The organism is Martelella sp. NC20 (genome assembly GCF_013459645.1).
Lineage (GTDB): Bacteria > Pseudomonadota > Alphaproteobacteria > Rhizobiales > Rhizobiaceae > Martelella.
Genome location: NZ_CP054862.1, coordinates 57672 through 173014, shown reverse-complemented (window position 1 = coordinate 173014; position 115343 = coordinate 57672). Strand labels below are relative to the sequence as shown.

At 60.3% G+C, this 115343-nt stretch carries 104 protein-coding genes and 8 pseudogenes (1 of these 112 only partly in view); 68 read left to right on the top strand and 44 right to left on the bottom strand.

Translation table 11 applies throughout. The features are described from left to right. Window positions 1–130: 130 nt before the first annotated feature. Window positions 131–1210 (bottom strand): tyrosine-type recombinase/integrase, encoded by a 1080-nt coding sequence (locus HQ843_RS27430; protein ID WP_180902601.1) that lies wholly within the window; start codon window positions 1208–1210, stop codon window positions 131–133. Window positions 1211–1356: 146 nt separating this feature from the next. Here HQ843_RS27430 and HQ843_RS27425 point away from each other — a divergent pair, with 146 nt between their 5' ends. From HQ843_RS27425 to HQ843_RS27415, 3 genes are all read left to right on the top strand, one after another. Further along, window positions 1357–2310 carry a DUF1403 family protein gene (locus HQ843_RS27425; RefSeq protein ID WP_180903546.1) on the top strand — a complete coding sequence of 318 codons (954 nt, stop codon included), beginning with the start codon at window positions 1357–1359 and terminating at the stop codon, window positions 2308–2310. Window positions 2311–2312: 2 nt separating this feature from the next. After that, entirely contained in the window at window positions 2313–2999 is a 687-nt protein-coding gene (scpB, locus tag HQ843_RS27420; RefSeq protein ID WP_180902602.1) for an SMC-Scp complex subunit ScpB, read from the top strand. A gap of 187 nt (window positions 3000–3186) precedes the next feature. Then, the gene (locus HQ843_RS27415) at window positions 3187–3936 is read left to right on the top strand and encodes a YoaK family protein (protein WP_180902603.1); all 750 of its coding nucleotides are present in this window, start codon (window positions 3187–3189) and stop codon (window positions 3934–3936) included. 111 nt (window positions 3937–4047) lie between these two features. On the opposite strand, the gene HQ843_RS27410 is transcribed toward HQ843_RS27415, so the two are convergent. The 4 genes and pseudogenes from HQ843_RS27410 to HQ843_RS27395 all read right to left on the bottom strand — a co-directional run. Next, a complete protein-coding gene (locus HQ843_RS27410) occupies window positions 4048–4878 on the bottom strand; it encodes a DUF3883 domain-containing protein (RefSeq protein ID WP_180902604.1) in 831 nt (276 codons plus the stop codon). Window positions 4879–4924: 46 nt separating this feature from the next. Continuing rightward, window positions 4925–5248 carry a helix-turn-helix domain-containing protein gene (locus HQ843_RS27405; RefSeq protein ID WP_180902605.1) on the bottom strand — a complete coding sequence of 108 codons (324 nt, stop codon included), beginning with the start codon at window positions 5246–5248 and terminating at the stop codon, window positions 4925–4927. Beyond that, complete coding sequence (locus HQ843_RS27400; RefSeq protein WP_180902606.1) at window positions 5238–5597, bottom strand: type II toxin-antitoxin system RelE/ParE family toxin; 360 nt, start codon at window positions 5595–5597, stop codon at window positions 5238–5240. Before HQ843_RS27400 ends, HQ843_RS27405 begins: the two co-directional genes overlap by 11 nt. Window positions 5598–5644: 47 nt before the next feature. After that, window positions 5645–6892, bottom strand: a pseudogene (locus HQ843_RS27395) (hypothetical protein); the annotation flags it as partial. 203 nt (window positions 6893–7095) lie between these two features. On the opposite strand from HQ843_RS27395, the gene HQ843_RS27390 reads away from it, so the two are divergent. From HQ843_RS27390 to HQ843_RS27365, 6 genes are all read left to right on the top strand, one after another. Further along, on the top strand, window positions 7096–7944 hold the full coding sequence (locus tag HQ843_RS27390; protein WP_180902607.1) for a MurR/RpiR family transcriptional regulator: 849 nt from the start codon (window positions 7096–7098) through the stop codon (window positions 7942–7944). Between the two features lie 11 nt (window positions 7945–7955). Next, on the top strand, window positions 7956–9077 hold the full coding sequence (locus HQ843_RS27385; protein WP_180902608.1) for an ABC transporter substrate-binding protein: 1122 nt from the start codon (window positions 7956–7958) through the stop codon (window positions 9075–9077). 73 nt (window positions 9078–9150) lie between these two features. Further along, entirely contained in the window at window positions 9151–10896 is a 1746-nt protein-coding gene (locus HQ843_RS27380; protein ID WP_180902609.1) for an ABC transporter permease, read from the top strand. Continuing rightward, a complete protein-coding gene (locus HQ843_RS27375) occupies window positions 10893–11990 on the top strand; it encodes an ABC transporter ATP-binding protein (RefSeq protein ID WP_180902610.1) in 1098 nt (365 codons plus the stop codon). The genes HQ843_RS27380 and HQ843_RS27375 overlap by 4 nt, the downstream gene beginning before the upstream one ends. A gap of 11 nt (window positions 11991–12001) precedes the next feature. After that, window positions 12002–12598: a histidine phosphatase family protein gene (locus HQ843_RS27370; RefSeq protein WP_246710470.1), complete on the top strand. Its 597-nt coding sequence runs from the start codon at window positions 12002–12004 to the stop codon at window positions 12596–12598. Between the two features lie 77 nt (window positions 12599–12675). After that, window positions 12676–14346: a Na/Pi cotransporter family protein gene (locus HQ843_RS27365; protein WP_180902612.1), complete on the top strand. Its 1671-nt coding sequence runs from the start codon at window positions 12676–12678 to the stop codon at window positions 14344–14346. Window positions 14347–14434: 88 nt separating this feature from the next. On the opposite strand, the gene HQ843_RS27360 is transcribed toward HQ843_RS27365, so the two are convergent. Then, the gene (locus HQ843_RS27360) at window positions 14435–14965 is read right to left on the bottom strand and encodes an IS6 family transposase (protein ID WP_246710469.1); all 531 of its coding nucleotides are present in this window, start codon (window positions 14963–14965) and stop codon (window positions 14435–14437) included. Here HQ843_RS27360 and HQ843_RS27355 point away from each other — a divergent pair. Then, window positions 14870–15250, top strand: coding sequence for an IS110 family transposase (locus tag HQ843_RS27355; RefSeq protein ID WP_180902613.1), 381 nt, complete (start codon window positions 14870–14872; stop codon window positions 15248–15250). The two genes, HQ843_RS27360 and HQ843_RS27355, sit on opposite strands and share 96 nt — an antisense overlap. On the opposite strand, the pseudogene HQ843_RS27350 reads toward HQ843_RS27355, so the two are convergent. The 4 genes and pseudogenes from HQ843_RS27350 to HQ843_RS27335 form a co-directional block, all read right to left on the bottom strand. Beyond that, window positions 15240–16089, bottom strand: a pseudogene (locus HQ843_RS27350) (IS481 family transposase); the annotation flags it as partial. The gene HQ843_RS27355 and the pseudogene HQ843_RS27350 overlap by 11 nt on opposite strands. Window positions 16090–16146: 57 nt before the next feature. Further along, window positions 16147–17145 (bottom strand): LacI family DNA-binding transcriptional regulator, encoded by a 999-nt coding sequence (locus HQ843_RS27345; protein WP_246710468.1) that lies wholly within the window; start codon window positions 17143–17145, stop codon window positions 16147–16149. A 48-nt stretch (window positions 17146–17193) separates the two neighbouring features. Further along, complete coding sequence (locus HQ843_RS27340) at window positions 17194–18183, bottom strand: ABC transporter permease (RefSeq protein ID WP_180902614.1); 990 nt, start codon at window positions 18181–18183, stop codon at window positions 17194–17196. 12 nt (window positions 18184–18195) lie between these two features. Next, complete coding sequence (locus HQ843_RS27335) at window positions 18196–18936, bottom strand: ATP-binding cassette domain-containing protein (RefSeq protein ID WP_180902615.1); 741 nt, start codon at window positions 18934–18936, stop codon at window positions 18196–18198. 149 nt (window positions 18937–19085) lie between these two features. Here HQ843_RS27335 and HQ843_RS27330 point away from each other — a divergent pair, with 149 nt between their 5' ends. The 5 genes from HQ843_RS27330 to HQ843_RS27310 all read left to right on the top strand — a co-directional run bounded on the left by HQ843_RS27330 (window position 19086) and on the right by HQ843_RS27310 (window position 24807). Beyond that, window positions 19086–20069, top strand: a complete 984-nt coding sequence (locus HQ843_RS27330) for an NAD-dependent epimerase/dehydratase family protein (RefSeq protein ID WP_180902616.1) — start codon at window positions 19086–19088, stop codon at window positions 20067–20069. Window positions 20070–20113: 44 nt separating this feature from the next. After that, the gene (locus HQ843_RS27325; RefSeq protein WP_180902617.1) at window positions 20114–21106 is read left to right on the top strand and encodes a sugar-binding protein; all 993 of its coding nucleotides are present in this window, start codon (window positions 20114–20116) and stop codon (window positions 21104–21106) included. A gap of 140 nt (window positions 21107–21246) precedes the next feature. Next, window positions 21247–22194, top strand: a complete 948-nt coding sequence (locus tag HQ843_RS27320; RefSeq protein ID WP_180902618.1) for a sugar-binding protein — start codon at window positions 21247–21249, stop codon at window positions 22192–22194. Window positions 22195–22296: 102 nt separating this feature from the next. Next, a complete protein-coding gene (locus HQ843_RS27315) occupies window positions 22297–23793 on the top strand; it encodes a sugar ABC transporter ATP-binding protein (RefSeq protein WP_180902619.1) in 1497 nt (498 codons plus the stop codon). A 12-nt stretch (window positions 23794–23805) separates the two neighbouring features. After that, window positions 23806–24807: an ABC transporter permease gene (locus tag HQ843_RS27310; protein ID WP_180902620.1), complete on the top strand. Its 1002-nt coding sequence runs from the start codon at window positions 23806–23808 to the stop codon at window positions 24805–24807. Window positions 24808–24852: 45 nt separating this feature from the next. On the opposite strand, the gene HQ843_RS27305 is transcribed toward HQ843_RS27310, so the two are convergent. Together HQ843_RS27305 and HQ843_RS27300 are read right to left on the bottom strand one after the other, a co-directional pair. Further along, a complete protein-coding gene (locus HQ843_RS27305) occupies window positions 24853–25284 on the bottom strand; it encodes an IS5 family transposase (RefSeq protein ID WP_256432967.1) in 432 nt (143 codons plus the stop codon). A 291-nt stretch (window positions 25285–25575) separates the two neighbouring features. Continuing rightward, on the bottom strand, window positions 25576–26469 hold the full coding sequence (locus HQ843_RS27300; RefSeq protein WP_180902621.1) for a LysR family transcriptional regulator: 894 nt from the start codon (window positions 26467–26469) through the stop codon (window positions 25576–25578). A 185-nt stretch (window positions 26470–26654) separates the two neighbouring features. Here HQ843_RS27300 and HQ843_RS27295 point away from each other — a divergent pair, with 185 nt between their 5' ends. From HQ843_RS27295 to HQ843_RS27230, 14 genes are all read left to right on the top strand, one after another. Then, a complete protein-coding gene (locus tag HQ843_RS27295; protein ID WP_180902622.1) occupies window positions 26655–27665 on the top strand; it encodes a hydroxyacid dehydrogenase in 1011 nt (336 codons plus the stop codon). A gap of 2 nt (window positions 27666–27667) precedes the next feature. After that, a complete protein-coding gene (locus tag HQ843_RS27290) occupies window positions 27668–28348 on the top strand; it encodes an RraA family protein (protein ID WP_180902623.1) in 681 nt (226 codons plus the stop codon). A gap of 44 nt (window positions 28349–28392) precedes the next feature. Then, window positions 28393–29346, top strand: a complete 954-nt coding sequence (locus HQ843_RS27285; RefSeq protein ID WP_180902624.1) for a Bug family tripartite tricarboxylate transporter substrate binding protein — start codon at window positions 28393–28395, stop codon at window positions 29344–29346. Window positions 29347–29426: 80 nt separating this feature from the next. Continuing rightward, complete coding sequence (locus HQ843_RS27280) at window positions 29427–29888, top strand: tripartite tricarboxylate transporter TctB family protein (protein ID WP_180902625.1); 462 nt, start codon at window positions 29427–29429, stop codon at window positions 29886–29888. 7 nt (window positions 29889–29895) lie between these two features. Beyond that, a complete protein-coding gene (locus tag HQ843_RS27275) occupies window positions 29896–31416 on the top strand; it encodes a tripartite tricarboxylate transporter permease (RefSeq protein WP_180902626.1) in 1521 nt (506 codons plus the stop codon). 145 nt (window positions 31417–31561) lie between these two features. Continuing rightward, on the top strand, window positions 31562–31702 hold the full coding sequence (locus HQ843_RS27270) for a hypothetical protein (protein ID WP_180902627.1): 141 nt from the start codon (window positions 31562–31564) through the stop codon (window positions 31700–31702). Between the two features lie 76 nt (window positions 31703–31778). Next, entirely contained in the window at window positions 31779–32762 is a 984-nt protein-coding gene (gene dctP, locus HQ843_RS27265) for a TRAP transporter substrate-binding protein DctP (protein WP_180902628.1), read from the top strand. Further along, on the top strand, window positions 32746–33282 hold the full coding sequence (locus tag HQ843_RS27260; RefSeq protein ID WP_180902629.1) for a TRAP transporter small permease: 537 nt from the start codon (window positions 32746–32748) through the stop codon (window positions 33280–33282). The genes dctP and HQ843_RS27260 overlap by 17 nt, the downstream gene beginning before the upstream one ends. A 1-nt stretch (window position 33283) precedes the next feature. Beyond that, window positions 33284–34576 (top strand): TRAP transporter large permease, encoded by a 1293-nt coding sequence (locus HQ843_RS27255; protein ID WP_180902630.1) that lies wholly within the window; start codon window positions 33284–33286, stop codon window positions 34574–34576. Then, complete coding sequence (locus tag HQ843_RS27250) at window positions 34573–35526, top strand: SMP-30/gluconolactonase/LRE family protein (protein WP_180902631.1); 954 nt, start codon at window positions 34573–34575, stop codon at window positions 35524–35526. Before HQ843_RS27255 ends, HQ843_RS27250 begins: the two co-directional genes overlap by 4 nt. Before the next feature lie 243 nt (window positions 35527–35769). After that, the gene (locus HQ843_RS27245) at window positions 35770–36732 is read left to right on the top strand and encodes a Bug family tripartite tricarboxylate transporter substrate binding protein (RefSeq protein WP_180902632.1); all 963 of its coding nucleotides are present in this window, start codon (window positions 35770–35772) and stop codon (window positions 36730–36732) included. Continuing rightward, window positions 36729–37196: a tripartite tricarboxylate transporter TctB family protein gene (locus tag HQ843_RS27240; protein WP_180903544.1), complete on the top strand. Its 468-nt coding sequence runs from the start codon at window positions 36729–36731 to the stop codon at window positions 37194–37196. The genes HQ843_RS27245 and HQ843_RS27240 overlap by 4 nt, the downstream gene beginning before the upstream one ends. Before the next feature lie 63 nt (window positions 37197–37259). Continuing rightward, entirely contained in the window at window positions 37260–38747 is a 1488-nt protein-coding gene (locus tag HQ843_RS27235; RefSeq protein ID WP_180902634.1) for a tripartite tricarboxylate transporter permease, read from the top strand. Continuing rightward, window positions 38744–39532 carry an amidohydrolase family protein gene (locus tag HQ843_RS27230; RefSeq protein ID WP_246710467.1) on the top strand — a complete coding sequence of 263 codons (789 nt, stop codon included), beginning with the start codon at window positions 38744–38746 and terminating at the stop codon, window positions 39530–39532. Before HQ843_RS27235 ends, HQ843_RS27230 begins: the two co-directional genes overlap by 4 nt. Window positions 39533–39945: 413 nt before the next feature. On the opposite strand, the gene HQ843_RS27225 is transcribed toward HQ843_RS27230, so the two are convergent. Next, complete coding sequence (locus tag HQ843_RS27225; protein ID WP_180902635.1) at window positions 39946–40632, bottom strand: GntR family transcriptional regulator; 687 nt, start codon at window positions 40630–40632, stop codon at window positions 39946–39948. A 149-nt stretch (window positions 40633–40781) separates the two neighbouring features. On the opposite strand from HQ843_RS27225, the gene HQ843_RS27220 reads away from it, so the two are divergent. From HQ843_RS27220 to HQ843_RS27195, 6 genes are all read left to right on the top strand, one after another. Next, complete coding sequence (locus HQ843_RS27220; RefSeq protein ID WP_256432964.1) at window positions 40782–41780, top strand: hydroxyacid dehydrogenase; 999 nt, start codon at window positions 40782–40784, stop codon at window positions 41778–41780. Between the two features lie 8 nt (window positions 41781–41788). Beyond that, on the top strand, window positions 41789–42466 hold the full coding sequence (locus HQ843_RS27215) for an RraA family protein (protein WP_180903543.1): 678 nt from the start codon (window positions 41789–41791) through the stop codon (window positions 42464–42466). A gap of 53 nt (window positions 42467–42519) precedes the next feature. Continuing rightward, a complete protein-coding gene (locus HQ843_RS27210; RefSeq protein ID WP_180902637.1) occupies window positions 42520–43491 on the top strand; it encodes a Bug family tripartite tricarboxylate transporter substrate binding protein in 972 nt (323 codons plus the stop codon). Between the two features lie 137 nt (window positions 43492–43628). After that, window positions 43629–44711, top strand: a complete 1083-nt coding sequence (locus tag HQ843_RS27205) for an IS630 family transposase (RefSeq protein ID WP_180899062.1) — start codon at window positions 43629–43631, stop codon at window positions 44709–44711. Beyond that, entirely contained in the window at window positions 44621–45091 is a 471-nt protein-coding gene (locus HQ843_RS27200; protein ID WP_371824627.1) for a tripartite tricarboxylate transporter TctB family protein, read from the top strand. Before HQ843_RS27205 ends, HQ843_RS27200 begins: the two co-directional genes overlap by 91 nt. An 18-nt stretch (window positions 45092–45109) precedes the next feature. After that, window positions 45110–46615: a tripartite tricarboxylate transporter permease gene (locus HQ843_RS27195; RefSeq protein ID WP_246710485.1), complete on the top strand. Its 1506-nt coding sequence runs from the start codon at window positions 45110–45112 to the stop codon at window positions 46613–46615. On the opposite strand, the pseudogene HQ843_RS29670 reads toward HQ843_RS27195, so the two are convergent. The 7 genes and pseudogenes from HQ843_RS29670 to HQ843_RS27165 form a co-directional block, all read right to left on the bottom strand. Continuing rightward, window positions 46577–46857 (bottom strand): annotated as a pseudogene (locus tag HQ843_RS29670) (IS66 family transposase); the annotation flags it as partial. The gene HQ843_RS27195 and the pseudogene HQ843_RS29670 sit on opposite strands and share 39 nt — an antisense overlap. Before the next feature lie 464 nt (window positions 46858–47321). Beyond that, window positions 47322–48389 carry an ABC transporter ATP-binding protein gene (locus HQ843_RS27190; protein WP_180902639.1) on the bottom strand — a complete coding sequence of 356 codons (1068 nt, stop codon included), beginning with the start codon at window positions 48387–48389 and terminating at the stop codon, window positions 47322–47324. A gap of 12 nt (window positions 48390–48401) precedes the next feature. Further along, the gene (locus tag HQ843_RS27185; RefSeq protein WP_180902640.1) at window positions 48402–49235 is read right to left on the bottom strand and encodes a carbohydrate ABC transporter permease; all 834 of its coding nucleotides are present in this window, start codon (window positions 49233–49235) and stop codon (window positions 48402–48404) included. A 4-nt stretch (window positions 49236–49239) separates the two neighbouring features. After that, window positions 49240–50163, bottom strand: a complete 924-nt coding sequence (locus HQ843_RS27180; RefSeq protein WP_180902641.1) for a carbohydrate ABC transporter permease — start codon at window positions 50161–50163, stop codon at window positions 49240–49242. A 72-nt stretch (window positions 50164–50235) separates the two neighbouring features. Further along, entirely contained in the window at window positions 50236–51489 is a 1254-nt protein-coding gene (locus tag HQ843_RS27175) for an ABC transporter substrate-binding protein (protein WP_180902642.1), read from the bottom strand. A 39-nt stretch (window positions 51490–51528) separates the two neighbouring features. Then, window positions 51529–52698, bottom strand: coding sequence for a PLP-dependent transferase (locus HQ843_RS27170; RefSeq protein ID WP_180902643.1), 1170 nt, complete (start codon window positions 52696–52698; stop codon window positions 51529–51531). Next, entirely contained in the window at window positions 52695–53408 is a 714-nt protein-coding gene (locus HQ843_RS27165; RefSeq protein ID WP_180902644.1) for a FadR/GntR family transcriptional regulator, read from the bottom strand. The genes HQ843_RS27170 and HQ843_RS27165 overlap by 4 nt, the downstream gene beginning before the upstream one ends. A gap of 327 nt (window positions 53409–53735) precedes the next feature. Here HQ843_RS27165 and HQ843_RS27160 point away from each other — a divergent pair. Continuing rightward, a pseudogene (locus tag HQ843_RS27160) lies at window positions 53736–53906 on the top strand (ATP-binding protein); the annotation flags it as partial. A gap of 342 nt (window positions 53907–54248) precedes the next feature. Here HQ843_RS27160 and HQ843_RS27155 read toward each other — a convergent pair. The 8 genes from HQ843_RS27155 to HQ843_RS27120 form a co-directional block, all read right to left on the bottom strand. Further along, window positions 54249–54869, bottom strand: a complete 621-nt coding sequence (locus HQ843_RS27155; protein ID WP_180902645.1) for a fumarate hydratase C-terminal domain-containing protein — start codon at window positions 54867–54869, stop codon at window positions 54249–54251. Continuing rightward, on the bottom strand, window positions 54862–55731 hold the full coding sequence (locus HQ843_RS27150) for a fumarate hydratase (RefSeq protein ID WP_180902646.1): 870 nt from the start codon (window positions 55729–55731) through the stop codon (window positions 54862–54864). The genes HQ843_RS27155 and HQ843_RS27150 overlap by 8 nt, the downstream gene beginning before the upstream one ends. 6 nt (window positions 55732–55737) lie before the next feature. Beyond that, on the bottom strand, window positions 55738–56796 hold the full coding sequence (locus HQ843_RS27145) for an Ldh family oxidoreductase (protein ID WP_180902647.1): 1059 nt from the start codon (window positions 56794–56796) through the stop codon (window positions 55738–55740). 95 nt (window positions 56797–56891) lie between these two features. Continuing rightward, a complete protein-coding gene (locus HQ843_RS27140) occupies window positions 56892–57863 on the bottom strand; it encodes a Bug family tripartite tricarboxylate transporter substrate binding protein (RefSeq protein ID WP_180902648.1) in 972 nt (323 codons plus the stop codon). Window positions 57864–57887: 24 nt separating this feature from the next. Further along, entirely contained in the window at window positions 57888–59090 is a 1203-nt protein-coding gene (locus HQ843_RS27135) for a CaiB/BaiF CoA transferase family protein (RefSeq protein ID WP_180902649.1), read from the bottom strand. 3 nt (window positions 59091–59093) lie between these two features. Next, entirely contained in the window at window positions 59094–60602 is a 1509-nt protein-coding gene (locus HQ843_RS27130) for a tripartite tricarboxylate transporter permease (RefSeq protein WP_180902650.1), read from the bottom strand. An 11-nt stretch (window positions 60603–60613) separates the two neighbouring features. Continuing rightward, on the bottom strand, window positions 60614–61078 hold the full coding sequence (locus tag HQ843_RS27125) for a tripartite tricarboxylate transporter TctB family protein (protein ID WP_180902651.1): 465 nt from the start codon (window positions 61076–61078) through the stop codon (window positions 60614–60616). Next, complete coding sequence (locus HQ843_RS27120; RefSeq protein ID WP_180902652.1) at window positions 61048–61299, bottom strand: hypothetical protein; 252 nt, start codon at window positions 61297–61299, stop codon at window positions 61048–61050. Before HQ843_RS27120 ends, HQ843_RS27125 begins: the two co-directional genes overlap by 31 nt. Here HQ843_RS27120 and HQ843_RS27115 point away from each other — a divergent pair. Further along, window positions 61298–62437, top strand: a complete 1140-nt coding sequence (locus HQ843_RS27115) for a mandelate racemase/muconate lactonizing enzyme family protein (protein ID WP_180902653.1) — start codon at window positions 61298–61300, stop codon at window positions 62435–62437. The genes HQ843_RS27120 and HQ843_RS27115 overlap by 2 nt on opposite strands. A gap of 32 nt (window positions 62438–62469) precedes the next feature. On the opposite strand, the pseudogene HQ843_RS27110 reads toward HQ843_RS27115, so the two are convergent. After that, window positions 62470–62700 (bottom strand): annotated as a pseudogene (locus HQ843_RS27110) (Lrp/AsnC ligand binding domain-containing protein); the annotation flags it as partial. 773 nt (window positions 62701–63473) lie between these two features. On the opposite strand from HQ843_RS27110, the gene HQ843_RS27105 reads away from it, so the two are divergent. Both HQ843_RS27105 and HQ843_RS27100 read left to right on the top strand, forming a co-directional pair. Further along, complete coding sequence (locus tag HQ843_RS27105; RefSeq protein WP_180902654.1) at window positions 63474–64136, top strand: plasmid pRiA4b ORF-3 family protein; 663 nt, start codon at window positions 63474–63476, stop codon at window positions 64134–64136. A 208-nt stretch (window positions 64137–64344) separates the two neighbouring features. After that, the gene (locus tag HQ843_RS27100) at window positions 64345–65730 is read left to right on the top strand and encodes an ISKra4 family transposase (protein ID WP_180902655.1); all 1386 of its coding nucleotides are present in this window, start codon (window positions 64345–64347) and stop codon (window positions 65728–65730) included. Window positions 65731–65810: 80 nt separating this feature from the next. Here HQ843_RS27100 and HQ843_RS27095 read toward each other — a convergent pair whose 3' ends face one another. Further along, a complete protein-coding gene (locus HQ843_RS27095; RefSeq protein ID WP_180902656.1) occupies window positions 65811–66770 on the bottom strand; it encodes an AraC family transcriptional regulator in 960 nt (319 codons plus the stop codon). A 185-nt stretch (window positions 66771–66955) separates the two neighbouring features. Here HQ843_RS27095 and melA (HQ843_RS27090) point away from each other — a divergent pair, with 185 nt between their 5' ends. From melA (HQ843_RS27090) to melA (HQ843_RS27065), 6 genes are all read left to right on the top strand, one after another. After that, the gene (melA, locus tag HQ843_RS27090; RefSeq protein ID WP_180903563.1) at window positions 66956–68428 is read left to right on the top strand and encodes an alpha-glucosidase/alpha-galactosidase; all 1473 of its coding nucleotides are present in this window, start codon (window positions 66956–66958) and stop codon (window positions 68426–68428) included. 144 nt (window positions 68429–68572) lie between these two features. Then, complete coding sequence (locus tag HQ843_RS27085) at window positions 68573–70669, top strand: ABC transporter substrate-binding protein (protein WP_180902657.1); 2097 nt, start codon at window positions 68573–68575, stop codon at window positions 70667–70669. 113 nt (window positions 70670–70782) lie between these two features. Beyond that, the gene (locus tag HQ843_RS27080; protein ID WP_180903562.1) at window positions 70783–71796 is read left to right on the top strand and encodes an ABC transporter permease; all 1014 of its coding nucleotides are present in this window, start codon (window positions 70783–70785) and stop codon (window positions 71794–71796) included. Continuing rightward, window positions 71793–72917 (top strand): ABC transporter permease, encoded by a 1125-nt coding sequence (locus HQ843_RS27075; RefSeq protein WP_180902658.1) that lies wholly within the window; start codon window positions 71793–71795, stop codon window positions 72915–72917. Before HQ843_RS27080 ends, HQ843_RS27075 begins: the two co-directional genes overlap by 4 nt. Window positions 72918–72933: 16 nt before the next feature. Beyond that, window positions 72934–74604, top strand: coding sequence for an ABC transporter ATP-binding protein (locus HQ843_RS27070; protein WP_180902659.1), 1671 nt, complete (start codon window positions 72934–72936; stop codon window positions 74602–74604). A 17-nt stretch (window positions 74605–74621) separates the two neighbouring features. After that, the gene (gene melA, locus HQ843_RS27065) at window positions 74622–75995 is read left to right on the top strand and encodes an alpha-glucosidase/alpha-galactosidase (RefSeq protein ID WP_180902660.1); all 1374 of its coding nucleotides are present in this window, start codon (window positions 74622–74624) and stop codon (window positions 75993–75995) included. A 284-nt stretch (window positions 75996–76279) separates the two neighbouring features. On the opposite strand, the gene HQ843_RS27060 is transcribed toward melA (HQ843_RS27065), so the two are convergent. After that, window positions 76280–77314, bottom strand: coding sequence for an AraC family transcriptional regulator (locus HQ843_RS27060; RefSeq protein WP_180902661.1), 1035 nt, complete (start codon window positions 77312–77314; stop codon window positions 76280–76282). Between the two features lie 309 nt (window positions 77315–77623). Here HQ843_RS27060 and HQ843_RS27055 point away from each other — a divergent pair, with 309 nt between their 5' ends. The 6 genes from HQ843_RS27055 to HQ843_RS27030 all read left to right on the top strand — a co-directional run bounded on the left by HQ843_RS27055 (window position 77624) and on the right by HQ843_RS27030 (window position 84252). Next, complete coding sequence (locus HQ843_RS27055) at window positions 77624–79252, top strand: DUF1254 domain-containing protein (RefSeq protein ID WP_180902662.1); 1629 nt, start codon at window positions 77624–77626, stop codon at window positions 79250–79252. A 213-nt stretch (window positions 79253–79465) separates the two neighbouring features. After that, window positions 79466–80968, top strand: a complete 1503-nt coding sequence (locus tag HQ843_RS27050; RefSeq protein ID WP_180902766.1) for a DUF1254 domain-containing protein — start codon at window positions 79466–79468, stop codon at window positions 80966–80968. A gap of 55 nt (window positions 80969–81023) precedes the next feature. Then, the gene (locus HQ843_RS27045; RefSeq protein ID WP_180902663.1) at window positions 81024–81467 is read left to right on the top strand and encodes a DUF2721 domain-containing protein; all 444 of its coding nucleotides are present in this window, start codon (window positions 81024–81026) and stop codon (window positions 81465–81467) included. Window positions 81468–81544: 77 nt separating this feature from the next. Further along, complete coding sequence (locus HQ843_RS27040; protein WP_180902664.1) at window positions 81545–82336, top strand: hypothetical protein; 792 nt, start codon at window positions 81545–81547, stop codon at window positions 82334–82336. Window positions 82337–82604: 268 nt separating this feature from the next. Beyond that, entirely contained in the window at window positions 82605–83021 is a 417-nt protein-coding gene (locus tag HQ843_RS27035; protein ID WP_246710482.1) for a hypothetical protein, read from the top strand. Next, window positions 83014–84252 carry an HlyD family secretion protein gene (locus HQ843_RS27030; RefSeq protein WP_180902666.1) on the top strand — a complete coding sequence of 413 codons (1239 nt, stop codon included), beginning with the start codon at window positions 83014–83016 and terminating at the stop codon, window positions 84250–84252. The genes HQ843_RS27035 and HQ843_RS27030 overlap by 8 nt, the downstream gene beginning before the upstream one ends. A 284-nt stretch (window positions 84253–84536) precedes the next feature. On the opposite strand, the pseudogene HQ843_RS29665 reads toward HQ843_RS27030, so the two are convergent. The 3 genes and pseudogenes from HQ843_RS29665 to HQ843_RS27020 form a co-directional block, all read right to left on the bottom strand. Then, window positions 84537–84581, bottom strand: a pseudogene (locus HQ843_RS29665) (hypothetical protein); the annotation flags it as partial. Then, the gene (locus HQ843_RS29660) at window positions 84569–84862 is read right to left on the bottom strand and encodes a CBS domain-containing protein (protein WP_246710487.1); all 294 of its coding nucleotides are present in this window, start codon (window positions 84860–84862) and stop codon (window positions 84569–84571) included. The pseudogene HQ843_RS29665 and the gene HQ843_RS29660, both read right to left, overlap by 13 nt. A 719-nt stretch (window positions 84863–85581) precedes the next feature. Beyond that, on the bottom strand, window positions 85582–86379 hold the full coding sequence (locus HQ843_RS27020; protein ID WP_180902667.1) for a helix-turn-helix domain-containing protein: 798 nt from the start codon (window positions 86377–86379) through the stop codon (window positions 85582–85584). A gap of 227 nt (window positions 86380–86606) precedes the next feature. Between HQ843_RS27020 and HQ843_RS27015 the strand changes: the two genes are divergently transcribed. The 5 genes from HQ843_RS27015 to HQ843_RS26995 all read left to right on the top strand — a co-directional run bounded on the left by HQ843_RS27015 (window position 86607) and on the right by HQ843_RS26995 (window position 93802). Continuing rightward, window positions 86607–88187: an ABC transporter substrate-binding protein gene (locus HQ843_RS27015; protein WP_180902668.1), complete on the top strand. Its 1581-nt coding sequence runs from the start codon at window positions 86607–86609 to the stop codon at window positions 88185–88187. Window positions 88188–88236: 49 nt separating this feature from the next. Continuing rightward, the gene (locus tag HQ843_RS27010) at window positions 88237–89268 is read left to right on the top strand and encodes an ABC transporter permease (protein ID WP_180902767.1); all 1032 of its coding nucleotides are present in this window, start codon (window positions 88237–88239) and stop codon (window positions 89266–89268) included. After that, window positions 89265–90089, top strand: coding sequence for an ABC transporter permease (locus HQ843_RS27005; protein ID WP_180902669.1), 825 nt, complete (start codon window positions 89265–89267; stop codon window positions 90087–90089). The genes HQ843_RS27010 and HQ843_RS27005 overlap by 4 nt, the downstream gene beginning before the upstream one ends. Window positions 90090–90147: 58 nt before the next feature. Beyond that, a complete protein-coding gene (locus HQ843_RS27000; RefSeq protein ID WP_180902768.1) occupies window positions 90148–91734 on the top strand; it encodes an ABC transporter ATP-binding protein in 1587 nt (528 codons plus the stop codon). A 73-nt stretch (window positions 91735–91807) separates the two neighbouring features. Then, window positions 91808–93802, top strand: coding sequence for a CocE/NonD family hydrolase (locus HQ843_RS26995; RefSeq protein WP_180902670.1), 1995 nt, complete (start codon window positions 91808–91810; stop codon window positions 93800–93802). Between the two features lie 176 nt (window positions 93803–93978). On the opposite strand, the pseudogene HQ843_RS26990 reads toward HQ843_RS26995, so the two are convergent. From HQ843_RS26990 to HQ843_RS26970, 5 genes and pseudogenes are all read right to left on the bottom strand, one after another. Next, window positions 93979–94600, bottom strand: a pseudogene (locus HQ843_RS26990) (TniB family NTP-binding protein); the annotation flags it as partial. A 460-nt stretch (window positions 94601–95060) separates the two neighbouring features. Next, complete coding sequence (locus HQ843_RS26985; protein WP_180902691.1) at window positions 95061–96185, bottom strand: IS110 family RNA-guided transposase; 1125 nt, start codon at window positions 96183–96185, stop codon at window positions 95061–95063. Further along, window positions 96182–96712 (bottom strand): DUF2065 family protein, encoded by a 531-nt coding sequence (locus HQ843_RS26980; protein WP_180902671.1) that lies wholly within the window; start codon window positions 96710–96712, stop codon window positions 96182–96184. The genes HQ843_RS26985 and HQ843_RS26980 overlap by 4 nt, the downstream gene beginning before the upstream one ends. Further along, window positions 96706–97002, bottom strand: a complete 297-nt coding sequence (locus HQ843_RS26975; RefSeq protein ID WP_180902672.1) for a hypothetical protein — start codon at window positions 97000–97002, stop codon at window positions 96706–96708. Before HQ843_RS26975 ends, HQ843_RS26980 begins: the two co-directional genes overlap by 7 nt. 428 nt (window positions 97003–97430) lie before the next feature. Next, entirely contained in the window at window positions 97431–97874 is a 444-nt protein-coding gene (locus tag HQ843_RS26970; protein WP_180902673.1) for an EF-hand domain-containing protein, read from the bottom strand. 170 nt (window positions 97875–98044) lie between these two features. On the opposite strand from HQ843_RS26970, the gene HQ843_RS26965 reads away from it, so the two are divergent. Both HQ843_RS26965 and HQ843_RS26960 read left to right on the top strand, forming a co-directional pair. Further along, window positions 98045–98767 carry a response regulator gene (locus HQ843_RS26965; RefSeq protein ID WP_180902674.1) on the top strand — a complete coding sequence of 241 codons (723 nt, stop codon included), beginning with the start codon at window positions 98045–98047 and terminating at the stop codon, window positions 98765–98767. Next, window positions 98764–100242 carry an ATP-binding protein gene (locus tag HQ843_RS26960; protein WP_180902675.1) on the top strand — a complete coding sequence of 493 codons (1479 nt, stop codon included), beginning with the start codon at window positions 98764–98766 and terminating at the stop codon, window positions 100240–100242. Before HQ843_RS26965 ends, HQ843_RS26960 begins: the two co-directional genes overlap by 4 nt. 122 nt (window positions 100243–100364) lie before the next feature. On the opposite strand, the gene HQ843_RS26955 is transcribed toward HQ843_RS26960, so the two are convergent. The 4 genes from HQ843_RS26955 to HQ843_RS26945 all read right to left on the bottom strand — a co-directional run bounded on the left by HQ843_RS26955 (window position 100365) and on the right by HQ843_RS26945 (window position 103145). Further along, a complete protein-coding gene (locus tag HQ843_RS26955) occupies window positions 100365–101147 on the bottom strand; it encodes a bestrophin-like domain (RefSeq protein ID WP_246710481.1) in 783 nt (260 codons plus the stop codon). 444 nt (window positions 101148–101591) lie between these two features. Further along, on the bottom strand, window positions 101592–101996 hold the full coding sequence (locus HQ843_RS30150; protein ID WP_371822229.1) for a linear amide C-N hydrolase: 405 nt from the start codon (window positions 101994–101996) through the stop codon (window positions 101592–101594). Between the two features lie 51 nt (window positions 101997–102047). Then, entirely contained in the window at window positions 102048–102281 is a 234-nt protein-coding gene (locus HQ843_RS30145; RefSeq protein WP_371822230.1) for a hypothetical protein, read from the bottom strand. A gap of 258 nt (window positions 102282–102539) precedes the next feature. Then, entirely contained in the window at window positions 102540–103145 is a 606-nt protein-coding gene (locus HQ843_RS26945) for an IS1096 element passenger TnpR family protein (protein ID WP_210280286.1), read from the bottom strand. Window positions 103146–103236: 91 nt separating this feature from the next. Between HQ843_RS26945 and HQ843_RS26940 the strand changes: the two are divergent. The 6 genes and pseudogenes from HQ843_RS26940 to HQ843_RS26915 form a co-directional block, all read left to right on the top strand. Further along, window positions 103237–103641 (top strand): annotated as a pseudogene (locus HQ843_RS26940) (multicopper oxidase domain-containing protein); the annotation flags it as partial. Window positions 103642–104381: 740 nt separating this feature from the next. Next, the gene (locus HQ843_RS26935; RefSeq protein ID WP_180902677.1) at window positions 104382–105989 is read left to right on the top strand and encodes a peptide ABC transporter substrate-binding protein; all 1608 of its coding nucleotides are present in this window, start codon (window positions 104382–104384) and stop codon (window positions 105987–105989) included. 143 nt (window positions 105990–106132) lie between these two features. Further along, complete coding sequence (oppB, locus tag HQ843_RS26930) at window positions 106133–107059, top strand: oligopeptide ABC transporter permease OppB (RefSeq protein ID WP_180902678.1); 927 nt, start codon at window positions 106133–106135, stop codon at window positions 107057–107059. A gap of 3 nt (window positions 107060–107062) precedes the next feature. Beyond that, window positions 107063–107989 (top strand): ABC transporter permease subunit, encoded by a 927-nt coding sequence (locus HQ843_RS26925; RefSeq protein ID WP_180902679.1) that lies wholly within the window; start codon window positions 107063–107065, stop codon window positions 107987–107989. A 1-nt stretch (window position 107990) separates the two neighbouring features. Beyond that, window positions 107991–108992, top strand: a complete 1002-nt coding sequence (locus tag HQ843_RS26920; protein ID WP_180902680.1) for an oligopeptide/dipeptide ABC transporter ATP-binding protein — start codon at window positions 107991–107993, stop codon at window positions 108990–108992. Further along, window positions 108989–110008: an ABC transporter ATP-binding protein gene (locus tag HQ843_RS26915; RefSeq protein ID WP_180902681.1), complete on the top strand. Its 1020-nt coding sequence runs from the start codon at window positions 108989–108991 to the stop codon at window positions 110006–110008. Before HQ843_RS26920 ends, HQ843_RS26915 begins: the two co-directional genes overlap by 4 nt. A 387-nt stretch (window positions 110009–110395) precedes the next feature. Here HQ843_RS26915 and HQ843_RS26910 read toward each other — a convergent pair whose 3' ends face one another. Next, window positions 110396–111178, bottom strand: coding sequence for a phosphodiesterase (locus HQ843_RS26910; protein ID WP_180902682.1), 783 nt, complete (start codon window positions 111176–111178; stop codon window positions 110396–110398). A 309-nt stretch (window positions 111179–111487) separates the two neighbouring features. Here HQ843_RS26910 and HQ843_RS26905 point away from each other — a divergent pair, with 309 nt between their 5' ends. The 4 genes from HQ843_RS26905 to HQ843_RS26890 form a co-directional block, all read left to right on the top strand. Beyond that, the gene (locus HQ843_RS26905) at window positions 111488–112795 is read left to right on the top strand and encodes an ABC transporter substrate-binding protein (protein ID WP_180902683.1); all 1308 of its coding nucleotides are present in this window, start codon (window positions 111488–111490) and stop codon (window positions 112793–112795) included. 70 nt (window positions 112796–112865) lie between these two features. Then, window positions 112866–113768 (top strand): carbohydrate ABC transporter permease, encoded by a 903-nt coding sequence (locus HQ843_RS26900; RefSeq protein WP_180902684.1) that lies wholly within the window; start codon window positions 112866–112868, stop codon window positions 113766–113768. Then, window positions 113768–114655 (top strand): carbohydrate ABC transporter permease, encoded by an 888-nt coding sequence (locus HQ843_RS26895; RefSeq protein WP_180902685.1) that lies wholly within the window; start codon window positions 113768–113770, stop codon window positions 114653–114655. Before HQ843_RS26900 ends, HQ843_RS26895 begins: the two co-directional genes overlap by 1 nt. Window positions 114656–114677: 22 nt before the next feature. Then, window positions 114678–115343 carry the 5' portion of an ABC transporter ATP-binding protein gene (locus HQ843_RS26890; protein WP_180902686.1) on the top strand. The gene runs 396 nt beyond the window's last position, so 666 of the gene's 1062 nt are visible here — the first part of the coding sequence; it begins with the start codon at window positions 114678–114680; its stop codon lies off the right edge, out of view.

Sequence of the window (115343 nt, the reverse complement as noted above, 5' to 3'; positions counted from 1 at the left end):
CCATAATGACTATGATGACTATATAATTCGTTGCCCGATGATCGGCAAGTGGGGCCAGGGCAGGGGAGGCGTTAGGCGCGGTTCGGCGTTTCATGGACGGCGAACCGGTATCCACGTGACTGGAGGTGCTCTACAGCCCGGCCGCCTTTGTCAGGTTAACGCGGAACCGATCACGCCTGCGCTGATAGCGCCTTGTCATTTCGGCCGATGCATGGCCGAGTTGTTTCTGGACGTACCGTTCGTCGACCTCGGCCGAGGAGGCAAGGCCGGCGCGCAATGAGTGACCGGAGAACAGTTTCACCCGTTCGGCCTCAGGCAGCTCGCCGCGAATGCCGGCGGCAAGCACGGCTTTCTTGACGAGACGGGCGATCTCCTGGTCCTTCAGCCGTTCGGGTCCGACGGTCTTGCCCTTGCCGGTGACGCGGCGGAACAGGGGGCCATGGCCGATCCTGGCGAGTTTCAGCCAGGTCTCTATCGCCGCGACAGGGCAGGTGAGTTCGGAGGAGCCGCGGCCGATCTCGACTTCGCGCCAGCCGGTCTTGCCGCGCAGCGTCACCAGCAGGCCCTTGTCGAAGATCTCGATCCAGCCGCCGCCATCCTCGCTCTGGTCGCGGCCGCAATCGAGCGCGACGATTTCCGACCGGCGCAGGCCGCCGGCAAAGCCCGCAAGCAGCATGGCGCGGTCGCGCAGGCCGCGCAGCGTTCCCCGATTGAGCGTTTCGACCATGGCGATCAGCTCTTCGGGCAGGATCGCCTCCTTCTGGCGCGGGGGTGCTGCATGACGATTGCGGATGCCGGCAAGCACCGTGGCAATATGGCGGTCGCGGCGATCAAGCGTGAGGCCGCGCTGCGTATAGTTCCACGTGATCGCCGAAAGCCGCCGTTCGATGGTGGAAACCGCGCTCGGCTTTGCCCGGGGCGCGGCTTCCCCCGAGGCCAGCGCCGTGATGTAGAGCCCGACGGTCTGCGCATCGGGGGGAAGGGGCGCAAGCCCCTTGCGTCGGCACCAGCTTGAAAAATGCGCCCAGTCGGCGCCGTAGGCGCGCCGCGTATTGGCCGAGCTTGCGGCCTCGACGTAACCGCGGGCGCGTTCGACCAGCGGCGCCAGGTGCCCCGTTACTGCGCCCGACGACCCGGAAGGCTCCAATACATCGTCAGCCTCCGTGCTGAGGGATGGGCTGGCGTGCGGATCGGCGTCGTTTTCGGGCATCGAGGGCCTCAGAATGGGGTTTTTCTCTATAATGAGCATTATGAATGATAATGCAAGATTATCGATTATAATAGTGAAAAGACAAGCTGTGCGGTTTATGCCGATTTCACTGGCATTAACCGCACGTCTCGTGTAGCCTCGTCGCCATGGATTCGCACGCCGCCACACAAGCCAACACCCTCACGCCAACCGCGCCCCTGCCGGGTTGGGCCCGCCCGCGCGGGGGCGATGTCACCGAAGCCGATGCCGCCTTCTCTGCCGGTATCGCCTTGAAATCCATCGATGATCTCGTTCGATCGGAACCGGTCTGGGGCGGCTGCTGGCGCGAACGGCAGGCCCTGAAATGCGCCACCGCCGCCGTTCGTCTGACCGGTCGCAACGAAGACGAAGCGGCGCTGCGCGATGCCGTTCTGCTGACGGTCGCCGGCGACGACCCTGGCCCCGCAGGAAAAATGGTCTTGGCCTACAAAAGACTCGCCGCCCGAAAACCGGGTTTTTCTGCAAAGCAGGTCGAAGATCTCGCCGACCTCATGGGGCTTGCCTTCGACGACCACCTTGCCGCCGTCCCGGAGCTGGCAGATACAGCGCTCCGGTCCGGACGCGCCGTCCCCTTCGTCGTGGCCGACCTCGTGACCGCGATCCTCCCCGTCCGTCCGGATGCCGAACCTTTGGCCTGGGCAATGGCCGACATGATGATCGCCACCCTGCTGAAATGGGATCGGCTCGTGCCGCTGATGATGGCGGAACGCTCCGGCCCGGCCTTCAAGACGCTCGGGGGCAGGGGGCGCGTGCGGCCGGGGGAACCGGGCTTTGCCCGCGCTGTCTGCCTCGCGCTCGCCGACGGGGCAGGCAGTGCATTGCGCGCGGCAGATGTGATCGCGCGTCGGGCGGATGTTCTTGTGACCGTGGCGCCGAAGGTGCGGACCAAGGGCGCGGGCCCGGTCATTCAGGCGTTGCTGGACGAGGATGCCATGCCGGCGTCAGCGTCCGGCCGCAACCTCTCGCGCTGGGCCGCGATGCGTCTGTTTGAACGACTCGAAGGTTTCGGGGCCGTGCGCGAATTGTCGGGCCGTTCCGCCTTCCGCATCTATGGGCTTTGACGATGGCCAGTTCCAGTGCAACACGCAGCAAACGGCGGACGGAAAAGAGCGAGGGTGACGAACGCCTCTTTGATCGTGAACTGGATCAGTTCCCGCCGGAACTGCGCTGGCGCGAATGGATGCTCCGGGTTGAGGCGGTGATCTTCGCCTCGGCCGAGCCGGTCACCCGCGAGACGCTTGCCCGCGTCGTCGGCAAGGACTGCAGCATCGACCTCCTGATCGACGATCTCCGGCAGGAGCTCAGCGGCCGGCCCTACGAACTGGTGTCGGTCGCCGGCGGCTGGCAACACCGAAGCCGTCCCGCCTACGCCGACGCGATCCGCGCCTCCGCAGCGCCGACCCGGGGCGGGGGCGCGGCACTCTCCGAATTCGAATCCATGGTGCTGATGGCCATCGGTTATTTCCAGCCCATCACCCGCAGTGCATTGTCGGATATCTTCGGCCGCGAGGTCAGCCGCGACACCATCGCATCCCTGCGCAACGCCGCCCTCATCGCCTCCGGCCCCCGCAGCCCGACGCCCGGCGCGCCCTATACCTATGTGACCACGAAGCATTTCCTCTCGGCGTTCGGCATGGAAACGCTGCGCGACCTGCCGGATATCGCGGCGCTGGAGGATGCCGGCCTGCTCAGCAGAGCCGCCGTCCAGGCGGAGGCGATGGTGGCCGTGGTCGAGGGCGAGGAGGAATAGGGCTGTTGCCAAGTGAGACAGATAGCTGACATTATCAGGAAGGCGCGAGACGGGCGGGATGATGCCGTATTCGCATCACGGCAATATGCCAATCGATCAAAGCAGGACGAACACCTGAACATGGCCAGCTTCTAGACGTCGACTTCCTGGAGAGCAGGTTATAAGAAATAGTCAGGCGGACTTTTCGGTGTTCGATGAAGAGCAAAACAGTCGGGACATTTCGATGCCGGAGAATTCCGAAACCCGCGGGCGGGATGCTGGCGTGAAACGGCAGATCGCGCGCCTCTCGGTACCGCAAGGTCTTGTATCGTTGATCCTCAACGCCGTTGCCGGGTGGGTCGATGCGGTCGGATATCTCGCCTTGCTGTCCTCGATCCAGATGTTCTCCTCTTTCATGAGCGGCAACCTGACCAAAATCGTGACCGAAGCCGTGAGTGGCAACGGTGCGACATCTTTGAAAATTGCCGGTGCGGTTCTCGCCTTCTTCGCAGGCGGCGTTGTTGGTCGCTTGGTCAATGCGGGCGAAGCGCGGCGCGATCCGGCGTCGCTGGCGCTGGTTGCAGGCGTGCTCGGTGCCTCGGCGGTTAATCTGGAGATGGGCGGCTCCGCATATCTGACGCTGGTGGCTCTGGCGGCGGCGATGGGCATGATCAACCATGCGTTCAGCGGTCACATGGATTTCGAGGTCCGCACGTATCTGAGCGGGATATTGGTGACACTGGCGGGGAAGGTGGCCGATGCGATCGCCGGGCGGGCGCGCTGGCGCGAGGCGGTGGCACCGGTGGCGACATTGCTCAGTGTTCTGGTCGGGGCCTTCGCCGGGGCATTGACGGTCATCCACGCGCCGCTTGTCGTCTCGATCGCCCTGCCGGCCGCCGTGATCGCGGTCATCGTCATCGCGTTGCTGTTCGGGCTGGTCGGCCGAAGAGCGGCATGACGCCGAAGGACTGAGCCTGCGGCGGCGGAAAGCGAGGAGGCGTGGTGCTGTCGCCGGATGGCTCGGGCGACGCCTTGCCCCATCATCACAACTGCCATTCCGAACCCGCCTTCAGTTGAAAGCCGCCTGAGACTGGGTCGCCGTCAACGAAACATGGGCTTCGAGTGGCGGCCGGAGTTCGAACGCGCGGGCGTTCCGGGAAAAGTCGAACAGACGCACCAGGCTCCATTCATGGCGACGGGCCTCTGCGACCTCCAGTTCGTTTCTCGAGATATAGAAAGGCGTGCGCACCCATCCATTCGTCGTTTTCACCTCGATCTGTCGTGGCAATCCATCGGGCGCGAAACTGGCAATATCGTAGCCTGCGCCATCACCGTCCTCCTCGGACACCCAGCGGACCTTCGCCGCCAGATCCCTCCGCCCCGAGGCCGCAAGATGGGCGCGTTCGTGATGGAAAACGCGCTCTTCGCCGGCTTTGCCAAGCGAGCGGTTTCGCTCGTCCCTTCCAGCCACGTCAAATCTGCGCGCGATTGCCTCGATCTGTGACAGTTCGGCCGGAGGTGGCGCATTCTGCATTGTCGGCGGCACGCCGAAGAACAGGGGTGGGGCTTCCGCGAAACCCGGATGCATTTCGGCTGCGCTCACCGTCTCGGACATCGGGTTCCTGGCAAGCCATCGCGAAACGGCTTCCGCCAGCGCCATCTGAAAATTGAAGCGGGGTTGGTAGCCGCCGATGTAAGGAAGCCCGAATCCGATCAGCGCGGCCGAGATGTTGCAGTTCTTGAACTCGATCGAGCCTTTGGACCGGCCAAGAGACTGCTGCAGACGCCGGTTGTTCATCGCCTTGTTATAGGCACGACCCGCCAGCTCATCCTTCAGCATGTCGAAGTAGACGGCGACGATTGCGTCGTTTTCCGGATCGGACCAATGCTCAGCGTTCATAACGCCAGGCTATGATGGCAAAACTGCTTTGTCACGGCGAATCCCGTCAGCCGAGCATCTGCAGCCCATGCTTCTGCACCAGCGACAGGAGCTTGAGCGCCGGCCCGCTCGGCCGCTTGGCGCCGGTTTCCCATTTCTGCACCGTCGATTGGCTCGTGTTGAGATAACGGGCGAAGACCGGCTGGCTGACATGATTGTGCTCGCGCAGCGCCTTGATCGCGTCAGGCGTCAGTTCCTGCAGGATCGCGAGGCAGTCCTCATCGAAGGTCCGCATCGTTTCCTTGTCGATGGTCCCGGCCGCTGCCATGCCTTCTACCGCACTGTGGATCGCCTCGAAGGCATCGCTCTTGAACTTGCGCTTAGTCGCCATGATCTATCTCCAGCAGGGCGCCGATCCCGAGTTCCGTCTCGAGGTCAGCAGGCGTCTTGCGACGGTAAAGCTCCGCGAGCTTCCGGAAGGCCGCAAGCTCGTCGTCATCAATATTCGCCCGGTCCTTCTTGGCGAAGAGATAGGCGAACACCCAGAACTCACCGGCCTTTGCCAGAACGATGGACCGATGCATGTTTTCGTTGAGCCGCTTCTTGAAGACGCCGCCGCCGAGATCGTCGGCCTGGCCAAGGGCAACCTGATGGATTGCCTTCGACAGAGCCTTATCGGAAATCCGCGCCTTCTTTGCCGCCTTTGCGAACCAGGCTGTTTTGAATACTCGTTCTGACATCTGTCTATATAGCACCTAGTGCTATGTTTCTCAAGGTTGAAAAGGTGCTATGCCGCCTCCCATACCTGATTCAGAATTCGGGCGGCAAGCGCTGCCTTGTCCTGCGGCAGGAAGCGGCCATAGTGCTGTTGCACGACATCCGGCGTGTCCTGGATCGCGTAGCTTGCCTGTTCGTAAGATCCGGTCTGTTTGAGGATATGGGTTGCCAGAATGTCGCGAAGATTAAGGGGACCGTGCGGCAGCAACCCCTTGATGGCGCCGCGACCGGTATAGGGATTATAGATCCCATAACGGTGTATCACCGTGCGCCAGGCTTCATAGAACGTGGTGGAGCCGTACGTTGCCTGCCTGCTGGTCGTCTTCACGGTTTTGACAAACAGGGTACCGGGATCGTCTGCCGATCCGAGCAGCACGCCGCGGTGACGATCGATATAGGCCTCGAGGTATTTGTAAAGATCGAGCAAGTCCGGGAGGATCAGCCGGAATGGCTTTTGCTCGAAGAAGGACGAACCGGAATTCTTGAAGGCTACAGATGGGATGAGCACTTCCCATCCACCTTCTCTATCGCTCCAGCGCAACTCGCCGCATTTCATATCTTCCAGCCTTCGCTCGGACGTCGGGAACTGGCCGCGCGGGCAGACGCGAAGCTGGCGAAGGTTCTTCTGCCGAAGCCCCAGATGTAGACCGAGACGAAGCAGCAGGAATGACCGCACCGCCTCCGCAGCCGCGCGCGGATAGCGGTCCTCGTCCGGCATGCGTTTCAAAATTTCGTCGGTGATCTTGCGATATTCCGACAATGGGCTGTTTGCCTCAAGGACGACCATGATCGGCTCGAAGGGATTGCGATGCACACGCATCACCCGCTGGATTTCTTTTGAGCGGTAGCCGGCATGTCGGTGGAATGCATCGCAGGCGCCATGCCAGTCTCGAGAGGCAAACGCGATCTCCTCCGGCGCAATCAAGCCTTCGATCGGGCGAACGTTCTGCAAGCGTTCGGGATGCTGCCGGATCCAGCCCACCTCCGAGCGGGTGAGGGATTGCGCGACCATCAGCATGTCTTCTTCCCATTTGGTTTAGAAGCCACGGCGCTGCTCTCGCAATTGCAGATACCAGTCCCAGACGCCGGGGAAGATCAGCAGACCGAATGTCAGCTGGCTGAGCGGAACGCCACGGCCTTTCACTATGCCGGCAGGGGAGGCGGCAAGCGCCCCGAACATCAGGCCGAGATGTTCGATCTTCTGCGATGCCGTTTCCTCGCCCCAGACTCTGTTGCGTTGCAAACCGATGCCGTGCAAGTGCCTCCTCGACTGCTTCGACGCCGATCGGCACTATAAGTATTTGTAATTTTTGAAGTGAGTGGGGTTCCAACACCAGACTTATTGACACTGCCCCCGGGAAGGCTTGACCTCCAGCAGGCGGCAAATGTCGGCCCGCGCCCGGATTGCCGCTTGACAGAATGAAAACTTTCTTTCTTTATATAAGTAGAAAGGAATTTTTCATGCCGTCAGATTTCCTTACCCGCCTTTCCCGATCGGCGGAGAAGCTCACCGAAACGGACCAAAAGATGGTCAGCGCGTTGTTGGATCGGCGCGAGGAGCTTGTCTTTCTTTCGGGGCCGCAGTTTGCTGAACGGATCGACGTTCACGGCGCGGCGCCGACGCGGCTGGCGCAGAAGCTCGGCTACAAGGGCTTTCCCGAACTTCGCCGCGTCCTTCAGGAGGAAATGATGAATGCGCCGGACGCGGCTTTGCGGATGCGGCGTTCGGTGCGCGCGGCAGGTGAGGGCAATCATCTTTCCGAACTGATCGCTTCTGAGGTAACGGCGCTGCAGAACCTGGATGCGTTGATCGCTCAGCCCGCCATTGATGTCGTCGCCGACGCGATATTTGCAGCGCGCAAGGTCTTTGTTTTCGCGCAGGGCCATGCGCTGTCGCTGGCGCAGTTCCTGTCGCGCAGGCTGGAACGCTTCGGCAAGCCCACCATTGTGCTGACCGGGCGCGGACGCGACGTGGCCGAGCGGCTGGTCTCGATGTCGTCCGAAGACATTGTGGTTGCGCTCGCCTTCCGCAAACAGCCATCGACCTATGCGCCGATGATGCGGCATGTGCGTGATACCGGCGCGCGTTCCGTCCTGATTGCTGATCTGTCCGGTCTGGTGATGGTGCCGGAACCGGATCATGTGCTTGCAGCGCCACGCGGGCGTTCGGGCAGCGAATTCCAGACCCCGACCGTGCCGTTTGTCATTGTCAGCTCGATCCTGCTGACGATGGCCGCACGGCATGAGGAGGACACGATAGGGGCGTTGGAAAAACTGTCGAGGCTTTTTGAAGACTTCGACAAACCTTGAGGAGGAAAACAATGAGACGTTATCTGACATGCGCCCTTCTGGGCGCGTCATTGCTGGCTGCTGCTCCGGCCATGGCGCAGGATTTCGATACGATGACGCCGCAGGAGCTTTACGAGATTGCCAAGGAGGAGGGTAGCGTCACGGTGTTTTCGCTGTCCAGCCGGATTGCACGCGTGGAAGCCAGTTTCGAAGAGGCCTATCCAGGCATCGACCTGATTGGAATTGACCTCAATTCCACGCGTCAGATCGCGCGCCTGGATGCCGAGCAGCGGGCGGGCATATTCGCGGTCGATGTGCTTTACCTGTCCGAAGCGCCCCTGGTCCTGCGCGACCTTGTACCCGCCGGCATGGTCGAAGGCTACATTCCGCCCCGAGTGCTTGATGACGTGCCCGAGGAGTTCCGGCGCGATCTGATCACCCACCGGCTTTCGACGCGCGCGCTTATGTATAACGAGGCGGCCTATCCCGATGGATCGCCGATCACCAACCTTTGGCAACTGACCACGCCGGAATGGCGCGGCAAGGTGCTGATGGAGGATCCGGCCGCGCGCGGAGAGGTTCTGGACCTGCTTACCGAGATCGCCCTTCATCCCGACGAGATAGCCGAGGCCTATGAGGCCCAGTTCGGCAAGCCGATCGAGGTTGACGGCATGTTCAATGGCGCCGGCGAGCAGTTCATCGCCGATCTGTTCAACAATGACCTGGTGCTGGTCAATGACAGCACCACCCTGCGCGCGGCGATCGGCGACATCAACGCCACTGACCCTTCGGTCGGTTTCACTACCTATTCGGCGGCTCGCGACAACGAAGCCGAAGGCTGGGCCTTGCAGATCTCGAATGAGACGGTGCCTTCGGCGGGCATTCTATTCCCGGCAGTGCTCGCGATCGCGAAAAATGCTCCCCATCCAGCGGCGGCACGTCTGCTGATCGACTTCATGATGGGGGATGACACGCCGTCGGGCGGACCGGGCTTCGAACCCTTCTATGTGCAGGGCGACTATGCTGCGCGGCGCACCATTGCCGATCACCCTGATGCCGTTCCGCTCGATGAGTTGAACCTTTGGCGGATGGACCCGACAGCGACCGGCGTCATGCGCGCCCGGATTCTCGACCTGGTCATCATGCTGCAGTAGCAGCTCCGTCATATCAGGGCCCATGTCCGGGCAGTTTTCCTGGACATACCCCACCTTTTCAAGGACTTGAGCAATGACTGCGAATGTCATTCGGCCTGGTGCGCTTCACCGGGTTCTCCAGTCGCACCGTTTTGTGCCGCTGGTCATGGTCTGCATCGCGGCGATCCTGATCATTGTGCCGTTGTTGCGGATTATCATGCTGTCGCTGACCCCGGAGGGACTGGAAGCATGGCGGGCGGTTGTCGCCAGTCCGCTTTCCAAAAACCTGTTGTGGCGTCCGATCGGTAACACGATGCTGCTGGGCGCAGGCGTTGCTGCGGGTTGCCTTCTGCTCGGCGGCTTTCTTGCCTGGCTCGTGGTGTTGACCGATGTGCCGGGACGACGCTTTCTCGGCATCCTTTCGACGCTGCCCTTCATGATCCCGAGCTTCGCTGCCGCGCTGGCCTGGGGAACATTGTTCCGAAACGAGCGTCTTGGCGGTCAGCCGGGCTATTTCACCGCTGTCGGGATCGAAATTCCCGACTGGCTGGCGTGGGGCATCCTGCCAACGCTGATCGTTCTGGTCGCGCATTATTATTCGCTGGCCTATACCATGATCGCAGCCGCGCTGAGTTCGGTCGGCGCGGATCTGATCGAAGCCGCCGAGATGGCCGGCGCGCGGCGCGGACGTATCCTGTTCGGGATCGTCCTGCCGGTGGTGACGCCGGCTCTGGTCTCAGGCGGGATGCTGACATTCGCCGGAGCGGTGTCGAACTTCGCCGCGCCCGCGCTGTTGGGCGCGCCGGTCAGGATGCAGACGCTGTCGACCCGCATCTACGGCATGGTTCAGACCGGCAATATCGAACGGGGCTATGTCCTCGCCCTGCTGCTGATCGCCGCTGCGGCGGCGCTGCTCTACTTCAGCGACAGGCTGGTGTCCGGGCGCAAGGCTTTTGTCACCGTCACTGGCAAGGGCGCACGCACCAAGAGATTTGCGCTTGGCGCCTGGCGCTGGCCGCTGTTTACCCTTGCCACGGCGCTCGGCGTGATGACCACGATCATTCCGGTCATCGTCCTGTTCGCCTCCAGCATGGCGGAATCCTCTTCCGGTCTGTTCAGCAACTGGACCCTGCATTTCTGGATCGGCGCGGCCGATCCGCAGATCGCGCAGGGGCAGGCCGGCCTGTTCCGCAATCCGATGCTCATGGATGCGGTCTGGACGACGTTGCGCCTGGGGCTGTCGGTTGCCGCGGCCGCAATGGTGTTGGGGCTGATCATTGCGCACACGATCGTGCGGCATAAGGGCACGTTTCTCGGCAATCTTCTGAGTCAGCTGGCCTTTCTGCCGCTATTCATTCCGTCAATCGCGCTGGCGGCTGCCTATATCGCGATGTATGGAACTTCCCTCGGGCCGATTCCCGCGCTTTACGGCACCTTCATCCTGCTGGTGCTGGCAGCGACCACGAACCTTCTGCCCTATGCGGTCCAGTCGGGGCGCGCCGTGCTCAGCCAGATCTCGCACGATATCGAGGAAAGCGCACGGCTGACGGGCGCCGGTCCGGTCCGCCGGATGGTCGAGATCGTGCTGCCGCTTGCCATACGCGGTGTCTTTGCCGGTGGAATACTGGTCTTCATCAAGATCGTTCGCGACCTGTCGCTGGTCGTGTTGCTGTTCAGCTCCACCACGCCGGTGCTGAGCATGATGGCTTTCAACTACGCCGGGCTCGGCTTCATGCAATTCGCCAATGCCATCACGCTGGTCATTCTGGTGATCTGCTTGATTGCCTCGGCACTGGTTCACATTCTGCAAAACAGGATTCAGGGATGGAAAACGGCATGACCATGCAAAACCCCGTCACCCCCGCCATCGACCTTCGTCATCTTACCAAACGCTTCGGAGGGCATACGGCGGTCGATGATGTCAATATCAGCGTTCCTCCGGGTTCGTTCCTGGTCCTTGTCGGGCCATCGGGCTGTGGCAAGTCCACGCTGCTCAGAATGCTCGCCGGGCTGGAACCGCCGACCGATGGCGAGATCACCTTCGGGGGCAAGGTGGTCTCCAACGGCAAGGGCGGGGTGGTGACCAATGCCAGCGCCCGCGATACCGGTCTGGTGTTCCAGAGCTATGCGCTCTGGCCGCACAAGACGGTAGAGGGCAATATCGACTGGCCGCTGAAGGTCGCCGGCTGGTCGAAAGCGGACCGGTCGAAACGCATAGAAGAGGTGCTGCGATTCCTCGATATCGAGGCCCTGCGCCATCGCTATCCAGCGGAAATTTCCGGCGGCCAGCAACAGCGTGTTGCCATTGCCCGGACCATTGGCCCGCGACCTGGCATTCTGCTTCTGGACGAGCCATTGTCCAATCTGGATGCAAAGCTTCGCGTCGACATGCGCAGCGAGCTGATGCGCATTCACCGCGCCACCAAAGCGACATCGGTTTATGTGACGCACGATCAGGTCGAGGCGATGACCATGGCGACCCATGTCGCGGTGCTGAAGGACGGGCGGGTGGAGCAGTTCGGCCCGCCTGACGAATTGCTGCTGAAACCACAGACGACTTTTGTTGCCACCTTTCTCGGCACGCCCGCCGGGAACCTTATCCCTGTCAAACGGGAGGGCGACGCGCTTGCCTTTCTCGAAATGGCGCTGGCAAGCTCCACGCTGGCGCCGGGGCTGGAAGAGGCGCAGCTTCTCTATCGCGCGCAGGATATTACCATTGGCGCGCGCGAGGGGAGACCCACAGTCAGGGCACGTTATGCGGAATCGGCCCCCATCGCCGGGCAAAGCATGGTTACCTGCCTGGTCGGGGACCTGCGGGTGACTGCCATGGTGGATGGTTTCTTCCGTGCCGAACCGGGGGCTGAGGTCGCTCTTTGTTTCCTGCGCGACCCTGATGCGGTCTTCAACGCCGAGGGCATAAGGATTCAGCAATGAGACTGATAATGATGCGTCACGGCGAAACCATCTGGAATGCCGAACAGCGCTTGCAAGGTCACGACAATGCGCCGCTTTCGGCGCGCGGTCGGGAACAGGCGCTGGCATTTCGCCACTTGCTTCAGGAGTTGGGTCCCAAGGCGGTGGTGTCCTCCGATCTTGGTCGCTGCCGCGAAACGGTGGCGCTGATCGGGTTTCCCGATGCCCCCGCCGACGCTCGGCTGCGGGAACTGAACATGGGGGAGTGGACCGGACACAGCAAACCCGATCTGATCGCCAAATATCCGCGGGAATACTGGGCATGGCGCGCCGGTACGCATCATCCGAAAGGCGGCGAACGATGGCAGAACTTCCGCGCACGGGTCGAGGAGGCACTGCGCGATTGGCTGGCGCGCGCCGATGGCGACCTGCTGGCGGTTGTCCATAGCGGAGTGATCCGGGCGGCGTTGTCGGCATTTCTGGAATTGCCGCAGGCACGGATTGTGCCGGTCACACCGGGTACGGCAACCATGCTGCAGTTCGATGATCCCTTCGGCGGTGACGTGAAGCTGGAGGGCTACAACCTGGGTCTTTTCGCGCCTGAGAGCGCAGAAGCCGTTCCAGATTGATCCTTCGGTGAAAATCATGGTTCTGACCCGGGCTGCCGGGAGCAGGGCCGTGAGTGGCAAAACAAGGAGGCGCCGCGATGTCGGTCAGTACCGTTGTCATTATCGAATTGCTGGGGGGCATTTCGCTTCTGCTCTGGGGTGTGCGGATGGTGCGTACCGGCGTGGTGCGGGGCTGGGGCGACCAGCTCAGAATATTTCTGGAGCGACAGCTGCGCAGTCGCCTGCGCGCCTTTGGCAGCGGCGTGGCCCTGACGGCGGTCCTCGGCAGTTCGACGGCAATGGTCCTGATCGTCACGGGCCTGGTGGCCGGGGCGACGATGACACCGCTGACTGGACTGGTGGTGGTTCTGGGAGCGGATGTCGGCTCGGCCCTGATTGCGGCAGTGCTTGCGTCCGGATCGGGCTATACAGCACTTCTGGCGCCGGTGGCGTTGTTTGCCGGTTATGTCATCTTCTCTTTCTCCACTGAGTTCCGGCGGCGCGCGCTTGGCCGCGTTTTGCTGGGCCTTGGCATGATGCTGTTTGCGCTGAGGCTTGTGGTGGGGGCAGCCGACCCGCTGCGCGAGGCAACGCTGTTTCATGAACTAATCCAGGCCTTGGCCGCCGAGCCCTTTCTGGCGTTCCTGATCGCGGCGCTTCTGACCTGGCTTGTCCATTCCTCGCTTGCGATTCTGCTGATGTTCACGTCCTTCGTGCTGACCGGAAGCCTTGAGGCTGGGCAGGCTCTGCCCTTCGTTCTGGGGCTCAATCTCGGCGCGGGACTGCCGGCGGTGACGGCTTCGCTTGATCAACCTCCGCCCGCGCGGCGCCTGCCGGTCGCCAATCTGGCGGCGCGCGGCCTGGTTGCCATTGCCGGCCTGTTGCTGCTGCCGGAACTGCGTGTTCTGGCCGGCGCGAGCGGGCTTCATGGCATGACGCTGTTGGCGGGCGCGCACCTGGCTTTCAATCTGGTTGTGGCGGTGATCTTCGTGCCGTTGGCGCCGCTGGTTCTCGGCGCGGCCGAGCGCATGATGCCTGATGGCGAGCAGCCCGCCGATCCCATCGGTCCGCCGCGCTACCTCAATATCGAAGCGGTTATCAGCCCACAACAGGTACTGTCCAACGCTTCGGTCGAAACGTTACGCATGGCCGAAATCGTCGAGCGGATGCTGCAGCTTGCGATCGCTGCGTTGCGCAGCGGGCGGCTCGAAGGCTTTCGACAAGTGAACGAAGCGCACGACCTGCTTGAGACCTATGCCGGTTCTGTAAATAATTATCTGGGTGCCCTTGCCGATGCGTCATCGGCAGATGCGCGGCACGCCTTTGTAGTCATGAACTGCGTCAGCAACCTCGCCCATGCCGGCGATGTTATCAAGCGAAACCTGTCACGCCGGATCACGACGAAAATCCGCATGGGCGTTGTGTTCGACGGCGCGCAGGATGGCGAGATCGACCGACTAACGGGGATTATCGGGGATTCGCTGCGCCTTCTAGCCCCGGCTTTGACGGCATCCGATATCGAAACCGCCGCCGAACTCGCCCGTCAGAAGGATCGCTTTCGCGCTGCCGAGAACGAGATCGTCGAGACCTATCTGTCGCTTTCGCAACCACACGCCAATCCGGCTGCCATCTCCGTCACCATTTTTGTCGACATCGTGCACGACCTGCACCGAATCAATTCGCATGTCGCGTCCTCAGGCTATCCGGTGGTCTCCGCCGCAGGACTTCTCAGAGACAGTAGAATCAGTGAAGAGGCCCGGTTCACCTGAACAGTTTTGGGCGTTTCTTTAACTGGATTTCCGCCTGGCACTGTAAACTTAATGGGCTCCGGCCAAAGATCTCGCCCTGCGCTTTCGCTTATGCGGTTTGCAGGCGTGCGATCTCGTTCCACATCTGCATGGCGGCGGCTCGGAGTTCGCGGTGATGATCGGATGGAATGTCGTGGCGTGGAATGTGAAAGAGGTTGGCGACGGGGTCATGGATGGAGACGAAACGCTGGAGATGTCGGGCTGACGTGAAGCCCTTCATGATCCGCTCTCGCCGTCGTGTAGGTTGATGAGAGTTCTCAGCCCGATTGTTCAGCCCTTTGTGGGAGCGGTGCTCGATGCCGGGCATGATGTCGCGTTTTGCGGCACCATAGGATCGCAGCTTGTCGGTGATCATGACGCGTGGTGAATTCCCCTGTCCTTTCAGAAGCTTTCGCATCAGACGTTTGGCAGAATTGGTGTTGCGGCGGCTCTGTACCAGCACGTCGAGAACGAAGCCATCCTGATCAACAGCCCTCCACAGCCAGTGCTTCTTGCCGCCAATGGAGATGACGACCTGCAGCGATGGCTTGGCGATAGCCCTGTCAGCCGGATCGTCTATGAGGCGATCGGCCCTTATCACGGCGCTTTTGAGTGTACTCTCGCCTCCCGCCTTCCGCTCGTTAAGGTCAACCCGCTGCAGGCGCGCCGGTTTGCCCAGGCGCGCGGCAGCCGCGCCAAGACCGATCGCGTCGATGCGCGCATGCTGGCGCAGATGGGACAAGCCTTTGACCTTCAGCCAGACCGGCCTATGGACGAAACCGCGCATGAACTCAAGGAACTGCAGATCGAGCGCACCGCTCTCGTCAAGGACCGTACACGGCTGCTTAACCGCATCAAGACCCAAACGCTTGCCCTGACTCCTTGATGGTGAGGTTCATCCGTTCCACCTGACCGTTCGTCCAGGGATGCTTCACCTTGGTCAACCGATGCTCGATGCCATTGTCATCGCAAACCCGATCGAAGATGTGCTCGAAGGCATGGACATCGCGTTTGCGATTGGTGAACTGGATGCCATTGTCGGTCAGTATGGTGTGGATGCGGTAGGGAACGGCAGCGATCAGATCGCGCAGGAACTGAGCAGCCGCCATCTTTCCAGCCTTTTTGACCAACCGGGCAAAGGCGAACTTGGACGTCCGATCAATAGCCACGAACATCTAGAGTCTGTCAGGTTCAAGTCGAACCAGACAGACTCTAGATTTATTTGTTTTCGTTTGTCTTTTCGGGAAAACCGGATTCCACTTTTCCCTGACAAACTCTAGAGCTTGCCTTCAGCAGTGTGCACCTCGGCAATGTCGATGTGGAAATAGCCGATGGGGTAGCTTTTGAACTTCTTTGTTTTGGGCTTGTCGCCATCCACCTCGGGCAAGCGGGAAATCCCATGTCGCTGCAGGCAGCGATGCAATGACGAGCGCGTCAAATGCGGGATGGTTGGTTGCAGGGCATAAAGACAATCGTCGAGCGGCAGAAGCGTAGGCGCCGAAAAGCGACGATGATCGCTTCCTCATCGAGCGAGAGAACCGTTGAATGTGGCTGCTTTGGCCCGGTCTTGCGGTCCAGAACGCTTCCACGCTTTTTCCATTTGGCGACCGTCTTGGGATTGATCCCATATCGATCCGCCAACACCCTCAGGCTCTCTTGACTATGCTGTATTGCTCGACGGGTTGCCTCTGTCGTAGTGGCGCTGCCATGCAGAACTTGTCCCATAGTGCTTCCTTCCATGCCATGGAAAAGATCGCACCATCAAATCTCGGGATCAAACAACTAGCCTGAAACACGCTCGATCAGCGGGCACTCGACCTTGAGCTGGTCATGCGTGCTGGTCAGACCGCCCGTGATGTCATCCAGCAGTTCAACTGCCATCGTACCCATCGCAAGCATCGGGAGATGGAAGGTCGTGAGCGGCGGCCGAGTGAACTGCGCAATATCGCGGTTGTCGAAGCCGACGACGGCGACGTCGTCGGGAATCGACTTTCCGAGTTCCTTGAGCGCCTCCAGACAACCGATCGCCATCAGGTCATTGGCGCAGAAAATGCCGTCGGGTGGGCCGGCAAGCTTCATCAGTTCATGGGTCTTTTCATAGCCGGACGAGGGTTCCCAGTTACCGTAGTGAACAAGCTTCGGGTCATAGGCGAGATCGTTGCTCGCAAGCGCCTGCTTGTAGCCGCGCAGGCGGTCGCGGGGGTTGTCCAGGCCCTCCTGGCCGTTGATGAGCGCGATGCGCTTGCGGCCGCCCGCGATAAGCCGTTCGGTCGCCGCACGTCCTCCCGCCACGTCGCCGGGCACGATCGAGGGCAGCCTGCGTTGCTGGTCGTAGCAGTTGACGAGCACGGACGGGGTATCGAGAAGCGCCTGCGGCGGGTCGATCTTGCGGGTCAGGATCGTGCCGAAGATATATCCCACCAGCGTCTGACTTTCGCAGATGGAAAACACCCCCTCGTCCGGGTCCTCGCCCTTGCGGAACACCCCGAGCGTGACGAGGATTCCAAGCTCCAGAGCCTTCTCGCGGGCGCCTTCAAAGGCGAGTGCCATCCATGGGTCGGTCGTGAGCTCGTCGACGATGAAGACAATGACTTTCGTCCCGCCATGGCTGGCCGGAGACGATTTGTTTGACAGGCGGTAGCCCAGCGCCTCAGCCGCATCGAACACCCTTTTGCGGGTAGCTTCGCTGAAGCGGGCGCCGGAACTGCCATTGAGAATGAGGGAGACTGTGGCCTGAGAAACGCCGGCGCGCGCCGCGACATCCATCATTGTCGGTTTCAATGCATTCTCCATGACGAACGGCGCTGTCATCCGTTTGACCTGCAGGCGTCATGATCTGAAATGCCTGATTCGGTCGAATGCCACCGCAATAATTATGAATGTACCTATGAACATTCCTTGCCAGAATGTCGAGATACCGAGAAGGATCAGGGAGTTGCGAATGACCTCGATCAAGAGCGCGCCGACGACGGCGCCGACTGCCGTGCCTTCGCCGCCGGCGAGATTGGCGCCGCCGATCACGGCCGCGGCAATCACGGTCAGTTCGAGCGCCTGACCGAGATTGGTCGTCACGCTGCCGAGCCATCCGGCCATGAGGATGCCGGTGATCCCCGCGGTGAAGGCGGAAAACATATAGATACTGACCTTCAGGCGCTTGACCGGAATGCCGGTCAGGCGAACCGCATTCTCATTGCTGCCGATGGCATAGACATGCTGCCCCCAACGGGTCCATTTCAGCACCAGAGACATGAGAATGGCGAGGAACGCGAGCGCGTAGAGCGGATGCGGAATACCAAGCGTGGAACCGCCGCCAACCCACAGCAGCAGGTCATGATCGGGCCCGAACTCCCAGATCATCTTGTTGTCCGAGAGAACCATGGCCAGAGACCGGGCGGCAGACAGCGTGCCAAGCGTGATCACGAAGGGCGGCATGCCGCCATAGGCGATCAGCACGCCGTTCACGAGCCCCACCAGAAGGGCGGCACTCAATGCCATCGGCGCTGCCAGCCAGAACGACATGCCGCCGGCCATCAGCACGCTGATCACCATGGCGCTCAGCACCACGGACGAGCCCACCGACAGGTCGATGCCGCCCGACGCGATCACGATCGTCATGCCAATCGCGATGATGCCGACAAAGGCGAAGTTGCGGGCGACGTTGAAGAGATTTCTTTCGCTGGCGAAGGTATCGGTGAGCACGCTCAGCGCCAGGCAAGCGGCGATTGCGGCGATGAACACCCAGAACAGTTGCTGGGTCGCGATCTTCGACACCCAGTTGCGGTGCTGGCTTCTTGATATCACGTGGTCGATTGTGGTCATCGGTCTGCCTTTCTATGCCGTTTCGATCGCGCCGGTGATGAGACCGGTCACTTCTTCGGGAGAGGATTGCGCCGCAGGCTTGCTGGCGACCAGTTCGCCCCGCCGCAACACCGCGATCCTGTCTGCGACCCCGAAGACATCCGGCATGCGGTGACTGATGAGGATGACGCTGATGCCCTGGTCCCTGAGCCGGAGGATCAGGTCCAGGACCTCCTTGACCTGACGGACCGATATGGCCGCCGTCGGCTCGTCCATCATCACGATCTTCGGCTTTGACAACAGGGTCCGCGCGATCGCGACCGCCTGGCGCTGACCGCCCGACATCTTCCTGACGAGATCGCGCGGATGGGTTTCCGACTTGAGTTGCCGGAAAAGATCGGCCGCGATCTCGTTCATCTGGCGATAGTTGAGATATTTCAGGAGCCCGACGCCGCGCATGGCTTCGCGGCCGAGAAAGACGTTCGATGCGGCCGACAGGTTATCGCAGAGCGCGAGGTCCTGATAGACCGCCTCGATTCCCTCCCTCTGTGCGTCTCGCGGCTTATGGAAGACGACGGACTGTCCGTCGATGTGCATTGCGCCGGCCGAAGGCGGGAAGTTGCCGGCGATGATCTTCACAAGCGTGCTTTTACCGGCGCCGTTGTCGCCCATCAGCCCCAGCACTTCTCCCGGCTCCAGCTCCAGCGACACGGAAGACAGAGCCTGAATGGCCCCGTAGTTTTTCGATATTCCCGACAAGACAAGTCTCGACACAAATCCCCTCCCTCTTGTTCAGCGCCCATCAGGAGAGCCTGAAGCTCACCCGCCTCCAGCGTTATAACTAAAATCAATAATAACTTGACTTAATATTATTAGTAAATAATTATCTCACCGGACACAAGGAAATATCGAGGGGGTTGCGGATGAAGCTGCTGGTGACCGGTGCGGCTGGAAAAGTGGGGCAGGCGTTTCTTCCCGCTTTTCTAAACGAGCAGCGCTTCTCGGAGTGGGAGGTGGTCGCGCTTTGCAACAACCGGGTAATCGAGACAGACGATCGCCGGGTCACCGTGATCCGCGGCTCTATGGCAGATGAACGCATTGTTGAACGGTCGCTTGAGGGTGTCAGCCATGTGCTTCATCTGGCAGCCGTAAAGGAATCGCCCGACCTCGCCATCGATGTCGCGCTCAAGGGGCTTTATCTGCTGCTGGATCGGTTCCGTCGTTCGCAGGTCGGCCGCCAGTTCATGCTGCTCAGCGGCGATTGCGTCGTCGGTCATATTTTTCAGGACTACGCCGCACCGATAACCGAAGCGTCTCCCCGACGGGCCTATCCGGGCATCTATGGGCTGACGAAGGTGATGGAAGAGGTGATGCTGGAACAATTCGGCATCCAGTATGGCCTTCACTACACGATATTGCGCGCGCCCTGGATCATGGAAAAGGATGATTTCAGATACGCCTTCGAACTGGACGACACCCAGTTTGGCGGCCCGCCATGGGAAACGCTCGTTGATGAGACGACGCTCGAAAGACTTCGCCAAGGCGGATTTTTCCCCGCCATGCGGGACCCAAGCGGCGGTTTTCTGAAGCGCAACTTTATTCACGTCGATGATCTTGTCGGGGCGATCCTGCTGTCGCTCGACAACCCCGATGCCTATGGCGAGCTGTTCAACATCGCGATGAACGACCCGGTCGATTACGGGGAAGTGTCGGCGCTGCTCGAAACCAGCCGGCAGGTGCAGCGGGCGGATATAGCAACGCCGTTTCACAGCAACTGGCTGGACAATGCCAAGGCCCGCAAGGTGCTGGGCTGGAGGCCGATGATCGGTCTTGAGGAACTCGTCGAACGTGCATGGAACTACAGGCGCGGCGAAAACGACCCGCGCATTGTCTGGTATCCCGGCTGAGGAAGGAGCCTTTGCCGGCGATTGCAAAGAGGAGGAGAACTGCAATGAAAATCAAGTATCTGGCAATAACCGCCCTGTCGGCGGCCATGCTTCTTGCCGGTCAGGCTGGGGCTGAGGACAAGAAGACGCTGGCGATCGTGGTCAAGGGGCTCGACAACCCGTTCTTCGAGCAGATCAATCTCGGCTGCAAGAAGTGGCTTTCGGAAAACAAGGACAGCGAATTCGAGTGCCTCTACACCGGGCCCGCCTCGTCTTCGGACGAGGCCGGGGAAGTGCAGATCGTCGATGATCTGCTGACCCGTGGCGTTGCGGCCATTGCGATTTCGCCATCGAACGCACCCGCCATGGCCAACCGCATCCGCCAGATTGCGCCGGACGTGCCGGTCATGACCATCGATGCCGATTTCCTCGAGCAGGATCGCGATCTGCGCTCGACCTATCTCGGCACCGACAACTACCTGATGGGCGTCAAGATGGCGGAGGAGGCCAAAAAACTCCGCGCCGATGGCGGAACGGTCTGCCTGCAGCTCGGCAATGTCGCGGCCGACAACATCAATGCCCGCGCCCAGGGCTTCCGCGATACCATTGCCGGGACCAAGAATGTCGACCGGCTCTCCGGACAGAATGGCTGGACCGAGATCGAGGGTTGTCCGGTGTTCACCAACGACCAGGCGGACCTCGCCAACCAGCAGATGTCGGACGTGTTCACCGCCAATCCGGATCTCGATGCCTTCATCCTGATCGGCGGCTGGGCGCAATTTGCCCCGCAGGCCTATACCCAGGTGACGGACCAGGTGATGGACAGGCTGAAATCCAAGGACCTGATCATCATTGCCGGCGACACGCTGCCGCCGCAGACCAAGGCCTTCCGCGAAGGCCGCAGCCATGTGCAGGTTGGTCAGCGTCCCTTCGAGATGGGCTATCGCGCGCCCGACGTCATGATCCAGTTGATCAACGGCGAAAAGGTCGATGACCCGTTGTTCACCGGGCTCGACGTCTGCACCGCCGCCGCCCCCGGCTTCTGCGAGAACAACTGAGACCCGGGGCGGGCGGTCTGCTTTCCGCGCAGCCGTCCGCCACCGGCATCTTCGTCCGGCAGCGCTCTGGTTTGCGCTCCCGAACGCCATCTTCAACCTGATGAGAGCGATCCGAGAGGTGAGGGTCGCGGGAGGACATCATGAAAACGACATCCGTGATCCTGGCTGCAGCGGGCTTCGCTGTAGCCGCAACCACCGCAATGGCCGACGACAAACCGGCGCTTGCCTTCGTCGTCAATGCCGCGTCGGATTTCTGGAAGCTGGCCGAGGCGGGCGTCAACGCGGCGCAGGCCGAGCTTCCGGGTTATGAGCTGCAGTTCCGCTATCCGGCGCAGGGCACCGCCGCCCTGCAGAACGCCCTGATGGACGATCTGGTTGCCGCCGGTACCGACGCGATCATGATCTCGTCGGCCGATCCGAAAAACTCGATCGATGCTTTCAACCGCATCGCGGCGCAGGTTCCGCTGTTCACCACCGACAGCGACGCGCCGCAATCCAACCGCATCGCCTATCTCGGTTCCTCGAACACGGCTGCCGGCGTCCAGGCCGGCGAAATCGCCGTCGGCGCCATGCCGGGCGGCGGCAAATGCATGGGCTTCGTCGGCTTTCTCGGCGCGGACAATGCCAGGGAACGCATTGCCGGTTTCCGTGAGGCCGTCGAAGGCAAGGGCATAGAACTGGTGGATGTGCGCGGCGATGACGTCGATTTCGCCCGCGCCCGCTCGAATGTCGATGACGTTCTCGCCGCCAGCCCCGACATCAACTGCATGGTGGGTTTTTACTCCTACAATCCGCCAAAAATCTACGAAGCGCTCCAGGCGGCCGGGAAGCTGGGCGACATCACTGTCATCGCCTTCGATGAGGACCCGATCACGCTCGGGGCCGTCCGGGAAGGCGCGTTTGCCGGCACCGTCGTCCAGGATCCCTATCAGTGGGGGTATCAGGGCATGAAGCTGATGGCTGCCTATCTCGAAGGCGACAAGTCGGAGATCCCGTCGGACGGGCTGATCATCGTTCCGACCAGGATCATCGACAAGACCAATGTCGATGCCTTCGAGGCCGAGCTCAAGAAGCGGATCAACGGCTAGAACACACTCGGGAAATGCGGCGGATCTCCAATCGCCATCGCATTTCCCGCCCGTGCGGGTTGCCCGGCCCGCACGGGCCCGGAGAATTGTTTGAGGAAACGCATGGCAAGGATCCAAAACCCCATTTCCCTGCGGCTGGCCGGCATCACCAAGGTCTATTCCAGCGTCATTGCCCTCAACGACGTATCCCTGAACATAAGGGGCGGCGAGGTGGTCGGACTGATCGGCGAAAACGGCGCCGGGAAATCAACGCTGATGAAGGTGCTCGGCGGCGCGATCCGGCCGGATAAAGGCGAGATCATCATTGACGGCGTCAGCATGGCAAACCTTACCGCCGCGCGCGCGCTGACCCATGGCATTGCTTTCGTGCACCAGGAGCTGAACCTGTTTTCCAATCTCGATGTCACCGCCAATGTCATGCTGGGGCGGGAAATCCGCAGGGGCATTTTCATCGACCGCAAGGCGATGGAAGACCGCGTCCGGCCGCTGCTTGATATGCTCGGCACGCGGTTCGGCCCTTCCGATCCGGCCGCAGAACTCTCGCTCGCCGATCAGCAATTGCTGGAAATCGCACGGGCGCTGTCGACCAATGTCAGGCTGCTGATCCTCGATGAACCGACATCGAGCCTGACCCTGTCGGAGACGCAACGCCTGCTGAAGGTGATCCGTCTTCTGCGCGATGACGGCGTCGCCGTGCTGTTCATTACCCACCGTCTGAGCGAGGTGGAGGACGTCGCCGATCGCGTCGTCGGCCTGCGTGACGGCCGGAACGCCGGAGATCTGTGCGGAGCGGAGATCGCAAAGGAGGCCATGGTGCGCCTGATGATCGGCCGGCCGGTTTCCGAGTTCTACGAAAAGCCCGATCAAAACCGCGGCGAGGTCGTGCTCGAAGCGCGGGGGCTGAGGACAGCCGCCTATCCGCACGAGAGCGTCGACCTTGTACTGCACGGCGGCGAAATCCTCGGCCTTGCGGGACTTGTGGGCGCGGGGCGCTCCGAGCTTGCCCGCGCCATGTTCGGCATCGATCCGATTGAGGCTGGGGTTGTTACGGTTGAGGGAAAACAGGTCGTGGCGGGCTCCGTGCCGGGCGCGATCAGGGCCGGGATATGTCTCGTGCCGGAGGACCGCAAGTCCGAAGGGCTCTTTCTCGACTTCGCGATCGCCCGGAATATTGCAATGCCCAGCCTCGGCATGCTGTCGCGACACGGTTTTGTCGACAGGCAGGCAGAGCATGTCCTTGCCGTCGACGCGCGCCAAAAACTCGGCATCAAGGCCAGTCGGCTTGACCGGCCCGCCGGCGAGCTCTCGGGCGGCAATCAGCAGAAGATCGTGCTCGCGAAATGGCTTGCCACCCGCCCGAAGGTCGTCATTCTCGACGAGCCGACGCGGGGGATCGATGTCGGCGCAAAAGCCGAGGTCTATCGCCTGATGCGCGAACTCGCCGCGGAGGGCGCCGCGCTGCTGATGATCTCGTCGGACATGGAGGAGGTGATCGGCGTCTCCAGCCGCGTTGCCGTGATGAGCCGTGGCGGCATCGCCGGAATTTTAGAACATGAGGAACTGTCGGAGGAGAACATCCTGCGGCTTGCTGTCGGATAGAAGGTCATGACAATGCATAGAAAAGATCTGGGGCTGGCGGTTCTGGTTGTCTGCGTCGGGGCGATTGTGGCGCTGGTCAATCCGCGCTTCCTGTCGCCGATCAACCTCGCCAACACGGCCAACCTGATCGGGCTTTTCGGGCTGTTCTCGATTGCCGAAGCCTTTGTCATCGTGACCGGAGGGATCGAGCTTTCGGTTGGCTCCGTCATAGCGCTTCTGGGCGTCATCTTTATCGACCTGATCGCAATGCACGGCGTGGCATGGCCGGTTGCCCTTCTGATTGTTCTGGTTCTGGCTGTTTTCATCGGATTGCTGCACGGCCTGCTGGTGACCAGGCTGAAGCTCCAGCCTTTCGTCGTAACGCTTTGCGGTCTGCTGATCTATCGCGGGATTGCCCGTTTCTACACGCGCGACGGCACGGCCGGCTTCAGTTTCGGGAGCGACTTCCCGGCGCTCGAATATCTCGTCGCCGGGCGCAGTTTCGGCGTCCCGCACTCCGTCATCGCCTTCGCCATTGTCGCCGTGATCGCCTGGTTCGTGCTGCATCGCACGGTATTCGGCCGGCATCTTTTCGCGGTCGGCAAGAACGAGGAGGCGGCCCGCTATTCCGGTATCAACACGCGGCGCGTGATTGTCTCTGCCTATGTGCTCTGCATGCTCTTGACCGGCCTCTCCGCCGTTTTCTTCGCCATGTATACAAGGTCCGTGCAGCCGGCTTCGCACGGCAATTTCTATGAGCTCTACGGTATCGCGGCAGCCGTGCTCGGCGGGTTCTCGCTGCGCGGCGGCGAGGGCTCGATCATCGGCGTGGTCCTCGGCGTCATCCTGCTTCAGATCCTCCAGAACCTGGTCAACCTTCTCGGCATCCCGTCATCCCTGAACTTCGCGGTGATGGGCAGCGTCATTCTGGCCGGCGTGATCGCCGACACCCAGTTCACGGCCTACCGCGAACGGCGCCGGCATCGGGCGGCAATTTCTCTTGTCGAAAAAGCAGCGAAGACGCCTCTGTGCTAGCCCTTTATCGCCCTTTATCGCTTCCGCGCTAGGTCGTGTGGACACCTACCTGATCCATAGGACGATAGCTGCGATTGTGACGACGGCAAGATAGTTTTGTGCGGTCTTCTCGAAGCGCGTTTCGACCCTGCGGAAATGCTTGAGCTTGGAGAAGCAGCATTCGATGAGGTGGCGCTGGGCATAAAGGTCCTTGTCGAGTGGGTATTTCCGGGCACGGGAGGGATTGTTAGGAATCACCGCCACAGCGCCTTTGTCCGCGATGGCATCGCGTAGGCGATCGCTGTCATAGGCGGTGTCGGCCATGACGATATCGGCAGGCACGCCCTCGATCAGGGCATCGGCTTGTGGCGCATCGCCCTTTTGGCCTGCGGTCAGTGTGAAGCGGACCGGGCAACCGAGACCACGCACCGCCATGTGGATTTTGGTGCTCAGGCCGCCGCGATGCCGTCCTGCTGACGGGGTCGGTTCCGGCTTTATGCGACCTTACCACCATGACGGCCATGAGAGGGTGTCATTCCGCCCCCAGCCGGAAACGACCCCGTCAACGCGAACAATCTGTTTGACAAGATCTATGTCGGTCAGTGCGCCAGCACCAAGTTCTGCCAATATGGCGCACGACGAACCGTAAGGGCCACGCTCGGATGTAAATGGTAAGGCGTTGCGATCGGCTCTCCTCCTAACCGCCTTTTCAATGAGGACGGAAACAACAGGCCACGTCCACGGGTCTGTGGATCATGCCAGCTCATCAGAACGGCCATCCCATCATGATCATTCCTCCTCGGAGCGCACGCCATAGGGGCCGCAGAGATCGACGAGGACGCCGTGCAGAGCGCGCGTCAGTTCCCTTCTCGGAGAACTGACGCGGTCGACAAGGCCGATCTGGCGTGTGACCTGGGGGGTGCCGAAGGGGATTTTCTCGATTTCCATGTTCCCGGGCTCCTGCAATGCGACATGGGGTACGACCGAGATGCCAAGACCTTGGCGAACACAGGTCACGATCGAACCGATCGTGTCGATATGGGCGATATCCTGCGTGACGACGCCGAGGCGGGACAGTTCGGTGTCGATGAGGTTTGCCAGCGGAACCGGGCTGTGGAAACGGACATAGGGCTGGGTATTCAGAAGATGAATGGGGTCATGGCTTACTGTTCCGGATGGAGCGATCAACCAAAGAGGTTCCTTGAGGAAAGGAGACCACCGCAGGGCGTGTGGGAATCCGATGTGCTCGGCAACCATGGCAGCGTCGAGACGGCCCGAGGCGACATCGGTGATCATCGGCGCAGAGAGCGAGACGCGCAGGTTGATCTTGAGCTGCGGATATTCATCCCGCATTCGCAACAGGGCCCGCGGCAGCAGGTTCAGCGCGCTTGATCGGACTGAGCCAAGCAGAAGGGTGCCGGCGATCTGACTACCCCGCAACACCGCCTTGGCATCCTCCTCGCGCTGGAGGATATCTTTTGCCATATCAAGGACCTGCATCCCCTGTGACGTGAATTTCGGCGGCCGGCTCGCACGGTCGAAAATCACCACGTTCAGCTCCTGCTCCAGGGCGTGGATTTGCTGGCTGATAGCCGAGGGTGTGAGGCCGACTTCGTCCGCAGCACGGGCGAAGGTGCCTTGGCTGTGGATGGAGATAAGGGTCTTTAATTGACGCGTGTCCATGTAAAATCCAATTTTTCTAAATCTAATAACAAGAATTAATCGCTTTTGTGAAGTCATTCTTTCCATTACGTCTCGTAGCGGAGGACATGACCCGCGAACGACTGGGAGGCCGGTCCGGGGTCCAAAGAAATCACAATAGTTGAGCGCGTTCCGCCAGCCTCGGAACGTTCATGGAGACGTGCGCGATGAGCAAGACGATACTTGTAACCGGTCCCGACCTGGCCGCAGAGGCAAAGGCGCTGGCGACCAGCCATGGCTACGAGTTGGTGCACACGCCCGCCTATTCCGATTCTGCGGTGATTTCGGACTATATGGCGAAGACCGGGGCCGTCGGAATTGTTTCGCGCATGGGTCGCATCGATGCCTCCGTCATCGAGGCGGCCCCGCAGCTTCGGGTGATCTCGAAGCATGGCGTGGGCGTCGACAACATCGATATCGTCGCGGCGGCTGAGCGCGGCATTCCGGTGCTGGTCGCCACGGGCGCCAACGCGGTTTCGGTGGCCGAACATGCCATCGCCCTGTTGCTGACCGTCTCCAAGCGTATCCTGTCGTTGGACCGGAGCCTGCGCGAAGGCCGCTGGGAAAAGCCCGGCTTTCAGGGGCGGGAGCTCAACGGCGGCACGATGGGCCTGATGGGTATCGGCGCGATCGCCCGTGCGACCGGCGTCATGGCCAAGGGGCTGGGCATGAAGCTGATCGCCTATGATCCCTATGCACCCGACAGTGCCTTCGAGGCTGTGGGCGCGCGCCGCTGCGCGACACCGCAGGAGCTGTTTTCCGGGTCGCAGGTGTTGTCGCTGCACAGCCCGTTGACCGAGGGGACGCGCAATATCGTCAATGCCGAGGCGCTGGCGCTGATGCCCAACGGCTCATACGTCATCAATACCGCGCGCGGCGGGCTGGTCGACGAGCCAGCGCTGCTGGAGGCTGTGGTCTCCGGCCACATCGCGGGCGCCGGCCTCGATACCTTTGCATCCGAGCCGCCGGGGCCGGATCATATCTTCTTCTCTCAACCCAATATCGTCATGACCCCGCATATCGGCGGCGTTACCGCTCAGGCCAATGCGCGCGTCGGCACGGATGCGCTACGCGGAATCTTCGAAATCCTTGACGGTCACCCGGTCGCTCCCGAGCGGATCGTCAACCGCGCATTCCTTGCCGCTCCGTCGGCACACCTCACTAGCATGGAGAAATAACAATGCCTGCCGGCTTTCGAATCCTTAACCGTAACCAGGTTGCCTCGAAAGAGCTTGTCGATGCCTTCGCCAAGCTTCCCGTCGCCAATGTTTCCGACAGCATGTCACGGATGACCGCGGCCGGGGCCACTCTGCGGCCTATGCATGCTTCCGGGAACCTCGCCGGCGTTGCCCTGACCGTGAAGGCGCGGCCGGGCGACAACCTGATGCTGCACAAGGCAATCGACATGGCCGTCCCGGGCGACGTGATCGTTGTCGACGGCGGCGGCGACCTTTCGAACGCCCTCATGGGTGAGCTGATGCTGGCCTACGCCGTCCGCAAGGGTGTTGCCGGCTTCGTGCTGAACGCGGCGATCCGTGACCTTGACGCTTTCGTCAAGACCAATCTGCCGACCTTCGCCGCGGGCGTCAGCCATCGCGGCCCTTACAAGGACGGTCCAGGGGAGATCAACGTTCCGATCAGCATTGGCGGCATGGTGATCCGCCCCGGCGACATCATCATCGGCGACAGCGACGGCGTGCACTGCGTTCCACTTTCCGATGCGGAAGAGGTTCTGAAGAAGACCCAGGCCAAATCCGATGCCGAGATCAATCAGATGAAGGCCATTGCCGAGGGCGCCAACGACCGCAGCTGGGTCGATGCTGCGCTGAGGAGGCTGGGCTGCGAATTCCCCGCGGACTGATCCGCGGCAAGACGACCAATGAGCATGTCAAGGAGGAGAGAACCATGCTGAAATTGATCCGTACCACTGCGCTGACCGGCGCGATGATCCTGACGGCTGGCGCTGCGCTCGCCGAATACCCGGGAAAGCCGATCGAGGTGATTGTCGGCTTTTCCGCCGGAGGCGGCACTGATGTGATGGCGCGTACCGCGGCCCCCTTCATCGAGAAATATCTCGGTGACGGTGCAAGCCTGGTGGTGAAGAATGTGCCGGGCGCTTCCGGCCAAATCGGCGTCACAGAGGTCGCCGAAGCAGATCCCGATGGCTACACCATCGGCACGTTCAACCTGCCGGGCATGATGGCGCGCACCATCGACCGGGAAGCCGGGTATGACCGGGACAGCTTTACCTATCTCGCCAATGTCGTGAACGATCCCAACGTGATCGTCACCGCGAAGGGCAGCGGCTTCGACACGCTCGACAAGCTGATCGCGGCGGCGAAGAAGGATCCGGGCGCGGTGACCGTCGGGATGTCCAGCCTCGGCGGCGACGATCACTTCGCGCTGATCAAGCTCGAAGGACTGACCGAGGCCGAGTTCACCATCGTTCCCTTCAAGGGTTCCGCGCCGGCGCGCACCGCGCTGATGGGCGGCCACGTCGCGATGGGCATCCTCAACATCTCCGAAGTGGCGAGCTTCCAGGACGAGCTGAACGTGCTGGGCGTTGCGACCGAGGAGCGTTCCGACTTCGCGCCGGACCTTCCGACGCTGAAGGAACAGGGCGTCGACCTCGTGAATGGTTCGATGCGCGGCTTCGTGGCGCCTGCCGGCCTGCCGGATGATGTCTCCGCCAAGCTGGATGGGGCCTTTGAACAGATGGCTAATGATCCCGAGTTCCTTGCTGCCATGAAGGCGACCGCGAACCCGGTCGAGATCGTCACCGGCGATGAATTCAAGCAACTGACGTCCGAACTCTATGATTTGGCGAACGGCGTCTGGCAGGAAACGCCCTGGAACTGATGTTCCATGCTGGCGGCGCGTCGATCGATGCGTCGCCTGACCTGCTTCCCAATTCGTCAAGCCCCTGAGGGAAACTGTCCATGCCAGACGACCGCAAGAGCCGCCTGCTCCGACCCGAGACGTTGACGGCCATCGGCATCATCATCGCGGCTGCCGCTTTTCTCTTTCCCACGGCTGATCTGCGTCCGATCTCCGCCCTGCTGCCCGCCGCCATGCTGGTGGGCCTGATCGTATTGTCGATCCTGCTCTTGATTGGCGATCAGCGTCATGCCGCGCAGGGAGAAGCCGCCGAGACTATCGCCAAATCGTGGCGCCGCGTCATCGGGGCCTTCTGCCTGATCCTCGCCTATGCGCTCGGATGCGACTTTGTCGGCTTTTATCCGAGCACGATCGTCGTCATCCCGCTGGTCGCCTGGGTATTCGGGTTCAGAAACTGGCTCGGCCTGCTTGCCGCCACGGTCATTGTCGTCGGGGCCATCTGGCTGATCTTTGATTTCGGGATGTCCCAGGGCTTCCCCGTCGGACGCCTTTGGCAGAACTGAGGTCACGATGTATTCCGATCTTCTCAATGCCCTTCCCGAGGTTGTGGGATTTACGAATTTCGTCGCCGTCGTCATCGGCGTCCTGTCGGGCATCGTCGTGGGCGCCATGCCGGGCCTGTCGGCAACGATGGCGATTTCGGTTCTGGTGCCCTTCACCTTCGGGCTCGATCCGCTGGTGGCACTTGGCCTGATGGCCGGCATCTACAACGGCGCGATGTATGGCGGCGCGATCCCGGCGGTGCTGCTGCGCATTCCCGGCACGCCGGCCGCCGTCGCCACCACCTTTGACGGTTACCCGATGGCCCAGAAGGGCGAGGGGGGCTTTGCGCTGCAGGTGGCGGTCGTGTCCTCGTCCATCGGCGGCATCGCGTCCGCCTTCGCGCTGATGCTGCTGGCGCCGCCGCTTTCCAAGGTGACGCTGCTATTCGGTCCCGCCGAGGTGTTCTGGGTCGCTGTCTTCGGACTGGCCTCGATCATCTTTCTGCTGGGCGGCAATCCGGTAAAGGGGCTGATCAGCGCTTGCTTCGGGGTGTTCATCTCGGTGGTGGGTTCCGATCCGATCTATGGCGATGACCGTTTCACCTTCGGCCAGCTCGAGCTCCTGGACGGGATCAGAATCGTGATCCTGCTTGTCGGCCTCTACGCGCTGCCGCCGGTGATCGATCTTCTGGAGACGCCGCTGAAGACGGATGGCGTGGAAGGCAGCAAGCTCGGTACGCAGCCGATCTGGAAGGCGCTGCCGCGGATGAAGCATTTCTGGAAGACCTGGCTGCGTGGATCGCTGATCGGCATCTGGATCGGGATCCTGCCCGGCGCGGGCGGCTCCATGGCGGCCTTCATATCCTATAACGAGGCGCGGCGCGCCTCGAAGCACCCCGAACGCTGGGGTGAGGGCGAGCCCGAGGGCGTTGCCGCCGCCGAGACCGCCAACAATGCCGACACCGCCTCGGCGTTGATCCCGGCCCTGACGCTTGGCATTCCGGGAACCGCCGTGGCCGCGGTGATGCTGGGCGGTCTGCTGGTGCATGGGCTTCAGCCCGGGCCGATGCTGTTCCGGGACAATCCGGATGTCGTTTTCGGCTTCATGTGGCAGTTCCTGTTCGGCGCCATCCTGCTGGTCCTGTTGGGCGGTTCGTTGGCGACCAACAGTTTCGCAAGGCTCTTGAACCTGCCGCGTCCGTTGCTCGGATCAATCATCATCGTGCTGATGCTGATTGGCGTTTACTCGATCAATGGCCGCATGTTCGACGTCTACCTGATGCTCGGCTTCGGCGTGATCGGATGGCTGATGGACAAGATGAAATTTCCGCTGCCGCCAATGGTGCTGGGCCTGATCCTGGGCGCATTTGCGGAAGAGAACCTGCGCCTAGCGCTGAGAATCGGGCGTGGCGACTGGATGGTGCTGTTCCAGAACACCACCAGTCTTGTGATCGTCGCCCTGACGCTCGCGGTTGTCATCGGCCCGATAATCAAGCGCCGGATCGTGGCCCGCCGTGCGGCGGACGGTGGTGACGGGACGGAGGGCTGAGGCATGGTTGCCGCAAACTCCCTGCCGTCCGGATCAGAGCAACTGGCGCGGAACTGCCGCACAAAGCAATGCTCTGGCCGACCGTCGCCGGGAGCGACGATATCGACCGAAATCTGTTCACGACACAATCTGGGAGGACATTGTCATGAAAGAAACCTTGCGCCTTGCGGTGCTCTCGGGGCCCGCGCTGGCCGAACAGGGTAATCCTATCGCCTTTATCTCGGGTGACACGTTCGAAGCCGTTACCAGGGAGCAGGAAGCGACCGCCCCCGAAATCTCGAATTGATAACCCTCTCGCGGTCATTCCCGACCGCGAGCCGTTCCAACCCGGGGCAGGGCCCCGGCGAACAAGGAGAAACATGATGAAACTGACAAGAACCCTTTGCGCCGCCGTGCTGGCGCAGTCCCTGGCACTGCCGCTGGCCGCCCATGCCGAAGACTGGACGGCCTACACTTATTCCTCGGTCTCTACGACTGCGGCAGTGAAGGGCATGAACCGCATCGCGGAGCGTGTCGGCGAGGAAACCGACGGCGAACTGACCATGACCTTGCATCTGGGCAAGACGCTTCAGATCGCTTCGTCCGACATCACCCAAGCGGTGGGTGACGGCATTATTGACTTTGCCGCCGATTTCTTCTTCTCGGGCACGGTACCGATCGCGCGGATCCTCAATCTACCGATGCTGATCGAGAATGATGAGCAATGGGACAAGGCCTATGCTGCCATGGAGCCGACCCTCATCGACGCCTTTGCCGAGCAGAATGTCGTGCTCTTGGGCGGCTACCGCTATCCGGAGCAGACGATCTTCACCACCTTCCCGGTGAACAGCCTTGTCGATCTCAAGGGACACAAGATCCGCGTGACCTCTCCCGAGCAGGGTAAGTTCATCGAGGCGTTCGGCGGTGCGCCGATCACCCTGTCAGGCAGCGAAGTGCCCACCTCGCTAGAGCGCGGCGTGATCGAGGGCGTTCTGACAGCGAGTGCCGGCGGGGCCAAGAACTGGCATGAGTTCCTGCCCTACAACTACCGCTTCCCGGTGAACTACGGCAACTCGATGATCATCGCCAACGCCGATGCCTTCGACGCGCTGCCGGAAGAAACCCGGGCGACTCTCAGCAAGATCGCCGCCGAGGAAGGCCCCGCCATCACGGAGGACTTCCGCGAGGATGAGAAGGTGCAGATAGCGGCGCAGGCGGAAGCGGGCATGACCCTGACCGACGCCTCTGCCGCCGAAATCGAGATGGCGACCGAGAAGCTTGCCCCCTATTGGGAAGCCTGGGCGGAAGAGAATGGCCCCGAATATGTCGAAGCCCTGAAGGTCGTGCGCGATGCAATCGGAAAATAGGCCAGACGATGCCGAAACCACGAGGCTGGCTTCTGCCGGCCTCATCTTCGATATGGGCGAGGCGGTGACGCGGACCCTGACCGGGCTGGTTCTGACCGGCCTCGTCGTGATGGTATGCACCGAGGCGCTGTTGCGGGGCGGTTTCAACTACTCGCTCGGCTTTGCGGAGGAACTGACGGGCTATTGCGTGGTGCTGTTGACCTTCCTCGGCGCGGCGCTGGCGCTGCGGCACGGGGCGCTGTTCCGGGTGCACTTCCTGTTCGACCAGCTTGGCCGGCGGGCGCAGACCCTGCTGCGCTGCCTCTTCATTCTGGTGGCGCTGGCCCTTTGCCTGACGCTGGCCTGGAAAACCAAGGACCTGACGTTGTCGTCCTTCAGCCGTGGCAAGTTTGCGCCCACAGTCCTGCGCACGCCGCTGTGGATTCCGCAGATCGTGCCGCCGTTGGGGTTCCTCGTCATCGGCTTCTTCCTCGTCGAACAGTTCCTGCTGACCTTCCGCAAAACAGAAGAAAGACACTGACATGGAAGCGATCCTTGCCTTTGGCCTTCTCATCGGCCTCATCCTCGGGGGCATGTGGGTGCAGTTTGCCGTTGCCGGGGCAGGTCTGTTCTACCTTTGGATGCTGAAAGGCTTTGCCGGCTGGAAAGCCCTGGGGCTGGTAAGCTGGGGCGCCGCCAACAGCTTCACCCTGGCCGCCATACCGCTGTTCGTGCTGATGGCCGAGATACTGCTGGGCTCGGGCCTTGCGGGCCGGCTCTACAACGGCGTCGCCCCGTTCATGCGGCGTTTGCCGGGCGGGCTGCTGCACACCAATATCGTGGGATCGGGCATCTTCGCGGCGATCTCCGGCGGCAGCGCGCCGACGGCCGCCGCGATGTCCACCGTCTCTCTGCCAGAGCTGGGCCGGCGCGGCTACGACCGTCGCCTAGTCGCCGGGTCGCTGGCCGCCGGCGGCACGCTGGGCATTCTGATCCCGCCCTCGATCACGATGATCATCTATGCCACATTCACCGAGACCTCGATCGCGCGGCTGTTTGCGGCCGGGCTGGTGCCGGGCATATTGCTGGCTCTGTTCTACATGGCTTTCATCGTGTTCCGCGCCTGGCGCAATCCGTCGCTCGCGCCCAAGGTGGAGACCAAGGCGACGCCGGCCGACCTGATGCGCGCTGCCCTCGACATTCTGCCGTTCGTCATGCTGATCGTCATTGTTCTGGGCAGCATTTACGGCGGTTTCGCTACCCCGACCGAGGCAGGTGCCGTGGGCACGGTGGGTGCGATCCTGATATCCGGCATTTACGGCAAACTCAGCTTCGACCTGATCCGCCGGGCGTTGGTCCGGACGGCGGTGATGAGCGGCAATATTCTCTTCGTTGTCTTTACCTCGATGATTTTTGCCTATGCCACCGCGCTCTCAGGAGTGGGAGAGGCTCTGGTTACAAAGCTCGAAAGCGCCGACGTGTCCAAGGTCGCCTTCCTGTTGATCATCATGGTGGTGTTCGCCATCCTCGGCTGCTTCATGGAAGGTCTGGGCATGATCGCAATCATCGTGCCGGTGATCTTCCCGGCGCTGCTGGCGCTGAACGTCGATCCGATCTGGTTCGGCGTCTTCGTGGTGATCCTGGTGGAACTGGGGCAATTGACGCCACCTCTCGGCGTGATCCTCTTCGTCGTTGCCTCATCCTCCAAGGAGGTGTCGGTGGAGGACGTGATCATGGGCACTTTGCCCTTCTTCGCCATCATTTTGTTGTTCATGCTGCTGATGATCGGTTTCCCGCAGATTGCACTCTTCCTCCCGGAGGTCACATTCGGATGACAACCCATAGCTACCCCGCCCCGGACCCCGTCATCATCGATGCGGAGGTCTTCACCGAGCTGCCGGGCCATCTGCGCCGCCCCGGCGTTTCCTCCTATTGGGCCGAGAAGAACCGGCACGGGCAGGCGGTCGACAGTTTTATCGAGGGGCCGTCCTTCGACAGGGAGGGCAACCTCTATTTCGTCGATATTCCCTTCGGTCGGGTGTTCAGGGCCGCGTCGGACGGCATGGTCGAACAGGTGACGGAATATGACGGGCAGCCGAACGGGCTGAGGATCCATCGCGACGGGCGGATTTTTCTGGCGGATTATCAGAACGGCATCATGCTGCTGGATCCTAAGGGCGGGGCCGTGACCCCTGCGCTCTCCGATTGCGATACCGAGGGGTTCAAGGGCTGCAACGACCTGCACTTCGGCCGGGATGGCACGTTGTTTTTCACCGATCAGGGACAGACGGGCCTCCACGACCCGACGGGCCGCGTCTATCGCTGGCAACCGGAGACCGGCCGGCTCGACTGCCTGATCGACACGGCGCCAAGCCCGAACGGGCTGGTGCTGGACCTTGCCGAGCGGGTGCTTTTTGTTGCGGTGACGCGGGCGAACGCGGTCTGGCGGTTGATCCTCTCGCCGAGCGGACGGGTGAACAAGGCCGGGCTCTTCATTCAGTTCTCGGGCGGTCGCGCCGGGCCGGATGGGCTGGCTCTGACGGCGAGTGGCGGCGTGGTGGTGTGTCAGACCGGCATGGGCCTCGTCTGGGTCCACAATGCGCTGGGACAGCCGGTCGCCGTGGTGCGCAGCCCGCAGGGACTTGGCACCACAAATTGCGCCTGGGGCGGCGCGGACGGGCGCAGCCTGTTCATCACCGAAAGCGACAGCGGCTCGATCCTCAGGGCGACATTCCCGCCGCATCTGGATATTTCGGGTGCGCCGATGTTCGCCCACGCAGAGTGAGCTCTGAGCATGACGGAGGGCGGCGAAGGCCAGCGCTCCAGAGGATGTCGAGGAAGGTCATCTGTCGTTGTCATGGGGATCGGACGGATTTCGGGACTAGATGCAGAAAATCTGAATAAATCCTTAAATTTAATTCTCTTTTATTAAGGAAAACAAATGTTACATAAGGTGCCTTGGGAGGAGTGATCTGGCAAAGGTTTATGGCAGATGGCTTCCGCTGACTGAAAATCCGAGGAGGAGAACATGAAGTATTTCCGTAGAATTACCGCCACCCTGGTCTGCACACTCGGGCTGGCCGCTGGCATAGGTTTCGCTCAGGCGGCCGAATGGCCTGACCGCAGCATCACCCTTATAGTGCCTTACGGCGCCGGCGGCACCACCGATGTCTCCGCCCGGCAGCTTGCCACCATGGCCGAGAAGAAGCTCGGCCAGCCGATCGTGGTGGAAAACCGCCCGGGCGGCAGCGGCGCCAACGCCATGCGCTTCGTGGCGAGCGCCAAGCCGGATGGCTATACGCTGATCGCGACGACGTCCTCGCCTAGCTTCGTGACGCCTGCGCTGCGCCCGACCGGCTATGACCCACTCAAGGATTTCGTGCCGATCGTGAACTATTCGGGGCCCTATCACGGCGTTCTCGTCAAAGGCGATTCCGAATACACTTCCCTGAATGATCTGGTGAAAGCCACCAAGACAGGCAAGACCCTCACTTATGGCACGGCCGGTGCCATGGGCGGCGCGCATCTCGCCTTCACCAAGCTTGCCGGCGAAACCGGCGCTCACCTGCAGCACGTGCCCTTCGACGGCGCGGCTTCGGCCACGGCGGCGGTTCTCGGCGGTCATGTCGATATCGCTCTGGTGCCTGCCTATCGCGATCTGGTCGAGGATGGCCAACTGAAGCTGCTCGGCGTGCTTGATGGCGACAACGATCCGGATTTCCCTGACGCGCCGACCCTGGAAGAGGCCGGCTATGATGTCGAATTCCCCTCGATCGTCGGCGTGCTTGCGCCCGCGGGTACCGATCCCGCAATCGTGGAGAAGCTGGAGACGGTGTTCACCGAGGTGGCGTCTTCCGACGAGTTCAGGGACTTCATGACCCGTTTGAACCAGCCCGTCCGCATCATGAGCGGCGAGGCCCTGGGCGAGACGATCGCCACCAACCTTGAAGCCTACAAGGCCGTGGCCAAAGAAATGGGCATGTCCCAGTGAGCCTCGACGGGAACAAACGCGGGATGTCGGTCTTCGGCATCCGCACCCTGACCTGCGCGCTGCTGCTGGCGGGCGCCGCCACGGGGCTCGTGCTACTTGAAGCACAGGTGCCGGTCTGGAATCTCGGCGGTGCGGGGCCGACGGCGCGGACCTTGCCGCGCGTGGCGCTGGCGCTGCTGGCCGCAGCACTTCTGCTTCGCCTTATCGTCGGACTTTTCGGAACGGACAAGCCTGTCGGATCGATTCGTGACTGGAGCCCGGTCTTTCTGGTGATCGTTGGGACGGTGGCCGCGCTGGCACTGATGCCTCTTGCCGGTTTCATTCCCTGTGCAACCGGTCTCGGCATCATCATTGCGCTCGCTTATGGGGAACGCAAGCCGGTCTTCTGCATTGGCCTGCCGGTTCTGGCGGCGCTTGCGATCGGCCTTGGGGCCGAGCATGTGCTGAACATTCCGTTGCCGTGACGCCGTCGTTGCAAGACGGCTTGCGCACCGCCATTCACGACCGATTTGACGGAGATCCCCCACATGATCATGGAAGCCTTCTACGCGCTTTTCGACTTCTGGATCCTGCTTGCCATGCTGGCCGGGATCGCGGTGGGGATCGTCATCGGCGCCATTCCCGGTTTGGGGCCGAGCATGGCCATTGCCCTGCTGATCCCGATCACCTTCTCGATGCAGCCTATACCGGCGCTTCTTCTGCTTCTGGGCGTCTATCAGGGTGCGATCTTCGGCGGCTCCATCTCCGCCATCCTGCTGAACGTGCCGGGCACGCCGTCCGCTGCCGCCACGGCGCTGGACGGACACCCGATGGCGCGTCAGGGAAAGGCCGGCAGGGCGTTGCGCATCGCGCTTTTCGCCAGTGTCTTCGGCAACCTCTTCAGCTGTCTCGTTCTGATGGCGCTGGCCCAGCCTCTTGCCTCGGTGGCGCTCGATTTCGGCCCGGCGGAAATGGCTGTGCTGATTTTCTTTGCCTTGCTTGTCATCGTCCTTCTGGGCGGAGGATCGAAGCTCGACTCGCTGATCATGGTGACGGTCGGCGTCTGTGCCGGGGTTGTCGGGCTCGACCCGATCAGCGGTTCGCCCCGGTTCACGTTCAACTCCTTCTCGCTTGAAAACGGGTTCGCGCTGATCCCCGTGCTGATTGGCCTCTTCGCCATGTCGGAGGTGCTGGTTCAGCTTTTCGACAGGTCGAAGTCCGATGTGGCGGAGGCCCCGATTCCGCCGGTGCCAAATTCGCATGTCGGCTGGCTCGACATGTGGCGGATGCGCACCACGCTGCTGATGTCTTCGGCCATTGGAACCTTCATCGGCATTCTGCCCGGAATCGGTTCTACTATTCCCGCCTTCATGAGCTACGGTCTGGCGCGATCGCGCGCGAAGGAACCGGAGCGGTTCGGCAAAGGCGAGGATGCCGGCGTTGCGGCGCCCGAGGCTGCCAACAACGCGGTGACCGGCGGCGCTCTTGTGCCGATGCTGGCACTCGGCATTCCCGGCGATGCGGTGACGGCGGTCATTCTCGGCGCCTTCATGCTGCAGGGGCTGGCACCCGGACCGTTCCTGTTCCGCGATCATGGCGTCGAGGTTTATGCGATCATCGAGGCGCTGCTGCTGGCTTCGCTGCCGACAATCCTGATCGGTCTGGCGCTGTTCCGTGTGGCGATCCATGTCATCCGGGTCCGGCCCCGGCACCTTTTCCCGGTCATCGCGCTGCTCTCCGTTTTCGGGGCCTACTCGGTCAATAACATGCTTTTCGACGTATGGGTCATGCTCGGCGCAGGGGTGCTGGGCTTCCTGTTCCGCCGCTCCGGTTTGCCCGTGCCGCCGCTTCTGATCGGACTGATCCTCGGCAAGCCGCTGGAACAGGCGGCGCGGCAGGCGCTGCTGACGAGCGGCGGCAGCCCCGATATTTTCGTCAGTTCCCCGATTTCGATCGGCTTTGTGGCCCTGATCATCGTCTTTGTCGCCGGGACGCAGGTCCTGCCGCATCTGCGCAATCGACAGAGACAGCTATGATCATCTGCGATTGCCACATCCACGCCTTCGCAAAAGGCGTCGAACGGGCAGGGGGCGCCTATGTCCCGCCCGAGAAGGATATCCGGGATTTCATCGCCGAGGAGGCGCGGACCAACAGCATCGGTCGGGCGGTAATCATCCAGGCCTCGGTCGACGGGACCGACAATACCGCTCTCGCCCGGACGGTGGCGTCTCCTCCCGAGGCGATCGCGCTGCGCGGCGTGGCGATGATCTCGCCCGCCTCGACCGGCCTCGAGGCGCTTGCCGCAACCGGCATCAGGGCGGCGCGGCTGCAGGACCGGGGCCGTGTGGGAATCAACCAACTCGACCTCTTGCCGCAGGTCGCGGCGCGGGCGGCAGAGGTGGACTGGCATGTCGAGCTCAACACCGAGCCGGAGCGCTTCGACCGCGTGGCGACGGCGCTCGAAGCCATGCCCGCGGGACAGCCGCTCGTTCTTGATCATTTCGGCCATGCCGACCCGACCTCCGAGGCCCAAGTGACAAGCCTCTCCCGTCTGCTGGACAGCGGGCGCGTCTGGGTGAAACTCTCGCCCACCCGGGTCAGCACACGGCCGGACAACTATGATGACCTCGCCGATCTGGTTTTGCGGCTTGTGCAGGGCTGGCCCGATCGCTGCCTCTGGGGCAGTGACTGGCCCCACGTGATGACGCCGCCGCCCGTGCCGCGTCTCGCGCCGATGCTCGATTTGCTGAAACAGGTTCTGCCGGAAGAAGGCCTCAGGGCGGTGCTGCAGGACAATCCCGCAGCGCTCTATCGGTTCTAGAGCATTCCCGGCGAAAACCGGACCGCCGGAAATGCTCTATCTATTTGTTTGTACGCGCGACCTGGCGGAAAACCGGTATCCACTTTTCCTGGGCACCCTCCAGTGGCTTTGCCCCGACATTACCCGGGTAGATACGCGGAAAGGCGCTGGGCTCTGCGGTGCACGCCTTACAAATAAACCCGCGTTGGTTGAGACCGTTGATGGCCTTGAGCTTGCAGTCGAAGCTCGATGCTGCGCTGAAGTCAGCGAGGCATCGTCGGAACTGATGTTTGCTCTCGTAGGGGTAGCGCTTGGCGGCCGCGTCCTCGATCGATCGTTTCGTCCTCTCTGTGAGCGTATGAAAGCTGCCGTTGAATCGTAGACTTTGAGGCGGGAACGCTTCAAGCACGGCTCGTTGCCGTCATTAAATGGCGTCAATCGTCCGACTTTTCGGACCCTGCTTTGTCAGTTCCTTCAAGCAGCAATGCGAGGCGCTGGAACCGTCCGCGGCGAATATGCTGCCGGGCGGCCTCTTCCGCCGCAGCGACATCGCCGTTTTCGATAGCGGCATATATGGCGAGGTGATCCTTGAGCGACCAGGCTTCGTAATCATAGCGTCCTTCCGTCTGTCCCCGTATCATTTCGGCGGAGGCCAGCAGAATCTCGGCGGTGTGCTGGACATATCGATTGTTCGAGATCCGGTAGATACATCTATGAAAGCGATCATTGACTCCGAGAAACTCAGTTTCGTTCCTTTGCCCCTTCTCCTGATCGGTGAGGATAGAGCGCAGCTCTATCAGATTCGACGTGTTCGCCCGCTTGGCGGCAAGGCGCGCAGCCAGACACTCCACTGCTTCGCGCATGTCATAGATTTCTTCGGCACGCGCGATATCGATGGTGGCGACAACCATTCGCCCACCACTGGTATGCGCTAGGAATCCTTCGCTGAGCAGACGCTGTAAGGCTTCGCGCGCCGGAGTCCGGCTGACATTGAATAGCTTGCAAAGGCTCTGCTCACTGATCCGGTCGGCCGGAGCGAGTGTCCCGTCGCGCAGCAACTCGCGCACTTTACCGTATACAGCCTCTCCCAGAGAGTCCTCTGCCTTGCTGTTGGCGCTCAAGATAAAAACCTCAAAAAAACAATGTGAAACTCGGTAACTTGTGTCTAGCACACAATTTACCGCAGCATCAAGGTTGACGCATTCTCGGCAATTGGTATACAGAAATAGCAGTTAAGTTGCATTATGCATACAGTTGAAAGCCTGCATTCATGCCCCGAACAGTTCTCGTAACCCGCGACCGAATTCACCCGGATGCCGTCGCAATGCTGGGCGAAGCCGGCTTCGAATGTCTGTTTTCGCCTCCGTATGCGACTGGCGAGGAGGTTGTTCGCACCGCCTCGGAGGCCCGGGTCGACGCGATCATGGTATCTCAGGGGCGAATTACGCGTGAGGTCATCGCCGCGTCGAGCGCGTTGAAGGTGATCGTCAAGCACGGCAGCGGGGTCAACAACATCAATCTGGCAGCGGCCGAGGATTTGAGCATACCGGTCTACCGCGCCGTCGGTGCGAATGCGCGTTCCGTAGCCGAGCATACCATCGCTTTGATCCTTTCCCTGCTCAAATCGCTGCCGCAACTCGACAAGGCGACGAAGAGCGGCGAGTGGATGAAATCCTCGTTTATCGGCCGGGATATCAAGGGTGCCCGGTTGGCACTGGTGGGATTGGGCGTGATCGGGCGTGAGGTCGCCACGCTCGCCAAGGGGCTGGGGATGGAGGTCAGCGCCTTTGACCCCGGCTGCGATGCCGAAGCCCGCGACACACTGGGCCGCGACAACATCACGCTGGTGAGCGCAATCGAGGACATGCTTGGCGAGGCCGATATCGTTTCCCTGCACTGCCCGCTCACGAGCAAGACTCGTCATCTGGTCGACAGGCGTTTTCTGGCGGCGCTGAAGCCCGAGGCTGTCTTGATCAACACAGCGCGCGGCGGGATCGTTGACGAAGAGGCGCTGGCCGAGGTGCTGATAGCCGGAGAGATCGCCGGAGCGGGGATCGACAGTTTCGAGCAGGAGCCGCCTCCGGCAAGTTTGTCTCTGTGGGGCGCGCCGAACCTGATCGTCTCCCCGCATGCCGCAGGTCTGACGCCGGGAGCGGAGCGCGCCATGGCGACGACAGCGGCGCAGCTCATTATCGATCATCTGGCGGGCAAAACCATCCCCGCCGAGTTTCATGCCAAGGCCGCCGTTCTCGGCGGGCTTCAGGAATAGGAAATGACATGACCGAAGGTTTCCGCGTCAAGACAAATTGGGACAGGGTGAGCGAGGCCGAGGTGCAGCGCGCAAAGAGCCTGCCGGTCTCCAACATAAGTGACGTTATGTCACGCCGTTTCGCGGCCCCGGCCAGCCTGCGTCCGATGCACCGCGCAGGTGCGATGGCCGGGCCCGCCCTGACCGTCAGCGTGCGCCCCGGCGACAACCTGATGCTGCACAAGGCATTACAGATGGTGCGGCCGGGCGAGGTAATTGTGGTCGATGCAGGCGGTGCACTCGACAATGCGATCATGGGCGAACTGATGCTGGCGCGGGGCGCATGCTCCGGCGTCGCAGGGATCGTGATTTACGGCGCCATCCGAGATGTGGAGGCAATCAGCCAGCAGGACATACCGGTTTTTGCCAGCGGCGTTTGCCATCGTGGCCCCTACAAGGACGGCCCCGGCGAGATCGGTCTGCCCATTGCTCTGGGTACGATGATCGTTCACCCCGGAGATCTGATCGTCGGAGATCGGGATGGCGTTCTGGCGGTGCCTCGCTCCTCTGTGGGCGCGGTTCTGACCCGAGCCGAGACGAAGCACGCCTCCGAGGGGGCGCAGCTTCAAGATACGCTTCAGGGTGCATACAAGGGCGACTGGATCGACCAGACGCTGCATCAGCTGGGATGTGAATTCATGGATTGAGGCCGGCGTCGATGTGATTGCCGAAGCCTGATTTTTCAAAACGGGAGGAAGATATGACAGTGTTCAGAAACAGTTTCAAAGCCGTGATGACGGCAGTTGCGCTGACGGCGGCAACCATCATGCCGGCGGCGGCACAGGAGTTTCCGGGGTCGCGGGGCCTCGAATTCGTAGCCGGCTACGGCCCGGGCGGCGGGCACGATACGATGCTGCGCATGATGGCCAAAATCATCCAGTCCAAGAAGATTGTCGACGCCAGCATCAATGTGGTGAATAAACCCGGCGGCGCCGGCGCCACCTCGCTGGGCTACCTGAACTCTCATAAGGGGGATGGACATTATCTGATGTCCGCGACCTCCTCATTCATCACCACCCCGTTGACCACGGATGTCGGCCTCAACTACACGGATTTTACCCCGATTGCCCGGCTGGGCATCGACCCGGTCATCATGGTCGTGCCAGCCAAATCCCCGATCAAGTCGCTCGATGATGTCAAGAACGCCGAACGCGTTCTCAACATCGCCGGCGGCGGGCGCGGACAGATCGAGAATATCGTGACGCTTCTTCTCGGCGACAGAATGGAAAAGACCTTCAACTTTATCCCTTTCCAGGGAGATGGAGAGGTCTCCACGGCGGTCCTCAGCGGCCAGGTCGACGCAGCGATGATCAACCCCGGTGCGATCAAGGAATTCATCGAAGCCGGACGGGTGCGGGCAATCGCTATCTCCACCGATGAGCGGGCGATAATGTTCCCGGATCTGCCCACCTTCAAGGAAAGCGGCTTCGATGTCGTCGCTTCGGTTTTCCGAGGCGTGGTGGCTGCCAAGGACATTCCCGAAGATGAAAAGAACTACCTGTCGAACATGGTCGAGAAGCTTCAGGCCACCGATGCGTGGAAAACGCAGTATCTCGAGCCCAACGGGATCATCCCGGGCTACCTCGGGCCCGATGCTTTCGGGGCCTATCTGGAGCAGACCAACGAACTGTATCGCTCGACCCTGGAACGGCTCGACCTTCTGAAAGGGTGACTGAGTTGGAAAAAGGGATCCATTTGATCTTCTTGGGTTTGCTGACGGCTTTCGCCGTCGGCATCCTAGTGGATTGATCGGATCAAAGGAGTCCGTTGGTTGATTCCCAACCGCTTTGAGATGTGCGAGTCTGCGGCATGCGCAGCAACATTTCCTTTACGGTATCTCCCGACGACCGGCAGCGATTGAGCGCCATCGTCGCGGCCCCGAACAGCCCACAGAAGCACGTCTGGCGGGCACGTATCATCCTTCTGAGCGACGATGGTCTGGGCACCTCGGCGATCATGGCCGAGACCGGCAAGTCGAAAACCTGTGTGTGGCGCTGGCAGGAGCGGTTCATGCATGAGGGCGTCGACGGCCTGCTTCATGACCGGTCCCGGCCACCCGGCAAGGCGCCGGTCCCGCCGGAGCGTGTTGCCGAGATCGTCCGCTTGACGCAGGAACCGCCGCCGCACGAGGCAACACACTGGACGCTGCGCGCCATGGCCAGGGTCGCCGGCATCGCGGCCTCGACGGTTCAGGCGATCTGGAAGGCTCACGGTCTCAGCCCGCATCGCTGGAGGCAGTTCAAACTCTCCAACGATCCAGCCTTCGCCGAAAAGCTCACCGACATCGTTGGTCTTTATGTCGACCCGCCGGCCCATGCCGTGGTGCTGTCGGTTGACGAGAAATCACAGATACAGGCTCTCGACAGAACCCAGCCCGGACTGCCGATGAAGAAGGGCCGTGCCGGCACCATGACCCACGATTACAAGCGCCACGGCACCACCACTCTGTTTGCCGCGCTCAACGTGCTGGATGGCACGGTCATCGGCCAGAACATGCAGCGCCACCGCCATCAGGAGTTCATCCGCTTCCTCAACCGCATCGAGCGCGAGGTGCCGCAAGACAAGGCCATCCACGTCATCCTCGACAATTACGCCGTACACAAAAAGGACAAGGTCCGCGCCTGGCTCGCCCGCCATCCGCGCTGGACCTTCCACTTCACCCCGACATCCTGCTCCTGGCTCAACGCCGTCGAGGGCTTCTTCGCCAAACTCACACGGCGAAGGCTCAAATACGGGGTCTTCCATTCCGTCGTCGATCTGCAGGCCGCAATCAACCGTTTCGTGCGCGAATACAATGCTGACTGTCCCAAGCCATTTGTCTGGAAAGCCGATCCCGAGGACATCATCACCGCACGAAACCGAGGGTTCCAAACGTTGGAATCAAACCACTAGACGGTTCGGCCCATCTGAAATTTGCGGACGAATATTCTTTCGGGCCGGGTTTCGTGCCTGTCGTCATCGCATCACTGATGCTGTTCTGCTGTGCTGTTCAGGCGGTCAAGCTTCTGCGTGCCCGGCCGGCTGTGGTGACGCAAGCAACCGATAGGCAGCCCCCTAACCTGGTTGGGCTCGGGCTTGCAATTGCGATTATCGGCTTCGGCGTTGCCGCCATGTCGTTCGGTTCGGTCTTTGGCCCGGTCGCGGCGATCGTGTTTCTGGTTTCCTGGGGGGTGATACGACACCCGTTGCCAATCTCGCTGTTTGTCAGCGTCTCAACAACCGCTGTCCTGTACCTGATCTTCGCTGTCTGGCTCGGCCTACCCATCACTTGAGCTTTTATAGGTTTGCAAATGCTACATTCGCTGTCCGAACTCTTTTCGGCGATGGCTCAGTTTGCTTCGCCGGGCAACTTGGTGCTGATTTTTGCGGCCGGAATGATTGGCACCGTCGTCGGCGCCTTGCCGGGGCTTGGTCCGTCGGCGGGGATCGCGCTGATGATGCCGCTTACCTTCGGGATGAACCCTATCTCCGGATTGAGCCTGCTGACCGGCGTCTATATGGGCACGATGTATGGCGGACGCCTGACTTCGATCCTGATCAATACGCCGGGCGACGCACCAGCTATCGTGACGGCGATAGAGGGTTACCCGATGATGCAGAAGGGCAAGGGAGGCCTGGCGCTCGGAATCTCGGCGATAGCCTCTTTCATCGGCGGCTTGTTCGGTCTCGCGGTGCTGGTGCTTTTCGCGCCGGTCATCGCCGAATATGCGATCTTCCTCGGGCCGCCGGAATATTTCATGCTGATGTTGCTTGGTCTCAGTATGATTGTCGTCCTCGCGGGCGCAGATCCGATCAAGGCCTTGATCGCGACATTCTTTGGCGTCCTGATCAGCACCATCGGCAGCGACTACGTGTCAGGCAATGCCCGCTTCGTCATCATGCCCGAACTGATCGACGGCGTCGATTTTGTCGCTGTCATTATTGGTCTATACGGTATTGGGGAAGTCCTGGTGGGCATCGAGGAACGGGTTCGCCTTGAGATGGGCAAACCGCGCTTCCGCTTCGGAGAGTTTGTGCCAAACCGGAGCGAGCTGCGCCAAACGGCGCTGCCGATCCTGCGCGGCTCAACGCTGGGCACGCTGATCGGCGTTCTGCCCGGAGCCGGCGCAACGATCGCCACCTTCGTATCCTATACGACCGAAAGGAAACTGACGAAGACGCCCGAGCGGTTTGGCAAGGGGGCTATCGAGGGTCTGGCTTCGCCCGAAGCAGCGAACAATGCAGCCGTGCCCGGTTCGCTGATCCCGCTCCTGGCGCTGGGCATTCCAGGCTCAGGCGGCACGGCAATCATGCTAGGCGCGCTGGTCATGTTCGGGCTCAATCCCGGACCGATGCTCATGGTGCAATCCGCCGATATCGTCTGGGGGACCATCGCCGGGCTCATCATCGCGAATTTCTTCCTGCTGCTGTCCAACATTATGTTGATCCCGGTTTTCGTCAACGCATTGCGGATCATCCAGAAGCACCTCAGCGCCATCGTCCTGGCCTTCTGTCTGGTCGGCGCCTTTGCGATCAATTACGGGCTTTTCGATATCTGGGTCACCGCGATTTTTGGACTCATTGGCTACATGATGAAACGCGCAGACTACCCCACGGGCCCGTTCATCCTGGCGCTCGTCCTGTCGCCGCTTGCCGAGAACTACCTGCGACAGTCCATTATGCTGGGGCAGGGGGAGTGGAGCATTTTCTTTGCCAAGCCGCTGACCGCAAGTTTCAGCACACTGGTGCTGCTGGTGATGGCATTCGGCCTGCTCAAGGCCCCATTTAGGGCGATCTGGAGCCGCCGCGAATTGTAAACGATGAGTGGCGCTCCAGTCGTCCGAGTTGAATACGGGAGCGGAAGACTGGTCGGCGAAGAGCTTTGACGAAGCCTTCAGATGTACGATCAGCCTTTGGCGTAACGGGCGTAGGTGCCAGGCGGTGCGGCCGACCCAGTCGGTGGGTGTCAAGCGGTCGAGATCGATCCCCGGCGCAAGTGGATTTGAGCCTGCCTGTGGAGGGGTAAGTGAGCAGTGTATTTGGAGACCAGCACTTGGGAGACGGTCGCCTCAGTTGATATGCCGCCTCGCGATTGACGCGATCGGTTTTCGCTTTGACAAGCATTTACCTTGATGTCTCATCTTATAGTGGAATTCCAGATTAGCATTTCTCTCATATAAGGCAAAACGGTCCTAACCGTCGGCGTCCCGAGTGAACGACGTGTCGTCTGTTCGTATCCCTTCAAGACCTGATGCTGTCCATCAAAATGGAACACGTCACTCAAATCCAGCCATACGTCTCGTCATAAATACTCTCGAGTCTCTTGGTCACGACCTTATCCTCATATCATCGCAACCGGCAGCAGTTCAGACGTCTCTGCTTTCGAAACGACATCATTCCCGCACCACCGCCCTCGTCGGCGAATAGGGTTTGTTCGACGTTGACTCGATAGAAGCGCTGCATGTTTCGCGACGCATCGAGACTTTGATGAACAATCGTTTCAAAGACAATTGTTGACCTCACCTAAACACGATCGCCGGCGTCGTCGAAAAAGTGGAGATGGTCTGGCGGGAGCGATACCGTGATCTCGCCCTCGAACCGAAGCGCGGCCCGATCCTGGGTGAACATCTTGAGGTCCTGGCCTCCGACATTGAGATGCACGATGATACCAAAGCCGGTCGGCTCAATGAGTTGGGTTTCGGCGGTGACGGCAGCGCTTTCGACCGAGAGGGCAACATGTTCCGGACGGATGCCAAGCGTCATGGCGCTGCCATCCTCCATGCCGGGGCGCACCGGGAGCGCCACCTCGACGCCGCGCTCAAGCGTCAGCACCGGCCCGCTCTCCTTCAATCGCAACTGTCCCTCGAGAAAGTTCATGCCCGGCGAGCCGATGAAACCCGCGACAAAGCGGTTGACGGGGCGGTCGTAGAGATCGAGCGGGCTTCCCACCTGCTGGACGACGCCGCCATTCATGGCGACGATCCGGTCGGCAAGCGTCATCGCCTCGATCTGGTCATGGGTCACGTAGATCGAGGTGGCGCCGATATTCTTGTGGAGCTTCTTGATTTCGGCGCGCATCTGCTCGCGCAGGCGCGCGTCGAGGTTTGACAGCGGCTCGTCGAACAGGAACGCCTTCGGCTCGCGCACGATGGCGCGCCCCATGGCGACGCGCTGGCGCTGGCCGCCGGACAGTGCGCGCGGGCGGCGTTCGAGAAGCGGATCGAGGCCGAGGATCGTCGCGGCCCTGCCGACCACGGATTTGATAGTTTCGCGGGGCGTTCTGCGCAGGCGCAGGCTGTAGCTCATATTGTCGGCGACGCTCATATGCGGGTAAAGCGCGTAGGACTGGAACACCATCGCGATATCGCGATCCTTGGGCGCCAGATCGTTGACCCGCCTGCCGGCAATGGCGATATCGCCGTCGGTGATCTCCTCAAGCCCGGCAATCATGCGCAACAGCGTCGATTTACCGCAACCCGAAGGGCCGACAAGAACGACGAATTCGCCATCCTCGATGTTGAGGTCGACGCCGTGGAGCACCGGGGTTCTGCCGTAGCTCTTGCGCACGTCCGAAATATCGATGGAAGCCATTTGGAAGTCCTTTCAGCCTTTGACGGCGCCCGCGGTCAGGCCTTTGACGAGATAGCGCTGGATGGCGAGGAAGAAGATGCAGGCGGGAATGAGGGCGAGCACGCCGGCGGCCATCATCTGACCGAAGTCGACGGAGAATTTGGACACGAAGGTAAGGAGGCCGACCGGAAAGGTCGCCGCGCTGTTGCCCGAAATCAGCATCAGGGCAAACAGGAGCTCACTCCAGGCCGCGGTGAAGACGAAGCCGAGCGTGGCGGCAATGCCCGGCAGGGTGAGCGGCAGGATGATCTGGCGAAACGCCTTGAACCGGGTCGCGCCGTCGATCATCGCCGCTTCCTCGAGATCCTTCGGAATGCCGTCGAAGAAGGATTGCATCAGGAAGGTGGCGAAGGGTACGTTGAAGGCGGTATAGACGATGATGAGGCCCGCCAGCGTGTCGGTCAGCCCGAGCGGCGACAGAAGCTTGAAGATCGGCGCCACCAGCATGACCAGCGGAAACATCTGGGTGATCAGCAACAGCGCCACGATCCAGTATTTGGTCTTGAAGGCAAAGCGCGACAGCGCATAACCGGCAAGCGAGGCAACGATGGTGACGGCAATGGCGGTGGAGGCGGAAACGATGACGCTGTTTCTGAAGAACAGCGGGAAATCGGAATGACGCAGCACGAAGTCGAAATGTTCGAACGTCATGCGCGATGGCCACATTCGGACCCCTTCGCTGTAGAGCAGCCTGTTGGGCGTTACCGCAACTTTCAACAGCCAGTAGAGGGGGAACAGCGCAAAGGCGACATAGGCGAGGATTGCGAGGCGATGCGCTGCCGTGAGGGCTATTTTTTTCGGTCTCATTGTCTCAGCCCTTGTTCAGCAATGTCTGGCGCAGGAGGATGATCAGCAGCGCATAGGCCAGAAGCAGCACCAGCAGCACGAGCGCGATCGCCGAGGCATAGCCGAAGTCGAGCTTGCGGAAGGCCTGGGTGAAAATGTAGCTGGCTACAATCTGGGTGCGGTTGGCCGGTCCGCCGGATGTCATGACCACGATCAGGTCGGCAAAATTGGCAATCCAGACCGTGCGCAGCAGAATTGTGATCGCCATGGTCGGCGCCAGAAACGGCAGGGTGATCGATAAAAACCGCTGCACCGGACCGGCGCCGTCAATGGCCGCCGCCTCGTAGAGATCGCGCGGGATCGACTGGAGGGCCGCCAGCATGGTGATGGCGAAGAAGGGGATGCCCCACCAGACATTGGCGGCGATCGGCCCCCACATGGCAAGGGCGGGGTCGGAGAGGATGTTTTCCGGTTCCGCCATCAGGCCAAGTGCGTGAAACCAATGCGGCAGCGGACCGATGACCGGGTTGAAAAGCCAGGCCCAGTTGAGGCCGGCGAGAAAGGTCGGCACGGCCCAGGGCAGAAAGACCAGCGCCTGAACCAGACCGCGTCCGTAAAACGGCTTGTCGAGCAGGAGCGCCAGGATGAGACCGAGGACAAACTGCAGGAGAACGGATGCGCCGGTCCACCAAAGCGTGTTGCCGAGCGCACGGCGAAAGGCCTTGTCCCCGGCAAGCGCCTGAAAATGTTCAAGCCCGATGAAGCCGCCCGAAAACGGATTGAGAAGCTGGACGTCGCGGAAGGCATAGGAAATGCCCACGACAAGCGGAACGAGGATCACAGCGGCGATCAGAAAGAGTGCCGGAGCGCTGTAGAGATAGGGCTCGAGAAACGCGCTTGCCCGCTTCGCCAGTGGTTTCCTGGCACGGTTGTCCACCGCGTCGGTCATCGTCTGTCCTTTGAATGATCGAAGAAAGGCGCCGGCCGGCAGCGGTCTCCCGCCGCCGGCCGCACGGATGCGTTATCTGGCGAGGTGCTTCTTCTGCGCCTTGGTCAGGTAGTCGGCCCACTCGTCGGCCATTTCCTGCGCGGTGATTTCGCCGAGCAGGGCCTGCTGCGAGGTCGAGATGGACAACGAATCCTTGAAGAAGCCGAATTCCTCCAGATAGGTCGGCATCACGGTCGGCACGGCATCCGGGTCGTTCAGTTCCTCGAACCAGCCGGCAAACTGCGGGCTGTCATAGAAGGGGTCTTCCTCGGCGGCCTTCTGCACGGGAAGCGCACCGGTGCGCTTGTTCCAGGCAACATTGCCCTCCGGGCTCTCGAGCGTCGCGATCAGTTTCCACGCGAGGTCCTTGTTGTCGGAGGCCGACATCATCGACCAGCCGGCATAACCGATGGTCGGGAAGGTCTTGCCGGACGGCCCCTTCGGCATAGTCGTCACGCCGTAATCGCTCTCGTCCATGCGTTCGGCAATGGCGATCAGCGCATCGGGGTCCTGGTCCAGGAAGGCGCAGGTGCCGGAATAAAAGCCGGCGACGATCTCGTTGAAGCCCCAGTTGACCGAATCCTTCGGCGCGTAGCCATTCTGGTAGAGGTCGATCAGCCACTGGAAGCCGTCGACCCAGCCTTCCTGATTGGCCGTGGAAGTGCCGTCTTCCTCGAAGAACACGTTGGAGCCGGCCATGTCGGCGCCATACATCAGCCAGCCATTCAGCCCGCCCGCGCCGCCGCGCAGGCAATAGCCGTATTTGCCGTCCAGTTCGGAGATCTTCGCCGAGGCTTCCGTGAATTCGGCAAGCGTGGCCGGCGGCTCGGAGATGCCGGCGGCTTCCAGCAGGTTCTTGTTGTAGAACATAGCGCGCAGATAAAAGCCGTAGGGCAGCATATAGGCCGTGCCGTCAACCTCGCGACCGAGCTCCAGCGCCCGATCCGTCAGATCATCTGTATATTCCCAGTCGGCGAGATAGGGCTCGAGGCTTTCCAACATGCCGTTATTGGCATAGAGCGAAACCCAGGAATCCGGCATTTCGACCACATCGGGAATATTGCCGGCGGAGACCATGGTGGCGAACTTCTGGAAGGCCTCGCCCCAGGGCAGCGAAATGATTTCGACATCGGTACCCGGATTGGCTTCCTCGAAACTCGCGACGATCGATTCCAGCGTTTCGGTTCTGGCCGGGCTGGTGATGACCTCGACCAGGGTGAGCGTTTCGGCGTGGGCGGCAGACGCCATGAGCGCCGAAAGGTATGTGGCTGTGAGCAGTTTCTTCATTTCCATTCCCCTTGCTTTTTGCGTCTATGCGGTGAAGTCTCAGACTTTGGCGGCCTCGAAGGCCGCCTCAAGGTCGCGCCAAAGCGCTTCCGTGCCCTCCAGCCCGACATGAATGCGCACTGAGCGCGGATCGAGGCCGAAAGCTTGAGCCGAATTCGGCTGCGCCTTCTGCGCCAGAACCACCTCTCCGGGCACGATCAGGCTTTCATGACCGCCCCAACTGACGCCGAGCTTGAACAGCGAGAGCCGGTCGCAGAAGGCCTTGATGTCGATGCGTCGGGAAAGGTGGAAGGAAAACAGGCCGGAGGTTCCGGAAAGCCCGGGCGGAAGCTGGTTTTTCAGCCCCGGATGGCAGACCTTGGTGACATCGTCGCGGGCGGCAAGCCGCCTGCCGATTTCAAGCGCGGAGGTCTCATGCGCCTTCATCCGGATAGCAAGCGTTCTCAGTCCGCGCGTCAGAAGCCAGGCCTCGAAAGGGGCGAGCTTGCCGCCGAGATAGGACAGCGCCTCCCCGCGCAGCCGGCCGATCATCTCCCGCGATCCGGCGACGACGCCAGCGACGACATCGCTGTGGCCGGAGATATACTTGGAGGCCGAATGGAGAACGAGATCGACGCCGAGCGTGATCGGCTGCTGGAAAACGGGGCTTGCCCAGGAATTGTCGATCACCGAGATCGCGCCATGTTTTTTTGCGAGCGCCGCCAGCGCGCCGACGTCGTGGGCCTCCATTTCCCAACTCGTCGGGCTTTCCATATAGAACAGCTTCGCGCCGGAAAGCGCCGCATCGACCGCTTCAAGGTCCAGCCCGTCCACATACTCAACCTCGATCTTCATCCGCTTCAGGATGGTGCCGAACAGCCGGTAAACATCGGGATAGACGTTGCGCACGGCAACGATCCGGTCTCCCGGCTCGACGAAAGTGATGATCGCCGCCGAAATCGCCGCCATCCCGCTGGCAAAGCCGACCGCGTCCTCCGCCTTTTCCATGCGCGCCAGCATCTCCTCGAACACCCTGACCGTCGGGTTCGCGGCGCGCGAATAGACGAAACGCTCCTTCCGGCCGGCATAGGTGTCGAGCATCTCGTCGTAGTTCCCAAAGGTGAAAAGCGACGTCTGCACGATCGGCGGAACGACGGCGGCGAAGGCGTGGCCCTCGTCATGTGCGCCGATCAGCGCGATTTCTTCGGCTTGGGAGAGGCCGTCATTCATTTGGACATTTCCTTGATGTCTTCCTCGACGACGTCGAGGATCTTCAGTGTTTCCCGCCGCGCGGCCTCGGTATCCTGGGCGGCGATGGCGTCGAACAAAGTGCGGTGATAGGGAAAGGAGCGGCGGGCGAAATCCGGACGGTCGAAAGGCTTGGTCCAGAATTTCTCGAACGCCTCGCGCATCTGCTCCAGAAGCTGGCGGAACAAAGGATTATGCGTGGCGTCGTAGATCGCCAGATGCAGTTCAAGGTCTTCCGGTCCGGACGTGCCCTTGGACAGGTGCACGCACTCCATCGCGTCGAGCCTTTCCTCTATGATCTTCAGGTCCGCGGCGGTGCGGCGCCGCGCTGCGGCCATGGCGGCCTCCGCCTCGATGCCGCGGCGCACTTCCAGCGTCTGCAGCAAAGCGTCACGGAGATTGACCGCATCCAGAGACAACGGCATGTGGATGGTGGCCGACGAGATCGGCTTGAGCAGAAAGGTACCGCTGCCCTTGCGGGTCTCCATCACGCCGAGCGATTGAAAGTGGCGGATCACCTCGCGGATCGTCGAGCGCCCGACGCCAAGCGCCGCCATCAGCTCGCGTTCGGCCGGGATACGACCGCCTGGCTTCAAGCCGGAGCGCGACACGTAGTCCACCAGTGCGTCGGCGACCTGTCGCACGCGGCTTATCGGTGCAAGCGGCATGATAGCGGTTTTTTCATCGTTCATGCGTCAGCCATGCTGCCGGGAAGGCGCAAGAAACCGCTCCCGCAAGGGCAAGGCCCGATGCGGCACCAGACGGGATCAGTCCCGTTTCAGACCGGTTTTCTCAAGAAGCCTTCCGGCGTTCCCCTGATTATTTGCTTTTAAATTGGTCTGACATCATAGCAAAGCAAACAGCGCGACCTGTCAAGGGGGTGTAATGCGCGAAAGGGCTTTGAAACATCCTTGAGTTTAGTGTGGCCGCTCCCGTAGGATTTCGTAAGGTGCTTTGCCCTTGAATGCCCCATGTGGTCTGGCGAGGTTATAAAACTTCTCCCAATCATAGTGTGAGCGGGGCGCCACCTGATCACCAGCAATCTGCCCTTTGACGAATGGACCGAAATCCAGGGATTCGAGCGACTGACCGGCGCTCTGCTCGATCGCGTCACTCACCATGTCAACATTCTCGAAATGAATGGCGACAGCTCTCGTCTCGCCCAAAGCCGTGCCCGAAAGGCTGGCTGAAACCCTTCAGAAAATCGCAACGCAGGCACGAGCCCCCCGCTCGGGCTACGCCCTACCGCGAACCTCATGTCTGCGTCCAAAGTGGCCGACTTGTGCTCCGCCGCGTGGCCGGTTTTTACGCCGCCGCGGACCGAGGGTATATCGTCGTGTCGATTTACACTTGAACTGGATTCGGGCAAATTTTGCAGAAACGTTCCACTTCAATTGAGACATTATGGAAACGCGATTTTTTTGCCTATTCCGGCCAGATAAGTGACGGTTCGTTCGATTTTGGATTTCCACCCATAATGAATGCCGCAGTCGATCTACCGTGCGACGAGTCCCATTTTGAGTTTAAGAAACTCACAACTGAATTGACCTGTCCCTCGCGAGCTCGCGCATGATGTCGGGAAGGCGCGCCTCGGCGCTGGCGCTGAGATCGGCGTAGACCGAGTTTCCGTGAGCGTCGATGGCCACGGTCAGCGGTCCGAACGTGTCCAGCCTGACCCGGGAAAGGCGGAACTGGACGATCAGGTCGTTCCAGCCGGTTTCGCAGACCGCCTCGATGCCTTCCGTCAGCAACGGCGCGCCGCCGCCGAGGATGGAAAGATAGACGCAGCCGGCCTTCTTCATCGCGGCAACGCTTTCGGCATCGAGACCGCCCTTGCCGCCGACGACGGTCAGGCCGAAATGGGTGATGATGTGCGGCATGAAGGCATTGAAGCGCGTGCTGGTGGTGGGGTTGACGTAAAGCGGGCGCAACGCGCCGTCCTCTTCCCGGCTCATGCAGCCGAGATGGAAGAACGCTCCGCCGTCCATGGAAACCGGCGGCATTCGGCCCTCTTCAACGCAGTCCAGCAGGCGCTGGTGCGTGGGATAGCCCGCGGTGATCACGGCATCTCCCCGCAGAAAGACGGTATCGCCGAGCTTCAGGGACCGCGCCAGAACTGGCGAGACCGGCAGATCGAGAAGGTACTCACTCAAGATAGGCTACCTCTCCGTCATTGTTGATGCGCGCCCGGGTGCGCCTGTTGATCCAGCAGTTGAAGCAGACGGCAACGGGGGTGAAGCCGTGGCCGGAGGCATAATCGATGTGAACGCCGAGCGCGGTAGTGTCGCCGCCGGTCCCCATCGGCCCGAAGCCCGTCTTGTTGACGGCGCGGGTGAGCCGGTCTTCCATCGCGGCCAAGATCGGCTCAGGATTGGTGGTCCCGAACGGACGGAGCGTCTGCAGCTTCGCCATTTTCGCCGCATGGTCGAAGGAGCCGCCAATGCCCACGCCGATGACCACCGGCGGGCAATGCTGCGAGCCTGCCCTTATCGAGACATCGAGAATATAGCGCTCGATCTCCTCAAGCTTTGGATAGCTGAAGATTTCCAGCGCGGCCCAGCGCCCGGAGCCGAGCGCCTTGGGGGAACAGGTGATATCGATGCAATCGTCATCCGAGACGAAATCCCAGGTGATATGCGGCATATCCTTGCCGTGGTAGCTGCGCTCGCCGGTCAGCGGGTTGGTGACGAATTTCAGGATCGGCGGCTCGATCGTTCTCACCAGTTCGTCGAACGCATCGACAAACGCCTTCTTGATATCGCCCTCAAACCGGGCCTTCGTGCCGATCTTGACGAAATAGACAGGAAAGCCCGCATCCGAACAGACAAAGGTCGATTTCTCTTCGGCGCGGCGGGCGCTCTTGATCATGAATTCGAGCGTCGTGCGGGCAGAAGGCGAGCTTTCCGTTTCAAGGGCGGTTGCCAGCGCCTCTTTCGAGTTTTCCGGAATGCGCCTGAGCGCCCTGTCATAGAGCGCCCGTGCGGTTTCCCTGATGATATCGCAGGTGATGGTCATCGCCGATCACTCCAGAAGTTCTGCGGGCACGGTGATGCCGAGTTGCCGCCCGCGTTCGGCAAGCGCTTGCACCACGGCGGGGGCGAGCCTGACCCGGCCCGTGCTCGCGGCCAGTTGTTCCGCGCTGCGTTCGCCGGGCGTATAGAGCCGGTCCACGCCTTCGGCCCTGCGCGATTGCCGCACCCCGGCGATCGCTTCATCCGCCTCCGCCTTGAATTCCTCAAGTGGCCGGAATGAAGCGATATCAAGCACGATGAACAGATAGGACGACATCTGCGGTCCGATGGTGCTGTCGTCGATCAGGCCGAGTTTCGTCCCCCACGCCCCGCCGGATAGCAACCCGGCGAGCAGATCGATCATGAAGGCCAGGCCAAAGCCCTTTGCGCCGCCGGCCGGCAGCAACAGTCCTTTCATCGCCTCCGCCGGGTCCGTGGTCGCAACGCCCTCGGCATCAAGCGCCCAGCCGTCGGGAATGTCCTGGCCAAGCGCATTTGCCTGCCGGATGCGGCCGTAAGTGCCCGCGCTGGTCGCCATATCGAGCACGATCGCTTCCCTTGAGGCCGGTATGCCGATCGCCAGCGGATTGGTGCCGACGAGTTTTTCCGCGCCGCCGGGAGCGGCCATCACTGGCTTGGTGTTGCCCATGGCAATGCCCACGCAGCCGGCCTCGGCGGCCATGCGCACATAGCGCCCGACCACGCCCATGTGCTGCGCCCGGCGGACCGCGACGGCTGCTATGCCGGTTTCACGGGCCGTCTCGATGGCCATCTTCATCGCATCCTCGGCGACCAGATGGCCTTCCATGCCATCCGCATCGAGCACGATCGCTCCGTGGCTGCGGCTGACGACCATCGGCGCGTCGGCGGTCGACATCGCGCCCGCGATCAGCCGCTCGATATATCTGTCGGCCTGCAACAATCCGTGCGAACCGCGCCCGGAGAGATCGGCCTCGATCAGCGCGTCGGCAACGCGGCCCGCCGCCTTTGCGGAAAGGCCGGCCGCGCTAAAAAGCCCGGTCGCGAACCGGCGCAGAATGTCGGCGGAAAAAGTTTTCTCATCTGACATTGGCGGAACTCCGCAGCATGGCAAAACGCATTCGCCTCCCGGCGGCATGCGTCGGGAAGCCGGGCTGGAGACCTGTCCTGCCCGGCTTGTCTGGCTTATTGCGCGGTGATGCCCGCTTCCTTGATCACCACTGCGAATTTTTCGTAGTCGCCGGCAATCACCTGTTCGAATTCTTCGGGCGTGCTCGCGGCGATCGCGGTTCCGAGCTTGCCGAAAAACGCCTTGGCCTTGTCGGTTTCGAGATATTCAACGATCGCAGCGTTCAGTTCATCGATGATTTCCTTTGGCGTCCCCGCCGGCGCGACAAAACCGTTCCAGGCGGTCAGTTCGTAGCCCTCGACGAACTCGCCGACCGCCGGCACGTCCGGCAGGATCTCGGACCGCTCGGTACTGGTGATCGCCAGGGGTATGAGCGCGCCGGATTCGATGTGCGGCACGGCCGTCGTCAGCGTGTCGAAGGCGAACGGAATTTCGCCCGAGATCAGAGCACCGAGCAGATTGCCGCTGCCGGCATAGGGGATGTGCACCACGTCGCCGCCGATATCCTGCAGCAGCATTTCCATCGACAGATGCTGGCTGTAGCCGATCCCGCCGCTGCCATAGTCGAACTTGCCGGGATTGGCCTTGATCTTGTCGACCCACTCCGGAAAGGTCTTGACGCCGAAAGACGGGTTCACCAGCAGCAGGTTCGGCGCATAGGAGACCATGGTGATCGCCTCGAAATCCTTGACCGGATCGTAGTTCACATCCGGGTTCAGCGAGGGAAGGATCGAAAACGACGAGAAGATGAACTGGATGGTGTAGCCATCCGGTTCGGCGCTCCTGACCTCCGAGGCCGCCAGCGCGCCGCCAGCGCCCGGCAGGTTCTCGACCACGAAGGTTTTGCCGAATTTGTCGCTCAGCGCATCGGCCACGAGCCGGGAAACGGTATCGGCCGTGCCGCCAGGCGATGAACCGACGACGACGCGGACGATATCGTTCGGATAGTCACCGTCCGCAGCGGCGGCGGCGCCCGTCAATGTCGCGAGCGCCAGGGAAATGGACGTTAGTAGTGCCAGGGGTCTCATGGGGTTCTCCTCCTCATTATGGGTTCAGATTGCGCCTGCGGTGCGCAGGGCGGCGATTTCCTCGGCGCTGTAGCCGAGTTCGGCGAGCAATTCCTCATTGTGCTCGCCCAGACGCGGCGGCGGACGATCGATCCGCGCGCCGCCATGTTCCAGTTTGAACGCGGCCTTCGGGGCCGTGATCCGTCCGGGAATGCCGGGCTCATCCTGGTAGTGGTGTAGAATATCACGGGTCTCGAGCTGGCTGTGGGCCAGCGTTTCCGGCAGCGTCCACACCCTGGCGGCAGGGATGTGATGGTCCTGGAACCAGTCCTCCCACTCGGCCGCCGTCCTGGTCATCAGGATCGGCAGCAGGATAGCCAGTTCCTCGGCGGCACCCGCACGGCGTTCGGCATTGCTGGCCTTGACCAGTTCGGGATGACCGAGCGCCTTCCAGAGCCGCGCCTGCTGGCGCAGGTTGATGGCGGCGATCTGAATCTTGCCATCCTTTGTGTCGTAGAGCCCGCAGGTCGCAAATTCGTGCCGGTTGCCGCCCGCCTTCGGTTCCTTGCCGGAGCGGCTGTAATTGGTCAGATGCGCGCCCATCAGCATCAGCGCGGTATCGAGCATGGAAAGGTCGATATATTGCCCAAGCCCGGTCCTTTCCCGCTGGAATAGCGCTGCCGCGAGCGCGAACGCGCCCATCGCGCCGGTCGAATAGTCGACGGCCGGCGTGCCGACCTTCATCGGCACCATGTCGGCGGTTCCGTTGACCATCATCAGCCCTGACACCGCCTGGATCACCTGATCGTAACCGGTCTGCCCGCCGCGCGGCCCATCCTGCCCGAAGGCGGACATCGAGGCGTAGATCAGGCGGGGATTGAGTTTTCTGAGATCCTCATAGCCAAGCCCGAGCGCCTTCAGCGCCCCCGGCCGGAAGTTCTCGACCAGAACATCCGCGCCGGGCACCAGTCTGCGCAGGATCTCGCGTCCCTCCTCGGTTTTCAGGTCCAGGGTGAACGAGCGCTTGCCGCCATTCTGGATGATGAAGTGGGTGCCGATATTGTCCGCCGAGAGCTCAGGATCGCTGCCGTCGATACGGGTTTGCTCCGGCTCGTGCGGGTTTTCGATCTTGATGACGTCGGCCCCGAAAACCGCGAGTTGATAGGTCGCGAAGGGCGCGGCCAGAACATGGGTAATGTCCAGTACCCTGATGCCCTCGAAGGGGCGGATGTCGTTGATGGGGTCCATGGTCTAGTCCTCGCTTTCACTGAAGGCTTCTTCGCGCTTGCGGGCGATCGACGGCAGCGCGAGCAGCGCGAGCACGATGGCGGCGGCAACCAGAAATGCCAGGCTGATCGGTTCGGTCAGGAAAACGGTCGGATCGCCGCGCGACATCAGCATGCTGCGCCGCAATTGCTCCTCCATCATCGGGCCGAGGATGAAGCCGAGCGTCAGCGGCGCCGGTTCGCAGCCGAGCCGCATCAGCAGGTATCCGAGCAAGGCGAAGAAACCGAGTTCGTACATCGAGAAAAGCGTGCCGGAGGCCGAGTAGATGCCGACCGCGCTGAACGCCATCACCGCCACCACCAGAACCGAATAGGGCACCGACAGGAACTTCACCCACAACCCGATCAGCGGCAGGTTCAGCAGCACCAGCATGAAGTTGCCGATCCACATCGACACGATCAGGCCCCAGAACATGCCCGGCTGCTTGACGATGATGTCGGGTCCCGGCTGGATGCCCTGAATGATCATCGCCCCGATCATCAGCGCCATCACGGCGTTGGACGGCAGGCCGAGGGTGAGCATCGGAATGAAGGCGGTCTGCGAGCCGGCATTGTTAGCCGCTTCGGGCGCGGCAACGCCCTCGATCGCGCCGTGGCCGAATTCGGCGCGGTTCTTCGACACCTTCTTTTCCACGATATAGGCGGCGAACGAGGACAGCATAGCGCCCCCACCCGGCAATATGCCGAGCGCGGAGCCGATCGCGGTTCCGCGCACCGAAGGCATGAAGATGCGCTTGAAATCGGCGCGCGACAGCCAAAGCCCCTTGACCTTCTCGTTCAGGACCTCGCGGACTTCGGTCGTTTCCAGATTGCGCAGGATCTCGGCGATACCGAAAAGCCCGATGGCCAGCGCGACGATATCGACGCCGTCTGCAAGCTCCAGCATGCCCATGTTCAGCCGGGTCGTACCGGTGTAGATATCCGTGCCGATAATGCCGAGCAGCAGCCCGAGCAGCACCATGGCTATGGCTTTCAGCACCGAGCCGTGGGCGAGCACGACGGATGCGATCAGGCCAAGCACCATCATCGAGAAGTAGGATGGCGGCCGGAACGCCATCGCCACATGGGTGAGCGGGGCCGCAAACAGCGCGATCACCAGCGTCGCGATCGTTCCGGCAAAAAGCGAGGATAGCGCCGCGGTCGCAAGCGCCGGCCCCGCCCGGCCCTTGCGCGCCATCTGGTAGCCATCCAGCGTGGTGACGGCCGACGACGCCTCGCCGGGCAGGTTGAGCAGGATCGCCGTCGTCGAGCCGCCATACTGGGCGCCGTAATAGATGCCGGCGAGCATGATCAGCGCCGAATCCGGCCCCATGGAAAACGTGACCGGCAGCAGGATGGCGATCGTCGCCAGCGGTCCGACACCTGGCAGGACCCCGACCAGCGTGCCGCCCAGGACGCCGACAAAGCAGAAGAACAGGTTATTGACGGCAAAGGCGACCGAGAAGCCGAGCGCGAGATTGTTGATGAAATCCACTGTTCAGCCCCCTATCGCAGCCAGTTGCCGAGAACAGGCAGGTTGAGACCGAGCGCCACGGAAAAAATACCGATGCAAAGCAGCGTGACCGCGACCGACAACGCCACGGCCTTCGGCAGCGTCATCTCCTTGATCGCCATGGCCGAGCAGAAACACAGCAGAAGAAGCGCAATGGCAAGCCCGAGCGGTTTCATGGCCGCGCCGAACAGGATGAGCGCCACCGGCAGCAGCACGACCGCCCGCCACGGGACATTGGCGAGCGTCAACGGCGCTTCATCCGATCGCAGGCCGTTGACGACGATGACAAGGCCGAGCAGCGCGAGAAGGCCGCCAAGGGCTGCCGGAAAGAACCCGGGCCCCATCCGGAACGCATTGCCGAGATTGAGGCTGAAGACCGATGAAACGCAGAACCACAGTCCGAACGCTATGAAAAGCAATCCGGAAATCAGATCGGCGTTGAGTTTTGTTTTCTGCATGTTTCAAGCATTTCTCGTCGTTTTGAAGGAATCCGCCGCGGCGCGTTCACAATATCCGCATGCCGATTCAGCGAAATAGCCACACAACGACGTTTCGTCAGGCGAAAGGCGTCGATAACAACAAGGTGTGCTTCTTCGGGCTCCGGCAAGATGGGCTGGCGCAAGGCTACAGCCAGAACGGCATGGCTTTCCGGGTGAACGAGGGAGGTGACGACCGACATGAAGATTACCGAAGTCCACGGCAGCGGCTACCGGCTGCCGCTGAAGCAGCCGTTTACCTCCAGCCGTGTGACCATGACCCATCGCGAACTGGTTCTGGTCGAGGTGGCCGCGTCGGACGGCAGCAGCGGGACCGGCTGGTGCACGACGGCAGGCGTGGGCGCGGCCGCCGCCGAAGCGCTGATCACCGGCTATCTCGCCCCGATGCTGATCGGGATGGACCCGCGCAACACCGAGCAGGTCTGGCAGCGGTTGTGGATGGAATGCCATGCCGCCGGGCCGGGCGGCATCACCACGCTTTCGCTTTCGGCGATCGACATCGCCATGTGGGACCTGAAGGCGAAGGCGGCCGGCGAGCCGCTCCATCGGTTGCTGGGCGGTGCCCGAAGCGCGGTCGAGGTCTATGCCAGCGCCATCAACCTCCACCTTTCGTTGGATGAACTTCTGGAGCAGACGCGCAGGCAGCTTGGCGAAGGCTACAGGGCGTTCAAGCTCAAGGTCGGAAGGCCGGGGCTGCATGAGGACCGGGAGCGCGTCATGGCGGTTCGCGATCTCATCGGCATGGACTGCCAGCTCATGCTCGATGCCAACCAGAAGTGGTCGCCCGGCGAGGCGATCCAGCGTTCACGCCTGCTCATCGATGCCGCGCCGCTGTTTCTGGAAGAGCCGCTACTCTCCGATACGATCGATGGCCATGCCGCCTTGCGGGCGGCAACCGGCATGCCGATCGCGGCGGGCGAGCAGCTTTGCAACCGTTTCGAATTCTGGAACTATATCCGCGCCGGCGCGCTGGATTTCCTGCAACCCGATGTCTGGAAGGTCGGCGGCATCACCGAATTCGTGAAGATCGCGGCGCTCGGCGCGGCGGCGGGCATTCCGGTCTCCCCTCACGGGGCTGCGGAGCTTTCGGTCCATCTCGCGGCAGCGCTCCCGAACGCAATGCATGTGGAGAATATCTTCGGTCTCAACCTGTTCGATTTCGGCGCGACATCCGCACCGCTACCGATCAGCGGGGGGAAACACCAGCTCTCCGATGCGCCGGGTCACGGCGTCCGGTTCGAAAAGGATGCGCTTCGCACCCACAAGTTCATTCCCGGAAGCACCATCGACAGAAAGCCGCTCTACCATTTTTCCGGCTAGGCCGCCGTAAATCTGAAAGTCGGACCGCGCGCTCAGACACTGCTCAACAGCAGGCTGGTCTCGCTGTTCGACACGCCCTCGATCATCCGGACCTCCTGCAGGATCCGGTCGAATTCGGAGATGGTGGAGGTCCGGATACTGGCGACGAGGTCCCAGCTGCCATTGGTGGTATGCAGCGAATAGACTTCCGGCAGACCGCGCAGCTTGCGAATGACTTGGGTCGCCGATTTGCCGACGACCTCGATCATCATCACCGCGTGAATCCTGTCATCCTCGTAAAGTGGTTTTCCTTAAATCTCTGCCTTTTCAATTACCCAATTTCGAAACAGAAAGAAAGACAATGCTGGGGTCGTCGCCGGTCCCAATCCCTTCAAGACCAGAATAGCGATGCTATCTTCCGCAGTGCTGCGGGTTGAACGACAGTTTCGCGTCCCATTTCAGCCAAGCAACGGTTCGTGATTGGATTCCAGAACCAGACACTCGTTGAGTAGCGAACAAATGACCACGATTCGAACTAAGCGACCAGTCCTCAGGGCGAAATGAACGTGTCAGATGGGCGGGGAACGAACGTTCACCGTGCAGGAGGCAAATGATGGATGTGCGGCCCCGCCAGACTGTCGCTTCAGGTGCTCAATCAATGTGACCAAGCTCGCATGAGGCGACATTTCGGCACGCTTTCCATTGCTTCGGGACGACTTTGATGATCCAATAGTTCGGGCTTCAAATCGAGGGAAACGATGCTCACTTCTCGCGTCCCTGAAAACAAGACGGCCGGATCGATTATCGACCACCTCTGGTGCGTCTCAGACCCTGAGGCCTCTGGATTCGAGGCTTTGCTGCCGTCTGGACGGTGCCAGATCATTTTCAGTCTTGCCGGTATGTCGCTTCTGGATGGCGCTTCGGGCGGCGGGCCACTGGCGGTTTTCCAAGGGCCTTCTACAACAGTCAGACGTATTCCGCGCCGGCCCCAGCAATCGAGAGTACCGCAAAGTGTGGGGCAATTGCGTTTTGGGTTTTGTGATGCCAAGGGTTTTGGATGTCACCCGCGCCGCAAATCTATCAAATAAAAGTTCGTCTTCTCGGTATCAGCCCGATGGTTTGGCGGCGCGTTTTGATTCCGGCATCGACAACCCTGCACGAGTTGCACGGCATTCTTCAGGTGGCTATGGGCTGGGAGGGCATCCATTTGTTTCTCTTCAATGTCCACGCGGTCAGCTACGGTTCATTTGATCTTCATGTTTCCAGACCGGATATCGCTCTACAGACATTCGAACTGCGAGAGCGTGAAAGATTTTCATATGTGTATGATATGGGCGACCATTGGGAACACGAAATACGCATTGAGAAGATAAGTACACTGACTGCAGGTAAATCCTACCCAAGTTGCACTGGTGGATCTGGGGCTTGCCCGCCGGAGGATTGTGGCGGGCCGCATGGCTACCTGGAACGACGGGATGAGGCTGATTGCTATGATGCCTGGAGAGACATGGACATCATGGCTGATTTTCTCGAAGATATCGCAGTCGCGAGTACGCCTGATCGCGCGGTATCTGACTTCCTGTCTGATGATGTCGAAGCCGCAATGGAGCGAATGGTTGCGCGCGCACCTTTCATTGAGGGAACATCTTCACGGGGACAGGTGAATAAGCGCTTCCGCGCCGGCAACCACCGACAATTAATGCATCAGCAGATGTGGTGAAAGTTCTCAGGCTACCTGCTTTTCTGTCCGAGCCTTATGCTCAAATTCATCCATGAACCAGCCGATGAAACCAGCTTCAGGCAATGGAAGCAGTGGATTCAAGTGGGCGTCACTGCGGGCGTCGTAGCCTGCTTTTCAAGGCTGGTTGGCACTCCTCACGCACCGAGGCGCACAAACGGCATAAGAAAGTTGGCAGGAAAGTACGAGCATGGATGTTGAAATCAAAGTCACAATCACCGCCCCGGACGGCACGACCCACACCGACACGATAGGTAAGCTCACCAAAGGGTTTGAAACAATCGGCGAAATCGGACTGAGTATTGACGAAAGCAAGACGCTCCTGCTGAATATCCAGCAAAAGATCGTGGGCGCGCAGTGTGCAGCCTCTTGCGCCGAGCGCGCATCCTGCCAGTGCTGCGGTCTAAAACTGAGATGCAAGGCGCGCCGACAAATCAGATATCGTACGGTTTTCGGTGATGTCGGTGTCAACAGTCCTCGCTTCTACCAGTGCTTTTGCCAGGACATGTCGGCCAGGACTTTCAGTCCCTTGACCGAGCTTCTGCCCGACCACGTTGCCCCAGAGCTGCTCTGGCTGGAAACGAAATGGGCATCGTTAATGTCTTTCGGGGTCACCACAGACCTTCTGAAGGATGTCTTGCCCATCAATAGGAAACTCAGTTCGGACAGTATCCGCCGACATTTGGGGCGTATAGCAACTCGCATGGAAACAGATCTGGCTGACGAGCGCTTCAGCTTCATTAGCACCAACGCTCATCAACGGGCACAACTTTCCAATCCGGAAGGACCGATTACGGTCGGAATTGATGGCGGCTATGTTCGATCCCGTGATGTCGACCAGTCGCATTTTGAAGTGACGGTGGGCAAGTCGATCTCGACAGATCGGCCCAGTCGCTACTTGGGTCTCGTCCAAAGCCATGACGACAAACCGAAACGGCGGCTGCATGAAGTGCTGAAAGACCAAGGTTGGCAGGAAAACCAGATGGTAACATTCATGACCGATGGCGGCGACACAGTCATCAAGATGGCCCGCCATATGGCGCCTGCGTCGGAACACATCCTCGACTGGTTTCATATCACCATGCGCATCACGGTAATGCAGCAATATGTGAAGGGGCTGGCTCATAGCAATCCAGAAGAAGCTGAGGCTATCTCCCGCCTGCTCCGCCAAATCAAAGGCTTCCTTTGGCATGGCAATCTACATGACGGCCGGACAATAATCGGAGATCTGGTCATTGATCTGGATGAGATCGAAACCGACTACCCGAGCTTCAAGGCCTTGCGCAAATCCGCTGCCGAATTCGAAACCTACATTGCGAACAACGCCAACATGATCCCGAACTATGCGGAACGGCGGCGCTATGGTGAACGTGTCTCAACCGGTTTCGTCGAAAGCACCGTGAACACTGTTGTTGGCAAGCGCTTCAACAAACGCCAGCAGATGCGTTGGTCCAGACGGGGCGCTCATCTCATGTTGCAAACTCGTACCCGAACGCTCGATGGAACGCTGCGTGCGAAATTTGAGCACTGGTATTCAGGAATGGAATCAAGCACAGAAAACAGAATGGCAGCCTAATTGCCCCACACTTTGCGGTACTCTCCTTTTAAATTGCTCTTGTTCCGGCCCGTTTACCCAGAAAACCGGGGGCGTCCTCCTTAGGTTTTACATGCATCGACTTCCGGATACTCGACCGGCTCCTTTTGCAGTACGGGTGCAGTGGTTTCCTTGTTCATTGTCATGATGCTGGCGGCAAGGCCAATCCTCCTGAATTCCGTGGGGCTGACGCGGAAGTAGCGGCGGAACACCTTCGCGTAATAGTTCGGGTCGGTAAAACCGGACATGCCGGCTACCTCCTTGACGGTGTGATCGCCGCTTGCCAGAAGCCGGGTCGATTGTTTCAAGCGGCGCAGGAGCACATATTCTGCAGGCGGCATGCCCTCTGACTGGGCAAACAGCCGTGAGAAATGCGAGCGGCTGAAGCCCGAGATTTCCGCCAGCCTGTCGACGGGCAGCGGCTTTTCCAGATTGGCATCGATATAGTGCGTGACCCGCTGCATCGCCCGGCTTTCGACCGGCGGCATGGTGTGAACGCCGAAAACGTCGTCATAAAGCAGCATGGTCACCTCATAGGCGACGGCAGAGGCCCGGGCCGGGGTGTCGGTTTCCGACGAAAGCAGGCGCCCCAGACAATCGGCGAGCTGATTAACGGTCTCCTCCTTGAGTTTCAGCACAGGGCCGGCGGTCGCCAGAACGGCCCTTTGAATGCGCATGGCCTCCTCGCCGTTGAGCGAGATCCAGAAGAACTCCCACATGCCGTCGGCTTCCAGCCAGTAGCGGTGGTTGTGCGGGATCAGGGTGAGCATGGTTTCACCCGGCCGGATACGATAGGTCTGGTTTTCAAAACGCAGATTTCCCGCGCCGGCAACGGTGTACTGGATCACTGAAAACGGACTTTGGCCCCGTCTTCTTCCGTCCCACTGATAGTCCGGTCGGGTGCGAATCTCGTAGCCGGCACTGACGGGCATGGCATGCAGGTCCTGATGGCCGCGCGGCAGGGAAATCAGTCGCCCGATCGGCGCTTTTGCCCGCAATTCCTGCAGCACAAAATTACCCATGAAAGCACAATCCCTCTCTGTAATGTCTTCCTGACTGCTGCATAATGCGTACCGGGAGTTTGAAACACAAGCGTTACAGTCAGAACATATCGGTACGGATCGCGCCTTTCATTGCGCCCTGCCGGACCGGCATCTGTTGCGTTGGATTTTACCCTGTGTGTTGGTCTTAATTCAGGGAGGCGGCTATGAGCGCTTTCAAAATAGCCATTATCGGCGCGGGCAGCGTCGGTTTCACCAAGACGCTGTTCAGGGATATCCTGTGCGTTCCGGAGTTTGCGGATATCGAAGTGGCGCTGACGGATATCAGCGAAAAAAATCTGACGATGGTGAAAACCATCCTCGAGAAGATCGTCGAGGCCAACGGCCTGCCGACAAAAATCTCCGCGACCACGGACCGCCGCAAGGCGATCGAGGGTGCGCGCTATGTGATTTCCTGCGTGCGCGTCGGCGGGCTTGAAGCCTATGCCGACGATATCCGAATTCCGCTGAAATACGGCGTCGATCAGTGCGTCGGCGACACGATCTGCGCCGGGGGCATTCTCTATGGCCAGCGCAACATTCCGGTCATTCTGGATTTCTGCAAGGATATCCGCGAAGTGGCCGAGCCCGGCGCCCGCTTCCTCAACTATGCCAATCCCATGGCGATGAACACCTGGGCGGCCAATGAATACGGCAAGGTCGATACGATCGGCCTGTGCCATGGCGTCCAGCACGGCGCGGAACAGATTGCGGAAGTGCTCGGCATAAAGCAGGGCGAACTCGATTATATCTGCTCCGGCATCAACCATCAGACCTGGTTCACCGATCTGCGCGTCAACGGCCGCAGAATCGAAAAGGACGAGTTGATCGCCGCCTTCGAGGCGCATCCGGTGATCTCGAAGCAGGAAAAGGTCCGCATCGATGTGCTGAAACGCTTCGGCGTCTATTCGACCGAGAGCAACGGCCACCTGTCCGAATACCTGCCCTGGTATCGCAAGCGCCCGGAGGAAATTACCCGCTGGATCGACATGTCCGACTGGATCCATGGAGAGACCGGCGGCTATCTGCGCTACACGGCGGAAAACCGCAACTGGTTCGAAACCGAATATGACGGATTCCTTGAAGATGCGGCAAAACCCATCGACCCGAAGAAGCGCTCGAGCGAACATGCCAGCTATATTCTCGAAGGGTTGGAGACCGGCCGGATCTATCGCGGCCATTTCAACCGCAAGAACAACGGCGTGATCACCAATCTGCCGGATGACTGCATCATTGAATCGCCCGGCTTCGTCGATCGTTTCGGCCTCAACATGGTGGCCGGCATCACCCTGCCGGAGGCGTGCGCGGCAACCTGCATGGCATCGATCAACGTTCAGCGCATGTCCGTTCATGCGGCCGTGACCGGCGACCTCGATCTGCTGAAACTTGCCGTCCTGCATGATCCGCTGGTCGGCGCCGTCTGCACGCCGGAGGAGGTCTGGCAGATGGTGGACGAGATGGTCGTCGCCCAGGCCGCATGGCTGCCGCAATATGCGCATGCCATCGACGGCGCGAAAGAGCGGCTTTCCAAGGCGACAGTCAAGACCCGCGAATGGGAAGGGGCTGCCCGCCGCCACATTCGCTCGGTTGATGAAATGCGCGCGGAAAAAGAAGCCGAGCGCGCGGCGGCCAACGCCTGACTGTTTTCACCTTAACCGGGCCGGCATGACGCCGACCCGGACTTTCCTGTTCCGGCGGCCTTGTGGGTAGGAGCCTTGCCGGCGGAACAACCGGCGAAAGGCCAGAAGCCTTCGCATTCAGTGTCAAAACGGGAGGACGACACGATGACATCTCACCTTTCTGCCCGGCATCTGGCCAGTGTCCTGGCTGCCGGGATATCAACCCTTGCACTCGTCTCCGGGGCGCTCGCTTCGGAAATGACGGTCGTGCCGCCGCAGCCGGATTTCCCGGCACAGTCCAGGATCACCTATGTGCCGCGCAACGCGATCGAGGAATTCCGATCGCTGCCGGCTTACTCCGAACCGCAATGGGTGACCGAGCAATTTGTCGAGGCCGGCAAGCTGCCGCCCGTCGAGGAACGGCTGCCGAAGGAGCCACTGGTCTTCAAGACCGGAAACATGCCGGACGGCATCGGCGTTTATGGCGGCACGCTGCGCCATGTGGTCGGCGGCCGTCCGGAAGGCTGGAACTATCAGGCCGGCCAGGCACAGGGCTGGGGCGGCATCGATATCGCCATGTATGAGTGCCTGACCCGCACCGCGCAGCTTTATCAGGTCGAGGCCAGCGACATGGAGCCGCTGCCGAACCTTGCCAAGAGCTGGGAATGGTCGGAGGACGGGCATACGCTCACCATGCACCTGATCGAGGGCGCGAAATGGTCCGATGGCGTGCCGTTCACCTCCGAAGACGTGATCTTCATGTGGGAAGACAATATCGTCGACCCCAATGTGTCGCCGCTCAATGGCGCCTCACGCGAAACCTTCGGCTCCGACACGACGCTGAAGGCCGTGGACGACTACACGGTCGAATGGACCTTTGCGGAAGCCTTCCCGCGCCAGTATCTGTTCAACATGGCCTATGGCGATTTCTGCCCCGGCCCGTCGCATATCCTGAAGACCAAACACCCGAAATATGCCGATACGACCTATGACGAGTATCGCAACGGCTTTCCGCCGGAAATGCTGAACTGGCCGGTCATGGGCGCCTGGGCTCCGGTCGAATATCGACCCGAGGATATCATCGTTCTGCGCCGCAACCCCTATTACTGGAAGGTCGATGAGGACGGTCATCAATTGCCCTACATCGATGAATTACAGTACAAGCTTTCGACCTGGGCCGACCGCGACATCCAGACGATTGCGGGCTCTGCCGACCTTTCCAATCTCGAACAGCCGGAAAACTTCGTCGTGGCGCTGCGCCGCGCCGCCGAGGCGGATGCGCCGGCAAGGCTGGCCTTCGGTCCGCGCCTCATCGGCTACAATATGCGCATGAACCTTTCCGGCAATGGCTGGGGCGAGCCGGACGAACGCGAAGAGGCCGTGCGCGAGCTCAACCGCAACCCGGACTTCCGCAGAGCCGTGACGATGGCGATCGACCGTCAGGCGCTTGGCGATTCGCTGGTCCGCGGTCCCTTCACCGCCATCTATCCCGGCGGTCTGAATTCCGGCACAAGCTTCTATGACCGGGAATCGACCTATTACTACCCCTATGATCCCGAAGGGGCGAAGGAACTGCTTGCCTCGATCGACCTTGAAGACACGGACGGCAATGGCTTCGTCAACTGGCCGGAAGGCACGCTTGGCGGGCAGGATGTCGATATCGTGGTCTCGCTGAGTTCCAACTACACCACGGATCTCAGCCTCGCCGAAGGCGTGATAGGGCAATTGCAGCAGGTGGGCCTCAGGGTCGTGCAGAATGCTATCGAAAACAATCAGTTCGACAACCAGCGGCGGGCCGGCAAGTTCGACTGGATGGTCCTGCGCAATCCACCGGCTCTGGCATCCGTGATGCAGGGCACAACCGGCCTTGCGCCCGTAGGACCGCGCACCAGCGAGCATCACCGCGCCGGCCCCGATGGCACGCTCGACCTGATGCCCTATGAAGAACAGATGGTCGATATCATCGACCAGTTCATCGCCACCGACGATAATGCCGAGCGGGCCGAGCTGATGAAGCAGTATCAGACCGTCGTGACGCAGAATGTCGATATGGTCGGGCTGACGGAATATCCAGGCGCACTGATCGTCAACAAACGGTTCGACAATGTCGCCCCCGGCGCGCCGATCTTCATGTTCAACTGGGCGGAAGACGCCATTATCCGCGAGCGCATGTTCGTTCCGGCGGACATGCAGCAGGACTATCAGCTGTTCCCGAAAACCCTGCCGGGTGAACCGGGTGCGGACGGCCCGGTCAGCGGCTGACACCCGAAAGCGTCGCGGCGGCTCTTGCAAAAGCGCCGCCGCCAACCTCGCGGACCGGCGACCCTGTTCTCCTCCAGTTGCCGGTCCGTACAGACAAGGGACGCAAGGATAAAATGGCACGATTTCTGTTCAACCGGATCATGTCGGGGCTGATGCTGCTGTTCGTGCTCAGCATCGTGACCTTCGCCATCATCCAGGCCCCGCCGGGCGACTACAGCGATTACATCCGCTCGCAAGCGATCAATCAGGGTGGCGCAACCTTCGAACAGGCCGATCGGCAGGCCGAGGCCTATCGCGAGACCCACGGCCTGAACGATCCGCTTCCCGTGCAGTATCTGAATTGGGTGAAGGGGATCGTCTTCCACGGAGATTTCGGCCAGAGCCTCTACTACAACAAGCCCGTCTCCGACGTCGTCGCCCAGCGGCTGCCACGCACGCTGGCGCTGGCGCTGACCTGCCACATCCTGGCTTCCATTCTCGGCATCGGCTTTGGCATTGTCGCGGCCACGCGCCAATACAGCTGGATCGATACGGCGCTGTCGGGGGTCGCGTTTCTCGGCATGACGGTGCCGCGTTTCCTGATGGCGCTGATCATCGTCTATGTCCTCGTCTTCCATTTCGACGTCAATGAAGTGGGCAGTTTCTTCTCTCCGCAATATGGCGGCGCGCCCTGGTCCTGGGGCAAGTTCATCAATCTCATGCAACACATATGGCCGGTCGTCGCCATCGCCACCTTCGGCGGGCTCGCCTACAATATGCGGGTCATGCGCGGCAATCTGCTCGACACTTTGAACATGCAATATGTCGAGACCGCTCGCGCCAAGGGGCTTTCGGAGCGCAAGGTGATCATGCGCCATGCCGTGCCCAATGCGCTGCATCCCCTCGTCATGTATCAGGGCGTTGTGCTGCCCTACATGCTGACCGGCGAAATCGAAGTCGCCATCATCTTCGCGCTGCCGACCGTCGGCCCGGCAATCGTCGGCTCGATGCAAGTGGGCGACGTCTATGTCACTGCAACCTTCATGCTGCTGCTCTCGGCCATGCTGCTGATCGGCAACATCATCGCCGACCTTCTGCTCGTGGCCCTTGATCCGCGCGTCAGACAGACCGGGAGCGCCGCGGCATGACCGACAACATCCTTCAAACCGTCGATACCGTCAAACAACCGGAAGCCAACAAGAACGAAACCTATCTGGCGCTGGTCTGGCGCAGGCTGAAGCGGTCGTTTTCCGGCATGATGGGCCTGATCCTGGTCGTCTTCCTGCTGTTCGTCGCCGTGTTCGCCGATTTCCTGTCGCCCGCCGATCCGCGGGCCACCGATGCCTCCTACCAGCCGCCGCAGATGGTGACCGTCTTCGGCAGGGACGGTGAGTTCGTATTTCCCCCACGCACCTATCCGCTTGGCGATACCGGTGAACTGGACCCGATCACCTTTCAGCCGCTCGTCGGCAAGGATTACGACAACCCGCAGATCATCGGCCTGTTCGTCAAGGGCGCGCCCTACAAGCTGTTGGGCTTCATTCCCGCCGACCGCCATTTCATCGGAGCGACCGATGGCTCGGTGATCCATTTTCTCGGCACAGACAAGCTGGGCCGGGACGTGCTGTCGCGTATTCTCTACGGCTCGCGGATTTCGCTTCTGATCGCGCTCACCGTGGTTTCCGTCGTCACCATCGTCGGAACATCCGTCGGCATGACATCGGGTTATTTCGGCGGGCCGGTGGATGCGTGGATCCAGCGCTTCGTCGAACTGGTGCTCGCCTTTCCGCAATTGCCCTTCTATCTGGCGCTCGCCTCGCTTATTCCGGTGACCGCACCGACCAAGGTGTTTCTCGGCTTCGTCATCGCGGTCATGTCGGCGCTCGGCTGGGCGCAGATGTCGCGCGAGGTGCGCGGCAAGACTATGGGGCTGGTGCGCATGGATTATGTGCGCGCGGCCATCGCCGTCGGCGCGACCGACAAACGCATCATCTTCCGCCATATTCTGCCGAACGTGATGAGCCATGTGATCGTCGCGGTCACGCTTGCCATCCCCACTGTGGTGCTGCTCGAGGCCTTTCTTGGCTTCCTCGGTTTTGCAGTCAAACCGCCGATGATTTCCTGGGGGCTGATGCTGCGCGATACCTCCAATTATGCGGTGATCGGCGCCTATCCCTGGCTGTTGTCGCCCGTTGCCTTCGTGCTTCTGACCGTCTTCGCCTTCAACGCGTTCGGCGACGGTCTGCGCGACGCGATCGACCCCTATTGAGAAGGAGACGCTTTCAATGACTGACGACCTCAGACATGACACGGTGCCTTCCACGCGGCGCGACCATGGCGAACAGCGGGGCGAGCCGATCATCGACGCCCGCAATGTCGCCGTCGATATCGCGGTCGAGGACGGCACGGTAAATGCCGTGCGCGATGTCTCCTTCCAGATCTATCGGGGCGAGACCATCGCCATCGTCGGCGAATCCGGCTCCGGCAAATCCGTCACCGCGCGCACCATCATGGGGCTACTGCCGAAGCGTGCAAGCGTCGGCGAGGGAGCCACGATCACTTTTGACGGTGAGGACGTTCTCAAGTTCTCTGAACGCCGGCGTCGGCAAATGCGCGGATCGCGGATTTCAATGATCTTTCAGGAGCCGATGAGTTCACTCAACCCCATCTACACAATCGGTTCGCAGATCATCGAAGCCATCCAGACCCATCGCCGCGTCAGCCGCAGACAAGCGGAACAAGAAACAATAGAACTTTTGCGGCAGGTCCAGATTCCCGAACCTGAAGCGCGGTTCAAACAATATCCGCACCAGCTTTCCGGCGGCCAGCGCCAGCGGGTGATGATCGCCATGGCGCTCGCCAACAAGCCGGACGTGCTGATCGCCGATGAGCCGACTACGGCGCTCGACGTGACCGTTCAGGCCCAGATTCTCGGATTGATCCGCGAACTGCAGCTGGAACTCGGCATGGCCGTCATCCTGATCACCCACGACCTGACCGTGGTTCAGCACTTCTCGGATTATGTCTATGTGATGAGCGAAGGCGTGGTGCGCGAGCACAACACGACCAGGGCACTATTTGCCGACCCGCAGCATCCCTACACGAAGAAACTCCTCGGCTCGGAACCCTCGGGCGAGGCCAATCCACTGCCGGAGGGATCGCAGACCATCCTGGAGGGCCAGGATGTACGGGTTGCCTTCACGCTGAAGACCGGCACCTTCTTCAAGTCCAGCTACAGCCAGCTTGTCGCGGTCAATGATCTGTCCATCGCGCTCAGGAAACACGAAACGCTGGGGCTTGTGGGCGAAAGCGGATCGGGGAAAACCACCTTCGGCCAGGCATTGCTGAGGCTGATCCATACAGATGGCGGCACGGTGCTTTTCGACGACAAACACATCGAGGGGCTTTCCCGCGAACAGCTTAGGCCACTGCGCTCGCGCATGCAGGTGGTGTTTCAGGACCCGTTTTCCTCGCTCAATCCGCGCATGACGATCGGCCAGATCATCGAGGAAGGGCTGATCGTCAACAACATCGGCTCGTCCGGCAAGGACCGCAACGAGCGGGTACGCGATGCGCTTGTCGATGCCGGCCTGCCGGGCTCCATCACCCATCGGTTCCCGCACGAATTCTCCGGCGGCCAGCGCCAGCGCATTGCCATCGCCCGCGCCGTGGCGCTGGAGCCGGAGTTCATCCTTCTCGATGAGCCGACATCGGCGCTCGATCTCTCCGTGCAGGCGCAGATCATCGAACTCCTGCGCAAGCTGCAGAGCGAGCGGGGTCTCAGCTACCTCTTCATCTCGCATGACCTGAAGGTCGTGCGAGCGCTCTGCCACCGTGTCTGCGTCATGCAGCACGGCAAAATCGTTGAACAGGGTCCGGTGCGCGATGTGCTGGAGAACCCGCAGACAGACTACACGAAGCGGCTGGTCAAGGCCGCCTTCGAAGTTGCCGCCTGAATTTGAGGAATTACACCATGGCAAGACAACCCAAGATCACCTTCATCGGCGCCGGCTCCACGGTTTTCATGAAAAATATCATTGGCGATGCGTTGCAGCGTCCCGCGCTGAAAGATGCGTCCATCGCCCTGATGGACCTCAATCCGGAGCGGCTTGCCGAAAGCGAGATCGTTGCCGGCAAGCTCGCCAGAACGCTTGGTTCGAAATCCGCAATCACCACGCACACCAGTCAGCGCGAGGCGCTGGATGGCGCGGATTTCGTCGTCGTCGCCTTCCAGATCGGCGGCTATGAGCCGGCCACCGTGACCGATTTCGAGGTGCCGAAAAAATACGGCCTGCGCCAGACGATCGCCGATACGCTCGGCGTCGGCGGCATCATGCGGGGTTTGCGCACCGTGCCGCATCTCTGGTCGATCTGTGAGGACATGATGCAGGTCTGCCCCGACGCCATTCTGCTGCAATATGTGAACCCGATGGCGATCAATACCTGGGCGATCGCCGAGAAATATCCGAATATCAAACAGGTCGGCCTCTGCCATTCGGTGCAGGGCACGGCGGGCGAACTGGCGCGCGATCTCGACATTCCATACGAGGAGATCCGTTACCGTTCGGCCGGCATCAACCACATGGCGTTCTTCCTGAAATTCGAACATCGCCAGGCCGATGGCAGCTACCGCGATCTCTACCCCGAACTGGTGCGCGGCTATCGCGAGGGCCGCTTCCCGAAACCGTCCAGCTGGAACCCGCGCTGCCCCAACAAGGTGCGCTATGAAATGCTGACGCGGCTCGGCTATTTCGTCACCGAAAGCTCGGAGCATTTTGCCGAATACACGCCCTATTTCATCAAGGAAGGCCGCGAGGACCTGATCGAGAAATTCGGCATCCCGCTCGACGAATACCCCGTCCGCTGCGTCGAACAGATCGCCAGGTGGAAGGATCAGGCGGAGGAATACAGGAAGGCCGATGAAATCAAGGTTGAGCAGAGCAAGGAATATGCCTCCTCGATCATGAATTCGGTGTGGACCGGAGAGCCTTCCGTCATTTACGGAAACGTCCGCAACAATGGCTGCATCACATCTCTGCCGAAAAACTGCGCGGCGGAAGTGCCCTGCCTTGTCGATGCCTCCGGCATTCAACCGACCTATATCGGCGACCTGCCGCCGCAGCTGACGGCCCTTATCCGCACCAATATCAATGTGCAGGAACTGACTGTTGCCGCACTGGTGAACGAAAACCGCGAAAATCTCTATCACGCCGCGATGATGGACCCGCATACGGCCGCCGAACTCGACCTCGACCAGATCTGGTCGCTGGTCGATGACTTGCTGACAGCACATCATGACTGGATACCGGAATGGGCACGCATCGCGCCGCAGGAGCGCGCGGCCTGAGGCATTACGTTCGCCTGAACTTGAAGGCACCCGGCGCGAGTATCCGGTGAAAAAAGACGATCCGTCAGTCTCAAACCGTTTCCACTTCAGGTGGGAACGGTCTCTCTGTGTTTGGGGCGGTGTCCTGAGAGCCTTTCCGGACGCGGTGCATTGACCTCATCCGTGATTTTGATCGATGCCAGGTTGACTTTAAAGTGCCGTTCCAGGGCTTCGGCAAGGAACGAAAGACGATGAAGGTATCGCGATCTTCGGTCATCCGAATGGCGTTCACCTCCAGGCGGGGCTTACGAAAAATATTCTGCGGTTCCGTTTGACCAGTCTCTGGTCCTGAACTCCCTTGGCCCGTAACCCGTCACTTTTCTAAAGGCCCGCGCAAAATTGGCGGGGGAGGAATATCCCATTTCCGCCGAAACCGAAGTGACCGTTCCGTTGGTGTGCCGAAGCAGCTCTATCGCTCTCTGGATCCTGATCGCATTCGCCATGCTGCGAAAATCGGTGCTGGTCCGGTTCAGTTCGCGTTGCAGTGTCCGGACGCTGGTGTCCATCGCGCGCGCTGTACTGTCCAGCGAGACGCTGCCGGTGCGAACCTGTGTGCGGATCTGCTCGATAACGACGTCGAGCAGATCGCGCGGAGCGCCGCCACGCCTTGCGCGCATGACATCCTCGATGGTGACGATCGACCGGGAAACATGGCGCGGGGTGGCCGCGAGATGATGGCGTTCGATGACAACCGTCACCACCGGCGCGCCAAAAATGACAGGGCACTGGAACACGGTTTCGAATGCCTCTGTCTGGCGGGGTTTTGCGATATCGAGTTCCACCCGCAGCGGTCGCCAGTCAACGGGCAGATAGGCTCTCATCACGCTGAGAAGCACACCGGCCGCGGCAACCGCGATCACGTCGTATCCTTCGCAGCCGGCAAGAGCGAATGCATAGCTGTATCGCACTTCGTTGCCGACGACAGAGACCGCCATCCCGTCGCCCGTGCTGTGATAGGGCAGGGCCGTGATCGCCCGCTCGATGGCGAGGCCGAGGGTTTCCGCGCCGAGCAGGTAGCGACCGTAACTGCCGTAGTTGGCGGCGTTCATCGCAGGCACCATCAGGATGCCGAGATTGGGCTCGCCCGCCGCTTTTGCCGCAGCGTTCAGAAACGAGACCACCGCCGCGTGCGGGATGAAGCAATTCTGCTCTTCAAGAAGTTCGAGATCGAAGCCCGCCGCGCGATTGGCCTGCCGAAGCGCTCGCTCCCCCAGTTCCTGACGGACAAAGAAAGGTACGCCATGCAGTATGCGGCTGGAAATGACAGGTATTTCAGTCATGTCTGCAAATCCTACGTCGAAGGCGAATTTGGCGCAAAATGAGTGGCTCTAAAAATCACGAGTTGCTACTCAACGAAATGCGATTTGTCTGGAGAAACGAAAAAGCCATGTAGGGCCAATCGCTCAAATTCGAATATAGATGAGGTGATTGTCGACCGCAAACGGAAGATGATTATCAATCGCTGCCTGATTTACAAATCTGCAATTACGATTAAATTTTCAACTGGTCGAATTTAGTTCCAATTTAAAAAAATAATTGTTGAATTCGATATTGAAATAATCGGGTTTTTCACTGGAGGAGCGCTTTAAATGCAGCGGAATCGATATATACACATCACCCCCGCGGTGATAATCGCAGGTTTATATTTCGCTACAGGAGCGGCTCACGGGCAAGTCTCCGAAGATACGGTGAAGTCTCTCGGCACACCCGACATCGTAGAGACGAGCATCGGGACACTTGCGTTCAAGGACGGTGCTCCGGCGGTCGAGACCGCGCAGAAGGTGTTCGATGCGCTCGACTTCAACAATGCCCTCAACGTCTACAACAACAGCTTTCGTGGGGCTTCCGCCCTCGGGTTCCACAAGGGCTTCCAGAGTGTTGGCGCCGGCTACAATGATGTCGTCATAACGTCGGAACTGCTGGACTCGGCGAGTCTGTTCCTGACCGGCAACGCCGACACCGTCTATTACCTCTCGGTCATCGACCTTTCGAAGGGACCGATGGTGATCGAGCAGCCGTCCGATGGCGTCGGCACGATCAACGACATGTGGTTCTCGTGGATCATTGACGTCGGCGGTCCGGGCCCGGATCGCGGACAGGGCGGCAAGTACCTGATCGTTGGGCCCGATTACGACGGACCGCTGCCGGAGGGCGGGTATTTCGTCGCCCATTCAAAGACCAACCGGGCGCTCTATGCCTCCCGCGCATACCTCGTGAACGACGATCCAAAACCGGCGGTCGAAAACATCAAGGCTAACCTGAAGATCTATCCCTATGCGGCGGGCGGTTACGGCACCAGTATCGCCCAGGCGCTGACTGGCGCGGTACGCCTCGGCGAAAACGCGAAGATCCCCGATACCAAATTCATCGAGATCAGTGGCGTACCGATGAACACCATCCCGCCCAGCGATATTGGTTTCTACGAGTGGATCAACGAGAATGTCCAGGCCGAGCCCGCCACCAGCTACGATGTGGAACTTTCCGGCCAACTCGCCGCCATCGGCATCGTCAAGGGCAAGGAATTCGCGCCTGATGAACGAATGAAAAAGATCCTTTCCGACGCAGCAGCCGTCGGTCAGGCGGCCGGCCGGGTGCTGAACTGGCGCCCCTATGCCGCTCACCCGGACTGGGCCTATTACGAAGGCTCGCAGTGGGGCAGCATGCTCTGGGAAGGTGGCGCTTTCTTCGAAACCCCGCCGCCCGCATTTGAGAACGGTGAATTCAAGCCACTGCCGCCGACCGGTGCCCGCACCCTCGATTCACGCACGGCATTCTACTACGGCTATACGCTCGACAGCCCTGGTATGATCATGAACATTCCCGGCGTCGGATCGCAGTATCTGATGGCTTTTCTCGATGCCAAGGGCGACGTGTTCGACGGTGCGCTGACCTACAAAGTCACCTTGCCCAAGGACATTCCGGCCGAGGCTTTCTGGTCCTTGACGCTCTATGACAATCAGACCCGATCGATGCTCCAGACGCCCCAGAAATATCCTCGCGCCGGCTCGCAGTCCTATCCCTCGCCGGCGGCCGCGGCAAACGCGGATGGTGTGACGACCGTCTACTTCAGCCCGGAGCAGCCTGTCGGCGTGGCGCGCGGCAATTGGGTCCAGACAGACCCGAAAAAGGGTTGGTTCACCATCCTGCGCCTGTACAGCCCGCTGCCCTCGTTCTTCGACAAGAGTTGGCGGCCGAGCGAGATCGAACTGGTGCAATAGATCCGGTTAGAGCATTTCGACGTCAGGTGGAATCACCTGACGTCCGCCAAAACGCGGCAATACAAAGAGATAGAGCGGTGCCCGCAGGGGTGCCGCGCGGCGTTGTCGATCATGCCGATGACCGGCAGATGCAGGCAAGTTCAGACGAACAATAAAGGAGGCCGGAATATGAGGCCCGCGAGCAATCGCATCACTGAAAACAGGTCATTCGCAATGAAATTCGGAGGCGTTCTGCTCGCTTCAGCCCTTGTTACTGCGGGGTCGTCGCGGTTGGCGGCAGCGGAAGTCACGCAAGCGGAGCTCGACGCGATCTCAATCCCTGACAAGGTCGACACTTCGATCGGCACGTTGACGTTCTTCGATGGCATGCCGCTCGGCAACACGGTCCAAACCGTTTACGACAATCTCGACAGAACGCGTGCCACCGACGTCTATCTCGACAATCTGGGTGCCGTGTCGATCAATAGCGTTCTCGACGGGCTTGCTTCGCAGGGCGCGAACGCATCGAACAAAATCGCCGTATTCGAGCAGTTGATGGATTCGGCGACCCTTGTTGTGACAGCGAATACATCGACGCTCTACGCTTATTCGGGCACCGACCTGGCGAACGACGGCCCGACGGTTATCGAAGTGCCGCCGGGAATGCTCGGCTTTCTAGATGATTCCTGGCAGAGATTTGTCGGTAATATCGGCGTCACCGGCCCGGACAAGGGCAAGGGCGGCAAGTACCTCGTGCTGCCGCCGGGCTACGAGGGTGATGTGCCTGACGGATATTTCCTGCTGAAGCCCTCGACCAACAGGAACTTTCTGTTTCTGCGCGGCTCGATCAAGGATGGCCTGGAGCCGGCGGTCGAAAACATTACCGGCGGTCTCAAGATCTACCCGCTGAAAGACGCCGGCAAACCCGCGCCGACCGAATTTGTCAACGTGTCGGGAAAGCCTTTCAACACTGTGTTCCCGAACGATCTGAAGTATTTTGAAATCCTCGACGCGATCATTCAACGTGAACCGACCAATGCGATCGGCCCTGAAGTTCGCGGAGAGATCGCTTCGATCGGTATCGTCAAGGGGCAGAAATTCGAGCCCGACGACCGGATGAAAAAGCTGCTGGTAGAAGCCGGCACGCTCGGCAACGCAACCGCGCGCGTTATCACCGCCTATCCGCGCATCGCCGGGGTCCAGATCTACCCCGATACCGACAGCTCCTGGATAATGGCGTTTGCGGACAAGAACACCTCGTTCGAGGCCGTTGGTGCCATGAATCTGAGTGCGAGGATACTCTTCTACTTCAATGCCGGCGGTGTGACGCCTTCCATGGCGGTCACGACAGCAGGTGCTGGCTCGGACTATGCCATGGCGAGCCTCGATGCAGAGAAGAAGCCGTTTGACGGCGCAAAGACCTACAAGCTGCATCTGCCGCCAAACGTACCGGTTAACGATTTCTGGGCGGTCACCATATACGACACCCAAAGCCGGTCACAACTTCAGACGAGCCAGAAATTCCCAACCGTCGGCAGTCTGACTGACGGAATTAGGAAAAACACGGATGGGTCCTACGACATCTATTTTGCTCCCACTGCGCCGGAAGGAATGGAGGGCAACTGGCTTCAGACTGTTTCCGGCAAAAGCTGGTTCCCACTCCTGCGGATGTATGGCCCGTTGGAGCCCTGGATCGACAAGACCTGGCGGCCGGGCGAAATTGAGTTGGTGCAATAGATCAGGGCGCGCGGTCGGGGGCTACCTCAGACTGTCGTGAACACGGAAGACCCTAGTGAACGAACAACCCATCGTCAGCGATCTTGTCGCTATCGTACAAACGTCCCTGGCGCCCGTCTTCCTGCTGGCGGGAACCGCCGGCTTCGTCAGTATCTATGCCGTTCGTCTGGGAAGAGTATCGGACCGGTTGAACGAGATTGCTGACGGCGGGCGGGCGCTCCGTGAGCAGGACCCGGACCTGAGGCGAAGGGCATTGGCGCTTGTTGTCGCCATGATCCTAGGCGCGGTTGCCGCGATCTGCACGGGCGGTGCGATATTGAACTTGCTTGCCGGCGCTCTTGCGATCGGGTTGCGCCAGGAAAACCTGTTCTGGCTCTTCGGCGGCGCGATCGTGTCGCTCATAGCATCGCTCGTCGCATTTCTGTTTGAGCTGGTTGTTTGCGCCCGAACGATGTTGCGGCAGTTGAGAATGGATCGAACGGACAGATGGGATGAATGATCGGGTAAATCCGGCAGGACAAAGCCGCCGATGATGGCGGGTGAACTCCGGATGCCGACAACATTATTGGAGACAACATGAAAATCCGCCTGGTTTCGTCTCTGGCCGCGATCGGCGTCTGTCTTGCATCTGGGCAGACCCGGGCAGCGGACATCTATCTGCCGATGACGCCGACGGTTCAGGAGACCTCCGGGCCGGAGGGGTGGACTTTTACCTTCGCCCCTTATTTCTGGGGCGCCGGAATCTCGGGAGACATCGCCCAGTTCGGGCTTCCGAAAGTGACCGTCGACGCCAGTTTCGACAATATCTTCGATCATCTCGATGTAGGCCTGATGGCGATCGGGGAAGCGCGGTATGGGCCATACAGCGTTATTGGCGACGCCATCTACATCAAGCTGTCCGGTCAGACCGGTTCGCCGGTTGGAAACACCGCCGCCTCCGTTCAGCTGGAAACCAGCACTTTCGCAGGCCTGCTCGGCGCCGGCTATACCTTCATGGAGGATGAGAAATACCGGCTTGAAGTCGTCGGCGGTGTGCGGGTCTGGTCCGTTGAGAGCAAGCTTTCCATCACCGGGGGCGTCTTTGACGGCCGGTCGAGAAGCGACAGCGCCACATGGGTGGACGCCATGGCCGGCGTTCGCGGCAGTTATTTCCTGACGTCGAAAGTCTACTTGACCGGATGGGGCTTCATCGGCGCCGGCGGCGCCGATCTCGACTGGGATGTCGCTGCCACGATCGGCTATCGGTTTAACGACACGGTCTCCGCGGTTGCCGGATACCGCGCTCTCGGCGTCGACTACAACAGCAATGGATTCGTCTTCGACGTCGTGGAGCAGGGACCGATTGTCGGGCTGTCGCTGCGGTTTTGAGCGTCGTCCGGACCTTTGTTTGGGCACGCAGCCGTGCCGGTGAAACCATTCGCTTTACTGACAAAGCGCATTTCGTGGCTGGTTTGGCCGAAGCAGTTCGATTAGGGTGATTGTGGCCGCGCATCCGGGGGATCGCGTGATCGCCTTGGCAAGGCATGGTCCGTGGAGATCAAGGGACAAAACGAGGTAGGGGATGGAATCGGAAGCACTCGCGCAGGCTGGGCACCTGCCATTCTATATTACAGGCCCGGGTCAAACAGATGTTCTCATGGTCGGGATCATCATTCTGGCGCTTGTCGGCGTTCTTCTGATCGGCGTGTTCTATCTCTATCTGCACGCCTTGCCCGAGCGGATGGCGCACAGCAGCAACGCCTTTCAATTGCAGTTGGTCGGTGTGCTCGCGCTTCTGTCGCTGTTTACCCACAACAACATATTCTGGATCGCCGCGCTTCTGATCGTGGCGGTGCGCATTCCGGACTTTATCACGCCTGTCAATTCGATCGCCCATTCGCTGCACAGAATTGCCCAGAGCAGGGATCTGAGCGAGGCGGAGGTCCCGCAAAGCCCGGCGACCGTTCAGCCTGAAGCCACGCCCACCGAGGAAGCGGCCCTCACAGAGGAAGCGGCCCCCACAGAGGAAACGCCTCCCGGACCGCCGAAGAAGGAGGGCGACGGTCATGCTTGAGCTGCTGTTCTGTTCCCTTTTTACAATTCTGCCTGATTTTCTGTACCGCCGTTACAAGCAGGGCAAGCGGATCGGCCGCGAGATCAATCTCTTCACCGTCTGGTATGAATTGCGCTGGGGCATTACTGGCTGCACGGTCCTGACGATCCTGCTGATCACAACGGTTTTCTTCTATCATCCGACGTCGACGACCGTATCCTCCTACTTCCGCACGGTGTCGATCCTGCCGGACACGCCCGGCCGGGTGACCGAAGTCTATGTGAAAACCGGCGATACGGTGCAGGCCGGAGACGTGATTTTTGCCCTGGACGACCGGCAGCAGCAGGCAGCCGCCAATGCCGCGCGCGAGAAGGTTTCCGAGGTGGAAGCCCAGCAGGCCGTCGCCGAGCAGGAGCTTCAGGCAGCCAGAGCCACGGTTGAGCAGGCGCGCAGTACGCTTGATCACGCCCGGATCGAACTCGATCGTAATCTGGGCCTGCAGCAAAGAAACGCCGATGCCGTGGCCCAAAGGGTCATTGATGCATTGGACAACAGCGTTTCCGAGAAGCAAAGCGCGCTGGACGTCGCTCTTGCAAATCAGCGCGCAATTGAAGCACGCATCGAAACCCTGCTGCCGACCCAGAGGGCAGGCGCGGAGGCCGCGCTGGAAGAGGCGGAGGTCGCCCTCGACCAGCGCAGCGTCAGGGCGGGTATTGCCGGCAATATCCAGCAGTTTCAGCTCCGTCCCGGCGATGTCGTCAACCCGTTTGTGAGGCCTGCGGGAATCCTCGTGCCCAAGGATCAGCAGGAGGGGGTATTTGTGGCCGGGTTCGGCCAATTGACGGCGCAAGTCATTCACCCCGGCATGATCGGCGAACTGGCGTGCGCCACGCAGCCGTTCAAGATCATTCCAGTCGTTGTCGATGCCGTGCAGGACGTCATTGCGGCTGGCCAGTTCAGGCCGTCGGATTCATTGGTGGATGTCAATGATCGAGGGAGCAATCCCGGCACGGTGATTGTGCGGCTGCATCCGCTTTATGAAGGACAGGCCGCGTCGATCCCGCCGGGCAGCGCCTGCATCGCCAATGTCTACACCAGCAATTACGAGAAATACAACGACCCGGATATCGGCTTCGGACAGAGCCTGCTTTTGCATATGATAGACACAGTCGGCATTCTGCATGCGGCATTGCTGCGCCTGGAAGTCGTGATGCTGCCCGTCAACCAGCTGGTTTTCTCGGGAGGCCACTGAACAGGCGCTGTTGGGTGCGTTGTCGTCATAAGATGGCGGTCGCAAGGCGGCGGGTCCACCTTGTGCCGGCGCCTCTCCATTGAGGCAGATCGACCGATCGGGGCGCAGGTCTCCACCCTGATCGGAAGTAATCGCTGCTGCTTATGATCGGAGCGGACTGACCTGCAATGCGAGACGGAACGGTTTGCCGGGGCGGGAACCGTGAGATTACCGAGGGCGCTTCTCGCCATCGCCGCAATCAGGTCCGTTCGGGTGACTATCCCGGTGATGCGGTCAACATCAAGCACGGGAACAGCATCGACTTCCCCGTCCGCCATCATCGGAAGCAGCGCTGCAATCGGGGTATCCGGTGAAGCCCGTGGTCCGGTGGTGGACATGATATCGCGGGCCGGCCTCGGCCGACTATTCGGCGGAAGACCATCAGGAGGCTGCTTTGCGACAGCAGGTCGGCTTGCCTGGCGCGGTTGATCAGGTGGATTTGGAATATCACGCCAAGAAATTCGTCATTCGTGCCGACGACGGGAAGGGACGTGAGTTTGTGACGTCTGAACAGGTCTGCGATCTGCCTCAACCTCGTCTCGGGCCCGACTGTGATCAGGTCTATCGACATAACGTCCGCTGATTTCAGCGGTGCTATGGCGTGGGTAGAGGCCTGAAGTTCGGCGGCGCCTATCAAGCGCGCCAGATCTTCGACGCGGAGGTTGAACGACTGGCGGTACCGATCAGGAATCTGTGCCAGTTCGGCTTCTGACAGTCCCAACCGTTCAGATGGATTGCGATCCCCGGTGAGAGGTCTGCTGTGTTCATTGAACTGGCGGAAGGGATAGCGTCGTCCGGTAAGATTGATGCGCTGCCGTCCAGATTGGGAGAAGGCGACAATGGCGCCGTGGACATCCTCCCGATCATCGAGGATGCCGTCGGGCTGCTGAACGCGCGCGCCGCATCGTCGTCGCGGCGCGGGATGCCGCCGCCAAGAGCACCGGCGCCTTCATGCTTGACGGCGAGTTCATCGACCTGCCGGTGCTCAACCGGGCAAAAGCGGTGCTGGCCAAGGCGGGAGAAACGGAGTGAAGACCTGCGACAGCCACCGCCATATCCACGACGCGCGCTTCGCCTGTGGGGCCGGCGCGCCGACCCTTTTCAGCCAAGGTCTCCAGGCGGCGTCTGCATCGGGGAAATTCCGCAAGCGTTGATTTTCCGATTCAAGATCACAAACAGGAGATGATCTCGTTCAGGCTTGTTTTGACGGACAGACAGTGGGCGATGATTGAACCTTTGATTCCGGGCAAGCAAGGCAACCGGGATCGAAGAGGGGATCACAACCGGCCTTTACCGGGCGGCGACAAGCGTGTGGTTTTCGCCTTCGCTGTTGAGATAACGGCGGACGGGAAGCGGCAGTTTCGGTGATTTTTCGGTGATCAGACCGCATCCTTCCAGCAGCCTGCGCTTGTCGGGGTTCGGCCCGACCGCCCGCCAGATGGTCCGGGTCGAATAGGGCAGGTTTTCCTGACGCCAGGAAACGCCGGTCGTCACGCCGCGCAGATAGGTGCGCTGGTGCTCGGCAAACGGCATCAGCGTCGTCTGACACAGGAAGGAATGCTCGCTCATGCCGCGCTCGACGATAAACAGCCGGTTGCGCCAATAGGCGGCCAGTCCGGCATATTTCGAAAACTGCCGGATCTCCTGGTTACGGTCATAGATCCGTTCGATCGATTTCACCGTGATCTGGCCGCCCTTTTCTTCGATCCTGGCGCAGCTTTGGACGATTTTCCCGGGCCATGACAGGCTTTTGTGGTAAAGTTCGTAATAGCCCGCATACTGACGCAGTTCCGGCAGGTTGCCGGGGAAAGCTTCCCGCAACAGGAAATCCGGTCCGACGGTTTCGACCGGCGCGTCGAGTATTTCCTGGAAGCGCTTTTCCGGCGCCAGGAAATCCTGCGGCTTCAGGCCGAAATACCGCGCGATTTTTCCTGTATTATAGGGCGACGGCCAGGTTTGACCCGCGAGATAACGGTTGAACTGTTGCCGGTTGATCCCGATTTCGCGACAGATTGCCGTAATCGACGGGCGGGTATCGCAGGCAAACCGCCAATTGGTCGCAAAACGACTATTGTTCCGGGATGTCATGGCGTTCGGAGGCAAACCTCATAGCGTCAGTTAGCGTCACTCTGCGTCAATAAGCGAAGTTGCCTGGTTCGCGCAAGCCCCTTATGCCTTTGCACATCAATTTTGACGAGTTCGTCAACGGCGCCTGCCGGCATTCCGACGCCACCTTCAGCGCAGAGCCGCGCCCCCGTTTTCGTGAAGCGGCCGGGGCGAAAATATGCAATGTTAAGACAGTCAGGGGAAACCAGATGAAAAACACAAAAACCACCATTCAGCAGACCGGCCTCAACCGCCGCGCCTTTCTTGCGTCCGCCGCCGCCGCCGGCTTCGCTGCCACCGCTTCCGGCCTTCTGATGCCGCGCGAGAGCCTTGCCGCGGAAGAACCGCAGCGTGGCGGTCACCTCGTTCTCGGTCTCGACGGCGGGCAGACGACCGACATTCTCGATCCCGGCACCTATGCCGGCAGCACCATGTTTCTAGTCGGTTTCACCTGGGGCGACCGGCTGGTCACCACGGACCCGGTTTCCGGCGAGGCGCTGCCGAGCCTTGCCGAAAGCTGGACATCTTCCGACGGCGCGAAGACGTGGACCTTCAAGCTGCGCCAGGATGTGCGCTTTCACGACGGTTCCGCTTTCACCGCCAACGATGCGGTCCAGACGCTCCGCCGGCACTCCGACAAGGACTCCACCTCCGCCGCACTCGGTCTTCTCGAAGAGATCGAAACCATCGAGGAGAGCGCCGGCGATCTGGTCATCACGCTCAAGAACGGCAATGCCGACCTTCCGCTGCTTCTGACCGACTATCATCTGCAGATCCAGAAGAACGGCGGCATGGACGATCCCAACAGCGCCGTCGGCACGGGTCCCTACAAGCTGGAAAGCTTCGAGCCGGGCATTCGCATCACCTTTTCGAAGAATGAAGATGACTGGAACGAGGACCGCGGTTTCGTCGACAGCGTCGAGGTCCTCGTCATCAACGACAATACGGCTCGCATTGCCGCGCTGTCGTCCGGCAAGGTGCATTTCATCAACACGCTCAGCCCGAAGACGATGTCATTGTTGTCGCGGGCGCCGAATATCGAGACCCTCAGCACCAAGGGCAAGGGCTTCTATTCGTTCCTGATGCATGGCGACACCGCGCCCTTCGACAATAACGACCTCAGGATGGCGCTGAAGCTCGCCATCGACCGCGAGGCGATGCTGAACACCATTCTCGGCGGCTATGGCACGCTGGGCAACGACTATCCCGTCAACGACGCCTATGCGCTGGCGCCGACGGATATTCCCCAGCGCGCCTACGATCCGGAAGAGGCGGCGCACTACTTCAGGAAATCCGGCCATGAAGGTCCGGTTCTGCTGCGCACCTCCGATGCCGCCTTTACCGGCGCGGTCGACGCGTCCGTCCTGTTTCAGGCCAATGCCAAGGAAGCGGGCATCGACATCCAGCTCCAGCGCGAGCCTTCCGACGGATACTGGTCGAATATCTGGAACAAGAAGCCGTTCTGCGCCTCCTACTGGGGCGGCCGGGCGACGCAGGATATCCGCTACACCACGACACAGCTTTCAACCTCGCCGTGGAACGATACCCGCTTCAAGGATCCCGCATTCGACAAGATGCTGCTTGAAGCCCGTGCCGAGACCGATCAGGACAAGCGCCGCGCGCTCTACCGCCAGATGGCGATGACGGTGCGCGACAATAGCGGTCTCATCCTGCCGGTGTTCAACAACTACCTCAATGCCCGCTCGGTGAAGCTGAAGGGCTGGATCGACGATGTCGGCAACGACCTCTCCAACGGGCAGGTGGCCAGCCGCGCCTGGCTCGTTTCCTGATCCTGAAAACGAGGAAGCCGCGGGCAAACCCGCGGCTTTCATGGACACAATGACAGAAACCCAACCCGTTCCGTCCGCCCCCGGCAAGGCGCCGCTTCCCGGCCTGCTCGTCGTTTTGCGCGCGCGCTTTCCCATGGCAAGCCGTATTGGCGAGCGGATCGTACTCGGCATCGGCCTGCTGTTCGCCAGTTCGATCCTGATTTTCGCCGGCATTGAAATCCTGCCCGGCGATTTCGCCGAGACCTATCTCGGACAGGCCGCAACGCCGCAGGCTATTGCCAATCTGCGCGCTGAATTCGGTCTCGACCGTCCCCTCGTGACCCGCTATTTCGACTGGCTTTTCAATATTTTGCATGGCGATTTCGGACATTCGTGGGCCAGCGGCCAGTCGGTCAGCGCCCAGATTGCCGCCCGGCTGGGCAATTCGCTGCTGCTGGCCGGAGCGGCGGCGGCTATCGCCGTTCCGCTTGCCGTCGGCCTCGGCCTGATCGCCGTGCTTTATCGCGACCGTCTGGTGGACCGGCTCATCAACCTCATTTCGCTTGCCGCGGTATCGCTGCCGGAATTCTTCGTCGCCTACCTGCTGATCATGGTGTTTGTGGTCCAGCACCCCGTCGCGGCGTTTCCGGCCACGGTCTATGACAGCATGAGCCTTTGGCAGAAGCTTCAGACCATCATTCTGCCGGTGGCGACGCTTGTTCTGGTGGTGATCGCGCACATGATGCGCATGACCCGCGCGGCGATCATCAACGTCATGGCGTCCGCCTATATGGAAACCGCCGAACTCAAGGGCATCGGCGCATTGCGGGCGATCGTGAAACATGCCGCGCCCAACGCGCTGGCGCCGATCATCAATGTCGTCGCGCTCAACCTCGCCTATCTGATCGTCGGCGTTGTCGTGGTCGAAGTGGTCTTCGTCTATCCCGGCATGGGCCAGTATATGGTGGATGCGGTGACGGTGCGCGATCTGCCTGTGGTGCAGGGCTGTGGGCTGGTGTTCTCGGCCATCTACATCCTTCTGAACATGATCGCCGATATCCTGTCCATTCTTGTCAATCCGCGACTGAGGCATCCACGATGAATATCCGTTCCGTTTCGCTGACGGCATGGATCGGCATGGCCGGTATCGCCGTTGCCGTCATCGCGGCCGCCTTTGCCCCCTTTCTTGCGCCCTACGGCGAAAACCAGATTGTCGGCACCCCCTGGGAACCGGCCAGTCAGGCCTTTCCGCTCGGTCTCGACAATCTCGGCCGGGATCTGCTGTCACGCATGATCTACGGCGCCCGCATGACGCTTTTCGTATCGTTCTGCGCCACCGTTCTCGCATTTTCGCTGGGGGTTGTTCTGAGCTTCGTCGCAGCGGTCATGCGCGGTGTCGTCGATATGGGCCTGTCGCGCCTCAACGACCTGATGATGTCGATCCCGACGCTGATTTTCGCGCTGATCGTGCTGGCGGCGCTGCCGCAGAATCTGGCGGTGCTGATCGGCGTCATGGCGGTGCTCGACTCGACCCGCGTCTTCCGCCTCGGCCGGGCGCTGGCGCTCGATATCGCGGTGATGGACTTTGTCGAGGCGGCGAGATTGCGCGGCGAGAAGACGCTGTGGATCGTGTTTCGCGAAATCCTGCCGAACGCGATGACGCCGCTTCTTGCCGAATTCGGCTTGCGCCTTGCCTTCGCCGTTCTGTTCATCTCAACCCTGTCTTTCCTCGGGCTCGGCATCCAGCCGCCGACCGCCGACTGGGGCGGCATGGTCAAGGACAACAAGGATGGCATCATCTTCGGCGTTTCCGCAGCCCTTGTGCCGGGTGCTGCGATTGCCGCGCTCACCATCTCGATCAATCTCATCGTCGACTGGCTGCTGAAACGCACGTCCAGCCTGAAAGGAGGCCGCGGTGGCTGAGCTTCGAAAACAGGATGAAACACCCCTGCTTGAGGTCCGCAACCTTGAGATCGGCGCCATGGCCTATACGCCGGGCGAGCGCCCCCGGCCCATCGAGATCGTCAGGGGCGTGAGCTTCACGCTGGGACGCGGCAAGGTTCTCGGGTTGATCGGTGAATCGGGAGCCGGAAAATCCACGATCGGGCTTTCGCCTCTGGCTTACGGGCGCGGCGGCGTCACGATTACCGGCGGCGAGGTTCTGCTGGATGGCGTCGACATCCTGAAGCTCGGCAAGGCCGGAACGCGCGCGCTCCGCGGCGCAAGGGTCTGCTACGTCTCGCAATCGGCGGCCGCATCGTTCAACCCCGCCCACAAGCTCGGTGATCAGGTGATTGAGGCGACCATCCGCCATGGGCTGATGAGCCGTTCTGAGGCGCGCGCGCGGGCCATCGAACTTTTCGGCATTCTTGGCCTGCCGGACCCGGAAACCTTCGGAAACCGCTACCCCCATCAGGTCTCCGGCGGGCAGTTGCAGCGGGCGATGACCGCGATGGCGCTGTGCAGCCGGCCGGAACTCATCGTCTTCGATGAACCGACCACGGCGCTGGACGTCACCACCCAGATCGACGTTCTGGCCGCGATCAAGACCGCAATTGTGAAAACCGGAACCGCGGCACTCTACATCACCCATGACCTGGCGGTGGTGGCGCAGGTCGCCGACGACATCATGGTGCTGCGCAACGGCGAAACCGTGGAATACGGCAGCGTCGAAAAGATCATCGAAAATCCGGACGCTGAATACACTCGTGATCTGGTGAATGTCCGTGCGATCCGGCACGCGGAGGCGGCCGACCAGTCCGGCCGCTTCTTCGAGATGACCAATATCTCGGCCTCCTACGGCACCATGCCGGTGCTGTTCGATGTGTCGCTGCACGTTCCCAGGGGGCAGACGCTTGCCATTGTCGGCGAATCCGGGTCGGGGAAATCGACGCTGGCACGGGTGGCCACCGGGCTTCTGCCGCCGACATCCGGCAGCGTGCGCTTTGACGGGGCGGAGCTGCCGCCGGCGCTGAAGAATCGCAGCCGCGAGGAGTTGCGCCGGCTTCAGCTGATCTACCAGATGGCCGATACCGCGATGAACCCGCGTCAGACCGTGGGCGGGATCATTGGCAGGGCGGTGACGTTTTACGATGGCCTCAGCGGTTCCGCGCGCCGCAGCCGCGTCAACGCGCTGCTCGAACAGATCGAAATGGGCAGCGGCTTTTACGACCGCTATCCCGCCGAGCTTTCCGGCGGCCAGAAACAGCGCGTGGCCATTGCCCGCGCGCTTGCCGCGCAGCCGGAGCTGATCATCTGCGACGAGCCGACCTCGGCGCTCGATCCGCTGGTTGCCGACGGTATTTTGAAACTGCTGCTGCAGCTTCAGAAGGAAAAGCAGCTTTCCTATGTCTTCATCACCCACGACATCGCCATTGTCCGCGCCATTGCCGACAGTGTCGCGGTGATGCACCGGGGCAGGCTCGTCCGTTTCGGCCCCAAGTCGGAAGCGCTGAGCCCGCCCTTCGACGACTATACCGATCTGCTGCTCAATTCCGTGCCCGAAATGAAGATCGGCTGGCTGGAGGAAGTGCTGCAAAGCCGCAGGATTTCCAGCGCCGGCAATTGATGAATTCCGGCCGGGCCGCAACGGCGGCCCGCGCCCGTCTCCCGAAAAAATCCGAATACGAGAAGGTAAAACCATGGCGCAACAAGGTTTTTCGACGTCCGAAGACCAGTGGATCACGCTCAAGGACGGCACCCGTCTGGCAACGCGAATCTGGATGCCGGACAGTGCGACGGACACGCCGGTTCCCACCGTGCTGGAATATCTGCCGTACCGCAAACGCGGCGGAACCGACCCGCGCGACGAATCCACCTATCCGGTGTTCGCCGCGGCCGGTATTGCCGGCGTCAGGGTCGATATCCGCGGCTCGGGCGAATCCGACGGCGTCATCGATGGCGAATACACCCCGCGCGAGCTTTCCGATGCCTGCGAAATCCTCGAATGGATTGCCGCCCAGCCCTGGTCGAACGGCAATGTCGGCATGATGGGCATTTCCTGGGGCGGGTTCAACTGCCTGCAGGTGGCCGCTCTCAAACCGCCGCAGCTGAAAGCCGTGATCTCGATCGCCTCCACCGTCGACCGTTACAATGACGATATTCACTACAAGAACGGCACGCATCTTTCCGCGCAACTCTCCTGGGCCGGCACGATGCTGGCCTATCAGTCGCGTTCGCCGGATATCGATCTGGTCGGCGACAAATGGAAGGCGATGTGGCTGGAGCGGCTGGAAGGCGAGCCGTTCTTCATGGAGGAATGGCTCGCGCACCAGCGCCGCGACGATTTCTGGAAACACGGCTCGATCTGCGAGGATTTTGACGGTTTCCCCGTACCGGCGCTGGTTATCGCCGGCTGGGCGGACGGCTATCGCAACACGCCGCTGAAGGCCATCGAGGGCCTGCATGAGCGGGGCAAGGCGATTATCGGCCCGTGGATCCACAAATATCCGCATTTCGCATGGCCGAAGCCGCGCATGGATTTCCACACTGAGGCCATTTCATGGTGGAAACGCTGGCTGGATGACGCCGACAACGGCGCGGAACAGCTGCCGCAGATGCGCGCCTATATTCTCGACGGACCGCGTCCGGCGCTCAGGCGCGAAAATGATCCCGGTTACTGGATTGCCAGGCAGGACTGGCAGCCGCCGCAGACGGAGACCCTGACGGTTGCCGCCGACGGTACGCTCAACGCGACCGGCGCCAGCGAAGGCGCCGGCGATATCTACCTGCGTTCCCCGCTCGATACCGGCATCAGCGGCGGCGAATGGTTCACGTTGAAACCCGACGCGGAAATCGCCGGCGACCAGCGCATCGATGACGGCGGCGCGCTGGTTTTCGAAACCGCGCCGCTTGCCGTGGAAGCCGTCTATCTCGGCGCGCCGGAACTCACCGTCGATGTCGCCTGCCAGGGCGACTGGGAAAACCTCGCCGTCCGCATCGTCGATGTCCATCCCGACGGCACGGAAACCCGCGCCTGCTACGGTGTTCTCAACCTTGCCCATCGCAACGGCAACGCCGAACCCGAGGCCATGGAACATGGCCGCAAGACCCGTATTGCCATGCGGCTCGATGCCATGGGCTACCGTTTTGCGCCCGGTCACCGCATCAAGCTTGCATTTTCGACAAGCTACTGGCCGACCATCCTGCCGTCGCCAGAGGCGCCCGGACTGACGATCGATACGGCCAGCATCCGCCTTTGCCTGCCGCTTCTGGGGCAACATGAGCGCATCACCGTCGCCGAGCCGGAAAATCCCGATCCGTTGCCGCAGTATGAAATGCGGCTGCCGGAGGAAACCCGCCGGTCGGTCGAAAGGAATCTGGTGAGCGGCCTGACCCATTACCGCATCTACGAGGATACCGGGCTGGAAGTGCATCCGGAAAACGGACTGCGCACCCGGGAAATCCGCAACGAGGACTGGTCGATCGACCCGAAGGACCCGCTGTCGATGACGGGCGATATCGGCTGGGAAATCCGGATCGAGCGCGACGGCTGGTCGGTGACGACAAAAACCACGACCGCGATGCGCTGCACGGCGGAAGACTGGATCATTGCCGCCAGCGTGACGGCATTCGAGGGCGACCGGGAGATCTTTGCCAAGGCATTCGAAAAGCGCATCCCGCGCGACTTCATGTAGCCGGCCCGGTCATTGATATCGGCAGGGCAAAGAACCGGCCACGGCGGCGGCGGCGTGGTCTGACAGGCTGCTGCAAAACGGCTTCGTTGGCTGTTGTCGCTTGGCACTTAATTGTAAGAATGCGTTGGTTTTGTTCGGGTTGGGCATTTGGCCGTGAGAATAGAAGGAGTAGATTCTCAAATTAAGTGCATTTGTGAAGTGGTCCGGAACTTTGCGGCTTGGACCAGCATGGTCTCGGCGGCATCGTTGGATCGAGCCCTGTTTTCGCCCATCATGTGACTGCTCAGCATCCGGAGCATTTCGGGACCGGCACGTTCGACGATGGCATCGACAGCGAGGCTGTTGATCATGTGGAAGATATTCGCCGTGATACCCTCGGTGACCTGAAGAACCCGCCGCATCGATTTCGCCGTCAGCACGAGGGTCGACGCAGCGGCGTGTTGCGCAGGATCGACGCCACAAGGGCCTCGAACTGATCGTTCGCCGCCCACCTGCTCAAGGTCAACTGCTCGAACCGGCGTGCAAGTTGGACGTCGCCGCCGATCGCTTCGCGCGCATCGTTGACCCCGAAGCAGACAAGCGAGATCTGAAGGCGGCTACTCAGGAAGCGCAGCGTGTTCAGGACAATCCTCTGCTCGCGATAGGTTCCGGCGAGAATGTTGTGCACTTCGTCGATCACCAGCACCTGTACGCCGATCGCTTCATGATCATGGTCTTGCCCATACCGCTGTTGCCGTAGATCGCGACAGAGGGCATGCGGGTGCCACGTGGATGGTCGAGGAGGGCGCTCAGCCGGTCGAACCGGACGCCATTGCCCGTCGTCGCGCCAATAATGAATACGCGCAGCATCTGATCGACGCGAGTTTCCTGGAAAAACACGAAGCCGCCCGCTAAAGCTGGCTCAGACTGCTGACAAACCCCCTTGGCGGGAGCTGGGGACTTGTGATTCTCATGTCCGTTTTCAAGATTTTTGGCATAGGTATTTCGCGTCGCTTTTTCAGCGTCGACGAGGGGGGATATGCTGCCTATTGCAGGGCGCGGCGGCGCTGAGACGACGGTTGATCAGACTCTGATGCGCGGGTTGGATACCGCAAGACCGTGGTTCGTCTCGGGCCTTCCTCTGTCTCACATAGCGCGTGTCGCCATTTCAGGCTCGCAGAATCACAACGAGGGTTGCCCTGACCGGCCGCCACGCCCAGCAATAAGCAGCGTGATGGAATTGAACTTGTTTTCTCTCCTTCGCGTTGATGCCTCTTCGTCAGGCTGTCTTTGTTGGGGGAATGGGAACTGTTGTCGCAATAGCCCAGACGAAAGCCGCAAGCTCGCGCGCGATGGCGACGATGACAATGTTGGTGGGGCGACCGCTGGCTTGCATGCGCCGATACCGCTGGCATAGCCGCACTTGCGCTTTCCAGGCGATCGCTCTGATTGCTTCAGGCAGCCCCTCCGTTCGCTTCAGGATTTCCTGGTTTACACGCGCGGGCAGTCTGTAGGTCCAGGCGCCTTCGACCAGCATGCGTCGCGCACGGATGTTGCCGGCCTTCGTGATCGACCCACGCGACACGCTGGCACCGGTCGAATGCTCTTTGGGAACCAGCCCCAGCCAGGCCATGAACTGACGCGGATTACTGAAGCGTCTAAAGTCGCCGATCTCCGATACCAATGTCATCGCCGAGATCTGCGCGACACCACGCAGGGCTTGGATCGCTTGGACGATCGGGTTAAGCGACCAATCCTGCAAGAGCTCCACCATTTGCCGTGTCAGCCGGTCGCGCCGCTCCTCGATCTGCTCAATGGCACGAATATATTCTTCCATGGCAATTTGCTGCGCGCGATGATCAAAGCGCTGTGTCGCCAACCAGTTTCGATGAGCCCTTGTCCAGTGAGACCGGCCTTCGAAGACCCGCCCGTGCCGGAGCAGAAACGACAACAGGTGCTGGCGTGCCCGCCGTAGATCCGAGACGGACGCCTCCCGCGCCCGGCAAAGATCGCGCATGGCCTCATGTGTTTCGTCGGGAACCCAAATGGACGACAGTTCACCGGCACGCAACAACGCGGCAAGCGCGACAGCGTCCCGGCGATCCGTCTTGATCTGAAGCCCTGGACGCGTGGGAACCAACGATGGTGCAACGACAAGGCATTCATGGCCAAGATCGCGAAGTTGGCGATACAGTCCGTAGCCTGTCGGGCCAGCCTCATAGCAAAGGCACAGGCGTCCGTGACGTCCTGCAAGCCTATCGACAAATTTGCGCACTGCATCAGCACGGTTGGCGATTTCGCCGTAGTAACGCACCTCTCCCTTGCGGCCAGCTTCCGCCAGGCCAATGGCTATTTTTTCTTTGCTCACATCCAAACCAACGTAAAGTGCTGTATCATCGGTCACGGATCGTCTCCTATGTTTGAGGCTCTGGCTGCAAAGTTAACCCTCGTTGCCAACATATTGCGACGCGAGCCACCATGCCGATCAGGGACATGGGGTCTCAAGATCATTGCTGGTGAGGAGGCCAGCAATGATGGTGCGGCGTTGTTCCTGTTGATGACAAAAGCACTGAGACCGTCGCGCCTGAAGGGCAATTCGGTCAACAGGATCATGTTTGGCGTCACCAGAAACTGCAGCAGAGCGAGGACCGTGATCACGCCGCTGGAAACAGCAACCAGTCCGAACACCCGCACAGCACTTTCGTCGCTCTGGAACAGAATGAGGGTCGTCAGAAACATCAGGCGAGGCAGAGCCAGCGGCAGGATCGCCTCGACTGTGTCGGCCGGCGCCACCGAAATTGTTCCAGTTTTCGAGATCCCGAACTTGGCAAGCTCGCTCCACGCCGGGTCTGCCAGACCGGGAAGCGGCAACAGTTGGAACCCGATGACACATAGCAGAGCCACAAACACCCAGACGAACCAATTCAGCAACCACCCCGCGGCGGCGCCGGGAAAACCCGGAAGGCGGCCCCGATGCCAGCGGCGAGACCACACAGGATGACCGACAGGGCCTGTGTGTTGCGGTCCACTGTTCCGAAGGAAAACACCGCAACGAGCAGGCACAGTGCCCACAAGACGATGGCTGTTCGCGATGCGTAGAAAGCCGGATGAAAACCGCCCATCGACAAGTGATTGTTCGGCATCAGAACGGCCCAGCAGCAAATTTGTCTGTCGTCGTGATGGAGCTCGGAGTCCTGAGTGGTGTCGCCAGTATGGCTCATACACTAGTGACCTGGCCCAAGCCATTGCAACGCAAAATCGGAAAATCCTGTGAGTTCCACAACCACTCTTTGACGGAGGACATCTGCAGGTTTCAGTACCTATGGGTCTGTTACCTCATCCCGGTTGCTGTCCTTCCATCGCGATTGCAACAACCGTGAGCCGAGATAGCGGGCGGCCATTGCGCCGGCCGCAGCGCCAATGCCGTCGGCCATGAGATCGTCCCACTTTGCCTGGTGCCCAAAGTGCGGCTGGATCAGTTCGATGACACCTCCATAAGCGGTGAGGCCCAAGAACACCCAGATCGCCAGTCTCGGCCGCACCAAACTCAGCGGGAAGGCGAGGCTGGCAAAGGTAGGTATCGAGCCATTCGATCAAAGGCGCCGGATTGCTCCGGTGCCTTTGCTATCTCTTTGAAGCCGATCAGGGATCAGTTCGGCTGGATCGGGCCGCCCATGCCGCGGTGCAACTGCATTGGCCGGCCGGGAAGTTCCGTGCCAGCAATCTTCCCATCACCATTGGCATCCATGAACTGAAAGTGGCCTTCGATCACGGGCCGCCCGGTCTCCTCGACAAAAGTTTGAAATTCATCCGGCGAGATGAAACCGTCGCTATTGGCGTCATAGTGCTGGAAACTAGCCATGATGCCCGAACCACGCATGGCCATTCTGTCGCCGCGCGGGCCGACATTGTTCTGGCCGGCAAACTGCCCGGGGCCGCCCTTCATCGAGCCGTTCCAGTCGGGGTTGCGCTGCGCGGCAGCATAACGCGGAGGGTTGACGTTGCCGTTGGCCTGCTGTGCGAACGACGGGATTGCCGCTGCGCCAAGAAAGACGGCTACAAGACTGGTTGCCAGCATCAGATTGCGTTTCATGACATCACCTCTTCTGTTTGATGTTCCGATGACCTCAATCTGGTGGCTTTCTGTCGCACAGCGATGCCGTTTTGGCCCTCAATTGTATCCATTTGTCGCAAGACGGCGTTCTGATACAAATCGCGACACAATTTTCCATGTCTCTGTTCAAGTTGCGCTAAAACGTAAGCATGACAAAGGAACCACATATTCTGATCGTTGATGATCACCGGGAAATCCGGGACGCCGTGCGCAGCTATCTGGAGCGCAACGGCTTCCGCGCCACGACCGCGCGCGACGCGTCCGAGATGAACGATAAAATGCGTGTCGGACAGTTTGATCTCATTGTCCTGGATGTGATGATGCCTGGCGAAGATGGCATCTCTGTGTGTCGCCGGCTAAGCGCCGAAGGCTCGGTTCCGATCCTGATGCTGACAGCCCTTGGCGAGGAAACGGACCGGATCGTCGGCCTGGAGGTTGGTGCCGATGATTATCTCCCGAAACCATTCAATCCACGCGAGCTTCTGGCGCGGATTCGCGCCATTTTGAGGCGATCGGAACGCCATCCGAAGATCGCCGGCGCGCCAACGGGCGAGAAACTCCGTTTCGCCGGCTGGACACTCGATACCGATACACGGCGCCTGATTGCCGATGACGGGCGGGAGGAAAGCCTGACCACCGCCGATTTCCGCATTTTGACCACGCTTCTGGCACGGCCACGTTTCGTTATGAGTCGCGAACAACTTCTTGACGCGACGACAGGGCGCGCCGCCAGTGTTTTTGATCGGACAATCGACAACCAGATCAGCCGGTTGCGGCGCAAGATCGAGCATGATCCGGCAGCACCGGAGATTATCGTCACGGTGCGTGGCGGTGGCTACAGCCTTGCCGTCGACGTCGAGCACCTGTCATGAGATCGCTGCTGCCAAAGACATTGCGCGGACAGATCATCCTTCTGATCGTCATCGCACTTGCTCTGGCGCAAGCGCTGACGCTGTGGCTCTTTGTGGATCAGCGCGCGCTTGCCGTGCGTTCCGCGCTGACACTGGAGGCAGCGGACCGGACCGGCAATACGGCGCGCCTGCTCGAAGATGCGCCGCAGGATCTCTGGCCCGATATTCTGAACGCTGCCAGTTCAACGCTGGTGCAATTCACCGTCTCTGACACCCCCTCTGTTACCGATGGCGAGGGCACGGCGCCCTCCTGGATCAGCCAGCGTATTCAGGCAGCCCTCGGCAATAGCGACCCAGAGGCCGTTCGCGTCATGCTGAATACGGTTCGCGATGCTCCCCCAACCCCCGCGCCGTCCGGCGGTGCGATGATGGGCAGCGGGCCCGGTCAGGGACGGGGAGCGACAATAGGCGGCGGCATGCGGCACTTGCGTCAGCCGGGAAACGATCCTCAGCCGAACCGCGAACCGGTCAGCGCGGTCGAACTCAATCTCTCCGTGGCGCTCACCGGTGGCAGATGGCTGAATGTCACCTCGCGCTTTCGCGAACCACCTTATCAATGGGTGTGGAAGGAGGCTGCGCCCTTTGCGCTCACGGCCGCGCTGCTCGCCGCTGTCTTGTGGCTCGCGCTGGCCCGGCTGGTCGGGCCGCTCAAAAGGCTTGGTCATGCCGCTGACCGACTGGGGCGCGGTGAAGACGTTGAGCTGCTGCCGCTTGGCGGACCCGTCGAGATGCATCAACTCGCGGCGTCCTTCAACGAGATGCAGGCCCGTCTCGACCGTTTCGTGCGCGAACGGACTCAATTGCTCGGCGCGCTCAGTCATGACCTGCGCTCGCCGCTCACAGCTTTGCGGGTTCGCGTCGAAATGGTCGATGACGAGGAAACCCGCGAGCGGATGATTTCCACAATCGAGGAAATGCGTGAAATGGTCGAAGCGACGCTCTCCTTCTCCCGCGGCGCGACCGTGAGCGAGCAGGCTGAAGACGTGTCACTGCGAAGCTTCCTGCTCTTGCTTGCCGAGAATTGCCGGGAAACCGGTGGAACCGTCAATACCGGCGCGATTGCCGATATCCGGTTGCGGCTCAGGGTAACCGCGATGCGCAGGGCGCTGCGCAATCTCGTCGAGAATGCCATCCGCTACGGTCACGAAGCCAGTATTTCAGCCAGCGCTGGGAAGGGACAAGCCATCATCCGGATCGACGACACGGGCCCGGGCATTCCCGGCGACAAGATGGAACAGGTCTTCGAGCCCTTTGTGCGTCTTGAAACATCGCGCTCACGTGAGACAGGCGGCGTCGGTCTGGGACTTGCCATCGCACGGACGACGATCTTCGCCCATGGCGGTGACATAACGCTTGAAAATCGCCCGGAAGGCGGGCTCAGGGTGACCGTTACACTGCCGATGCATGATCAGAACAGAACCCGGATCTACGAGTGACACAGCCCGTGTTGACGGTCAGCATCGGCTCTTGATGGGATACAAACCGTCGACCCCGCCGAAATGATATTCATCCGCGTAAACTGCTAGTAGCCGAACGCGAGCCCAAGTACTTTCCAGCGTCAGGTTAAATTCAGATACAGCCCGCTTGGCTCTATCGTCTCGATACCGGCATAGGGGCTTGCGTGAACCGTCAGCAGCCAGAGGCTTGTTGTTGCTGCAAGCACGTAAAGGAAAATTGCGATACTTCCCGCGCGTGTTCTGTCTGCGTGGGTCACCGCGATCGTGATCGATGTTAAGATCGTCAGCGTCAGCAGCATATACCATTTATACTGATTGACGGTCGTGCTGGCGATGGCGAGGCGCACATCGCGTGTTTCCTGCAGGTCATTGAAAATGGAAACGGTCTGATTGATGATCGGAGCAGGTGCATCGCCCTCGGCGATATCCATGATGATGACACGTATTTTCTGAAGAGCCTGCTCGACCGAAGCCGCTGGATGAAGGTTTCCGTTGGCTCCCCATTCGTCCGAGATTACCTTTTCGCGATAGAACTCCATCGCTACTTCAAGGTCAGGCCTGTTCAGGACCTCGGCTTCAGCGTTTCCGATCAGTCGATTGATCGCGGATCGTTCCGAGGTGAGTTCCTGATCGGCCTTTGCATGCAGTGCCCAGATGTCGGCAGCAACAAAGCCGAGAGACAGAGCCCAGGAAGTCGCAATCGTTCCAATGAATGCGCCCAGCGGTATGACGAGAGCATCAGTGCGCGCATATCGGGCAAAAAGGCACAGGACCCAATAGGTCATGACGAACAAGGCAAGACCGAAGACCAGAAACAGCAGGATTGAGGGAACCAGTGCCAGGTTCAGGAAATACGACATTGAAATCCACTTCAGGGAAAACACGGATCAGGCTTTCCTGAGACTACAATCGCCCGGTTAAAATTCTGATTAGTGACGCTCTCGGGTATGAGCAGCGAACTGAATGCCGGCTGCGGATCCCTGTTACAAACAGCCGGCCCGTTTGGCGATGCCGAACCGGTAGTCTACGTTTTAAACAGAACGCGCGAGAAGAACGGTTGCCGTGCCTTCGATCGTGTCTGCGGTTTTTGTGGAACCGCTGAAGAGCATGTAGCTCCTATGATGGCATCAGCTTACAAAAGATAGAATGTCATTGAAATCGGGTTTCAGGTTTGCGTTTGCCGGACCCGGGGAGAACACATTGAAAAAATATCTCTTTGCATGCGCTTTATCTCTGTGTGTTCCACAAATTCTCCATGCGACTGACAGTATCGCTCCGGCTCCGGACGCCTCGACAGCTTCGGAAGCCAGTGCCTCCGACTGGGCACTTCAGATTACACCAGGCAGCGCCTCACGCGGGTTGACGTCCTGCCAGTACCTTTTCACCGCCAGCTGCTGGTCGTACGGGGGATCGTTCGTCATGGTGCGGTATTCAGGGCCGTGATGGATGACCAGTTCACCATCCAGCCATTCCAGAATAGCGCTGTCGCCGCTGGCGTCCGAGAGTGACAGATGCACCTTCGCCAGTCGTCCGGGCTGATCGGGAACGTCGGCGGTCACCGCGTCGAAAGGATTGGCTTCGATATCGACTACCGCTTCAGCAACGCTGCCGTAATTGTCCAGGAAATACTGCGCCCAGATCGACAGCGACATTTCGGGGTTTGTCCCGTCATTCTTGGGGTATTCGGAGGCCACCAGCCAGAGCATGTTGGCCACCAGGCCGGCTTCGTTCATGCCATCCACCGTGGAGAAGTCATACCCGGAAACAATCATGCTTCCATATTTTTACGTCCAGATCAGCGAATTCTCGCCCGCCTCGCCATTTCGCTCCATTCCGCGCGGGAACACCCACAGGTTGGAAAGCATCGGCAGGCTCCAGTCCATGGAACGCGCCGTCAGAATGCGATCTTCCGGACCATGATAGACAACACGCGTGCAGGCATCGGCGATTGGCGCCGCGGCCACTGAAAGCGCGGCGGCCAGGGTCAGGCTGCGCCAAAGCGATCTGTTTGCTTTCAAAATCATCCCTCCAGTTTCGTACAGCGGTCACCCTTTGAGCCCAAGGGAAACAACCGGCTGAACCAGCTTGGATGGTCGCAAGTGGATCGGTCAAGGTTAAGTGACGACAAACACACCCCAAGCGTCTTGTCCTAGGCCCAAAGGTCTTGAAGGAATATGAACCGGCGGCCCTATCGCTACGACATCCTTCTGCATAGAATTCAAATACTCGTACTTCCACGGAGAAAGGAATTCCTAACTTCAAGTTGTCACTGCAGCTTAGAACCGATAGAGCGCTGCGGGATTGTCCTGCAGCACCGCCCTGAGGCCTTCTTGCGGCAGAACCCGTTTCAGCAAATCGAGCATCGGCGCGAGACGCGGCACGGGCGGCGGCGTCATCACGTGGGGCCAGTCACTGCCCCAGAGGCAGCGATCGGGCCAGCCCTGCACAAGCCGCAAAACCAGATCGGCGAGGTCATCATAGTTGTCCGGCCGTGTGCTGACCCGGGTGGGCGTGTCTTCCAGCCGGATTTCATGCTCCCAGGGAATGTTGAGGTCGTATTCGTACAAAAACCGGCTGCCCTTGCGCAGTTTCAGGTCGCCGAGCACGATGTTGGCAGATTCGGCACTCAGCTCCCATGACCCGTAGCAGACCGTGTGCACGACGAACTGATACAGATGAATGTCGTCCCAACCCATCGCGACCTGGAGAACGCCATGGAACTTTCGCAAGGTCATGGTCGATGGCACCTGCACCCGGCGCCAGACCATCGGGCTCAGACCTTTCAGCCAGACCCGGAATTGCAGGACCGCGGGCGTTTCATCCGGCGTGGGTGGGCTGCCTGTTGCGGCTGGCGAATGTCGTTTCTTGCGGGCTGGTTTCAAAAATGCAGGCCTCGGCGGGTAGGGCGATAATCATCGCTCACTCATACCGCATTCACCCAACGCCGGCATCTGCCACATAATTCCTCATGCTCTCGATATCGTACTCGACGTACCGGCCGAGGGCGGCGCCTTTCCGGTTCTCGCCCTTCGCGAAGGCGCGCGCGAACGGACCGGCAGCATGTCCGGCTATGACTGACGGATCGACGGTGCAGACCAGTTGCGCGCGCGCCGTGGCGACCGCATCCGGCTCGCCATGACCAACATGTCGACGATGGGTCACCCTATGCATCTGCATGGCCACCACTTCCGGGTCGTCGGCCTCAATGGCAAGGCGATGGACGGGGCACTGCGCGACACTGTCTATGTGCCGCCGATGGCGACGGTCGATATCGCATTCGTCGCCGACAATCCCGGCCACTGGCCCTTCCATTGCCACCACCTCTATCACATGGCGAGCGGCATGATGGCTTACGTCGACTACGAAGGATCGATCTGAAGCGGGTCAAAACCGTCGCGCTCCACATGAACGCCAAAGCGGGTGGAATGATCAATAGAAGGGCAGCAGCAAGGAAGGAAGCGCTGCGATGCCACCCCGGACGAAATAGGACTGTGTGAAATTCACACTGCTGCCTCCGGTATCGGACCGCATCCAGACCGCAGCGGTTGCCCAGAAAGGATATGGAACGGCGACCCTGTGGTTGTGATACTCTTCCGCATAAAGTTCCAATACCCGAACACGAATTTGGGCCCGGTGGGATGACAAAAATGGGGCCGTTTAGCGCGGCAGACCTCGTTCTCCGCCCCATGCATGACACCTGCTGGCAGGTGGAGATCTCTTGAAAACAGACAGGGCCAACACCTCTGTGAGGAAATAGCTGGCACCTGGGCTTTCGATAACATGGGTTGGCGAGGGTTACGCCGATGACGACCTGCTTATCTGAAGCGGCTCGCTCGGTGTCGCGCCAAAGTGGCGCTAAATTGCGGCAGGACAGCTTGTCGGCGCGGAACGAGCCCTTCTCAATCTTCGCGCGAGTGCGGCTGTATGTTTGAGTGTTTTCAAAGGCCTCAATAGCCAAGGAACGATGAAACCCTGAACAAAAGTCACTTTCTCTTGCATGGCGCGGTACGAGCGGCCTATTGTTTCATGGAATTCCTGTTCAAACTACAACCAAAGTAGACACTATTCTTCAGCAAACGCACTGCCCCGCAAGCTCCACAAACCGGGAGACAATCCGTATGAAAAAGAACCTTCTGCTTTCCTCCTGCCTCGCGCTCGCGCTGGCTGCGCCAGCCTATGCTGCGAGCCCGCAGCCGGATGAAACGCTGGCCGGCGATCAGAGCCTTAACTACTGGCTGCTCGATGCCATCAAGACCAAAGATCCGCAGCTCAACAGCGCGACCGAAGGCTCGGATGTGGCACGGCAGCTCTTCGAGGGCCTTTATAACCAGAATAATGCCGGTGAGCTGGTGCCGGGCGTTGCTACCGATTACGAGGTTTCCGAAGATCAGACCGTCTATACCTTCCACCTTCGTCCCGAGGCTAAATGGTCGAACGGCGAGCCGGTAACGGCTGAGGATTTTGTGTTCGCCTGGCAGCGCCTTGCTGATCCGGCAACCGGTTCGACCTATGCCTGGTATGAAGAGCTGATGAATGTGAAAAACGCGTCCGCGATCGTCGCCGGCGAAGTGGATCCTTCAGAACTCGGTGTTAAGGCTGTCGATGATCACACATTCGAGGTCACGCTAGATAGCCCGATCCCTTATTTCATCAAGATGACGACTCACACATCAACCTTTCCGGTCAATAGGGCCGTGGTTGAGGAGTTTGGCGATCAGTGGACGCTGCCAGAAAACATGGTTGGCAACGGCGCCTACAAGCTTGTTGAAGATAAGCTCGGCCAGGATCTGACCCTCGAGCGCAACGAGAACTACTGGGACAACGACAACACCGTCATCGAAACCATCCATTTCCAGGCGATCAACGACAAGAACGCAGCGCTGACGCGTTATCTTGCCGGTGAGCTGGACCGTATTGAGCTGCCTTCCGGCCAGTTCCCGCGTTTGAAGGAAGAATATCCGGATCAGACCCATGCCGTGCCGAGATCCTGCACCTATGCTTATCTGTTCAACGTTTCCGAAAAGGGCCCGGAAGCGCTGAAGGATGTGCGTGTGCGCAAGGCGCTTTCCTATGCGCTGAACCGCGATATCATCGTCGACAACATTACCCGCGGCGGCCAGAAACCTGCCTATAGCTGGACCTACTATGCGACGGCCGACTTTAAGCCGCCGGTGACCGACTATTCCGAGTGGACACAGGCCGAGCGCAACGAAAAGGCAATCGAGCTTTTGAAGGAAGCGGGCTATGACAAAAGCAACCCGCTGGAACTGACGCTTTCCTATAACACCTCCGACGACCACAAGAAGATCGCGATCGCTGCACAGCAGTTCTGGAAGGCGATCGGCGTCAATGTCACGCTCAACAATACAGAGTGGAAGGTCTATCTCGACCATCTGAAAAACAAGGAATTCGACATCGGCCGCTACGCCTGGTGCGGCGATTATGACGAAGCATCGACCTATCTCGACTATTTCCGCTCCGGCGGCATGAATTATGGCGGTTTTTCAGATCCCGACTACGATGCAGCGATGAAGGCATCGCTGACGGCCGACAGCCCGTCGACCGACTACGACAAGGCCGAGCAGATTCTGGCGGAGGAAATGCCGCTGGCGCCGATCTATTTCTATTCGACTCCGGTGATGGTTCCCGCCGACCTGAAGGGTCTGCCGGTCCAAAACGTGCTGCAGAACTGGTACGCGAAAGATCTCTATCGCGTTGCCAACTGAGGTCTGAAACCGGCTCTCGGGGGCGGCGGCGTTTGCCGCAGCCTCCGGTGAGGCCGCATCGTTCGATTTGTCCCGACCCAGAAAGCCTCTGTCCTCTTGGGCCCGGGTGAAGGACTGGAGCACAAGGCTGAGCCTGGCCGAACATGACTGGTTACATCATAAAGCGCCTGTTTGTGGCGATTCCGACGATCCTGCTGCTGATCGTCTTTTCCTTTTTCCTCATGCATGCCGCGCCCGGCGGCCCATTTTCGTCCGAACGCGCCTTGCCGCCGCAGGTGCTTGCGAACATCAATGCGAAATATGGTCTCGACCAGCCTCTGTGGAAACAGCTTTTCGATTACATCTGGGGCATCGTCTCGCGGTTCGATTTTGGACCGTCATTCGTCTATCCTGACCAGACGGTGAACTCGATCATATCGCAGGGATTCCCCGTGACCCTCACCTATGGCCTGCTGTCGGCCATCGTCGCGGTGTTGGTCGGGGTGACATTGGGCGTGATTGCCGCTGTGCGGCACAACACATGGCTGGACAGCCTGGCCGTCGGCATTTCGGTTGGCGCACAGGTTCTACCGAACTTCGTCATGGCCCCGATCCTTGTTCTGGTATTTACACTTTGGTTGCGCTGGCTGCCCGGCGGTGGCTGGGAAGGCCTTGGCCATCCTGCCTATATGGTGATGCCGGTGATTGCGCTTTCGACATCCTATATGGCGTCTCTGGCCCGCATCACCCGCTCCTCAATGCTGGAAGTCCTCAACTCCAATCATATCCGCACGGCGAAGGCCAAGGGCTTGCCGATGCGCCGTGTGGTGATGAGACATGCGCTGAAGCCGTCGCTGCTGCCGGTCATTTCCTATCTCGGTCCCGCCTTTGTCGGGATGATCACCGGCTCGGTGGTGATCGACATGTATTTTTCAACGGGCGGCATCGGGAAATTCTTTGTCGAATCGGCGCTTAACCGTGACTACGCCGTGATGATGGGTATTACCATCCTGCTCGGCACGCTCACCATCGCCTTCAATCTCTTTGTCGATATCCTGTACGCGTGGATCGACCCGAAAATCAGGTATTGAGCCATGCTGATCGAAAGACAGAAAATGGAAAGCCTTTCGGAGGCCATGGCTGACGAGGCCGAGAAGGGGCGCTCGCCCTGGGCCGACGCCCGGGTGCGGTTCTTCAAGAACAGACAGGCGGTTATCGGGCTCTGTCTGCTGATCTTCGTCATGGCTTTTGCCGTTTTCGGCCCTTGGATTTCCCGCTGGCCGATTGACGAGATCGATTTCATGGTGATGGGCGACATTGTGCATGACGGAGCGCCCTCCTTCGCCAACGGTCACTATTTTGGCACGGATGATCTCGGCCGTGATCTTTTCGCCCGTACGGTGCTCGGCACGCAGATCTCGCTGACCGTCGGCCTTATCGGCGCCTCGATTGCGGTCGTCGTCGGCACGATTTATGGCGCGGCGTCTGGGTTTCTCGGTGGCCGGATCGATAATCTCATGATGCGGACCGTCGATATCCTGCTCGCCATTCCCTACATGTTCGTGCTCATCCTGCTGCTGGTCATGTTCGGCCGTTCGATCGTGTTGCTTTTTGTCGGTATCGGGCTTTTGTCATGGCTTGATATGAGCCGCATCGTGCGCGGCCAGACCCTTTCGCTGAAAGGTCGTGAGTATGTTGAGGCAGCGCGGGCGACGGGGGTGGCGTCAGGGACGATCATCCGCCGTCATATCGTTCCCAATCTTCTGGGCGTGGTCATTGTCTACGCGACGCTTCTGGTCCCGGGCATGATTCTGTCGGAAAGCTTCATTTCTTTCCTCGGCCTCGGTGTCCAGGAGCCGCTGACCAGTCTTGGCGCGCTGATTTCCGAAGGCGCAGCAACGATGAATTACGGCACGCTCTGGCAGCTCGTCTTCCCGCTTTTCTTCTTCATCGTCACATTGTTCTCGTTCTTCTTTCTGGGCGACGGCCTGCGCGATGCGCTAGACCCGAAGGATCGCTGACATGACGCTTCTCGACGTTTCCAAACTGGATATCCGGTTCACCACAAATTCCGGTCCCGTCTACGCCGTGCGCGGCGTAGACTTCAGGCTCGATCGCGGCGAAACGTTGGCAATCGTCGGTGAAAGCGGTTCGGGCAAAAGCCAGACGGTTTTCGCAATAATGGGTCTGCTTGCCTCCAATGGCGTCGCTTCCGGCTCGGTGAGCTTCGATGGCACCGAAATCCTCAATGCCCCGCCAAGGGTGATCAATCCCATCCGCGCCAACCGCATGGCAATCGTTTTTCAGGATCCGATGACCTCGCTGAATCCCTATATGCGGGTTTCCGAGCAGATGGCGGAAGTGCTTCAGCTTCACAAGGGCATGTCGAAGCGCTCCGCGATCGCGGAAAGCGTGCGCATGCTTGATGCCGTGCGTATTCCCGACGCGAATTCGCGGATCAGTCTCTATCCGCACGAGTTCTCAGGCGGCATGCGCCAGCGGGTGATGATCGCCATGGCGCTGCTCTGTCGCCCCGAAGTATTGATAGCCGATGAGCCGACCACGGCGCTTGACGTGACTGTTCAGGCCCAGATCATGCGGCTGCTTTCCGAGCTTCAGCGCGAATTCGGCATGGCTCTCATTCTCATCACCCACGACCTCGGTGTGGTCGCAGGTGCGGCCGAACGGGCGATGGTGATGTATGGCGGGCAGGTCATGGAAAAAGGCCCGGTCGACACACTGTTCAAGGACGCAACGCATCCGTACACGCGCGGGCTTATCGGCTCCATTCCACGCGTTGACCGCAATGACGAAATGCTGCGGTCCATTCCCGGTAATCCGCCCAATATGGCCCGCCTGCAGCAGGGCTGTCCGTTCGCGCCGCGTTGCGATTTCGCCGGCGAGGACTGTCTTGAACATCTCGAACCTTTGACAGAGTTCGCGCCGGGCCGGCTGCGCGCCTGCAACAGGCCGATTGTCGAGGTAACCGGCGGCGACGCGGAAGCCAGAGGAGACGTGCAATGACGAGTGATGTTCTGCTGAAGGCGGAAGACGTCCGCGTCACCTTTGATATTTACCGCCCGGGCGGTATGCCCTGGCACAAGCCGCTGTCACTGCATGCTGTCAATGGCGTCAGCTTCGAACTTCGTCCGGGCGAGACACTGGGCGTTGTCGGAGAATCCGGTTGCGGCAAGTCGACGTTGGCGCGCGCGATGATCCGCATGGTCCCGGCAACCGGCTCGGCGCTCTGGAACGGAGAGACGAATCTGCTGGAGCTTTCTCCGCGCGAAATGCTGCTTTACCGCAGAGATATCCAGATGATCTTTCAGGACCCTCTGGCAAGCCTCAACCCGCGAATGAAGGTCGGCGATATCATCGCGGAGCCACTGATCACTCATCAGAAGGGAATGGCAAAAGAAGAGGTTCGAGCACGGGTTCAGGAAATGATGAGCCGCGTGGGTCTTCTGCCCAACCAGATCAACCGTTATCCGCATGAGTTTTCCGGCGGCCAGTGCCAGCGTATCGGCATCGCTCGCGCGCTGATCGTCCGTCCGAAGCTGATTATATGCGACGAGCCGGTCTCGGCGCTTGATGTGTCGATCCAGGCCCAGGTCATCAACCTGCTGATGGAATTGCAACGTGAGCTGGGCCTTGCGCTGATGTTCATTGCCCACGACCTGTCGGTGGTCAAGCACATCTCGACGCGGGTCATGGTGCTTTATCTCGGGCGTGTGATGGAAGTGGCGCCGAGTGATGAGCTTTATGCCTCGCCTCAACATCCCTATACACAGGCCCTGCTTTCTGCCGTGCCGATTCCCGATCCCGAGATCGAGCGCAAAAAGAAGGCACTGCCGCTTGAAGGCGACCTGCCGAGCCCCCTCAATCCGCCATCGGGCTGCGTTTTCCGCACTCGTTGTCCCCGGGCGACGGCAATCTGCGCCGAAGAGATCCCGGCTCTCCGCACTGATCCGGACAAAGGACCTCAACACAGTTTCGCCTGCCACCACCCCGGGCCTGAGATAGAGGCTGTGCACGCATGATCAAGTTTACCACCTGTGATATCCGGAAAGGAAGGACGAGCCGGTTTACCTAGACTAAATGTTCGCCTTGGGACCGGGTGACCCGTCTCACACTATGCAGGTATCGAGGGTTGCGTAAGTTAACCTCACACAGAGCCTCATGCATAGGAGACGGGCCATGGACTATATTCAGAATCATGGGCTCGCTGCGCAACTTTCGGAGCGGCAAATTCCATGCCTATGGTCAACATACGGTTAAGCCCGAAAATTCGCGACATTTGCGACAGGCCCCTTACGATTCAATGCTGGATTTCCCAGGCCCTGCACACGGTCGACAATGAGAGACGACAATACAAGCTACTTGAGCCACATCTCTCTTGTTTCCGATTTTTTGAAATCCCACCCGTCTCAGGGGCGTTGATACAGAACAGGCACGACATGCGAGAGCATCGGCGTACCCGGCTCGATGAGGTGCATGGCAAATTGTGCGGGTTCGTCTGAGAAGCTGTATGGCTGGTTATCACGCAGATCGAAGGTGATCTGGTGCGATGACGAGGGTGACACGAAAACGGGGGCGCCGCCGCAGGAACCGATGATCGCCCGATGCATGTGCCCGCACAGAATACCCCTGACCTTTCCATGCGCTTCGACCAGACGTGCAAGGCGCTCCCGCCCTTCAAGCAACCCCATGGAATCCATATCGCGCAGACCAGTGGTCAGCGGCGGATGATGCATGAAAATCAGAACGTCGTTTTGTCGTTGACGCGCAAGTGCGTCCTCAAGCCAGTTGAGCCGGGCTTGGCAGAGCTCTCCGTGCGGCGCACCTTCGACCAGCGTATCCAGACCAATGATGGTGATCGGGAAGCGGCTGTCACACAAGCAAAGATGACCTGAGTCCGTATTCCCGACAAAATCGGCAAGTGCCTCACGCATTGGCGCGCGGGCATCATGGTTTCCCGGCACGGCCAGAACGGTCAATCCGAGTTTGCTGAGTGCCGCGCCGACATATTGATACTCCTCGAGCGTTGCGTCCTCACCAAGGTCCCCGGAAAAAAGAACGATGTCGGGCTGAACGAGCTGCTTTGCAAGGTTGGCCATCAGTCGGTCGAACGACGCCTTCGTATCGAAGCGCCCGGCAAGCTTTCCGTCGCCAAGCAGAAGGTGACTGTCGGTGATCTGAGCTATCAGCATAAACCGTTCCTTTTCAAAACACTGCGGAGATATGGCGCGACGAAACCGCGCCGATCCTAGCATGCTGCGACGTCGATCCGAAGCGCACGCCGACATCAAAATGTGATATCTCTAATTATAAAACCTCAAAACACTCATTTTACGAAATGCGGCTTCATGGCTTACTTAGCCATCGTTTACTTTATTTCCTTCATAAAACTGATAAAAATGAGGCATATTCGTTAGATCAGCGGCAAATCTGCAGCCGTCAGGTTGGAAATTAAGCTCGTAGTGCTTGCATTAAATCCACATTTCAGGAGAAAAATTAGAATGAAAGCCACAAAATTCAACATTTCCAGACGCGGTCTGTTGGCTGGCGGCCTTGCCACCCCCTTCGTCAGCATGATGCCGCACGTGCTCATGCCTGCGCACGCCGCCGAGACGGTGAAGCTTCAGTTCATGTATCCCGTCGGTGTTTCGGGCGATATCAACACGATCATTTCGGGCATGATAGACGAGTTCAACGCGACCCATGACGGGATCGTCGTCGAGGCGATCTACGCCGGTAGCTACGACAACACCGAACAGAAGGTTATTACGTCGCTCGGTGTCGGCGAACCACCCTCACTGTGGCTCCCGATCAACTCCTCGCTGCAGACATTCCTGGGCCTTGATGCACTCGAGGACATTACCGAGCAGGCCAAGTCCGACGATATCTACGACGATTTCATCGGCGGTTTTCTTGGCACCGCGATTTCCGATGACCGTCTCTACGGGCTTTCCTTCCAGCCTTCGACGCCGGTCCTCTATTACAACAAGGATGCCTTTGCAGAAGTCGGCATTCCCGAAGCGCCGCAGACCTGGGACCAGCTTTTCGAAACAGCCAAAGCTCTGACGGTTCGCGATGGCGACGAGCTGAAACGCTGGGGCCTGATCATCGGCGGCGGCTGGCACGACTGGATGTTTGAGGGTTATTGCCGTCAGAACGGCCTGGTTCCTTGGGAGCAGGACAAGGTTCTGTGGGATCGCCCGGAATCTGTCGAGGCGCTCGCATTCTGGAAAACCATGGTTGATGCCGGCTGCATGGCGCCTGCTTCGACATGGCAGGGCTCCGCCAACGACTTCATGGCCGGCTCGACCGCGATGCTCTACCACTCCACCGGCTCGCTGACCAACCTGCGCACCTCCTCTCCGTTCGAGGTTGGCGTGGCCTTCATGCCGAAGCGGAAGACCTGGGGCGCTTCGCAGGGTGGCGGACCGATCATGATCGCCAAGAACCAGTCGGACGCCCAGAAGGAAGCCGCCTATACCTTCGCGCGCTGGATGACCAACACCGAAAACCAGGCCGCATGGAGCCGCGCTACGGGCTACCTTGCCGTGCGCAAATCCTCCTGGGAAATGCCTGAAATGCAGGAATATCTGGTTGAGGTTCCGCAGGCCAAGGTTGCCATGGAGCAGTCGGCCTATTCCGGTGCATTCCTGCAGGTTCCGGCCTATTCCAAGGCACGCGAAGTGCTGAAGAGCGCCATCGATCGCACGCTTGCCGGTGAAGTCGAAGTGGAAGCTGCACTTGCCAGCGCCACGGACGAGGTGAACCGCGAGATTGCCCGCGTCATGCGTCGCCAGCAGCGCGGCTGACAAACTTTGGCAATGAAGGGCGCGGACCAGGTGGTCCGCGCCCTTGTTTCATCCCTTTCAGGATAGCCACATGTCTCAAAACCTCGCTCGCACACAGAGAAAGGAAATGCTGCTGGCCTATGCCCTGCTGCTTCCCTCTCTGGTATTCCTTGCGGCATTCACCTATTGGCCGATCGTGCGCTCGATCTGGTTCAGCCTGCATGATGTCTTGCTCGGCGATCCGGACATCTACTGGCTCGGCGCGGAAAACTATCTGAGACTTCTCAACGACCGGCTTTTCTGGAAGGTTCTCGGGAACACCGCTTTCTACACGCTCACCTCCGTTCCGCTTTCGATTGCCGCAGCACTGCTTCTGGCTGTCGCGCTTGACAGCAAGTTGCGCGGCATGGCGATCTACCGGTCTGCTTTCTTCTATCCAGTGATGATCCCCTCGGTCGCGGCGGGCATGGTCTGGGTCTTTCTGTATGCGCCGGGTTACGGTCCCATCAACGAGGCGTTGACCGGGCTTGGCCTGCCGCGTCTTGACTGGCTCTATGACAGCAAATGGGCGCTTCCGGCCATCGTGATCATGAGCATCTGGAAATATTCCGGCTATTTCATGCTGATCCTGCTGGCGGCCCTGAAGCTCGTGCCCTCGGATCTGCACGAGGCGGCCAAGCTTGATGGCATAAGCGCCTGGGACCGGCTCATCCACATCACAATCCCGATGATCTCGCCGACGCTCTATTTCGTCATCATCATCGGTACGCTGCATAGCTATCAGATCTTCGACTATGTCTATGTGATGACCCAGGGCGGCCCCGCCGACAGCACCAATGTGCTGACCTTCTATATCTATCAGAACGGGTTCCAGTATCAGGATATCGGCTACGCTTCGGCTCTGGCGAATGCGCTTCTCATCTTCGTACTTGGACTTATCGGCCTGGTTTCCCTGACACTTGGACGCCGCGTCCACTACCTCGGAGAACGGTAATGGTCCTCGACACATCTGTGACGCCCGATATTGCCTCCGCTCCGGCTGCTGCTCGCCGCTCCGGCTGGCGGCGAGCGCTGAAAGGCCAATGGCTGCATCTCATCATGCTGCCACTCGCGTTTCTCTGGCTTTGCCCACTGATCTGGATTGCGGTTACCTCGCTGAAAACAAGCGCGGAAGTGTTCGACCCAGCTGCCGGCTTCTTTCCCGCGACACCCAATTTCTCGAACTATCCGAGCACGCTTTCGGTTGCGCCTTTCGGGAAGTACCTGGTGAACTCGATCATCGTCACCAGTTCAATTCTGGCTGCCCAGCTCGTGACGATCACGCTTGCGGCCTATGCTTTTGCGCGGCTGAACTTTCCCGGCAAGAACGTCCTGTTCACGCTGTTTCTGCTGCAGGTGATGTTTCCGATCTATGCGATCTTTCTCACCAATTTCGTGACGCTAAGGGAAATGGGACTGGTCAATACCATCCCGGCGATGATCGTGCCCTTCGTTGCATCCGGTTATGGCACATTCATGCTGCGCCAGAGTTTCCGTCAGGTTCCTTCGGAACTCTCCGATGCAGCACGGCTTGATGGCTGCAATCACCTTGAGATCCTGTGGCATGTCTATCTGCCGCTGGTGCAGCCGACGCTGATCGCCTTCGGCATCATCTCGGTCGTGACCCACTGGAACGATTACATGTGGCCGCTTCTGGTTACCAATTCGGAAGATATCCGCACCTTGCCGATCGGGCTTGGCCTGCTCGCCAAGGCAGACAGCGGCGCCGACTGGCCGCGGCTGATGGCCGGCACCACCATTGTGGTATCGCCGCTTCTGGTGCTGTTCGTGATCTTCCAGCGGCGCTTCATCGACAGCTTCATGCATACCGGCGTCAAGTGACGCTGCAATTCGGAGATAAAACATGGCCACTGTTCAGCTGGACAATGTCAGCAAATCCTATGGCAAGAGCCGGACTGTGCATGACATCAATCTGACGATTGAAGACAAGGAATTCATGGTGATGGTCGGGCCATCGGGCTGCGGCAAGTCGACCACGCTCAGGATGATTGCTGGACTTGAAGACATTACCACGGGCCAGCTGGTGATCGACGGGCGCGACGTGACCGATGTTTCGCCGCAGAAACGCGACATCGCCATGGTGTTCCAGAGCTACGCGCTCTATCCGCACATGACGGCCTATCGCAACATGGCTTTTGGCCTGATGAAGACGACGCGACTGACAAAGCCGGAAATCAACACCCGCATTCACGAGGCAGCTGAAATCCTGCATATCACCGATCTGCTCGACCGGCGACCGAAGGAGCTTTCGGGCGGCGAGCGGCAGCGCGTTGCTATCGGCCGGGCGCTTGTCCGAAAGCCCAAGGTGTTCCTGTTTGATGAACCGCTCTCCAATCTCGACGCAAAGCTGCGCAACCGCATGCGTGCCGAGTTGAAGCGCCTCCATACCGAACTGGGACTGACCGTTATCTATGTGACGCACGATCAGATCGAGGCGATGACGCTTGGAACGCGCGTTGCGATGATGTCGAAGGGCCGTCTTCAGCAGGTTGGCGCGCCGATGGAACTT

Excerpts from the sequence above, each read along its gene's own strand:
- HQ843_RS27430 (WP_180902601.1), bottom strand. The coding sequence starts at position 1,210 with ATGCCCGAAAACGACGCCGATCCGCACGCCAGCCCATCCCTCAGCACG.
- HQ843_RS27425 (WP_180903546.1), top strand. The coding sequence starts at position 1,357 with ATGGATTCGCACGCCGCCACACAAGCCAACACCCTCACGCCAACCGCG.
- scpB (WP_180902602.1), top strand. The coding sequence starts at position 2,313 with ATGGCCAGTTCCAGTGCAACACGCAGCAAACGGCGGACGGAAAAGAGC.
- HQ843_RS27410 (WP_180902604.1), bottom strand. The coding sequence starts at position 4,878 with ATGAACGCTGAGCATTGGTCCGATCCGGAAAACGACGCAATCGTCGCC.
- HQ843_RS27405 (WP_180902605.1), bottom strand. The coding sequence starts at position 5,248 with ATGGCGACTAAGCGCAAGTTCAAGAGCGATGCCTTCGAGGCGATCCAC.
- HQ843_RS27400 (WP_180902606.1), bottom strand. The coding sequence starts at position 5,597 with ATGTCAGAACGAGTATTCAAAACAGCCTGGTTCGCAAAGGCGGCAAAG.
- HQ843_RS27390 (WP_180902607.1), top strand. The coding sequence starts at position 7,096 with ATGCCGTCAGATTTCCTTACCCGCCTTTCCCGATCGGCGGAGAAGCTC.
- HQ843_RS27385 (WP_180902608.1), top strand. The coding sequence starts at position 7,956 with ATGAGACGTTATCTGACATGCGCCCTTCTGGGCGCGTCATTGCTGGCT.
- HQ843_RS27380 (WP_180902609.1), top strand. The coding sequence starts at position 9,151 with ATGACTGCGAATGTCATTCGGCCTGGTGCGCTTCACCGGGTTCTCCAG.
- HQ843_RS27375 (WP_180902610.1), top strand. The coding sequence starts at position 10,893 with ATGACCATGCAAAACCCCGTCACCCCCGCCATCGACCTTCGTCATCTT.
- HQ843_RS27370 (WP_246710470.1), top strand. The coding sequence starts at position 12,002 with ATGCGTCACGGCGAAACCATCTGGAATGCCGAACAGCGCTTGCAAGGT.
- HQ843_RS27365 (WP_180902612.1), top strand. The coding sequence starts at position 12,676 with ATGTCGGTCAGTACCGTTGTCATTATCGAATTGCTGGGGGGCATTTCG.
- HQ843_RS27340 (WP_180902614.1), bottom strand. The coding sequence starts at position 18,183 with ATGACCACAATCGACCACGTGATATCAAGAAGCCAGCACCGCAACTGG.
- HQ843_RS27330 (WP_180902616.1), top strand. The coding sequence starts at position 19,086 with ATGAAGCTGCTGGTGACCGGTGCGGCTGGAAAAGTGGGGCAGGCGTTT.
- HQ843_RS27325 (WP_180902617.1), top strand. The coding sequence starts at position 20,114 with ATGAAAATCAAGTATCTGGCAATAACCGCCCTGTCGGCGGCCATGCTT.
- HQ843_RS27320 (WP_180902618.1), top strand. The coding sequence starts at position 21,247 with ATGAAAACGACATCCGTGATCCTGGCTGCAGCGGGCTTCGCTGTAGCC.
- HQ843_RS27315 (WP_180902619.1), top strand. The coding sequence starts at position 22,297 with ATGGCAAGGATCCAAAACCCCATTTCCCTGCGGCTGGCCGGCATCACC.
- HQ843_RS27310 (WP_180902620.1), top strand. The coding sequence starts at position 23,806 with ATGCATAGAAAAGATCTGGGGCTGGCGGTTCTGGTTGTCTGCGTCGGG.
- HQ843_RS27300 (WP_180902621.1), bottom strand. The coding sequence starts at position 26,469 with ATGGACACGCGTCAATTAAAGACCCTTATCTCCATCCACAGCCAAGGC.
- HQ843_RS27295 (WP_180902622.1), top strand. The coding sequence starts at position 26,655 with ATGAGCAAGACGATACTTGTAACCGGTCCCGACCTGGCCGCAGAGGCA.
- HQ843_RS27290 (WP_180902623.1), top strand. The coding sequence starts at position 27,668 with ATGCCTGCCGGCTTTCGAATCCTTAACCGTAACCAGGTTGCCTCGAAA.
- HQ843_RS27285 (WP_180902624.1), top strand. The coding sequence starts at position 28,393 with ATGCTGAAATTGATCCGTACCACTGCGCTGACCGGCGCGATGATCCTG.
- HQ843_RS27280 (WP_180902625.1), top strand. The coding sequence starts at position 29,427 with ATGCCAGACGACCGCAAGAGCCGCCTGCTCCGACCCGAGACGTTGACG.
- HQ843_RS27275 (WP_180902626.1), top strand. The coding sequence starts at position 29,896 with ATGTATTCCGATCTTCTCAATGCCCTTCCCGAGGTTGTGGGATTTACG.
- HQ843_RS27270 (WP_180902627.1), top strand. The coding sequence starts at position 31,562 with ATGAAAGAAACCTTGCGCCTTGCGGTGCTCTCGGGGCCCGCGCTGGCC.
- dctP (WP_180902628.1), top strand. The coding sequence starts at position 31,779 with ATGAAACTGACAAGAACCCTTTGCGCCGCCGTGCTGGCGCAGTCCCTG.
- HQ843_RS27260 (WP_180902629.1), top strand. The coding sequence starts at position 32,746 with ATGCAATCGGAAAATAGGCCAGACGATGCCGAAACCACGAGGCTGGCT.
- HQ843_RS27255 (WP_180902630.1), top strand. The coding sequence starts at position 33,284 with ATGGAAGCGATCCTTGCCTTTGGCCTTCTCATCGGCCTCATCCTCGGG.
- HQ843_RS27250 (WP_180902631.1), top strand. The coding sequence starts at position 34,573 with ATGACAACCCATAGCTACCCCGCCCCGGACCCCGTCATCATCGATGCG.
- HQ843_RS27245 (WP_180902632.1), top strand. The coding sequence starts at position 35,770 with ATGAAGTATTTCCGTAGAATTACCGCCACCCTGGTCTGCACACTCGGG.
- HQ843_RS27235 (WP_180902634.1), top strand. The coding sequence starts at position 37,260 with ATGATCATGGAAGCCTTCTACGCGCTTTTCGACTTCTGGATCCTGCTT.
- HQ843_RS27230 (WP_246710467.1), top strand. The coding sequence starts at position 38,744 with ATGATCATCTGCGATTGCCACATCCACGCCTTCGCAAAAGGCGTCGAA.
- HQ843_RS27220 (WP_256432964.1), top strand. The coding sequence starts at position 40,782 with ATGCCCCGAACAGTTCTCGTAACCCGCGACCGAATTCACCCGGATGCC.
- HQ843_RS27215 (WP_180903543.1), top strand. The coding sequence starts at position 41,789 with ATGACCGAAGGTTTCCGCGTCAAGACAAATTGGGACAGGGTGAGCGAG.
- HQ843_RS27210 (WP_180902637.1), top strand. The coding sequence starts at position 42,520 with ATGACAGTGTTCAGAAACAGTTTCAAAGCCGTGATGACGGCAGTTGCG.
- HQ843_RS27205 (WP_180899062.1), top strand. The coding sequence starts at position 43,629 with ATGCGCAGCAACATTTCCTTTACGGTATCTCCCGACGACCGGCAGCGA.
- HQ843_RS27195 (WP_246710485.1), top strand. The coding sequence starts at position 45,110 with ATGCTACATTCGCTGTCCGAACTCTTTTCGGCGATGGCTCAGTTTGCT.
- HQ843_RS27190 (WP_180902639.1), bottom strand. The coding sequence starts at position 48,389 with ATGGCTTCCATCGATATTTCGGACGTGCGCAAGAGCTACGGCAGAACC.
- HQ843_RS27185 (WP_180902640.1), bottom strand. The coding sequence starts at position 49,235 with ATGAGACCGAAAAAAATAGCCCTCACGGCAGCGCATCGCCTCGCAATC.
- HQ843_RS27180 (WP_180902641.1), bottom strand. The coding sequence starts at position 50,163 with ATGACCGACGCGGTGGACAACCGTGCCAGGAAACCACTGGCGAAGCGG.
- HQ843_RS27175 (WP_180902642.1), bottom strand. The coding sequence starts at position 51,489 with ATGAAGAAACTGCTCACAGCCACATACCTTTCGGCGCTCATGGCGTCT.
- HQ843_RS27170 (WP_180902643.1), bottom strand. The coding sequence starts at position 52,698 with ATGAATGACGGCCTCTCCCAAGCCGAAGAAATCGCGCTGATCGGCGCA.
- HQ843_RS27165 (WP_180902644.1), bottom strand. The coding sequence starts at position 53,408 with ATGAACGATGAAAAAACCGCTATCATGCCGCTTGCACCGATAAGCCGC.
- HQ843_RS27150 (WP_180902646.1), bottom strand. The coding sequence starts at position 55,731 with ATGACCATCACCTGCGATATCATCAGGGAAACCGCACGGGCGCTCTAT.
- HQ843_RS27145 (WP_180902647.1), bottom strand. The coding sequence starts at position 56,796 with ATGTCAGATGAGAAAACTTTTTCCGCCGACATTCTGCGCCGGTTCGCG.
- HQ843_RS27140 (WP_180902648.1), bottom strand. The coding sequence starts at position 57,863 with ATGAGACCCCTGGCACTACTAACGTCCATTTCCCTGGCGCTCGCGACA.
- HQ843_RS27135 (WP_180902649.1), bottom strand. The coding sequence starts at position 59,090 with ATGGACCCCATCAACGACATCCGCCCCTTCGAGGGCATCAGGGTACTG.
- HQ843_RS27125 (WP_180902651.1), bottom strand. The coding sequence starts at position 61,078 with ATGCAGAAAACAAAACTCAACGCCGATCTGATTTCCGGATTGCTTTTC.
- HQ843_RS27115 (WP_180902653.1), top strand. The coding sequence starts at position 61,298 with ATGAAGATTACCGAAGTCCACGGCAGCGGCTACCGGCTGCCGCTGAAG.
- HQ843_RS27120 (WP_180902652.1), bottom strand. The coding sequence starts at position 61,299 with ATGTCGGTCGTCACCTCCCTCGTTCACCCGGAAAGCCATGCCGTTCTG.
- HQ843_RS27105 (WP_180902654.1), top strand. The coding sequence starts at position 63,474 with ATGTCACCCGCGCCGCAAATCTATCAAATAAAAGTTCGTCTTCTCGGT.
- HQ843_RS27100 (WP_180902655.1), top strand. The coding sequence starts at position 64,345 with ATGGATGTTGAAATCAAAGTCACAATCACCGCCCCGGACGGCACGACC.
- HQ843_RS27095 (WP_180902656.1), bottom strand. The coding sequence starts at position 66,770 with ATGGGTAATTTTGTGCTGCAGGAATTGCGGGCAAAAGCGCCGATCGGG.
- melA (WP_180903563.1), top strand. The coding sequence starts at position 66,956 with ATGAGCGCTTTCAAAATAGCCATTATCGGCGCGGGCAGCGTCGGTTTC.
- HQ843_RS27085 (WP_180902657.1), top strand. The coding sequence starts at position 68,573 with ATGACATCTCACCTTTCTGCCCGGCATCTGGCCAGTGTCCTGGCTGCC.
- HQ843_RS27080 (WP_180903562.1), top strand. The coding sequence starts at position 70,783 with ATGGCACGATTTCTGTTCAACCGGATCATGTCGGGGCTGATGCTGCTG.
- HQ843_RS27075 (WP_180902658.1), top strand. The coding sequence starts at position 71,793 with ATGACCGACAACATCCTTCAAACCGTCGATACCGTCAAACAACCGGAA.
- HQ843_RS27070 (WP_180902659.1), top strand. The coding sequence starts at position 72,934 with ATGACTGACGACCTCAGACATGACACGGTGCCTTCCACGCGGCGCGAC.
- melA (WP_180902660.1), top strand. The coding sequence starts at position 74,622 with ATGGCAAGACAACCCAAGATCACCTTCATCGGCGCCGGCTCCACGGTT.
- HQ843_RS27060 (WP_180902661.1), bottom strand. The coding sequence starts at position 77,314 with ATGACTGAAATACCTGTCATTTCCAGCCGCATACTGCATGGCGTACCT.
- HQ843_RS27055 (WP_180902662.1), top strand. The coding sequence starts at position 77,624 with ATGCAGCGGAATCGATATATACACATCACCCCCGCGGTGATAATCGCA.
- HQ843_RS27050 (WP_180902766.1), top strand. The coding sequence starts at position 79,466 with ATGAAATTCGGAGGCGTTCTGCTCGCTTCAGCCCTTGTTACTGCGGGG.
- HQ843_RS27040 (WP_180902664.1), top strand. The coding sequence starts at position 81,545 with ATGAAAATCCGCCTGGTTTCGTCTCTGGCCGCGATCGGCGTCTGTCTT.
- HQ843_RS27035 (WP_246710482.1), top strand. The coding sequence starts at position 82,605 with ATGGTCGGGATCATCATTCTGGCGCTTGTCGGCGTTCTTCTGATCGGC.
- HQ843_RS27030 (WP_180902666.1), top strand. The coding sequence starts at position 83,014 with ATGCTTGAGCTGCTGTTCTGTTCCCTTTTTACAATTCTGCCTGATTTT.
- HQ843_RS29660 (WP_246710487.1), bottom strand. The coding sequence starts at position 84,862 with ATGTCGATAGACCTGATCACAGTCGGGCCCGAGACGAGGTTGAGGCAG.
- HQ843_RS27020 (WP_180902667.1), bottom strand. The coding sequence starts at position 86,379 with ATGACATCCCGGAACAATAGTCGTTTTGCGACCAATTGGCGGTTTGCC.
- HQ843_RS27015 (WP_180902668.1), top strand. The coding sequence starts at position 86,607 with ATGAAAAACACAAAAACCACCATTCAGCAGACCGGCCTCAACCGCCGC.
- HQ843_RS27010 (WP_180902767.1), top strand. The coding sequence starts at position 88,237 with ATGACAGAAACCCAACCCGTTCCGTCCGCCCCCGGCAAGGCGCCGCTT.
- HQ843_RS27005 (WP_180902669.1), top strand. The coding sequence starts at position 89,265 with ATGAATATCCGTTCCGTTTCGCTGACGGCATGGATCGGCATGGCCGGT.
- HQ843_RS27000 (WP_180902768.1), top strand. The coding sequence starts at position 90,148 with ATGGCCTATACGCCGGGCGAGCGCCCCCGGCCCATCGAGATCGTCAGG.
- HQ843_RS26995 (WP_180902670.1), top strand. The coding sequence starts at position 91,808 with ATGGCGCAACAAGGTTTTTCGACGTCCGAAGACCAGTGGATCACGCTC.
- HQ843_RS26975 (WP_180902672.1), bottom strand. The coding sequence starts at position 97,002 with ATGAGCCATACTGGCGACACCACTCAGGACTCCGAGCTCCATCACGAC.
- HQ843_RS26970 (WP_180902673.1), bottom strand. The coding sequence starts at position 97,874 with ATGAAACGCAATCTGATGCTGGCAACCAGTCTTGTAGCCGTCTTTCTT.
- HQ843_RS26965 (WP_180902674.1), top strand. The coding sequence starts at position 98,045 with ATGACAAAGGAACCACATATTCTGATCGTTGATGATCACCGGGAAATC.
- HQ843_RS26960 (WP_180902675.1), top strand. The coding sequence starts at position 98,764 with ATGAGATCGCTGCTGCCAAAGACATTGCGCGGACAGATCATCCTTCTG.
- HQ843_RS30150 (WP_371822229.1), bottom strand. The coding sequence starts at position 101,996 with ATGAACGAAGCCGGCCTGGTGGCCAACATGCTCTGGCTGGTGGCCTCC.
- HQ843_RS26935 (WP_180902677.1), top strand. The coding sequence starts at position 104,382 with ATGAAAAAGAACCTTCTGCTTTCCTCCTGCCTCGCGCTCGCGCTGGCT.
- oppB (WP_180902678.1), top strand. The coding sequence starts at position 106,133 with ATGACTGGTTACATCATAAAGCGCCTGTTTGTGGCGATTCCGACGATC.
- HQ843_RS26925 (WP_180902679.1), top strand. The coding sequence starts at position 107,063 with ATGCTGATCGAAAGACAGAAAATGGAAAGCCTTTCGGAGGCCATGGCT.
- HQ843_RS26920 (WP_180902680.1), top strand. The coding sequence starts at position 107,991 with ATGACGCTTCTCGACGTTTCCAAACTGGATATCCGGTTCACCACAAAT.
- HQ843_RS26915 (WP_180902681.1), top strand. The coding sequence starts at position 108,989 with ATGACGAGTGATGTTCTGCTGAAGGCGGAAGACGTCCGCGTCACCTTT.
- HQ843_RS26910 (WP_180902682.1), bottom strand. The coding sequence starts at position 111,178 with ATGCTGATAGCTCAGATCACCGACAGTCACCTTCTGCTTGGCGACGGA.
- HQ843_RS26905 (WP_180902683.1), top strand. The coding sequence starts at position 111,488 with ATGAAAGCCACAAAATTCAACATTTCCAGACGCGGTCTGTTGGCTGGC.
- HQ843_RS26900 (WP_180902684.1), top strand. The coding sequence starts at position 112,866 with ATGTCTCAAAACCTCGCTCGCACACAGAGAAAGGAAATGCTGCTGGCC.
- HQ843_RS26895 (WP_180902685.1), top strand. The coding sequence starts at position 113,768 with ATGGTCCTCGACACATCTGTGACGCCCGATATTGCCTCCGCTCCGGCT.